The sequence below is a fragment of the Brachybacterium sp. SYSU DS0246 genome, assembly GCF_059391765.1.
Window position 1 is genome coordinate 1 of the sequence record NZ_JBZXYT010000017.1, and the last position, 84,928, is coordinate 84,928.

The 84,928-nt window shown below is 70.5% G+C and carries 76 protein-coding genes and 2 pseudogenes; 39 read left to right on the top strand and 39 right to left on the bottom strand.

Annotated elements, in window-relative coordinates; all coding sequences use genetic code 11:
- Positions 1-347: PIG-L deacetylase family protein (locus tag AC5020_RS09975; RefSeq protein WP_464988169.1), on the bottom strand; the 347-nt coding region annotated here is incomplete at its 3' end.
- The gene (locus AC5020_RS09980) at positions 344-1,585 is read right to left on the bottom strand and encodes a glycosyltransferase (RefSeq protein ID WP_464988170.1); all 1,242 of its coding nucleotides are present in this window, start codon (positions 1,583-1,585) and stop codon (positions 344-346) included. The genes AC5020_RS09980 and AC5020_RS09975, both read right to left, overlap by 4 nt.
- A gap of 115 nt (positions 1,586-1,700) precedes the next feature.
- On the opposite strand from AC5020_RS09980, the gene AC5020_RS09985 reads away from it, so the two are divergent.
- Positions 1,701-2,300, top strand: coding sequence for a class I SAM-dependent methyltransferase (locus AC5020_RS09985; protein ID WP_464988171.1), 600 nt, complete (start codon positions 1,701-1,703; stop codon positions 2,298-2,300).
- Positions 2,301-2,318: 18 nt separating this feature from the next.
- Here the strand turns inward: AC5020_RS09985 and AC5020_RS09990 are convergent, their stop codons facing one another.
- The 6 genes from AC5020_RS09990 to AC5020_RS10015 form a co-directional block, all read right to left on the bottom strand.
- A complete protein-coding gene (locus AC5020_RS09990) occupies positions 2,319-3,413 on the bottom strand; it encodes an FAD-dependent monooxygenase (RefSeq protein ID WP_464988172.1) in 1,095 nt (364 codons plus the stop codon).
- Between the two features lie 33 nt (positions 3,414-3,446).
- Complete coding sequence (locus tag AC5020_RS09995) at positions 3,447-5,219, bottom strand: HNH endonuclease (protein WP_464988173.1); 1,773 nt, start codon at positions 5,217-5,219, stop codon at positions 3,447-3,449.
- 438 nt (positions 5,220-5,657) lie between these two features.
- A complete protein-coding gene (locus AC5020_RS10000) occupies positions 5,658-6,299 on the bottom strand; it encodes a response regulator transcription factor (RefSeq protein ID WP_464988174.1) in 642 nt (213 codons plus the stop codon).
- Positions 6,287-7,654: a sensor histidine kinase gene (locus AC5020_RS10005; RefSeq protein ID WP_464988175.1), complete on the bottom strand. Its 1,368-nt coding sequence runs from the start codon at positions 7,652-7,654 to the stop codon at positions 6,287-6,289. The genes AC5020_RS10000 and AC5020_RS10005 overlap by 13 nt, the downstream gene beginning before the upstream one ends.
- Positions 7,655-7,762: 108 nt before the next feature.
- Positions 7,763-8,254 carry an SRPBCC family protein gene (locus AC5020_RS10010; RefSeq protein WP_464988176.1) on the bottom strand — a complete coding sequence of 164 codons (492 nt, stop codon included), beginning with the start codon at positions 8,252-8,254 and terminating at the stop codon, positions 7,763-7,765.
- 32 nt (positions 8,255-8,286) lie between these two features.
- The gene (locus tag AC5020_RS10015) at positions 8,287-9,354 is read right to left on the bottom strand and encodes an NAD-dependent epimerase/dehydratase family protein (RefSeq protein ID WP_464988177.1); all 1,068 of its coding nucleotides are present in this window, start codon (positions 9,352-9,354) and stop codon (positions 8,287-8,289) included.
- Between the two features lie 105 nt (positions 9,355-9,459).
- Between AC5020_RS10015 and AC5020_RS10020 the strand changes: the two genes are divergently transcribed.
- Positions 9,460-10,194: a TetR/AcrR family transcriptional regulator gene (locus AC5020_RS10020; RefSeq protein ID WP_377803250.1), complete on the top strand. Its 735-nt coding sequence runs from the start codon at positions 9,460-9,462 to the stop codon at positions 10,192-10,194.
- Here the strand turns inward: AC5020_RS10020 and AC5020_RS10025 are convergent.
- Positions 10,178-10,492, bottom strand: coding sequence for a hypothetical protein (locus tag AC5020_RS10025; RefSeq protein WP_377019136.1), 315 nt, complete (start codon positions 10,490-10,492; stop codon positions 10,178-10,180). The two genes, AC5020_RS10020 and AC5020_RS10025, sit on opposite strands and share 17 nt — an antisense overlap.
- A gap of 213 nt (positions 10,493-10,705) precedes the next feature.
- Between AC5020_RS10025 and AC5020_RS10030 the strand changes: the two genes are divergently transcribed.
- The 5 genes from AC5020_RS10030 to AC5020_RS10050 all read left to right on the top strand — a co-directional run bounded on the left by AC5020_RS10030 (position 10,706) and on the right by AC5020_RS10050 (position 14,044).
- Positions 10,706-10,993, top strand: coding sequence for an FmdB family zinc ribbon protein (locus AC5020_RS10030; protein WP_464988178.1), 288 nt, complete (start codon positions 10,706-10,708; stop codon positions 10,991-10,993).
- Positions 10,994-11,054: 61 nt separating this feature from the next.
- On the top strand, positions 11,055-12,311 hold the full coding sequence (gene fmdA, locus AC5020_RS10035; RefSeq protein ID WP_464988179.1) for a formamidase: 1,257 nt from the start codon (positions 11,055-11,057) through the stop codon (positions 12,309-12,311).
- A gap of 55 nt (positions 12,312-12,366) precedes the next feature.
- Positions 12,367-12,894: a P-loop nucleotide/nucleoside kinase family protein gene (locus AC5020_RS10040; protein ID WP_464988180.1), complete on the top strand. Its 528-nt coding sequence runs from the start codon at positions 12,367-12,369 to the stop codon at positions 12,892-12,894.
- Positions 12,891-13,493 (top strand): class I SAM-dependent methyltransferase, encoded by a 603-nt coding sequence (locus AC5020_RS10045; protein ID WP_464988181.1) that lies wholly within the window; start codon positions 12,891-12,893, stop codon positions 13,491-13,493. Before AC5020_RS10040 ends, AC5020_RS10045 begins: the two co-directional genes overlap by 4 nt.
- Entirely contained in the window at positions 13,490-14,044 is a 555-nt protein-coding gene (locus AC5020_RS10050; RefSeq protein ID WP_464988182.1) for a P-loop nucleotide/nucleoside kinase family protein, read from the top strand. The genes AC5020_RS10045 and AC5020_RS10050 overlap by 4 nt, the downstream gene beginning before the upstream one ends.
- A 1-nt stretch (position 14,045) precedes the next feature.
- On the opposite strand, the gene AC5020_RS10055 is transcribed toward AC5020_RS10050, so the two are convergent.
- The 5 genes from AC5020_RS10055 to AC5020_RS10075 form a co-directional block, all read right to left on the bottom strand.
- Positions 14,046-14,729 carry an alpha/beta fold hydrolase gene (locus tag AC5020_RS10055; protein WP_464988183.1) on the bottom strand — a complete coding sequence of 228 codons (684 nt, stop codon included), beginning with the start codon at positions 14,727-14,729 and terminating at the stop codon, positions 14,046-14,048.
- 6 nt (positions 14,730-14,735) lie between these two features.
- Positions 14,736-16,448, bottom strand: coding sequence for a dihydroxy-acid dehydratase (gene ilvD, locus AC5020_RS10060; RefSeq protein ID WP_464988184.1), 1,713 nt, complete (start codon positions 16,446-16,448; stop codon positions 14,736-14,738).
- A 76-nt stretch (positions 16,449-16,524) separates the two neighbouring features.
- Entirely contained in the window at positions 16,525-17,607 is a 1,083-nt protein-coding gene (locus AC5020_RS10065) for a PKD domain-containing protein (RefSeq protein WP_464988185.1), read from the bottom strand.
- Complete coding sequence (locus AC5020_RS10070; RefSeq protein WP_464988186.1) at positions 17,594-18,307, bottom strand: DUF6318 family protein; 714 nt, start codon at positions 18,305-18,307, stop codon at positions 17,594-17,596. The genes AC5020_RS10065 and AC5020_RS10070 overlap by 14 nt, the downstream gene beginning before the upstream one ends.
- Before the next feature lie 93 nt (positions 18,308-18,400).
- The gene (locus AC5020_RS10075; protein ID WP_464988187.1) at positions 18,401-19,216 is read right to left on the bottom strand and encodes a spermidine synthase; all 816 of its coding nucleotides are present in this window, start codon (positions 19,214-19,216) and stop codon (positions 18,401-18,403) included.
- 22 nt (positions 19,217-19,238) lie between these two features.
- Here AC5020_RS10075 and AC5020_RS10080 point away from each other — a divergent pair.
- A pseudogene (locus tag AC5020_RS10080) lies at positions 19,239-19,490 on the top strand (DNA alkylation repair protein); the annotation flags it as partial.
- 3 nt (positions 19,491-19,493) lie between these two features.
- Here the strand turns inward: AC5020_RS10080 and AC5020_RS10085 are convergent.
- Entirely contained in the window at positions 19,494-19,850 is a 357-nt protein-coding gene (locus AC5020_RS10085) for a VOC family protein (RefSeq protein ID WP_464988189.1), read from the bottom strand.
- A gap of 308 nt (positions 19,851-20,158) precedes the next feature.
- Here AC5020_RS10085 and dnaK point away from each other — a divergent pair, with 308 nt between their 5' ends.
- The 4 genes from dnaK to AC5020_RS10105 all read left to right on the top strand — a co-directional run bounded on the left by dnaK (position 20,159) and on the right by AC5020_RS10105 (position 24,557).
- Positions 20,159-22,033 carry a molecular chaperone DnaK gene (dnaK, locus tag AC5020_RS10090; protein ID WP_464988190.1) on the top strand — a complete coding sequence of 625 codons (1,875 nt, stop codon included), beginning with the start codon at positions 20,159-20,161 and terminating at the stop codon, positions 22,031-22,033.
- Positions 22,033-22,731, top strand: a complete 699-nt coding sequence (locus AC5020_RS10095) for a nucleotide exchange factor GrpE (RefSeq protein WP_464988191.1) — start codon at positions 22,033-22,035, stop codon at positions 22,729-22,731. The genes dnaK and AC5020_RS10095 overlap by 1 nt, the downstream gene beginning before the upstream one ends.
- A gap of 168 nt (positions 22,732-22,899) precedes the next feature.
- A complete protein-coding gene (locus AC5020_RS10100; protein WP_464988192.1) occupies positions 22,900-23,946 on the top strand; it encodes a DnaJ C-terminal domain-containing protein in 1,047 nt (348 codons plus the stop codon).
- A 173-nt stretch (positions 23,947-24,119) separates the two neighbouring features.
- Positions 24,120-24,557: a heat shock protein transcriptional repressor HspR gene (locus AC5020_RS10105; protein ID WP_377019153.1), complete on the top strand. Its 438-nt coding sequence runs from the start codon at positions 24,120-24,122 to the stop codon at positions 24,555-24,557.
- Here the strand turns inward: AC5020_RS10105 and AC5020_RS10110 are convergent.
- From AC5020_RS10110 to AC5020_RS10135, 6 genes are all read right to left on the bottom strand, one after another.
- A complete protein-coding gene (locus AC5020_RS10110; RefSeq protein WP_377019154.1) occupies positions 24,475-25,725 on the bottom strand; it encodes a glycosyltransferase in 1,251 nt (416 codons plus the stop codon). The genes AC5020_RS10105 and AC5020_RS10110 overlap by 83 nt on opposite strands.
- A 19-nt stretch (positions 25,726-25,744) precedes the next feature.
- Entirely contained in the window at positions 25,745-26,509 is a 765-nt protein-coding gene (locus tag AC5020_RS10115; RefSeq protein WP_464988193.1) for a TVP38/TMEM64 family protein, read from the bottom strand.
- Positions 26,506-27,831 carry a glycosyltransferase gene (locus tag AC5020_RS10120; RefSeq protein WP_464988194.1) on the bottom strand — a complete coding sequence of 442 codons (1,326 nt, stop codon included), beginning with the start codon at positions 27,829-27,831 and terminating at the stop codon, positions 26,506-26,508. The genes AC5020_RS10115 and AC5020_RS10120 overlap by 4 nt, the downstream gene beginning before the upstream one ends.
- Before the next feature lie 192 nt (positions 27,832-28,023).
- Positions 28,024-28,506, bottom strand: a complete 483-nt coding sequence (locus tag AC5020_RS10125) for a YbhB/YbcL family Raf kinase inhibitor-like protein (protein ID WP_377019158.1) — start codon at positions 28,504-28,506, stop codon at positions 28,024-28,026.
- A 116-nt stretch (positions 28,507-28,622) separates the two neighbouring features.
- Positions 28,623-29,897, bottom strand: coding sequence for a carboxylate--amine ligase (locus tag AC5020_RS10130; protein WP_464988195.1), 1,275 nt, complete (start codon positions 29,895-29,897; stop codon positions 28,623-28,625).
- A 22-nt stretch (positions 29,898-29,919) separates the two neighbouring features.
- Positions 29,920-31,176: a carboxylate--amine ligase gene (locus tag AC5020_RS10135; protein WP_377019160.1), complete on the bottom strand. Its 1,257-nt coding sequence runs from the start codon at positions 31,174-31,176 to the stop codon at positions 29,920-29,922.
- 125 nt (positions 31,177-31,301) lie between these two features.
- On the opposite strand from AC5020_RS10135, the gene trpS reads away from it, so the two are divergent.
- Positions 31,302-32,378 carry a tryptophan--tRNA ligase gene (gene trpS, locus AC5020_RS10140; protein WP_464988196.1) on the top strand — a complete coding sequence of 359 codons (1,077 nt, stop codon included), beginning with the start codon at positions 31,302-31,304 and terminating at the stop codon, positions 32,376-32,378.
- A gap of 30 nt (positions 32,379-32,408) precedes the next feature.
- Here the strand turns inward: trpS and AC5020_RS10145 are convergent, their stop codons facing one another.
- A complete protein-coding gene (locus tag AC5020_RS10145) occupies positions 32,409-32,885 on the bottom strand; it encodes an SRPBCC family protein (protein WP_377794291.1) in 477 nt (158 codons plus the stop codon).
- Positions 32,886-33,074: 189 nt separating this feature from the next.
- On the opposite strand from AC5020_RS10145, the gene cysK reads away from it, so the two are divergent.
- Positions 33,075-34,004 carry a cysteine synthase A gene (cysK, locus tag AC5020_RS10150; protein ID WP_377019163.1) on the top strand — a complete coding sequence of 310 codons (930 nt, stop codon included), beginning with the start codon at positions 33,075-33,077 and terminating at the stop codon, positions 34,002-34,004.
- Positions 34,005-34,041: 37 nt separating this feature from the next.
- Positions 34,042-34,602, top strand: a complete 561-nt coding sequence (gene epsC, locus AC5020_RS10155; protein WP_464988220.1) for a serine O-acetyltransferase EpsC — start codon at positions 34,042-34,044, stop codon at positions 34,600-34,602.
- A gap of 64 nt (positions 34,603-34,666) precedes the next feature.
- Here epsC and AC5020_RS10160 read toward each other — a convergent pair whose 3' ends face one another.
- Positions 34,667-35,446, bottom strand: a complete 780-nt coding sequence (locus AC5020_RS10160) for an SIR2 family NAD-dependent protein deacylase (protein ID WP_377019165.1) — start codon at positions 35,444-35,446, stop codon at positions 34,667-34,669.
- On the bottom strand, positions 35,443-36,282 hold the full coding sequence (locus AC5020_RS10165; RefSeq protein WP_377019166.1) for an aldo/keto reductase: 840 nt from the start codon (positions 36,280-36,282) through the stop codon (positions 35,443-35,445). Before AC5020_RS10165 ends, AC5020_RS10160 begins: the two co-directional genes overlap by 4 nt.
- A gap of 119 nt (positions 36,283-36,401) precedes the next feature.
- Here AC5020_RS10165 and AC5020_RS10170 point away from each other — a divergent pair, with 119 nt between their 5' ends.
- A complete protein-coding gene (locus AC5020_RS10170) occupies positions 36,402-37,649 on the top strand; it encodes an arginine deiminase (RefSeq protein WP_464988197.1) in 1,248 nt (415 codons plus the stop codon).
- A gap of 27 nt (positions 37,650-37,676) precedes the next feature.
- On the opposite strand, the gene AC5020_RS10175 is transcribed toward AC5020_RS10170, so the two are convergent.
- Positions 37,677-38,249: a GNAT family N-acetyltransferase gene (locus tag AC5020_RS10175; protein WP_464988198.1), complete on the bottom strand. Its 573-nt coding sequence runs from the start codon at positions 38,247-38,249 to the stop codon at positions 37,677-37,679.
- A 265-nt stretch (positions 38,250-38,514) separates the two neighbouring features.
- Between AC5020_RS10175 and gcvT the strand changes: the two genes are divergently transcribed.
- The 8 genes from gcvT (at position 38,515) to AC5020_RS10215 (ending at position 48,506) form a co-directional block, all read left to right on the top strand.
- Positions 38,515-39,648, top strand: a complete 1,134-nt coding sequence (gene gcvT / locus AC5020_RS10180; protein ID WP_464988199.1) for a glycine cleavage system aminomethyltransferase GcvT — start codon at positions 38,515-38,517, stop codon at positions 39,646-39,648.
- 65 nt (positions 39,649-39,713) lie between these two features.
- On the top strand, positions 39,714-40,085 hold the full coding sequence (gcvH, locus tag AC5020_RS10185) for a glycine cleavage system protein GcvH (protein ID WP_377019171.1): 372 nt from the start codon (positions 39,714-39,716) through the stop codon (positions 40,083-40,085).
- A 98-nt stretch (positions 40,086-40,183) separates the two neighbouring features.
- Positions 40,184-43,207, top strand: coding sequence for an aminomethyl-transferring glycine dehydrogenase (gene gcvP / locus AC5020_RS10190; protein WP_464988200.1), 3,024 nt, complete (start codon positions 40,184-40,186; stop codon positions 43,205-43,207).
- A 100-nt stretch (positions 43,208-43,307) separates the two neighbouring features.
- Positions 43,308-44,525: a cobalamin-independent methionine synthase II family protein gene (locus tag AC5020_RS10195; protein WP_377019174.1), complete on the top strand. Its 1,218-nt coding sequence runs from the start codon at positions 43,308-43,310 to the stop codon at positions 44,523-44,525.
- 93 nt (positions 44,526-44,618) lie between these two features.
- The gene (locus AC5020_RS10200) at positions 44,619-45,764 is read left to right on the top strand and encodes a glycosyltransferase family 4 protein (protein WP_377794285.1); all 1,146 of its coding nucleotides are present in this window, start codon (positions 44,619-44,621) and stop codon (positions 45,762-45,764) included.
- Positions 45,765-45,950: 186 nt separating this feature from the next.
- A complete protein-coding gene (locus AC5020_RS10205; RefSeq protein WP_464988201.1) occupies positions 45,951-46,700 on the top strand; it encodes a gamma-glutamyl-gamma-aminobutyrate hydrolase family protein in 750 nt (249 codons plus the stop codon).
- A gap of 68 nt (positions 46,701-46,768) precedes the next feature.
- Positions 46,769-47,008: a hypothetical protein gene (locus AC5020_RS10210; RefSeq protein ID WP_377019177.1), complete on the top strand. Its 240-nt coding sequence runs from the start codon at positions 46,769-46,771 to the stop codon at positions 47,006-47,008.
- Positions 47,009-47,213: 205 nt separating this feature from the next.
- Positions 47,214-48,506 carry an MFS transporter gene (locus tag AC5020_RS10215; RefSeq protein ID WP_464988202.1) on the top strand — a complete coding sequence of 431 codons (1,293 nt, stop codon included), beginning with the start codon at positions 47,214-47,216 and terminating at the stop codon, positions 48,504-48,506.
- A gap of 50 nt (positions 48,507-48,556) precedes the next feature.
- Here AC5020_RS10215 and AC5020_RS10220 read toward each other — a convergent pair whose 3' ends face one another.
- Positions 48,557-49,192 (bottom strand): L-threonylcarbamoyladenylate synthase, encoded by a 636-nt coding sequence (locus AC5020_RS10220; RefSeq protein ID WP_377794282.1) that lies wholly within the window; start codon positions 49,190-49,192, stop codon positions 48,557-48,559.
- A gap of 64 nt (positions 49,193-49,256) precedes the next feature.
- Positions 49,257-49,622 (bottom strand): DUF952 domain-containing protein, encoded by a 366-nt coding sequence (locus AC5020_RS10225; RefSeq protein ID WP_377019180.1) that lies wholly within the window; start codon positions 49,620-49,622, stop codon positions 49,257-49,259.
- Positions 49,623-49,646: 24 nt separating this feature from the next.
- Here AC5020_RS10225 and AC5020_RS10230 point away from each other — a divergent pair, with 24 nt between their 5' ends.
- Genes AC5020_RS10230 through AC5020_RS10245 form a run of 4 tightly spaced genes read left to right on the top strand, consistent with a single transcriptional unit; the run spans position 49,647 to position 52,427 of the window.
- Entirely contained in the window at positions 49,647-50,057 is a 411-nt protein-coding gene (locus tag AC5020_RS10230) for a GNAT family N-acetyltransferase (RefSeq protein ID WP_464988203.1), read from the top strand.
- Entirely contained in the window at positions 50,054-50,569 is a 516-nt protein-coding gene (locus AC5020_RS10235; protein WP_464988204.1) for a low molecular weight protein-tyrosine-phosphatase, read from the top strand. The genes AC5020_RS10230 and AC5020_RS10235 overlap by 4 nt, the downstream gene beginning before the upstream one ends.
- The gene (locus tag AC5020_RS10240; RefSeq protein ID WP_464988205.1) at positions 50,566-52,026 is read left to right on the top strand and encodes an amidase; all 1,461 of its coding nucleotides are present in this window, start codon (positions 50,566-50,568) and stop codon (positions 52,024-52,026) included. The genes AC5020_RS10235 and AC5020_RS10240 overlap by 4 nt, the downstream gene beginning before the upstream one ends.
- Entirely contained in the window at positions 52,023-52,427 is a 405-nt protein-coding gene (locus tag AC5020_RS10245) for an RNA-binding S4 domain-containing protein (RefSeq protein WP_377019188.1), read from the top strand. The genes AC5020_RS10240 and AC5020_RS10245 overlap by 4 nt, the downstream gene beginning before the upstream one ends.
- Before the next feature lie 37 nt (positions 52,428-52,464).
- On the opposite strand, the gene AC5020_RS10250 is transcribed toward AC5020_RS10245, so the two are convergent.
- Complete coding sequence (locus tag AC5020_RS10250; RefSeq protein ID WP_464988206.1) at positions 52,465-53,874, bottom strand: PrsW family intramembrane metalloprotease; 1,410 nt, start codon at positions 53,872-53,874, stop codon at positions 52,465-52,467.
- A gap of 381 nt (positions 53,875-54,255) precedes the next feature.
- Between AC5020_RS10250 and AC5020_RS10255 the strand changes: the two genes are divergently transcribed.
- Entirely contained in the window at positions 54,256-56,913 is a 2,658-nt protein-coding gene (locus tag AC5020_RS10255) for an ATP-dependent Clp protease ATP-binding subunit (protein ID WP_464988207.1), read from the top strand.
- 83 nt (positions 56,914-56,996) lie between these two features.
- On the opposite strand, the gene AC5020_RS10260 is transcribed toward AC5020_RS10255, so the two are convergent.
- From AC5020_RS10260 to AC5020_RS10285, 6 genes are all read right to left on the bottom strand, one after another.
- The gene (locus AC5020_RS10260; protein ID WP_464988208.1) at positions 56,997-58,250 is read right to left on the bottom strand and encodes a hypothetical protein; all 1,254 of its coding nucleotides are present in this window, start codon (positions 58,248-58,250) and stop codon (positions 56,997-56,999) included.
- Between the two features lie 118 nt (positions 58,251-58,368).
- Positions 58,369-61,320, bottom strand: coding sequence for a leucine--tRNA ligase (leuS, locus tag AC5020_RS10265; protein ID WP_377794276.1), 2,952 nt, complete (start codon positions 61,318-61,320; stop codon positions 58,369-58,371).
- A 283-nt stretch (positions 61,321-61,603) separates the two neighbouring features.
- Positions 61,604-64,975, bottom strand: a complete 3,372-nt coding sequence (locus AC5020_RS10270; RefSeq protein ID WP_464988209.1) for a GH92 family glycosyl hydrolase — start codon at positions 64,973-64,975, stop codon at positions 61,604-61,606.
- A gap of 113 nt (positions 64,976-65,088) precedes the next feature.
- Entirely contained in the window at positions 65,089-66,507 is a 1,419-nt protein-coding gene (locus AC5020_RS10275) for an extracellular solute-binding protein (protein WP_464988210.1), read from the bottom strand.
- Positions 66,504-67,427, bottom strand: coding sequence for a carbohydrate ABC transporter permease (locus AC5020_RS10280; protein WP_377794273.1), 924 nt, complete (start codon positions 67,425-67,427; stop codon positions 66,504-66,506). Before AC5020_RS10280 ends, AC5020_RS10275 begins: the two co-directional genes overlap by 4 nt.
- Before the next feature lie 16 nt (positions 67,428-67,443).
- Positions 67,444-68,469 carry a carbohydrate ABC transporter permease gene (locus AC5020_RS10285; RefSeq protein ID WP_377794272.1) on the bottom strand — a complete coding sequence of 342 codons (1,026 nt, stop codon included), beginning with the start codon at positions 68,467-68,469 and terminating at the stop codon, positions 67,444-67,446.
- A 244-nt stretch (positions 68,470-68,713) separates the two neighbouring features.
- Between AC5020_RS10285 and AC5020_RS10290 the strand changes: the two genes are divergently transcribed.
- Complete coding sequence (locus AC5020_RS10290) at positions 68,714-69,991, top strand: ROK family transcriptional regulator (RefSeq protein ID WP_464988211.1); 1,278 nt, start codon at positions 68,714-68,716, stop codon at positions 69,989-69,991.
- A 55-nt stretch (positions 69,992-70,046) separates the two neighbouring features.
- Here AC5020_RS10290 and AC5020_RS10295 read toward each other — a convergent pair whose 3' ends face one another.
- Positions 70,047-70,973: an AEC family transporter gene (locus AC5020_RS10295; protein ID WP_377019198.1), complete on the bottom strand. Its 927-nt coding sequence runs from the start codon at positions 70,971-70,973 to the stop codon at positions 70,047-70,049.
- Between the two features lie 192 nt (positions 70,974-71,165).
- Positions 71,166-71,591, bottom strand: coding sequence for an aspartate 1-decarboxylase (panD, locus tag AC5020_RS10300; RefSeq protein WP_377019199.1), 426 nt, complete (start codon positions 71,589-71,591; stop codon positions 71,166-71,168).
- A 69-nt stretch (positions 71,592-71,660) separates the two neighbouring features.
- Between panD and AC5020_RS10305 the strand changes: the two genes are divergently transcribed.
- From AC5020_RS10305 to acs, 5 genes are all read left to right on the top strand, one after another.
- Positions 71,661-73,190, top strand: coding sequence for a DEAD/DEAH box helicase (locus tag AC5020_RS10305; RefSeq protein ID WP_464988212.1), 1,530 nt, complete (start codon positions 71,661-71,663; stop codon positions 73,188-73,190).
- On the top strand, positions 73,187-74,581 hold the full coding sequence (locus AC5020_RS10310; RefSeq protein ID WP_464988213.1) for an L-serine ammonia-lyase: 1,395 nt from the start codon (positions 73,187-73,189) through the stop codon (positions 74,579-74,581). Before AC5020_RS10305 ends, AC5020_RS10310 begins: the two co-directional genes overlap by 4 nt.
- Before the next feature lie 381 nt (positions 74,582-74,962).
- Positions 74,963-75,157, top strand: coding sequence for a ribbon-helix-helix domain-containing protein (locus tag AC5020_RS10315; protein ID WP_464988214.1), 195 nt, complete (start codon positions 74,963-74,965; stop codon positions 75,155-75,157).
- 10 nt (positions 75,158-75,167) lie between these two features.
- A complete protein-coding gene (locus AC5020_RS10320) occupies positions 75,168-75,989 on the top strand; it encodes a hypothetical protein (protein WP_464988215.1) in 822 nt (273 codons plus the stop codon).
- Positions 75,990-76,141: 152 nt separating this feature from the next.
- On the top strand, positions 76,142-78,121 hold the full coding sequence (gene acs, locus AC5020_RS10325; protein WP_464988216.1) for an acetate--CoA ligase: 1,980 nt from the start codon (positions 76,142-76,144) through the stop codon (positions 78,119-78,121).
- Positions 78,122-78,206: 85 nt separating this feature from the next.
- Here the strand turns inward: acs and AC5020_RS10330 are convergent, their stop codons facing one another.
- Genes AC5020_RS10330 through AC5020_RS10340 form a run of 3 tightly spaced genes read right to left on the bottom strand, consistent with a single transcriptional unit; the run spans position 78,207 to position 81,162 of the window.
- Positions 78,207-79,196: a DUF4097 family beta strand repeat-containing protein gene (locus AC5020_RS10330; protein ID WP_464988217.1), complete on the bottom strand. Its 990-nt coding sequence runs from the start codon at positions 79,194-79,196 to the stop codon at positions 78,207-78,209.
- A complete protein-coding gene (locus AC5020_RS10335) occupies positions 79,193-79,846 on the bottom strand; it encodes a response regulator (RefSeq protein WP_377019204.1) in 654 nt (217 codons plus the stop codon). The genes AC5020_RS10330 and AC5020_RS10335 overlap by 4 nt, the downstream gene beginning before the upstream one ends.
- On the bottom strand, positions 79,843-81,162 hold the full coding sequence (locus AC5020_RS10340; RefSeq protein WP_464988218.1) for a sensor histidine kinase: 1,320 nt from the start codon (positions 81,160-81,162) through the stop codon (positions 79,843-79,845). Before AC5020_RS10340 ends, AC5020_RS10335 begins: the two co-directional genes overlap by 4 nt.
- A 150-nt stretch (positions 81,163-81,312) precedes the next feature.
- Between AC5020_RS10340 and AC5020_RS10345 the strand changes: the two genes are divergently transcribed.
- The 4 genes and pseudogenes from AC5020_RS10345 to AC5020_RS10360 form a co-directional block, all read left to right on the top strand.
- Positions 81,313-82,503, top strand: a complete 1,191-nt coding sequence (locus AC5020_RS10345) for a LacI family DNA-binding transcriptional regulator (protein WP_377019206.1) — start codon at positions 81,313-81,315, stop codon at positions 82,501-82,503.
- Between the two features lie 63 nt (positions 82,504-82,566).
- Positions 82,567-83,049, top strand: a complete 483-nt coding sequence (locus tag AC5020_RS10350) for a phage holin family protein (protein WP_377019207.1) — start codon at positions 82,567-82,569, stop codon at positions 83,047-83,049.
- 128 nt (positions 83,050-83,177) lie between these two features.
- Complete coding sequence (gene cysS, locus AC5020_RS10355) at positions 83,178-84,617, top strand: cysteine--tRNA ligase (RefSeq protein WP_464988219.1); 1,440 nt, start codon at positions 83,178-83,180, stop codon at positions 84,615-84,617.
- A 10-nt stretch (positions 84,618-84,627) separates the two neighbouring features.
- Positions 84,628-84,928: pseudogene (locus tag AC5020_RS10360) on the top strand (23S rRNA (guanosine(2251)-2'-O)-methyltransferase RlmB); the annotation flags it as partial.

The following is an 84,928-nucleotide window of genomic DNA, read 5'->3' on the forward strand; positions in this document are numbered from 1 at the left end:
CGCACCCACTGCATCCCCGAGTCGCGATACCTGCGTGGTGCGGCACCGGGGGCGAGGGCCGGAGCCGTGCCGAGCATGTGCCGTTCGGCGACGCCGAGCGCGTTCGTGGCGGCGTCGATCTCCGTCTGACGGACCTCTTCGAGGGAACGGGGATCGTCCGCGGCGACGGAGCCCGGCACGATCTCGCCCTCCTCGCCGCGGGTCGCGGTCACCAGCACCACCCGGGTGCCGGCGGCGGCGAGGGAGGCGATCAGGGCGCCGGTCGAGAGGGACTCGTCGTCCGGGTGGGCGTGGACGGCGAGCACCGTCCCGGCGTCGTCGAGGAGCTGCCACGGATCCCGCGTCATGCCGACTCCCCGCCGGAGGGATGATGATCCGCGCCGTCGCGGCCGACGATGCGCGCGTACAGCGCCGCCAGGGCCTGGGCCCCACTCTCCCAGGTCCGGGTGGCCGCGAAGTCGCGAGCGGACCGCACGGCGTTCGCATATCCGTCGGCGTCGCCGAGCAGTGACTGCACGGCCTCCGCCCAGACATCGGGATCCCGGCTGCTCAGCACCACGCCGCCGGGGCCGACGGCTTCCTGGACCCCGCCTGCACAGCGCCAGGCGACGACCGGGGTCCCGCTGGCCTGCGCCTCGAGGGCGACCAGCCCGAAGGTCTCGGACCAGCTCGTCAGCAGCAGCGCGCCGGCACAGCGCATCGCCTCGGCCAGCTCGTCGCGACCCATCGACCCGGCGAACTCCACGCGGTCGGCGACACCGAGCTCCTCCGCCCGGTTCTCGAGCTCGCTGAGGTACTCCTCGAAGTCCTGGGAGGCACCCCCGGCAAGGACGAGGCGCGCATCGAGCGCGGGGTCGAGGTGAGCGAGCACCTCGAGGGCGTGATCGGGTGCCTTGAGCGGCTGCAGGCGTCCGGTGAACAGCAGCGTCGGACGGTGGCGCCGCTCCTCCAGCGAGGAGCACGGACGGAAACGATCCACGTCCACGCCCGGCCGGATCACGGCGAGCCGGTCCCCGGTGACGCCGTAGCGCTCGCCGATGGTGCGTGCTTCCGCTTCGGAGACGGAGACGACGAGGTCCGAGCCGTCGGCGACGAAGCGCTCACCCGGGATGCGGCCTGCGGATTCCGCGGGCTCCCCGGCGTCGAGGCTCTCGGCGTCCTCGGGGGCCGCTACGGAGTGGAAGGACTGCAGGTGCGGCACGCCCAGCTCGCGCGCGACGGGCAGGGCGGCGACCCCGCTGAACCAGTGATGGGAGTGGACGAGGTCCCAGGTCCCGGTGGCGAGGCTCCGGTGCAGGGCGTCCCGGAAGGGGGCGATCGCCTGCTCCATGTCGCTCTTGGCGAGGGGAGCGGCCGGGCCGGCGTCGAGATGGTGCAGCCGGACGCCGTCGGCGACCTCGATCACGGCCGGGGCCTCCGGGTCGCTGCGGCGGGTGAAGAGGTCGATCTGGTGGCCGAGGCGCGCGAGCGCCAGCGCCTGTTCGAGGACGACGACGTTCATCCCCCCGGCATCGGCACCACCGGGATCCTCCAGAGGCGAGGTGTGCAGAGAGATCGCGGCGACGCGCAGCGGAGCGACAGGCATGCCAGCCATCCTAAGCGGCGGAAAGAATAGGCCGTTGTTCGCCCATGACGAAACAAAGGGCGTCCTGGGTCACGGGAAGTTGAAACGGCGATCAGCATCATAGAGCCTGAGGGCCATGGATACGGCGGAGAAGGTTGATTGGGCGGCACTCAATGCCCATGCGGCGGGCCGTCCTGCCCGCCGGCTCGTGGCGAAGGCGATCGCGGCGGCCGGCGGTGATCGGCAACGTGGGGTCGTCCTGGATCTCGGCGCAGGCGCCGGGGCCGACTCGCTGCAGTTCGCGCGCCGTGGGTGGACGGTGCACGCCTACGACACCGATGACACCCTGGCCGGTCGTCTCGTGGAGAACGAACGCATGCCCGGCTCGGTGCACTTCCACCACACCGACATCGCGGCGGTCGAGGAGTTCCCTCGCGCCCAGATCGTCTACTCGACCTACACGCTGGGTCTACTCGGGCCGACGGCCCTGCCCACGACCTGGGCGAAGCTCGTCGATGCCCTTCCGCGCGGGGGCGTGATGGCGGTCGACATGTTCGGCACCAATGACACGTGGGCCGAGCGCTCCGATATCGCGACTCTCCCGCTCGAGGAGATCGATGCGATGTTCCGCGGCTTCCAGATCATCGACCGCACGGTTCGCGACGAGGATGGCCGCTTCCTGGCCGACAAGAAGCACTGGCACGTCATCACGACGCTGGCTCGGAAACTGGGCTGAGCTGGTTCCGGGGCGTCCCTAGGGCGCCCGGACCGTCCTGACTTCTGCAGCTGACCTCAGCAGGCGATCGCGCAGACCTGCTCGTTCGTCCATCATCGCCAGCCGCATAATGGCCCCGGAAGCCAGCCGCCAGCAATGGCAGGCGAGAGCACGGCGCAGCGCGTAAGTGCGCAGTGCCTGCGAAAGCTCCCGCGGCGGCGGGGACGCTGTTGCACCGGATGCTGTCGAACTGAGCGCGGTTGGCCGGTCGCGAATCGACGCGGCAAGAGCCTCCGCGTCCTGCAGGGCGGTATGTGCGCCGTGGCCGAGGTTCGGCGCCATCGCGTGAGCCGCGTCGCCGATGAGCACCACGTTCTCCCGCACCGGATGGACGTGCGGCGCCGTGTGGATTCCATGGACCAGGGTCTGGCCAGGGCGGGCGGCCCCCAGGACGGCGTCGATCGGGTCGCGATGCCCGCCGACGGTCGCGGCCAGGTGCTCCAGATCCTCGCTGACCGACGCGGTGCGATGCTCGGGAAGACAAGCGAACCAGTTCGTGCGGTGACCGGCGATCGGCGTGATGCCGAACAGCCACCCGCCGCCCCAGGTCTCGGAGATCTCCGGGGGAGAGATATCCGCGATGCCGCGCAGTACGGTCATGTGGTGGCTGCGGGCGGCGGTGCGGCCGCGCCACCCCGATCGCCGCACCAGGGAGTGGACGCCGTCGGCGCCGACGAGCAGATCGGCGCCTTCGCGCAGCGGACGCACGTCCTCGATCCGCCGCCGGACCAACCGGACCGAGTCCGGGACGGCGTGCTGGAGAGTCCGCACCAGGTGGGAGCGGGAGACCAGAAGTGCCTCGCCGGCAGGGAGCGAGGCCACTGCACGACCGTCGACGCCACGGATGGTGCCGGCGAGCGGCGCGGTGGAGTCGGCCTGTACGGCCTCGAGCACTCCGATGCGTGCCAGGACGCGCTGCGCCGAGCCGAACAGACCGAGCGCAGTGCCGATCGGCGGAGCGTCGAATCGTTCGTCGATGAGTTCGACGTGGTGTCCGTCCTCGGCGAGTGCGATCGACGCTGCCAGCCCGGCCACGCCGGCGCCGAGGATCCGAACCGTGAGCGGGGAGTGCATGTCTCGTCCTCCATCCACCTGATGGGCGCGACTCTATCGGCCGGGCCGGCGGCGAGGTGGGGGATCCGGGTCGTCCGGAGGCTCTGCACCGAGCGGGCGAGCCTGATGCGCGTCGGGGACCGCGGAGTCGGAGGGGAACGGCGCTGATTCGGAGGGGAACGGCTCGTCCCGGGCCGCGCCGGCCTCACGCGGGGCCGGCGGATCAAGCAGACGGGGTGTCCGGGAGGTGGCGTGGGCACCATGAGGACTCTGCCAAGCCCAGCCACGCGAGTCCGTCGCAGCGGGCGCTGTCGGATCCATCGGGTCGGGGGTCGTGGGAGCGCGGCCTGTCGCAGCGGGGTCGGTTGACGTCAGCGGGGTGAGCACCCACCGTCCGTGCTCCTTGAGCAGGTTGCAGCGCACGCAGAGCCCCTGACCATTGGCATAGCTGGTCGGCCCGCCCTGGTGATGCGGTTTCGCATGGTCGATCTGCCGGATGATCGCATTGCACCACGGAGTGCGGCAGGTGACATCACGCCATCGGATCATGCGCGCCAGGCCGGCGGGGAACACGCGGGCGCGAGACTCCATTCCCGTCAGCTCGCCGGTGGTGGGGTTGGTGTAGAGACGCCGGTAGAAGGCGGTGACGTCCTCGTCGGGGTGCTTGTCCTCGCTGCCCCGCAGGTAACCCGGGGGAGTGCCGCGGAGTGTGTCGGTGATGATGTGCGCGGGGATCGCGCCGTAACCCTCGAGCTGCGCGCATTGCGCCTCGTCGTCGCGGCCGAGCAGGGCCGTGTCGGTGATGATGACTCCAACATCGAGTCCCTGTGCGGGACGGCTGGGTTTGCGGAAGGGCGCGTCGCCCTCTTCGGTGACTCCCGGTTCGGCTCGGTCCGATCCTGCCCCGCCCTGGACGGCCGCGACCAGCAGGTCGGCTTCGAGCGCGGAGACGGACTCCCTGGCGCCGCTGGCCTTCAGCGACTGTGCGCCGCGGTTCAGGGTCTGCATCATCCCGCTCGCGTCGACGCCGCGCAGGATGCCGGTCACCCGCGCCATGCCGTCGCTGAGCGGAGTCATCCTCACGTGCCGTGCGCGCGCCGCGCGCTCTGCCCGCGCACGGGAGTTGTGCGGCTCCATCCGCTGGATGATCTCCTGGACGCCGCGGCGTACCCGTCGCGGCCCCATGCCCTGGAGCGACTGCGGGTCCTCGCTCACGATCTGGTCGATCCGCGCGCACGTCGCAGGTTCGGCTCCGTCGAGCGCACCGGAGAGGGCGGCGACCTGCTGCTGCGTGACGTCCCCGTCCCGGAGCGCGGAAGCTACGCCCGGCAGCTGCTCGACCAGCCGACGGGACGAACCCAGGGAGAGGGAGGCGGACGAGGGGGAGACGCGACGCGCCAGACCGATCTCGTGCGCCGCGCTCCGCCCTTGCTGGTCCTCGTCCACGTCAGCGGCCCTGTCCGCCGCGCGGATCCGGGCTTCGGCCTCGACCTGCCAGCGGGCATCGATCGCCGAGAGTGCGGAACGCAGTTGATCGAGGCCGGCGAGCACCGCCAGTGCCTCCTGCGGCGTGCCGGGCACCGTGGAGGGGAGCGGATCGCGCACCGACGTGGTCCGGGTGAAGGCCTGCAGCGCGGCGTCGACGACCTCGGCGACCAGAGAGCCGGCTTCGTCGTGTCCCTCGAACCGCGCGAGTCGGCGCGCGACGTCGCGGAGCTGTGCGCCCCCTTCCGGTCCAGCCTGCGCACGCCCGCCCGGCGGGGTCTCGCCCGGCCGGGCGTCGTGCCCGTCGGCCTCTCCGCTGCTGCTCGAACTCGTGTGCTCCATACCTCGAGCGTACGCACATTCGAAACCCGCCAAATGGTCGCGGGCAATTCTGTGGACAACTTTTCCTATGTGGACGAAATGGTGGAGAAGTGGTCGCCGGGGAGGAATGATCCGAGCCTCCGTGACGCGACGCCCTGGCCCTGAGCTCCGCTGCACCACGCGCAGGTGGCCAGGGGTTCCGCTGGCAGGCGGCGGGACGAAGAGGCCTGGGCGGTGCGACGCACCGCAGTCGCACCGCGGCTACGGCATCGCGACCACACGAAAGTCCATTCGTCCAGTCCGTTATTTCTCTGGGGAAAACCGTGTACTGGGGAGGAATGGTCCCGGTGGGGCCGTGCCGACGGGAACAGGTACCGCAACCGCATCGGGAACAGGTACCGCAACCGCATCGGGAACCGGTGCCTCAACCGAATCGGGAACGAGGCCTGCAGGGTGGGTTCAGCGGCCCAGCAGGGTCAGGACCGCCGTCACGCGGCGATGCACGCTCGAATCCTCGCTCAATCCCAGCTTGGCGAACAGTCGCTGGGTGTGCTTCTCGACGGCGCCGCCGCTGATGTAGAGCCGCTCCGAGATGCCCGCATTGGTCAGACCCTCGCCCATCAGTTCGAGCACCTCCCGCTCCCGCTGGGTCAGATCGTCCAGCGGCGTCCGGCGACGCGAGGCGATCACCTGGCCCACCACGTCCGGATCGATGGCGACTCCGCCGTCGGCGACGCGCTCGACGGAGTCCAGGAAGGAGCGGATGTCGAACACGCGGTCCTTCAGCAGGTATCCCGTGGCCCGTTCGCCGCTCTCGATCAGCTCGGTCGCGTAGCCGATCACGACGTACTGGCTGAGCAGGATGATCGGCGCCTCCGGCCATGCCCCGCGAATCTCCTGCGCGGCGCGCAGACCCTCGTCGGTGTGGCTGGGAGGCATGCGGATGTCGGAGATGACCAGGTCGGGCCGCAGCTCCAGGGCGCGCACCACCAGTTCGGTGCCGGTCGCCGCGGTGCCGGCCACGGTGTGCCCGGCGTCCTCGAGCAGGAGCCGCAGCCCCTCACGCAGCAGGGCCGAGTCGTCGGCGATCAGGACCCGCACGGGATCACCGCCTCGATCCGGGTGCCGGCTCCCTCCGGTGAATGCACGGTCAGTCGCCCCTCGAGGGACGCGACCCGGCCGGCCAGCCCGGCGAGTCCGCCGCCGGTGCGCATCTCGGCGCCTCCGCGCCCGTCGTCCTCGATCCTCACCCGTGCATCATCGCCGATCCGGGTGATCTCCACGTGCACGGAGTCGGCCTCGGAGTGCTTGGCTGCGTTCGTCAGTGCCTCGGAGACCACGTAGTAGATGCCGATGTCGACATGATCGGGCAGATCCAGCTGTGGGCATTCGATGCTGGTGGGGATGGGGGAGATGGCCGCGAGCTCGGTGAGGGCGGCTGCCAGGCCCCGGTCCACGAGCACGGGAGGGGCGATGCCGCGGGAGAGGCGGCGCAGATCATCGAGCGTGAGGCCGAGCTGCTCGCGGGTCTCTCGCAGCACGGCCTGCGCCCGCTCGGGGTCGTTGACCGACAGAGCTTCGACCCGTGCCAGGTCCATCGAGGCTCGCACCAGGCGCTGCTGCGGGCCATCGTGCAGGTCGCGCTCCAGGCGGCGCAGGGCGGTGGATTCCGCGGTGCGCCCGGCGGCGCGGGACTCCTGGGTGCGCAGCAGCTGCTGCTGCTCCTCGTAGCGCGAGCTGAGCAGCCCGCGGGCCACTGCCTGGTGGGCAGCGGTGAGCCCGCGCACGAGCGGGCCGACGGTGAGCAGGAAGAACAGCCCGCACAGCATCTGCAGGCCGATATCGACCGTCAGCGCGTTGCGTCCGGTGAAGCCCAGCAGCTCGGCGAGCCCGTTGCCGGTGGAGTCGGGGAGGACCTGCTCGAGGATCAGGGTCGAGACGGGCCCGCCGACGGTGGCGATCGCGCCGAGCGTCCACGCCAGCGCGAGCGGGAAGGTGACCAGCGCGAGCAGGAAGTTCACGAGGATCCACAGCGCATCCAGCCACGACTGCGGATCGGTGAGCGGGGTGAGGAGGCGTCGCATCCGGCCGGCCCCGGCCGGAGCCGGCTTCGCCGCCGGCGTGGGCAGCTCCGTGCCGAGAAGGCGGGATTGGATCGCACGCTCGGCCATGGTGAACCCGCGGGCGGCGACCACCCCGAGCACGAGGATCGCGAGGCCGATCCAGATGATGGCAGTGCCCGCGCCCGCCGCCAGCAAGGAGATCACCAGGGAGAACCCCACGGTGCCGAGAAGCAGGGCGATGAAGCTGTAGGCCAGGAAGCGGCCGATCCGTGAGGCCCAGCGGCCGACGGACCAGCGTTGCGGGGCGTGGGTCTCGGTGCTGCGGGGCACGTCGGGGCCGGATGCGTCGGCGCCCGGGGCTTCGACGCTGCGGGGCATGGTCATCGTGTTCATGCCTCAACTCTGCCGCCGGTTGCTCGTCGGCCCCATCCTGTCACCAGGCCGGTGGTTGTCGGGCATGCCCGACAGCGGCGGCTCCGCCCCACAGCAGGGGACGTCGCCTCAGCTGCTCTCGAGCACGCGTTTCAGCTCGGCCAGATCTGCCGAGACGGCCGAGGCGTCCTCCTCCAGCTCCTGATCCGACATGCTGCCGCGGCGCAGCGTGAACAGCACCTCGCTTCGCTGCTCGTCCAGCGGCAGCACCCGCATCGGATTCAGCGTCGACTCGCCGTCGGGCAGCGTCACCGTGTGGTCGAGCACTCCGTAGGCGTTCTCCGGGACGAAGCTGACCAGCACGCGGCCCATCGGAGAGTTCATCGACCACTGCGAGACCTCGCGCTGGACATCGCCGCCGGCCAGTCCCGCCGCCCAGCGGGGGAGGTTGCGCGGATCGCTGACGTAGTCGTACACCTCGCGCCATGGCCGCTCGATGACGACGTCGAGGTGGACGGACGCGCTGGCGGAGCCCGCGGCGGTGGAGGGCTCCGTCCTCGTCGGCCGCTGCGCGTTCTCTGAGTTCTCTGGTTTCCCTGCGTTCTCCGGCGTGGCGCTCATGCCGCCGACGCTAGCAGCCGGCTCCTGCGTCTTCACGCGCCGACCGGATGCTCCGTATCAGGTGCGCCCTGCGACGCAGTGCTCTCCGAGACGGTGCTGCGCGGGTCCGTCGCCCCTGCTGTCCCCGCCGACCCCGCCAGCTGTGCCGCCCGTGCCGCCTGCGCGGTGTCCCGCAGCGCGTCGGTCCACGACGTCGGTGCCAGGCCCTCCTGGCTGGTCAGGACACCGGGACGCAGGACCGCCGGCGCGTACCAGAGCCCGGAGATCCCGTGCAGCTCGCGCGCGAAGCTGTTCAGCGCTGCCAGCATCCGCAGCGCGACGCGCGGGATCGGCACGGGCCGACGCACTGGCTGATCGAGCAGCTCGGACGCGGCCGCGATCAGTTCGGACTGCGAACGGGCAGGGGCCGAGGGGGCGTGCAGGACGGCATCGCCACCGGCGCCATCAGGCGCAGAGGCCCCGCCTGCCAGGCGCTCGGCGTTCCGGGCGGCGTGGAGCATCGCGACCGCCAGGTCCGGGATGTAGGTCAATGTATGCGGGGCGCTCGCGGACCCGAAGAGGATCGGCCGGGAGCCGGCGGCGATCCGTTCGATGAGCATCGTGGTGACCACGGCGGCTCCGGTGCCCAGTGCCGTCGGCCCGATGAGGTCCGAGGCGATGATGCTGACAGTGCGCGCCGGATGCTGCCGGCGCTGCTCGAGCAGCTGGATGCGCACCCGGCCCTTGGCGTCGCGGGGTGTCGGGGCGGCGCCTTCGACGAGATCGCCGGCCTCTCCCACGAAGCCGTACATCGACTCCGGGAAGATGACGGGGATCCCTCGCGCGGCTGCTGCATCGAGCACGGCGCGCTCGCGCGGTGGGAGGTCGCGCTCCCAGACCCGTGCGTCGTAGACGGCGTGGAACGTGGCATGGACGGCGTCGGCCTCCGAGATGGCCTCGGCCAGCGCCGCCTCGTCGAGCACGTCGCCCGTGACCCGGCCGATGCCGGCGGACGGCGGGACGGGGGTGCGGCGCAGGACGGTGACCTCGTCCCCGTCGGCGAGGGCGCGCTCGATGATCGCGCGCCCGATCTGTCCTTCTCCGATAACCAGGTGGTGCATGACGGCCTCCAAAGTGTGAGCACTGCTCTCTGTTGTGGAATCAGTGAACACTGCTCGCGGGTCGAAGTCAAGAGCGGTGCTCTCTGTCTGTGGCAGGATGGCCGTATGTCCGCCAGCGAGACCGCGAATGCCCGGCCGCCCCGCACCCCGCGCGCCGAGGCGCGCGAACGCACCATGCGACGGATCGTCGAGCTCGGGAACGCGCAGCTCGCCGCATCCGGCCCGGCGGCGCTCAGCGTGCGCGAGATCGCGCGCGGCCTGGGCATGGTCTCCTCCGCCATCTACCGCTACGTGAGCAGCCGTGACGAGCTGCTGACCCTGCTGATCGTGGAGGCCTACAGCGATCTGGCCGACGCGGCCGACGAGGCGGTCGCCGGTGCCGGGGACGATCCGCGCGCGCGGTTCATCGCGCTGGGCGAGGCCATGGCGGCGTGGGCCATCGCCCAACCGGAGCGGTGGACGCTGCTCTACGGCACACCGGTGCGCGACTACGCCGCTCCGGCCGAGACCACCAACGCCGCCGGTACGCGCACCATCGGCACCGTGCTGGCGATCGCGGCCGACGCCTCGACGGCGGGCTCCTACGACGGCGCCGTACCTCCGGGTGCCCGGCCCGATATGCCGCCCGAGGTCGAGTCACTGCTGGCAGAGAGCCTCGAGGAGTTCGGCGTGGGAGCCGATGCCGCCACGGCGGCCCGAGCCGTCACCGCCTGGAGCGGGCTGATCGGCATCATCAGCGCCCACGTGTTCGCTCAGCTCGGACCCGATGCCGTCGCCGTCGGCGAGAAGATCCTGGACGTCCAGATCCCGATGCTGGCCGACCTCATCGCGCCTCGCTGACTCGATCCAGCGCTGCCAGTGCCGTGCGGGCGACCGCCCCGACGCTCGCGGGCTCCCGCAGGCGGGCGCGGTCGGCCTCCGGGGAGACCACCACCCAGCGTGCGGCGCCGCGCCGGCGCATCCGACCGATCTCGATGCTGCCGCCCGTCGGCAGCGGGATCACCAGCGCGCCGCTGGGGCCCACCTGCATCCGCTGCGCGAGATCGGGGCGTTCCCCGACCAGCAGGTCCCGGATCTGCTCCCGCTCGCGCAGCGCAGTGCTCGGCGGGTCTGCGATGTTCGCGATCCTCTGAGCCATGCCTGGACGCTACGGACGGGCTCCGACAGATGGGCGGCGGGCCGGGAGCACGGCTGCGCCGCGCGTCCGCCGTGCGGGCCGCCGGATCACGTCGCCATCACGGCTCCAGTGTTCCTGTACGGCTGGTCGGCGAGCAGGCTACAATGACTATGACGCACGTCACGTGATCGGTCCGCGTGGCGGCCGCGCGCACGGCGAGGCTCGGAGGTCGAGGTGCCGCTGTACGAATTCCGGTGCGAGAGCTCGCACGTGCACGAAGTGATGCTCCCGATCAACGCCGAGGCGCGCGAGGCGACGTGCCCTGCGTGCGGGGGCGCCTCGGTCCGGCTGATCAGCTCGGCCCGGCTCGGCCGGCTGGGGTCCGACCGCGCGCAGCTCATCGAACGCACCCAGGCCAGTGCGGATGCTCCGGGGGTCGTGGACCGGATCCCCGGCGCGGGGTCCGGGAAGTCCGCCCCCACGACGACGGACCCTCGCCACGCGCGCCTGCCTCGCCCCTGAACCGCATCACCCCAATCCGGTGGGACCGGGCATCCGCTCCGCCGCCGTGGAAGGAGAGATCATGCCCCAGAACGTCTTCCCGCTGGACTCGACGAAGGCCTTCACCGATCAGCAGAAGCGTGGCCACAACCGCTGGCATCCCGAGATCCCGCCGACGGTCAGTGTCAGGCTCGGCGACACCTTCCGCGTCGACTGCCGCGAGTGGTTCGACGGATACATCAAGAACGATGATTCCGCCGAGGACATCGCGTCGGCTCCGCTGAACACCGTCCATGCCCTGTCCGGGCCGATCCGGATCGAGGGTGCACGGCCCGGCGATCTCCTGATCGTGGACATCCTCGACGTCGGCCCGATCCCGCAGGAGGATGAGGGGCCCCTGGCCGGGCAGGGGTGGGGCTACACGGGCATCTTCGCCAAGCGCAACGGCGGCAGCTTCCTGACCGACGAGTTCCCCGATGCCTACAAGGCCGTCTGGGATTTCCAGGGCGATCGGGCCACGTCCCGGCACGTGCCGGGCGTCGAATTCACCGGCATGATCCACCCCGGGCTCATGGGCACCGCGCCCTCGCCCGAGCTGCTGACGACATGGAACGACCGCGAGGCCGCACTGATCGCCACCGACCCCGACCGGGTTCCGCCGCTGGCGCTACCTCCGGAGCCCGACGGGGCGGTTCTCGGCGATGTGCCCGAGGGCGAGAGCAATCGTGTCGCGGGAGAGGCCGCCCGCACGGCACCACCGCGGGAGAACGGCGGCAACCAGGACATCAAGAACCTCACGAAGGGGACCCGCATCTTCTATCCCGTCTTCGTCGACGGCGCGAACTTCTCCGTGGGCGACCTGCACTTCTCGCAGGGAGATGGTGAGATCACCTTCTGCGGCGGGATCGAGATGGGAGGGTTCATCGACGTCCACGTCGATGTCATCGAGGGCGGTATGGACAAGTACGGCGTCACCGAGAACGCCATCTTCATGCCGGGCACCACGGCGCCCCAGCACAGTCAGTGGCTCTCCTTCTCCGGCACCTCCGTGACGCTGGACGGCGAGCAGCGATACCTCGATTCCCATCTCGCCTACCAGCGCGCCTGCCTGCATGCCATCGACTACCTCTCGACCTTCGGGTGGTCGAAGGAGCAGGCGTATCTGCTGCTCGGTGCCGCCCCGATCGAAGGTCGTTTCTCCGGCGTCGTGGACATCCCCAATGCCTGTGCAACGGTGTACCTGCCGCTGGACATTTTCGACATCGATATCCGACCCGGTTCGGGGGAGGTGCCGAAGATCGATCCGGGTATCGGCGCGCCGCACGCAAGCATCGGGTGACGGGGCTGGCCCCGCTGCGCGGATGCTCGGTGAAACTGACGTGGAGAGGGCCGGAGTGACGAGGACGAGCCCGACGTGCTCTGACGAGCTCGTACGCATCGCGGCGCCACCGGGAACCGGGAAGACGACCGTGCTGCCCCACCTCGTGGAGCTTGCGCACGGTCGAGCCGTCGTCGCTGACATCGACGAGATCCTGCAGGACGGGAAACTGCTCGGGGTCAGGATCGCGGACCCGACAGCGGCACCGATCTGGCCCGCTTACGATCGTCTGTGGAACCGGATCAGTGACATCGTCACCCGCGCGGGGTTCCCGATGCTGCTGTTCACCCAGGTCCCAGGGCCAGATCAGGACCCGGCGGATCTGCGACTGCTCGGCTGGGAGGTGGACGACGACGTGCGAACAGCACGCCTTCGGGCGCGGTCGGAGAGCGAACTCCTGATCGATGACGCACGCCAGGATGCCGCGATGCTGCGGCAGATTCTTCCGTCCGAGCGACTCGTGCGGACCACCTCAGACGCCGCCCCCGCTAAGTGCGCCCGCGAGCTCTGGTCCGCCGCGCAGAAAGTTTGGCGCGCCTCATGAGCGCCGTCGATGCCTACTCCACGCGTGCCCAGGAGTACTCCGACCTCCTCGGCAGCATCGATGCCATGGCTCCGAGAGACCGCCACCGTATCGAGACGTGGGCGGCCGAGGTGCACGGACCGATCCTCGACGCCGGGTGCGGGCCCGGGCACTGGACCGCGCACCTGGCCTCGCTCGGTCACGACGTCGAAGGCCTCGACCCGGTGCCCGAATTCCTGGACATCGCCCGCCGGGCGCACCCCGAAGTCGCCTATCGAGCCGGATCCTTCGGAGATCTGGTCCACGAGCCGGGCAGGTACGGCGGGGTCCTGGCCTGGTATTCGCTGATCCATCTCGATCCGGTCCAGGTGCCCCAGACCTTGTCGATCCTGCACGACGCGCTGCGCTCCGGCGGGACGCTCCTGCTCGGTTTCTTCGACGGGCCGTGCCAGGAGGAGTTCGACCACGCCGTGGCCACCGCTCAGTACTGGCCTGCCGCTCATATGGCCGAGCTGCTGGGATGCGCCGGATTCGACGTGCTCGAGGCGGAGCAGCGCCAAGATCCGGGCGTGCGGCCCCACGCCGCGATCACAGCTCGGCGCTCCGGGAGTCAGGCATGAAGGAACACATCTCCGCCACGCCCACGCTGATGCTCATCGGCGGTGCACCTGGCAGCGGGAAATCCACTCTCGCCTCGACGCTCGCGGCCGAGCGCCCCCTGGCGCTCGCGCTGGACATCGACACCATCAAGCACTCCCTCGGGGACTGGGAACGCGATCCCACGGCCGCAGGGCTGCAGGCCCGCCGACTCGCAGTGGCGATGACCGATCGGCACCTGACCGACGGCTACGACGTCGTCCTCGGGCAGTATCTGGCGCGCACGGCGTTCCTCGAGGAGCTCGGGAGTCTCGCCGCCGCGCGCGGGGCCCGGTTCATCGAGGCCGTGCTGGTTCTCGACGAAGAGACCCTGGCGCGGCGACTGGCCGGCCGGCGCGAACGGCCGGACCGGCCGGAGCACACCGTCAACGACCGTTTCGTCGACCCGGACGATGCGGGTGACCTGGTGCGTTCGATCGATCAGGTCCTCGCGCTGCGCCCGGGCGCCCACCGCGTCGATGCGTGCGGGAACCTGGAGGAGACCGCGGCAGTTCTTCGACGACTGCTCACGTGAGTCAGCTGAGCGAGGTCTCCAAGGCGTCGGCCAGCTCCCGGGGGTGGCTGAGAGCGACGCAGTGGCCCCCGGGAACCTCTTCCGCCTCGACTCCGAGTCGCGCGCGGGCGAGGCGGCGCAGGAAGTCCGCGGGGAAGAAGCGATCCTCGCGGCACAGGAGGAACCGCGTCGGGACGTGCGGATGCTCCTCGAGCGGCCACGGATCCTCGAAGGACCGTCTGGACTGACCGCGCGAGCGGCGCATCGCCTCCTGCGCCAGCTCGTCCGGGACTCCGTGGAAGAAGCTGACGAAGGGATCCTCGTGGCCGGTCACGCCGCCGTCACGCGCGGCCTGGCTCTCGACGGCCCGCGAGTAGCCGGTGTTCGACCACCAATCGCCGGCGCGCTCGCCGGGAGCGGGAATCATGGCGGCGAGGTAGACGAGTCCTCGCACCCGCGCCGGCATCCGGCTCGCGACGAGCGGGGCCGTGAAACCCCCGAAGGAATGGCCGACGACCACGACGTCCTGCCGATCGCCGACGGCGCCGATGACCGCGTCTGCGGTCTCCCGGTGGCCGGCGGCCTCGTCCTCGCAGGGAAGGTCGGGCGCCACGACGTCGTGCCCGCGTGCCCTCAGCTCGGCCTCGACGAGGTGCCAGGACCATCCGACATCGCCGGCGCCGTGGAGGAGGACGAATGTGGCCATGACCGCTCAGTCCCCGAGGATCGCGCCCTTGGACGCGGATTTCACGAGCTTGACGTACTTGCCGAGCACGCCCTTGGTGAACTTCGGGGGCAGGGGAGTCCAGCCCTCCAGCCGGCGTGCCAGCTCGACCTCGTCGACCAGGAGGTCCAGGGCGCCGCTGGCGACGTCGAGCCGGATGCGGTCCCCGTCCTGGACGAACGCGATCGGGCCGCCGTCGACGGCTTCCGGCGCGATGTGGCCGACGCACAGTCCGGTGGTGCCGCCGGAGAAGCGCCCGTCGGTCATCAGCAGCACGTCCTTGCCGAGCCCGGCGCCCTTGATCGCGCCGGTGATCGAGAGCATCTCTCGCATGCCGGGGCCGCCCTTGGGGCCCTCGTAGCGGATCACGACCACGTCGCCGTGGGTGATGGTGCCGTCGTTCAAGGCATCCATCGCCTGCTGCTCGCGGTCGAAGACCCGGGCGGTGCCCTCGAAGACATCGGCCTCGAACCCGGCGGATTTCACCACGGCGCCCTCGGGGGCCAGCGAGCCGCGCAGGATCGTGATGCCGCCGGTCGGGGCGATCGGCGCCGAGGCAGGGCGCAGCACTGTTCCGTCGGCAGGGCGCGGTGCGAGGACCTCGAGGTTCTCGGCGATCGTGCGGCCGGTGACGGTGAGGCAGTCGCCATCGAGTAGTCCCTCGTCCAGCAAGGTCTTCATGACCACCTGGATGCCGCCGACGTGGTCGACGTCGTTCATGACGTAGCGGCCGTAGGGCTTGAGATCGGCGAGGTGGGGGACCTTCGCACCGATGCGGGCGAAGTCGTCCAGGGTGAGGTCGACCCCGGCCTCGTGGGCGATGGCCAGCAGGTGCAGAACGGCGTTGGTGGAGCCGCCGAACGCCTGGACCACCGCGATGGCGTTCTCGAACGCCGGCTTGGTCATGATGTCGCTCGACGTGATGCCCCGGCGCAGCATGCCGACGACGGCCTCGCCGGCCCGGCGGGCGTCGGCATCGCGGCGACGGTCGGCCGACGGGGGAGTGGCCGAGCCCGGGATCGACATGCCGATCGCCTCGGCCACGGTCGACATCGTGTTGGCGGTGTAATAGCCGCCGCAGGCACCCTCGCCGGGGCAGATGGAGCGTTCGATGCGGCCGACGTCCTCGCGGCTCATCAGCCCCCGCCGACAGGCCCCGACGGCCTCGAAGCCGTCGATCAGGGTGACGTCCTTCTCCGTGCCGTCGGTGAGGGTGACGCGGCCCGGCATGATCGTGCCGGCGTAGACGAACACGCTGGCCAGGTCCAGGCGGGCCGCGGCCATGAGCATGCCCGGCAGCGACTTGTCGCAGCCCGCCAGCAGCACGGAGCCGTCGAGGCGCTCGGCCTGCATGACGGTCTCGACCGAATCGGCGATGAGGTCGCGGGAGACGAGGGAATAGTGCATCCCGTCGTGGCCCATCGAGATGCCGTCGGAGACGGAGATGGTGCCGAACTGCAGCGGGTATCCGCCCCCTGCGTGGACGCCTTCCTTCGCGGAGCGGGCGAGACGGTCCAGGGACAGGTTGCACGGCGTGATCTCGTTCCAGGAGCTCGCGATCCCGATCTGCGGCTTGTCCCAGTCGTCATCGCCCATTCCCACGGCGCGCAGCATGCCGCGGGACGCGGTGGCGGCGAGGCCGTCGGTGACCTGGCGGCTACGGGGCTTGATGTCCGGTGAGGCGTCGTCGTTGGCGGTCATGGTGGCGAGCCTATGACCCAGCTGGCGGGATGTATACGCCGTCTCTAGCGTGTCGGGCGTACGGCCGGATGGCGTCTCAGATCGTGCGGTGAGTGGCGCTGGGGTCCGTGGGGCCTTCGGTGTCTGCCGTGCGCTCGGGAATCCAGGGATCTTCCTCCTCGTCGACCGGGACGTTGCCGTTGACGAGCCTGGATTCCAAGGACTTGGAGTAGACGGGCACGGACTCCGATTCGATCTCGATCGAGCCCTCGATGTCCTGCCATTCCCCGCCGTTCACGGCGAACTGCCCGGTGAATGTCGTGGTGAGGGTGATGTCGTACCAGCCCTCCTGCGTGTATGTGCTGGAGACGGCCTCCGAGGGGTATGGCTCACCGGGATTGTCCGTGGTGATCGTGTTCCCGTCGCCGAGGTCCCAGTGGTACGAGACGGGCGTCGCTCGGACGGCGACGGGGGTATCGAGGAGCGTGACTTCGAGTTCCTGGGACTCGGCTTCGACATAGAGCACGTTGACCATGTTCACCGGGAGCCAGCCATCGACCGGTCCGGCATGGGGCTCGAGCGGATCGACGGGCATCTGCGCAAAATCGCTTTGGGTGACAGTGATGACGATCGGTTCGGCCTCGGCCATCTCAGGAGACCCGGGCATGGCGCACCGGAACCCCATGTCGGTCTCTTCTCCGGTCTCGTTGTCGATACGCGTGCCGCGCTGCGTGACTCCCTCACTGTCGGTGTCGCCTCCGCCGCCGCTGGAGTTGTACATGACGTCGCCATTACCGCGCATGGGCGCATTGCCGGTCTCGCATGACGATGTTGCGGGGTCGCATTGCCATGGACGATCTGCTGGCATCTCGCAATCGCTGTATCCGGAGGTCGCTTCCCAGATGTAGCTGTACGGAGGCTGGCGTGGCTCTTTGGAATCCTTTGCGCCGGAATAGTCAGCTTGTTCAGACTCGTTGAGTGACTCGGAGTAGCCTGTTTTGATCGCGTCTTCTGTTAGTTCGCTTTCGGGGCTGCTGTCTGATTCGACTTGCTCCGGTGTCGAATCCTCTGACGGATCTGCGTGAGCTGGGGCTACGAGGGTGACTAGTAGTGACAATGCGACGATGGGGATGTAAATGAAGGTTGCTTGGAATGCTGACCAACGGTTATTCGTGGACATCTTCGCCCCACTTGATGCTCATGCCCCCGACAAGCCAGCCGTCGGCACTCCATTCCATGCCGCCTATCGCGATGTACTCGAGTCCATCGACACTTATGCGCCCGCTGTAGTCTTCATTTGGACGAGTGTGCTTGCTGAGTGAGAAGTTGAATCCTATTTCGTGCTCAAAGTTGTCGGAGGGGTGTATTGCCGTTCCGACTTCGAGAATGGTGAGTTCGCTCCAGTATGCTTGGTGCGCTCGAATCGCGCCCACATCGTCATTCAGATGTGAGCAGCCTTCGCAGTCTTGTGCCTGTAGCGTCTGGAGTTCTTTATCGTCCCCCGTCTGGTGCGCCCACATGGAGACGGCGATGTAGTAGCGGAACGCTTGCTCGGCCCCTCCTGGCGTGTGCTCATCCAATCCCGGGTAGTCCGCGGGATCCGGTGCGGGGATGTCGGAGGCGGCTGCGATTGCACCCGATTCGTCGGATCCGCCGCCGTCGCTGGGCGAGCCGTCGCCGCCGGAGCCTCCGCCCTCGTTGGCACCTCCTCGTTCGCTGGCACCTCCGCCGTCGCTGGCACCTCCGCCGTCGCTAGCACCGCCGGTGACGGTGACGTCAGGGGGCGGGCTGGTGACGGGGCTGTCACTACCGTCGCCGCATGCCGCGAGGCCGAGGGTCAGAGCGGCGGCGGCCGCGGCGGAGAACAGGCGACGGGGCATGGAGATGCCTTCCGGGAGTGCGTCAGGTCACCTGCACGCTATCTGGCCCGCGTCTCCCGCGTCCTCCAGTCGCAGAGATTGTGGATAACCGGCTCAGCCGAAGGCTTCGACCGTCTCGGCGGGGTCGAGCACCGCGGCCGGGTGCGGGCCGGCCTTCTTCCACGCGGCCCGCCACGTCTCGACCTCGGGTGACGACAGTGCCCCGCCGGCGAGAAGCACCATGTTCCCGTCGGCCGGATGCGACAACAGCGTTGCGTGAGTCAGCGTCCAGACCCCGGAGAGGCCGCACGCGGCCGCCGCCTCCTCGAGCTCGCGCACCTGACGTGCGAGAAATCGCTGGCCGGCGTCGTCGCCGACGTTGACCAGCAGCACGCCGTCGTCCGTCAGATGCGCGAGCGCCTCCGCATAGAAATCCTGGGTGGCCAGATGTACGGGAGAGGATTCGCCGGAGAACACATCGAGCACGATCGCCTCGAATCGTCGGTCTCCCATGGCGGCGAGCTCGGCGCGGGCATCCCCGATCACCACCTCCAGATCCGTCCCGGTGGGCAGGGGCAGCGCGGAGGTCACCAGCGTCGGCAGCTCGCGCTCTATCTCGACGACCACCTGCGCGGATCCCGGCCGGGTGGCCTGGACGTACCGCGCCAGGGTCAGGGCGCCCGCCCCCAGGTGTGCGATCCGGATCGGCTGGCGACGCGGCCATGCCTCGTCCAGCACGTTCGCCATCCGCCGCAGGTACTCGTGCACGAGGTGCGTCGGATCCTCGAGGTCGACATGGGACTGCTCCACCCCGCCGATCTGCAGGACCCAGCCGCCGTCCACCTCGTCCTTGACGATCCACGCTGGCTGGTCGGAGGTGCTCAGCTGCACGGTGCGACGCGCGGCGGGAGGCAGGTCGGATGGGGACATGGAGACATTGTCGCGGACACGGCTGGTCAACTGCATCGCCATGAAGAGCCCACACCGCGAGGAGCTCCACCAGGCGTGGTCGGCGGAGCCGGATCCGGTCGTCGCCAGCGCCGGCTGGGCGCTGACCAGCGGCCGGGTGGTGAAGAACCCGCACGGAATCGACCAGTCCCGGCTCGAGGTGCTCAGAGACTGCCCGACGCCCCCGAACTGCACGTCGTCCTATGCCCCGGCGTGGATCGACGAGATGGTGCGACGCCGGGAGGCGATCTCCTGAGATCTACGTGAGAGGGCGCGAGAAGTCGAAGACGAGACCAGGAGCGTCGTCGACCGCGACGGAGGCCGAGCGCTCGCCGTAGTCCATGTCCTGTGGCTGCCGGACGGCGCGGGCGCCGCGCGCGACGGCGCCGCGGAACGACTCGTCGACGTCATCGGCTGTCAGGTGCAGTACGAGATTGCCGGTTGCGGGCTCGCCGTCCGCCGGGGCGTTGATCCACAGAGGGACGTCGCCCGGGAGCTGTAGCGCTGCGAACGTCCCGAAGTCGCTCTCCACGCTCCAGCCGAATACGGTGCTGAGCGACCGTGCTGCCCGGGAAGGGTCCGGCAGCAGCGCCGTAAGGGCTCGGATCGCGGGCATCTATGCCTCCTTCGGCTCCCGCCGGATCGTCCGACGGATCGGCTCCCGCCGGATCGTCCGACGGTTCGTCTCGTACCGCGAACCTACGCCAAAGACGTGGTCTCCGTCACGCCGTTCCGGATCGGGAATGCGCGGCGCATCCCCGTAGTTGAGTCGGGTGTACTCAAGTTCGGTGCGTCCCGGATTGACAACGATCGCGACGGGTCCTCTACTTGAGTGCGTACAGCTCAAGGCTTGCCGCCGGCCCACGGCGGCCGGCATCGCACGAACCCGTTTGCGGCGTTCCCGTCGCAGAAAGGCAGGCACTCATGTCCCGTGTCGTCGGAATCGACCTCGGTACCACCAACTCCGTCGTCTCCGTCCTCGAGGGCGGCCAGCCCACCGTGATCGCGAACGCCGAGGGCGCTCGCACCACCCCGTCGGTCGTCGCCTTCTCCAAGCAGGGCGAGGTCCTGGTCGGTGAGGTCGCCAAGCGCCAGGCCGTGACCAACGTCGACCGCACCATCTCCTCGGTCAAGCGCCACATGGGCACCGACTGGAGCACCGAGATCGACGACAAGAAGTACACCGCGCAGGAGATCTCCGCGCGCATCCTCGGCAAGCTCAAGCGCGACGCCGAGTCCTACCTGGGTGAGGACGTCACCGACGCGGTCGTCACGGTCCCCGCGTACTTCAGCGACGCCGAGCGCCAGGCCACCAAGGACGCCGGCACCATCGCCGGGCTCAACGTGCTGCGCATCGTCAACGAGCCCACCGCCGCGGCCCTGGCCTACGGCCTCGAGAAGGGCAACGACGACGAGCAGATCCTCGTCTTCGACCTCGGCGGCGGCACCTTCGACGTCTCCCTGCTCGGCGTGAGCAAGGACGAGGAGGGCTCGACCATCCAGGTCCAGGCCACCGCGGGCGACAACCGCCTCGGCGGCGACGACTGGGACCAGAAGATCGTCGACTGGCTGATCTCCCAGGTCAAGAACAAGGAGGGCGTGGACCTCTCCAAGGACCGCATCGCCCTGCAGCGCCTCAAGGAGGCCGCCGAGCAGGCGAAGAAGGAGCTGTCCTCCTCGACCTCCACCAACATCTCGCTGCAGTACCTCTCGATGACCGAGAACGGGCCGCTGCACCTCGACGAGAAGCTCACCCGGGCTCAGTTCGAGGACATGACCTCCGACCTGCTCGAGCGCACCAAGGCGCCGTTCCACCAGGTCATCAAGGACGCGGGCATCTCGGTCTCCGAGATCGACCACGTGATCCTGGTCGGCGGCTCCACCCGTATGCCGGCTGTGACCGACGTCGTGAAGTCCCTGACCGGCGGCAAGGAGCCCAACAAGGGCGTCAACCCCGATGAGGTCGTCGCCGTGGGCGCGGCCCTGCAGGCCGCGGTCATCAAGGGTGAGCGCAAGGACGTCCTGCTCATGGACGTCACCCCGCTCAGCCTCGGTATCGAGACCAAGGGCGGCGTGATGACCAAGCTCATCGAGCGCAACGCGGCCATCCCGACCAAGACGTCCGAGGTGTTCTCCACCGCGGAGGACAACCAGCCCTCCGTGGCGATCCAGGTGTTCCAGGGCGAGCGTCAGTTCACCCGGGACAACAAGATGCTGGGCACCTTCGAGCTGACCGGCATCGCCCCGGCTCCCCGCGGCATCCCGCAGATCGAGGTCACCTTCGACATCGACTCCAACGGCATCGTGCACGTGACCGCGAAGGACCGCGGCACCGGCAACGAGCAGTCCATCCAGATCACCGGCGGCTCCGCCCTGTCCGACGAGGACATCGACCGCATGGTGAAGGACGCCGAGGCCCACGCCGCCGAGGACGAGGAGCGTCGCAAGAACGCCGACGCCCGCAACACCCTCGAGCAGCTCGTCTACCAGGGCGACAAGGTCCTCAAGGACAACGAGGGCAAGGTGCCGGATGCGGATCGCACCAAGGCCGAGGATGCCATCAAGGAGGCCAAGGAGTCCCTCGCCAGCGAGGACACCTCCACCGAGGACCTCGAGTCCAAGCGCGACGCGCTGAACGAGGCCCTGCAGGCCGTGGGCACCGCGATCTACTCCCAGGCCGAGCAGGAGGGTGCCGAGGGCGCCGCCGGGGCCGAGGGTGCCGAGAACGGTTCGACCTCGTCGGACGATGACGACGTGGTCGACGCCGAGGTCGTGGACGAGGACGAGGAGAAGAAGTGATGAGCGAGGACCAGAGCACTCCCGACGACGCGCAGCGCCCCGAGGGTGAGCCCCGGTTCTCCTTCAACGACAAGCGGAAGGTGAACCCGGAGGACGGCAGCGTCCGTGACTCCGGCGCCTCGGATACCGCCTCCGCCGGGAACGAGCAGGACCCGGCCGAGGGCGCCGAGCCCGTCGACCCGATCGAGGCCGAGGCCGCGAAGCTCTACGAGCAGGCGGCCGAGGGCGATGACTCCGGCAGCGGGGTCCCGGCAGATGCCGGCCGGGTGGCCGAGCTCGAGGGCCAGGTCACCGAGCTGACCGAACAGCTCAGGCGCGAGCAGGCGGAGTACGTCAACTCGCGCCGGCGCATCGAGGGCGCCGCCGAGGCGGGCAAGGAGGCGGCCGTGGGCCGTGTCCTGACCTCGCTGATCGGCGTCCTGGACGATGTGGAGCTGGGGCGTCAGCACGGCGACATCGCCGAGGGCACCCCCTTCCACTCGATCGCCCAGAAGCTCGAGGACACCCTCGGGTCGCACGGTCTGAGGCGCTACGGCGCCGTCGGGGAGGAGTTCGATCCGAACCTCCACGAGGCGCTGATGCACGAGCAGGCCGACGACGCCGAGACCACCACGATCGCGCAGGTCATGCAGCCCGGCTACGCCCTGGGCGAGCGCGTGCTGCGACCGGCGCGGGTGAGCACCCGCGGCCCGGCCTGACCGGTCGCACCTAGGGGCGGCGCGGGGCCCTGCCGGCCATCACCCGGCCGGCAGGGCCCCGCCCTCCCCGCCCCGGCGGGCGCGTCCCGTCGGCCCCATATCTCTCACCCACCGACTCACCGCCCACCGACCCCAGGAAGCCCCTGACGCTCCCGAAAGGAGACGCACATGTCCGGACAGGACTGGCTCGACAAGGACTTCTACGCGGTCCTCGGCGTCTCGAAGGACGCGAGCGCGCAGGAGATCAAGAAGGCCTATCGGGCCAAGGCCAAGAAGTTCCACCCCGACCGTCATCCCGACGACCCCACGGCCGAGGAGAAGTTCAAGGAGGTCGGTGAGGCCTACTCGGTGCTCAACGATCCCGAGCAGCGTCAGCAGTACGACGCGATCCATGCCATGGGTTCCGGCGGCGCCCGATTCTCCGCGGGCCAGGGCGGCCCCGGCGGTGCAGGCTTCGAGGACGTCTTCTCCTCCATGTTCGGCGGCCAGGGCGGCGGCTTCTCCGGCGCCGGGGCACGCGGCGCCCGGGGCGGCGCGGCAGAGCCGGATCTCGAGGACATCCTGCGCATGTTCGGCGGGCAGGCCGGCGGTGGCTACAGCAGCGGTCCGGCCGGATTCGGCGCCACGGGTGGTTTCGGCGGCGCCGGTGGACCAGGCGGCGCCCCGCCGAAGGGCTCCGATATCTCCGCCCGCACCCGCATCGACTTCCGCGACGCCGCGCTGGGGACCGAGATCCGCCTGAACGTCGAGGGACGCACCGTGACCGCGCGCATCCCGGCCGGCGTGCACGACGGGCAGAAGATCCGGCTGCGCGGCAAGGGGCGGCCTGGTCCCGGATCGGCGCCGGCGGGCGACCTGCTGCTGACCCTCGATGTCGAGGAGCATCCCGTCTGGAGCAGTGACGGCGCGAACCTGCGCCTGACCGTCCCGATCTCCTTCGACGAGGCGGTCCTGGGCACCACGCTGTCGGTGCCGCTGCTCGACGGCGGCTCCGTGAGCGTCAAGGTGCCGCCGGGCACCCCGTCGGGCCGCACCCTGCGGGTGCGCGGCAAGGGCATCACCACGAAGAAGACCACGGGTGATCTGTTGGTCACCGTGCAGGTCGCGGTGCCCACCCACGTCGAGGGCAAGGCCAAGCGGGCCGTCGAGGATCTGCGCGAGGCGCTGGCCGACGAGGACCCGCGGGCAGGACTGGCGGAGGCCGCCGCCCGCTGACACCCTCTCCGGCGGGGCGGCCTCGCCGCTCCGCCGGCGCGGCCTCTCGCCACCGAGTCCTCGTGCGCCGGCTGCCGCCGACGGCGGGCCCCGGCCTGGCAGAGTAGGACGGAGCAGACCTCACCCGACGTAGGCATCGCGCGTAGGAACTGGCGCAGGAAGGAGCATCCCCGATGGCCGGCCCGCACCGCATCGACGAGCGCGCACCCGTGTTCGTGATCTCCGTGGCCGCGGAGCTGTCCGGGATGCACCCGCAGACGCTGCGCCAGTACGACCGGCTGGGCCTGGTCTCCCCGCAGCGCACCCGCGGGCGGGGCCGGCGCTACAGTGCGCGCGACGTCGCGAAGCTGCGCGAGATCCAGCGCCTCTCCCAGGACCAGGGCATCAACCTCGCCGGGATCAAACGGATCATGGAGCTGCAGGACGAGGTCAACGACCTCGCCGACCAGCTCGAGAGCGTCCAGGAGACTCTCGACGCGATGACCCCCGCGCAGCGGCGGGTGTTCTCGGCCGACCGCGACGGGGAGATCAGCGCGCTGCGCCGGGGCGAGAGGCCCCAGCGGCGCGGCGGAGGCGCGCTCGTACTGTGGCGTCCCTCGCGTCGGCAGTGAGACCGCGCGAGCGGCGATGGGGCTGCACGCCCGTCAGCCGGTAGATCTCCTCGAGCCGGCGGGCCACCGAGCGCAGATCGACGTCCTCGGCGGCGAGCCGCCCGGCCTCGGTGAGGTCCTCGAGCCGCCCCTCCAGCAGATCGGTGAGCTTGCGCGCGACCTCGGCCGGGAACTCGGGGCCGTCGCCGGCGACCTGGTGGGTCAGCACCCCGTCGGGCATCCGGTCCCGGTACAGCGGGATGGCCCGCACCAGGGCGGGAACTCCGCAGGCCAGTGCCTCCCACAGCACGATCCCCTCGGTCTCCTCCTTCGTCAGGAAGCAGAACACGTCCGCGCCGCAGTAGGCCTCACGCAGCTTGTCGGGGCGGAGGTAGCCGGGGAACAGGGCGTTCGACGGCGCAGTGGCCAGAGCGCGCTCGACGTCGGCCGTCAGCAGGCGCTCGTCCGTGCGGCCGTACCAGACGAAGGTGACCTCGGGCATCCGCCGGGCCACCTCGACCCAGTCGAGGATCCCCTTGCGCACCAGCTGCATGCCGACACTGATGACCACCTTCGCATCCGGGGCGATGCCGAGGGACTCGCGCAGCCGCGGCCGCGCCTCGGGATCCGGACGGAAGAACGTGGTGTCCACGCCGTTGGAGAGCACATGGATGCTGCTGGTGATGCCGTACTTCGGGTCCGAGACCAGCTCCCGGGAGTACTCGCTGGGCGTGACCACGGCATCCCCGAGGCGGTACAGGTGCGAGATCCACCGCCGGAACAGCGGCGCGAGCTGGTTGGAGCCGGGGAAGGAATCGCGGAAGTCGTTCTCCGTCGAGTGCGCCCACACCAGCACGGGCCGGCGCCACAGACGGGCCCAGCGTGCGAGGAGCGGGGTGTCCGGGAAGGGGGTGTTGAGGTGGACGACATCGAAGGGGAGCAGCGGATTGGTGACCACCTTGTGCCCGAGCGCGCGCACCACGGACTCCTGATGCCGGATCGCCGCTCCGATCCCGGATTCGCGGGCGAGCCCGGCCATGCCGTGCGGCATGAGCACGCGCAGCGGCTCGTGGGTGCGCACGTTGCGGCGCGGGTGCCGCCCGGGCAGGAGAGTGTGGACGACATGGTCCAGCCAGTGCACGGCCGGGTCCCAGGGCCGGCGGGGGCGCCTGACGGCGCGGGTCCTCATGAGCATGACTCTCCTCCGTTCACCAGGGCAGGACGCGGAGCAGGATGGCGCTGACGCCGAGCCCGTACGCGATCAGGGCCCACGGTTTGCACAGCAGGATGATCGCCGCGTACGTGCGCCACCGCATCCGGGTGGTCCCGGCGATATAGCACAGCAGATCGTCCGGCGCGATCGGCAGCGCGATCGCGAGGCCGAAGGCGCGGGTGAAGTGGGCGTTGCGCGTCCAGCCCAGGAATTTCTCGACCGTCCGCGGGCGGAAGATCCGTTCGATGAGCGCGAGGCCGACGTGCCGGGCGATCAGGAAGTTCAGGAGCGACCCGGTGCACACGGCGATGTAGTTCAGCAGGGTGCCTTCGACGGGGCCGAACAGGACCGGGCCGGCGATGACCAGGAGGCCACCGGGCACGATCGGGAACACCACCGAGGCGGCGGAGACGATCAGGAAGGCGACCGGTCCCCAGGCTCCGAGGGAGTCGATGAAGCTCTGGAGGTTCGCCAGTGACTGCAGCACGCCCGTCTGCAGGCCCCACCAGATCAAGCCGATGCTGAGCCCGAGTCCCAGCAGCGGGGAGAGGCGGGCGGCGATCCGCACGGGGTCCCGACGGGCCGGGACGGCGGGGCCGGCTCCGAGGTCTCCGAGCGATCCGAGCTCCCCGTGGTCCTCGATGCGCGGTGGCGCGACGGTCCCGGGCTCCCCGGCGAGCTCCAGCGTCGAGCGCTCGGCGCGCGAGATCCCGCCGGGGACGGCCACGGCGGTGGGTGCGGACTGGATCGCGGTGCTCATGCCACGGCCGCCATCCGGGTGATGACGCGCGGGGAGTGACGCAGCAGCGTCTGCTGGTACACCTCGAGCACGGAGCGGCCGAACCGGCGGGCCCCGAAGGTGGCCGCGGCGTGCTCGACCGCGGCCGCAGCCATCTCGCGGCGCGTGCGCGGGTCATCCAGCAGCGCCGAGAGATGCTGGGTGAACTCCGCCGCGGTCTCGTACTGGTGGCCGGTGCGGCCGTCGAGGACCACGCTGGCCAGCGACGGGTCCCGGTGGCACAGGAGTGGCAGGCCGCTGGCGAGGGCTTCGATGAAGGTCAGGCCCTGGGTCTCGCTCAGGGAGGCGCTGACGAACACGTCGCCGACGCGGTACCAGCGCTGGACCTCGGCGGGCTCGACCACGCCCGTGAACACGACGCGATCGGCGATGCCCAGCTGCCGCGCGCGCTCCTCGAGCTCCTCGCGATAGGGGCCCTCGCCCACCAGCACCAGGACCACGTCGCTGCGACCGGCGGCCGCGACCATGTCCAGAACCTCGTCGAGGTTCTTCTCCTTGGCCAGGCGGCACACCGAGACCAGCACCTTCTGGTCCGCGCCGATGCCCAGCCGCGAGCGCAGGGCGGCGGTGTCGGCCCGCTCGGCCTCGGAGGCGGCCGGTCGGAAACGCTCCAGATCCAGCCCCGTGGGGACGACGTGGACCGGCCGGCGCACCCCGTACCCGCTCAGCAGCGCGGCGACCTTGGCGGTGGGGACGACGACGGCGTCGGTGCCCGAGAGCACGCGCCGCGAGAAGGTCGCGACCACCTTGCGGCCGACGGTGCGGCTGGGGGAGTAGTAGTGCGTGTAGTCCTCGTAGATGGTGTGGTACGTGTGGATCAGCGGCACCGAGAGGGTGCGGGCGATCCGGCGGGCCCACACATGGGTGGAGAACTCGCAGTGGGAATGGATCACATCCGGCCGCCAGCGCAGGATGTCCCGCAGGACTCGACGGCTGGCCGGCATGCCGATCCGCGCCCGGTCGTAGAACATGGCCGCGGAGACCGAGCCGATGCGGTAGACGCCGGGTTCGCTGCGGGTGCGGATCCCCTGGGAGAGGGTGAGGACGCGGACGTCGCAGCCCAGCGCGATCAGTTCCCGGCGCAGAGTGGCGACGGAGGCGACGACGCCGTTGACGACCGGCTCCCACCAGTCGGTGGTCAGCAGCACCCGCAGCGGTCGCTGCTCGCCGCCGGTGCGTTCACCGCCGGCACGCTCCCCGCCGCGGCGCTCGCCCCCGGTCCGCTCGGCGGCGGTCCGGGCGGTGGCCGCCCGGTCGGCGGGGCGCATCTGGATCACGTTCACCCCTCGACCTTCGCACTCGGAGGCGTCTCCGTCGTCCGTCGAGCGGATGAACGGGGTCAGACTCCGGTCTGATATCTGCCTCGTCCACTCACCGTGGGATGTCCTCGACCTCATGGTTCGAGCCTACGGGCGGCGATCTTCGACCACGACGGGGCACGCCCGAGCCGTCGCGGAGTGTTTCCCCCTGGTGCGTCAGTTCGTAACCTGGTAATGCGCGGTGAGCGAGGTGGAGGCCAGCTGCTGGCTGAAGATCGCGAACCGGGCCCCGATGTGCGGACCGTCGGGGTCCGCACCCAGCGTCTCGACCGGCAGGGCGTGGACCGTGAAGGTGTAGCGGTGCGGCGGTCCGGCCGGCGGCTCGGGGCCGTCGTACCCGCGGTTGCCGAAGTCGTTGACGCCCTGCTGCAGGGAGGGCTCCTCGCGGGGGACGCCGAGGGGCAGCGAGGTCGTGGTGGCAGGGATGTCCCACGCGATCCAGTGCCAGAAGCCGGAACCGGTGGGGGCGTCCGGGTCGAACAGCGTCACCGCGAACGAGCGGGTGCCCTCAGGGGCGCCCGACCAGGTCAGGTCGGGAGAGAGGTTCTGCCCGCCGAGGTTCTCCACCAGCTGCTGGGGAGCCACCTCGGTGCCGTCCGGGGTCGCGTTCGAGGTCACGGTGAAGGTGTTCTCGCTCATGCCTGCCAGCCTAAGCAGGTGCCGTCGCGCTGTCGACCGGCCGGCGGCCCGGTCTACCGCTCGGCAGACCGCTCAGCCGACCACTCTGCCCGCACCGCCGTCGGGGCGCGTCCGGCTCAGAATCCGTCGGCCGACGGTCGCGGGTAGTGCTGGAGGAACTTCTTGACCTGGTTCGCCTGGGCGGCGAGGACGTAGGCGCGGCGCCGCGGGCCCTCCGGGCCGTAGGACAGCGGGTGGACGGTGCAGCGCCGACCGATCTCCCGCACCCGCGCGCGCAGGTCCGGATCGATGATGTACCGGCGCAGCAGCATCCAGGGCACGATCGAGTAGAGGATCTCCTGCTGCGGGACCATCCGCTCCGCCTCGCGGTCCTCGACCAGATCGGCGACGACGGGCACGGCGACATTCGCGCCGGCCGCGGTCATGTAGTAGTTGTTGCGACCGATGCGGGGATTGACCTCGAAGAACTTGGCGATGCCATCGCGCGGATCGATCTTGACATCGAAGTTCGCATAGCCGCGGTAGCCGGTGTGCTCGAGGAAGCGCACGGACTGCTCGAGCACGTCGGGCAGGTCGGTGGTGTACATCGCCGCCGGGTTCCCCTGGGCGATGGGTGTGTGTTCCTCCAGCAGCACCTGCGCCCCGCCCAGCAGCGTCACCTTCCCGCGGGTGTCGACGTACGCGGTCACCGACAGCATGGACGTGTCATCGCCCGGGATCATCTCCTGGACCACGAAGCGGTCGGTGTACCCGGCGGCGCTGAGCCGGCCGACCAGGTCGAGCAGCTGGGCGCGGTCGTGGAGCTCGAAGACCTTGCGCTTGCCCGGGAAGGAGACCGCGTTGTACGCCGAGGAGCGGGAGGCCTTGGCGACCACGGGCCAGCCGAGATCGAGCTCGGGCACCTCCGGGGTGGAGCCGCCGGCGAAATCGAGCACGGCGGTGCGCGGCGTGGGCACCCCGATCTGCTCGCAGACCTCGCTGAATGCCGCCTTGTCGGCCACCGTGGCCAGCACGTCGTCAGCGAGCAGGGGGAGATGGAAGTACTGGCTCAGGCGGTCGCGGTGGGCGGCCAGCAGCGAGACCAGGAAGTCGGCATTGGCCAGCAGGATCGGGCGGTGCCCGGCCGGCCCGGAGGCCTTGCCGGACCCGACCTCGAGCAGGGCCCGGATCAGCTCGTCCTCGCTCGCGGACATCCCGACCTCGACGGTCTCCAGGATGGAGGAATCCGCGACGGGGCCCACGACCTTGCGGGTCACCACGGTGGCCCGGATCCCGTACTCCTCGTGGAAGGCGCGGGCCAGCGCGTAGATGCCGATGTCACCGCCCAGTAGCACCAGGTCGATCCCGGGTGCGGGATCGACGGCGAAGGGACGGGCGGGGGTGTCGGGCATCGGGGCGGGGTCCTTCCCAGGATCAGAATCCGGTGTCGGTGGGCCGCGGGTACACGGCGCGGAACTTGCGCACGAAGTTCAGGCCCGAGAGCACGGAGTAGGCGCGCATCCACAGACCTTCAGGACCGTACCGGAAGGGGTTGCGCAGGGAGGTGCGCGCCACGCGGCGGATCCGGTCCCGCAGCGCGGGATCGCGCAGGTAGCGCAGCACCAGGCGCACCGGCAGGATCGAGTACACAACGGTGTCGGTGACTACGACCTGCTCGAGGTCCCGGCCGTGGACGCGATCCTCGACGACGTGCCGGGCCACGGATTCCCCGGCTGCGGTGACGTAGTAGTTGTTGCGGCCGATGCGCGGGTTGATCTCGAAGAAGCACTCGCGGCCGGTGCGCGGGTCGACCTTCACATCGAAGTTCGCGAAGCCGACGTAGTCCACCGCGTCGAGGAACCTCTCCGCGGCGGCGGTCAGGGACGGGAAGTCGCCGGTGACCATGGCGGCGGGCCGGCCCAGGGCATCGGGCGTGTGCTCGCCCAGCAGCACCTGGGCGGCGCAGAGCAGGGTGACCTTGCCGCGGCTGGAGCGGTAGGCGGTGATCGAGCGCTGTGCGGTGTCATCACCCTCGATGAGCTCCTGGAACAGGAATCTCCCGGTGAAGCCCGACTCGCGCAGCCGCCGCACGAGATCCTGCTGCTGCTCGGCGGATTCGAGGAAGAAGACCTTCCGCTTCCCGGGGAACTGCACGTGGTGGTACTCGGCAGTATTGGCGGCCTTGCCGACCACCGGGTAGGCCCACGGCAGCTCATCGGTGCCGTTCCAGTCGCTCTCGCCTGCCCGCGCGAAATCGACGATCACCGTGGGCACGGTGCCGATGCCGAGCCGCTCACAGATCTCGGCGAACTCCGCCTTGTCGGCCAGACGCGCGAGCAGATCGGCGTCGACCTGCGCCAGGAGGTAGTGCTCCTCGAGGTCGGCGCGGAAGCGGTCGATGAAGTCGATCAGGGAGTCCGCGTTGGTCAGCAGCAGCGCCGGGCGCCCCGGAGCGCGCCGGGAGGCGAGCTCGAGCAGAGCATCGCGCATGTCCTCATCGCTCGCCTCGGCGCCGAGCACCTCGAGGTCGGTGGTCACGGTGTGCTCGTTCATCGCCACCGGGATGCGCACCACGGTGGTGCAGCGCATCCCGTACTGCTGATGGAAGGCGATGGTCAGGTTCAAGGAGTTCAGACCGGCCCCGAGGACGACGACGTCGAACCCGGGATCGGCCGGGGCAGTGGCGGGCATGCGGAAGATCTTATCCGCGAGCGGCACGTGCAAGAATGCGCAACGTCCTGCAGAGCGGCGGGGCGCGGCGCAGCGGCAACCCGCGGGGCCACGGCGGATCCGAACGGGGCCGCTAGCATGGAGCGGTGACCGCACCGACCTCCTCCCGCACCAGCTACGACTCCTCCCGCCAGCGCAGCGACGAGATCTGGAAGCAGATCCAGAGCGACCCCTCGGGGCTGCGCATGCTGACGGGGGACCGCCCCACCGGCGCCCTGCACATCGGCCATTACTTCGGGTCGCTGCGCAACCGGGTGCGCCTGCAGGAGGCCGGGATCGAGACCTGGGTGCTGGTCGCCGACTACCAGGTGATCACCGACCGCGATGTCGTCGGTGACATCCGCGGCTCGGTGCGCGAGCTGCTGACCGACTACCTCGCCGTCGGCCTGGACCCCGAGAAGTCCACCTTCTTCGCGCACTCGGCCGTGCCGGCGCTGAACCAGCTGATGCTGCCGTTCCTCTCGCTGGTCACCCAGCCGGAGCTGGAGCGCAATCCCACCGTCAAGGCCGAGCTCGCCGCGGCCGGGAAGTCCGCGATGGGCGGGCTGCTGCTGACCTACCCGGTCCATCAGGCCGCGGACATCCTCTTCTGCCACGGCAACGTGGTCCCGGTGGGCAAGGATCAGCTGCCCCACATCGAGCAGACCCGTGTCATCGCCCGGCGCTTCAACGAGCGCTACGCGGACGGAGAGCAGGTCTTCACCGAGCCCGACGCGCTGCTGTCGGACGCCCCCACCATCCTGGGCCTCGACGGTGCGGCCAAGATGAGCAAGTCGCTGGGCAACACCGTGATGCTGCGGATGAGCCCGGACGAGACCCTGAAGAAGATCAAGAAGGCCAAGACGGACTCCGAGCGACGGATCACCTATGACCCCGAGGGGCGTCCCGAGGTGGCCAACCTGCTCACGATCGCCTCGGAGGCCACCGGGCGCACGCCCGAGGAGATCGCCTCCGAGGTCGGCGACGCCGGCTCCGGCACCCTGAAGGTGCTGACCGCCGAAGCGCTGAACGAGCACCTCGCCCCGATCCGCGCACGCCGGGCCGAGATCGAACAGGACCCGGAGTACCTGTTCGGGGTGCTGCGCGCCGGCAACGAACGCGCGAACGAGGTCGCCGAGCAGACCCTGGCGCGCGTGCGCGAGGTCATGGGCATGGTGTACTGACCGGTTCCTCGCCGGGTGCGCCGCCGCGTCTCAGCGCTCCGTGGCCGGCGACTCACTTCGCAGGATCGCGGCGATGCGCTCGAGGGTGGCGGGCATGCCGGCACGGGCTGCCTTCCGGCGGATCTCGATCTGCCTCGCGGCATCCTCGCCGTGCCGCTCGGCGAAAACCTTCTCGGCGCGCTCGCCGAACCGGGTGTACTGGATCAGCTCGGTGCCGCCGTCCTGCGGCTGCATGCGGTAGCCCCAGATCACCTCCGCCGGGCCCACGGACCACGCGAACTCCCGGCCGGGCTCGTCGATGACGACCGTGGAGACGGTCTGCCATGTCCGCTCCGGCGTGCGGTTATGACCGGTGAACGTCGCGCCCACGCCCCGGGCCTCGGAGTTCCATTCGGCCTTCTCGGTCTGGACGCTCCATTCGCCGGTGCGCGTGATGTCGCTGAGCAGTGCGTAGACCTCCTCCGGGGTGGCGGGCACGTGGAGGGAAGCGTCGAGCTCGTACGTCATGGCGCGAGCCTATGCGCTCAGCCGCGGGAGCTGTGCAGCCTGTGGACCCGCTCGAGCGGGTGACCCGACCCCCGGGAGTGCGCGGGTGCTGCCGAAGGACGGATCCGGCCACGGCCGTTCCGAGTTCCCGTTATGCTCGGGGAAAGTGCCCCTTTGGGGCTCCGGGAGATCCAGTCCACAGGAGGAAGCATGCCCGTCTACGAGAACGTCTCCGAACTCGTCGGCCGTACCCCGCTGGTCAAGCTCAATCGCCTCGGCGACGACGTCAAGGCCACCGTGCTCGCCAAGCTCGAGTTCTACAACCCCGCCAACTCCGTCAAGGACCGCATCGGCGTCGCCATGATCGATGCCGCCGAGGAGTCCGGCCAGCTGCAGCCCGGCGGCACCATCGTCGAGGCCACCAGCGGCAACACGGGCATCGCCCTGGCCATGATCGGCAGCTCGCGCGGCTACAAGGTCATCCTCACGATGCCGGAGTCGATGTCCAACGAGCGCCGCATGCTGCTGCGCGCCTACGGCGCCGAGCTGATCCTCACCGAGGCCGCCAAGGGCATGAAGGGCGCGGTCGAGAAGGCCGAGCAGGTCGCCGAGGAGACCGGTGCCGTCCAGGTCAAGCAGTTCGACAACCCGGCCAACGTCGAGATCCACCGCCGCACCACGGCCGAGGAGATCTGGGACGACACCGAGGGCTCGGTGGACGCGGTCGTCGCCGGCATCGGCACCGGCGGCACGATCAGCGGCGTCGGTCAGGTGCTCAAGGAGCGCAAGAGCGAGGTCACGATGATCGCGGTCGAGCCCGAGGAGTCCGCGATCCTCAACGGCGGCCAGCCCGGCCCGCACAAGATCCAGGGCATCGGCGCGAACTTCGTGCCCAGCATCCTGGACCGCGAGATCTACGACGAGGTGCTCGACATCGACGCGGAGACCGCGATGGAGCGCGCCCGCGCCACCGCCCGTTCGGAAGGCCTGCTGGTCGGGATCTCCTCCGGTGCCGCGATCGAGGCGGCCGTGCGCGTCGGCTCCCGCGACGAGTACGCCGGCAAGACCATCGTCGTGATCGTGCCCTCCTTCGGCGAGCGGTACCTCTCCACGCCGCTGTTCTCCCAGTACGCGGACTGATCGCTTGGCTCTCGTCCGCGGCCTGGTCGGTCGCGCCATGGGTGCCGTCGCGACGGTCCGCGAGGACCTCGCGGCGGCACGCCGGCGCGATCCCGCCGCCACCGATGACCTCTCCCTGCTGCTGACGTCGCCGGGACTGCATGCGATCTGGACCTACCGCCTCGCCCATCAGATGTGGGAGCGCGGGGCGACGCTGCCGGCGCGGGTCATCGCCCAGGGCGCCCGGTCGATCACCGGCGTGGAGATCCACCCGGGTGCCATCATCGGCCGGCGCTTCTTCATCGATCACGGCATGGGTGTCGTGATCGGCGAGACCGCCGAGGTCGGGGACGACGTCATGCTGTACCACGGCGTCACCCTCGGCGGCCGTTCCATGGAGCCCGTCAAACGCCACCCCACCGTCGAGGACGGAGTCACCATCGGCGCCGGGGCGCGGGTGATCGGCCCCGTCGTGCTCGGACAGGGATCCCAGATCGGTGCCAACGCCGTGGTGGTCAAGGACGTGCCGGCGCTGGCCACCGCGGTGGGTGTGCCCGCGCAGGTGCGCACCGGTGCCGCCCACCCCCAGGAGCAGGTCGACCCGGCGATCTGGATCTGAGTCGACCCGACGAGACACCGACACGCTCCCGGCGCTCGGCCGTTCATCGCCCGGCGGGCCCGCCTCAGAAGGGGCGGAGGAACGAGGTCCCGCCGACGCCGTTGACCTCGCGCTCCCACTCGGGCAGCACCTCGTGGGCGTCCTCGGCGATGACATGATCGAAGGCGGCCCTCAGCGCAGGGTCCTGCGGCGGATCGACGTCGATCAGCACCGTCGTGGCCCCGTGCGACCGGGCGGTGGGTGCCAGCTGCGCCGCCGGGAACACGACACCGCTGGTGCCGACGGCGACGAAGAGGTCCGCCCGCTGGGCAAGCCGCGTCGCGAGATCGAGGGGGCCCTGCGGCAGCATCTCGTCGAACAGCACCACGTCCGGCCGCGTCGGCGACCCGCACAGGGGGCAGCGGGCGGGGACCCCGTGGTCCTCGGGGCGCTCGCCGTCGCCGGGTTCGACCCGGCCGCGCCACGGGCATCCCGACCCCATGCAGGTGGCATGCAGCGCGCTGCCGTGCAGCTCGGCGACGACCTCGCTGCCGGCGGCCTGGTGCAGCCCGTCGATGTTCTGCGTGATCACGGGAGCACCGAGACGTGCGATCGCGCGGTGCCCGGGCGTGGGCCCGTGCTCGAGCGCGATCCGGCCCATCCTGCCCCAGACCTTCCACAGCAGCGGCAGGGACCGCGGCAGCTGGTCGGCGTGCATCGCCTGCTCCGTCTCCGGCTCCAGCGCCCACAGGCCGTCCGGTCCGCGGAACGTGCCCAGGCCGGTGCGGGCGCTGAGGCCCGACCCGGTCAGGAAGACGATCTCGCGGTGCTCACCGCCGGGTGAGAACCGGTCCTCCCGACTCACCACTCCTCGTGCTCGCGGGAGTCCCAGGCTTCCTCCTCGCCCAGGTCCAACGTCGCCAGGAGCTCGCGATCCTCGTCGTCGAGGGTGATCTGGTCGAGGGTGGCGTTGGTGAGCTGGCGCTGCGGGTCGCTGGACTTCGGGATCACCACGATGTCCTGGTCCACGGCCCAGCGCAGCGAGACCTGGGAGGTGGTCACGCCGTGCTTGTCGGCCACCTTGCGCAGGGCGAACTGCGCGCCCAGCCCGTCGCGGCCGCCCAGCGGTCCCCAGGCCTCGGTGACGATGCCGTGCTCGCGATGGAAGGCGACCGCCTCGCGGCGCTGGAGCGCGGGGGAGAGCTGGATCTGGTTGACCTCGGGCCATACGCCGGTGGCGTCGACCAGCTCCTGCAGCTGCTCGGGGCGGAAGTTCGAGACGCCGATGTGCAGCGCCCTGCCCTCCTCCTTGAGATCGATCAGCGTGCGCCAGGTCTCCAGGGCGAGCCCGCGGGAGGGATTCGGCCAGTGGATCAGCACCAGGGCGGCGCGCTCGAGCCCCAGGCGCCGCAGCGACTCTAGATACCCGGTGCGGGCCGCCTCGCGCCCCTGGTCGCCGCCGGCGATCTTCGTCGTCACCAGCACCTCGTCAGCATCGACGCCGCTGCGCCGCACGGCCTCGCCCACCGCGGCCTCGTTGCCGTACTGGGCGGCGGTGTCCAGCAGCCGGTACCCGGCGCGGATCGCCGCGGCGATGGACTCGCAGCCGTCGGCGCCCCGCAGGCCGGCGGTCCCGAAGCCGACCAGCGGGAAGGGCGAGCCGTCGGCGAGGGTCGTGGTCGGGATGGACAGCGTGGTCATGGGGGCCTCCTGCGGGAACGACGTGCGGACACCGCCAGCGTATCGATCCGCGCCCGGCACGTCTCGGGGTGTTTACTGGCGGCTCGTCCCCGTCCCTGCCCTCGCCCTCAGGAGAACCCATGGACGCTGCGTCCCGACAGACCGGAAAGCACGACCAGGCCGGAGTGCATGACGAGATCTCGCCGCTGCGGCGGGTGATCCTGCACGAGCCCGGCGCCGAGCTCGAACGGCTGACCCCGGACACGCGCGAGCGGTTCCTGTTCGACGAGGTGCTGTGGCGCGATCGTGCCCGCAGCCAGCACCGTGAGTTCTCCGCCCTGCTGCGCCGCGAGGGCGTCGAGGTCCTCGAGCTGAGCGATCTCTTGAGGGACCTGCTCGAGGTGCCTGAGGTCCGCAGCGACCTGCTGCACCGGGCGCTGGATCCGACGGTGCTGGGAGACATCGCCGTCCAGGACCTGACCGAGGCGCTCGGCGAGATGCCGTCGGCCGCTCTGGGGGAGGTGCTGATCGCCGGGATCACCGTCGCCGAGCTGCGCGGACTCGGTGTCACTCCCCGGTCCATCGCCCTGCAACGGATGGGGGAGGAGCACCTGGTGCTCGATCCGCTGCCCAACCATCTGTTCACGCGCGACTCCTCGGCGTGGATCGGGAACGTGGCCGCGGTCAGCCCGATGCGGAGGTCGGCACGGCGCCGCGAGAGCCTGCACCTGGAGGCGATCTATCGGCACCATCCGCGCTTCGCCGGGGCATCCGGCCCGCGACGCGTCATCGGCAGCGGCGGCGCAGGTGCAGCCACCGTCGAGGGCGGGGACGTGATGATGCTGTCCCCGCGGGTGGTCGCGCTCGGACTCTCGGAGCGCACCAGCGCCGTCGGCGTCGAACGGCTCGCGGGCGACCTGCTCGAGGACGGCACCGTGGACCGCGTGATCGCCATCGCCCTGCCGCACCGTCGCTCGATGATGCACCTGGATACGGTCACCACCGTTGTCGACCACGACTCGATGCTGCGCCACGGGCCGCTGGGGCCGCTGGAGACGTTCGAGATCGAGCGGCCCGGTGACCGTCTGATCTCGCGCTCGCGTGCCGCCGACGAGATGGATTCCGTGCTCGCCCGCGGGCTCGGCGTGGATGCACTGCGAGTGCTCAGCGCGCCGCTGGACCCCTACACCGCTGCACGCGAGCAGTGGGACGACGGGTGCAACGTGCTCGCCCTCGCCCCGGGGCGCGTGGTGGCCTACGAGAGAGCGGCGGCGACCAACGACTACCTCCGCGCCCAGGGCATCGAAGTGCTCGAGTTCGCCGGCGACGAGCTGGGTCGCGGTCGCGGCGGTCCGCGGTGCATGAGCTGCCCGGTCGCCCGCGGTTGACCTCCCCCGGGCGCCACCGAGAACCGCTCAGCGCCGTGTGGGCGGCGGAGGATCGGACTCCGACTGGATCATCAGCGTCTGCTCCGGCAGCGGATCCTCCAGCGAGCGTTCGAGCAGCAGCTGCTGGGTGCCGAACTCCTCGAGCCCTTTGCGGACGGTGAAGCCGAGCTTGCGCAGCAGGGCCACGCTGCGCTTGTTGCGGGTCTGGCTGACGGCGATGACGTGGTCGTCCTCGAGCGCGTCGCGGGCCCAGGCCAGCAGCGCCACGCAGGATTCCGCGGCATAGCCCCGTCCCGTCCACTCGGGCAGCAGCGCGTAGGAGAGCTCCAGCTCGCCCCGGTCGTAGTCCAGCGTGATGGACCCGATCATGGTGTCGTCCTCCGCCCGGGCAAGCACCCAGCGTCCCCAGGTCAGCCCCAGCGGGGAGAGCTCGAGCGCCTGGCGGGAGGCGTAGTCCAGGGCTCCGCCCAGGTATTCCCGGGTGACGGGATCGGTCATCAGGCGGATCATGGCGTCGCGGTCGCCATCACCGGGCGGCCGGATCACCAGACGCTGGCTGCGGATCCGTATCGGCCACTCGGTCGTGCCTTCCTTTGTCACGGCCTCCACGGTACAAGCTGGGCCCCGGGCGCTCGGCACCTTCGGGTCGCTCGGCCTCGCGGTGACCGGCCGACGGTGCGGACTGCGTGGTCACAGCCGCATGACGCCGGACCGAGCGGCCGCGTCGCGCCCTGCCGGGCGGTAGGGTGAGGCCTGCGGCGGCCGGATCATCGCACCGGGGCAGGCCGCCGGCGCGCCCGGTCCGTGCCGCGAGATGGACGGGCGGCGCTCGCTCCGTGGCGAGCACAGAACGAGAAGGAGCACCATGGTTGAGCAGGCCCTGCGCAGCACCGCGCTGGAGGCGATCCACGAGTCCCTCGGCGCGACCTTCACGGACTTCGCCGGCTGGCGGATGCCCGTGCGCTACGCCTCCGACCTGGCCGAGCACGCCGCTGTCCGCGAGCGTGCCGGACTGTTCGACCTCAGCCACATGGGGGAAATCCACGTCCAGGGCCCCCAGGCCGGGCAGGCCCTCGACAACGCCCTGGCAGGCAAGTTGTCCGCCATCTCCGTGGGACGGGCGAAGTACTCGCTGCTGCTGACCGAGGAGGGCGGCGTCATCGACGACGTCATCACCTACCGCCTCGCCGAGGAGCACTACCTCGTCGTCGCCAACGCGGCCAACGCGGAGATCGACGCCCAGGAGATCACCGCCCGCGCCGAGGGATTCGACGCCCGCGTCGAGGACGCCTCGGACCGCACCGCCCTGATCGCGGTCCAGGGCCCCCGCAGCCAGGAGATCCTGCTGCGCGCCCTCGCCGGCGCCGAGACGGGCATCGAGGGCATCACCGCCGAAGACCTCACGGAGATGAAGTACTACCGCGTCGCCCAGGGCACCTACCGCGGCCGGCAGCTGCTGGTCGCCCGCACGGGATACACCGGGGAGGACGGCTTCGAGCTGTACGTCCCGGCCGATCTGGCCGCCCCACTGTGGGAGCAGCTCACCGTCGCCGGAGGCGAGGATCTCACGCCGTGCGGACTCGCCTGCCGCGACACCCTGCGTCTAGAGGCCGGGATGCCGCTGTACGGCCACGAGCTGGGCCGCGACCTGCATCCCGCCCAGTCCGGCATGGGCCGCGTGGTCGCGCTGTCGACCAAGGACGACTTCGTCGGCCGGGCGGGCGTGGAGAACACCGACGTCTCGTCCCGTCCTGTCCTGGTGGGGCTGGTCGCCGAGGGTCGCCGCGCCGCCCGCGCCGGCTCCAGCGTCCGCACCGCCGACGGAGTCGAGGTCGGCTCCGTGACCTCCGGAGCCCTCTCGCCGACTCTCGGTCACCCGATCGCCATGGCGCTCGTGCGGCCGGACCTCACCGAGGCCGGCACCGAGCTCGTCGTCGACGTCCGCGGCAAGCCCCTCCCGGTCCGCGTCGTCGAGCTGCCCTTCTACTCCCGCCGCTGATCCGCCCCACCGCTGACCCCAGCACCCCCATCCGCCCGAGCCCCGCCCCAGGAAGGACCATCGCCATGACCGAGGAGATCCGCTACAGCAAGGACCACGAATGGGTCCGCGTCGAGTCCGACGGCATCGCCGTCATCGGCGTGACGGACTACGCCGCCGAGCAGCTGGGCGACGTCGTCTACGTCGACCTGCCCGAAGCGGGCACCGAACTCTCCGCCGGATCCGAGATGGGCGAGATCGAGTCCACGAAGTCCGTCTCGGACCTGCTCTCCCCGCTCGACGGCACCGTCACCGAGATCAACCAGGACGTCGTCGACTCCCCGGAGCTGGTCAACTCCTCTCCGTTCGACCAGGGATGGCTGCTGCGCGCGCGCTTCGAGTCGCTGCCGGAGGATCTGCTCAGCGCGGAGGACTACAAGGCCTTCACACAGTCCTGATACGTCGCGGCGGCCCCGCTCCGAGCCCGGCCGGTCCCGCGCACATCGCCTGACGACGCACCACTCCCACGACGCAACACCCCAGGGGCACCCACCTCATGACCGCTTCGCCCGTCCACGACCACGAGTCCTTCGTCCGCCGTCACGTCGGCACCGACCCCGCGGCCCAGCGCCACATGCTCGAGACCCTGGGCTACGAGAGCCTGGACGAGATGCTCACCGCTGCGGTGCCCGGGACCATCCTGCTGGCCGGAGACGGTGCGGAGGCCGGATCGGCGGTGCCCGAGGGCATCAGCGAGACGGCGGCGCTGGCCGAGCTGCGCGCACTCGCCAATCGCAACACCGTGCGCCGCTCGTTGATCGGCCTGGGGTACCACGGCACCCACACCCCGGCCGTCATCCAGCGCAACGTGCTGGAGAACCCGGCCTGGTACACCGCCTACACGCCGTACCAGCCGGAGATCTCCCAGGGACGGCTCGAGGCGCTGCTGACGTTCCAGACCATGATCTGCGATCTCACCGGGATGGAGGTCTCCAACGCCTCCACGCTGGACGAAGCCACCTCCGCCGCCGAGGCGCTGATGCTGGCCCGCCGCACCGCCAAGCGCAACGGCAACGTGTTCCTCGTCGACGCCGACACCCTTCCTGCCACGAAGGAGGTGCTGCGCGGGCGCGCCGACGGGCTCGGCATCGAGCTGCGCGAGGTCGACTTCGCCGCCGGCGACATGCCCGACGGCGAGCCGGCCGACGGCGAGTACTTCGGGGCGCTCATCCAGTACCCGGGCGCCTCCGGCCGGGTGTGGGATCCGCGCGAGACGATCGCCGCGATCAAGGAGACCAAGGCCGTCGCCGTCGTCGCGGCCGATCTGCTGGCGCTGACCCAGCTGGCCTCCCCGGGCACCCTGGGCGCGGACGTCACCATCGGCACCACCCAGCGCTTCGGCATCCCGCTCGGCTTCGGCGGGCCCCACGCCGGGTTCGTCGCCGTGCGCAAGGGACTCGAGCGCCAGCTGCCCGGCCGGCTGGTGGGCGTCTCCGTCGACGCCGAGGGCAACCCCGCCTATCGGCTCTCCCTGCAGACCCGTGAACAGCACATCCGGCGCGAGAAGGCGACCAGCTCGATCACCACCGCCCAGGTGCTGCTGGCCGTGATGGCCGCCATGTACGCCGTGTACCACGGGCCCGACGGCCTCGCCCGCATCGGTCGCCGCGTCGCGGCGCGCACCGCAGCGCTGGCCGACCACCTCGTGCGCAGCGGTTTCGAGCTCGAGAACGACTCGTTCTTCGACACCCTCGAGGTGCGCGCCACGGGCCTCGCCCACGACATCGCCGCCTCGATGGCCGAGGCCGGGTTCCTGGTCCGCCCCCTCGGCGACGACGTCGTCCACCTGTCCCTGGACGAGACCGTCACGCCGGCCGACCTGGAGGCGATCGCCGCCGCCTTCGCGCCCTATGCCCCGACCCCGGGGCAGGAGCTGCGCGACGTCACGGCGCTCGGGAGGGACGACGATGAGCTCGACGCCGACGCGGGCAGCGAGACTGCGACCGGTGCCGGCCCCGGCGCACGGCAGCGGTGGGGCGCCCTGGCCCGCCAGGACCGATTCCTGCAGCACCCCGTCTTCTCCTCGTTCCACTCCGAGACCGCGATGATGCGCTACCTCCGCCGCCTCGCGGACAAGGACTTCGCGCTGGACCGGGGCATGATCCCGCTGGGCTCGTGCACCATGAAGCTCAACGCCGCCACCGAGATGGCCGGGGTCACCTGGGCCGGCTTCAACGCCCTCCACCCCTTCGCGCCCCGCGAGGACGTCGAGGGCTACCTCGACCTGATCGAGCAGCTGGAGACCTGGCTGGCGGATCTGACCGGGTACGACACTGTCTCCCTCCAGCCCAACGCCGGATCCCAGGGCGAGTTCGCCGGACTCCTGGCCATCCGCGCGTACCACGCCTCCCGGGGGGAGAGCGGCCGCGAGGTGTGCCTGGTCCCCAGCTCCGCGCACGGCACCAACGCGGCCTCCGCGGTCAATGCCGGACTGCGGGTGGTCGTGGTCGGCTCCGACGATCGCGGCAACATCGACCTCGAGGACCTGAAGCAGAAGCTCAAGGACCACGGGGACGAGCTCGCGGCCATCATGATCACCTACCCCTCCACGCACGGCGTGTACGAGGAGGAGGTGCGCACCGTCTGCCAGCTCGTCCACGACGCCGGGGGACAGGTCTACGTCGACGGTGCCAACCTCAACGCCCTGCTGCAGGTCGCCAGGCCCGGGGAGTTCGGCGGCGACGTCTCCCATCTGAACCTGCACAAGACGTTCTGCATCCCCCACGGCGGCGGCGGCCCGGGAGTGGGCCCGCTGGCGGCGAAGTCGCACCTGGCTCCGTTCCTGCCCGGCCACCCCGCCATCCAGGAGGAGAAGCACCCGGTCGCCGGGCGGGATGCGCAGGTCCACGCGGGGCCCCCGGTCTCCCAGGCGCCCTACGGCTCCCCCTCGATCCTGCCGATCTCATGGACCTACATCCGTCTCATGGGTCCCGAGGGGCTGCGCCACGCGACCGCCGCGGCCGTGCTGGCGGCCAACTACATGGCCCGTCGCCTCTCGGAGGCCTACGAGATCCTCTACACCGGGGAGAACGGCCTGGTCGCCCACGAGTGCATCGTCGACCTGCGGCCCCTGACCGCGCGCACCGGGATCACCGTCGACGACGTCGCCAAGCGGCTCATCGACTACGGGTTCCATGCCCCGACCATGTCGTTCCCCGTCGCCGGCACGTTCATGATCGAGCCCACCGAATCCGAGGATCTCGCGGAGATCGATCGCTTCGTCGACGCGATGCTGATGATCGCCGAGGAGGCCGACGAGGTCGCCTCCGGCGGCTGGCCGGCGGATGACAACCCGCTGGTGGGCGCCCCGCACACGGCGGCCTCCATCGCGACGGGGGAGTGGAGCCACCCGTACTCGCGGGAGGTGGCCGTCTATCCCGGCAGCCGGTCCGCTCCGGAGGATCTCTCGGTCCACGACAGCGCCCAGATGCGGATCCAGTCGAAGTACTGGCCGCCGGTGCGACGCATCGACCAGGCCCACGGGGATCGCAACCTGGTCCCGACCTGGCCCCGCGACTGACCTGGCCCCGCGAACGACCGTCGGCCTCGGAGCGCGTCGATATGAACCGCTGTGACGGCCAGGTTTCCTGCCGCGATCGAGGGCCCATAACCTCGATGCCATGACAGAGATCCTCACCACCACCGCCGGTTCACTGCCACGCACCCCGGAACTGCTCGCGGCCAACGCCGCCCGACGCTTCGACGCCGACGGTCTGACGCCCCTGCCCTCGGCCGAGTTCGATGCCGCGCTCGCGGCCGCCGTCGACTCCGTCGTCACCCGCCAGCAGGAGATCGGGATCACCCTTCCCGGTGACGGCGAGTACGGCAAGGCGATGACCACGACCTTCAACTACGGCGCGTGGTGGAGCTACATCTTCCACCGCACCGCCGGCCTGGAGATCGTCGAGGAGGACACGTTCGTCTCCCAGCCGCCGACCGCGGAGAACGCCGACGGTCTCACGCTGACCTCGTTCGGCAACCGCCGGGACCGCCAGCGCTTCCCGGACGTGTACGCGAGCGACGCCGAGGTGAACAAGGCGACCCCCAAGGAGGGCGCGCTGACCTTCCCCGTCGCCTCCGGCGAGCTGGCCTACACCGGCCACGAGCAGATCGCCTCCGACGTCTCCAACTTCTCCCGCGCGCTGAAGGCCCAGGGCATCGAGCGGGGCTTTCTGACCTCGCTCTCCCCGGGCTCCGGCGCCCGCATCCAGGATCGCCACTACGGATCCGAGGACGCCTTCCTCGAGGCATGGGCCGACGCCCTGCACGAGGAGTACAAGGCCATCACCGACGCCGGGCTGATCGTGCAGGTGGACGACCCCTCGATCGCCGAGAACTTCGATCAGATCGACCCCGAGCCGAGCATCGAGGACTACCTGCGCTTCACCGGCAAGCGCGTCGAGGCGCTCAACCACGCCCTCGAGGGGCTGCCCACGGAGCAGCTGCGCTTCCATCTGTGCTGGGGCTCCTGGCACGGCCCCCACACCACGGACATCGAGTTCAAGCATCTGGTCAAGCTCATGCTGGACATCGACGTCACGTACTACTCGTTCGAGGGCGCCAACGCCCGCCACGAGCACGAGTACGTGGTCTGGGACGACGTGACGCTGCCGGAGGACAAGATCATCGTGCCCGGAGTGGTCACCCACTCCACCAACGTGGTCGAGCATCCCGAGCTGGTCGCCCAGCGCATCCAGCGCTACGCGAAGCGCGTCGGCCCCGAGCGCGTCATCGCCTCGACCGACTGCGGCCTGGGCGGGCGCATCCACCCCGACATCGCGTGGGCCAAGCTCGAGTCGCTGGCCGAGGGAGCACGGATCGCCTCGCAGCGCGCCTGATCGCTCCCGGCGACGAAAAAGTTCACCTGGGCGTCGACGACACGTCACGCGGGCGTGAGCCCGAATCCGGCGGCGAGGAGGATCATCTCCGGTGTGAGGATCCTCTTCGTCGCCGAGTCCTTCCTGCCGCACATGAACGGGGTCACCAATTCGGTGCTCCGCGTCGTCGACCACTTCGCCGCCGCCGGTGATGATCTCTCCATCATCGCCCCGCAGTGGCCCCGTGCCGACAAGTTCCTGCGCACCGCCTGCGGGCGCAAGATCCGGGTGCGGCGCATCGCGTCGGCCCCGCTGCCGGGGTACGCCGACGTGCGCGTGGCCACCACCAGCGCCGCCACGATCCGACGCCGCATCGATGATTTCCAGCCCGACGTCATCCACCTCGCCTCACCGACCATCCTTGGCGGCCGCGCCGTGATCGCCGCCCACAAGGCAGGGGTGCCGACCGTCGCGGTCTACCAGACCGACATCCCCGGCTACACGGCCCGCTACGGGATGCCGTTCCTCGAGAACGCGACCTGGCAGCTGCTCAAGGACGTGCACAACCGCGCCACGCTGAACCTCGCGCCCTCGACGGCGACCCGCGATCAGCTCGTCGAGCACGGCATCAAGCGCGTCCAGCTGTGGGGGCGGGGCGTGGACACCTCGCTGTTCTCGCCCTCGCTGCGCAGCGAGAAGCTGCGCGCGAAGTACGCGGATCCGGGCGAGAAGCTCGTGGTCTACGTCGGCCGGCTCGCCCCGGAGAAGCAGGTCGGTGACCTCAAGGTCATCCATGACATGCCCGGGGTGCGACTGCTGATCGTGGGAGACGGCCCGGACAAGGACGCGCTGCGCCGTGCCATGCCGCGCGCGCGCTTCGCCGGATTCCGCTCCGGCACGGACCTCGCCACCCACCTGGCCAGCGCCGATCTGTTCATCCACCCCGGCGAGCTCGAGACCTTCGGACAGACCATCCAGGAGGCCATGGCCTCGGGCCTGCCCGTGATCGCCCCGCGGCGCGGCGGCCCGGTCGATCTGGTCGCTCCCAGCCGCACCGGCTGGCTGTACACGCCGGGCATGCACGACGAGATGCGCCAGCATGCCGGCGACCTGCTGTTCGACGACACGAAACGGCTCGCCTTCGGGCAGGCGGCGCTGGAGGCGGTGCACAAGCGCACCTGGCCGGTGCTGTCCGAGCAGCTGCGCGGCTTCTACCGCACCGCGATCGAGCAGCACGAGAGAGTGCACTCCTCTCACTGAGGTCGCCCCACTGAGTCGTCCTACTGAGTGGTCGCCCCGGGACAGCCGTGTCATCGCCCCGGGCGACTGCCTGCTCGGTCCCGGTGCGTCATATTCCGCCACACAGCTCGCCCCGCACGTCGCGCGGGGAGTGAACTGTGGACGTCGCCGATTCGGGCGGCTCGGATCTCCGCGGAAGGACAACTCATGGCGCAGCGCACCTCCACCCGTCGCCCGCTCATCGGCGTGACCGCAGGGACCCGCGCCATGATGACCGGCGCCTGGGCGGGCCATGACGCCGTGGTGATCACCGAGCACTACGTGCGCGCCCTCCGCGAGGCCGGAGCCCGCCCCGTCATCATCGCCCCGCAGGACCAGTGGAGCGACGAGGAGGTCGGCGAGCTCGACGGTCTCGTCCTCACCGGCGGCACCGATCTCGATCCCGCCGCTTGGGGCGAGGACGCACTGCCCACGGACATGACCCCGGACCCGGAGCGCGACGCCTTCGAGACGGCTCTGTACCGCGCCGCCCGCCGGGCCGACGTCCCCGTGCTCGGCATCTGCCGCGGACTGCAGATCATCGTCGTCGCCGAGGGCGGCACCCTGCACCGTCACCTGCCCGAGGACGTCCCGGCGCACCCGGCGACGGGCGTGAGCCCCACCCGCGTCGAGGTCTCCCTCGAGGCGGCCAGCGACCTCGCCCTCGCGCTGGGCACCCGTGCCGGTGTCACCGCGTACCACCATCAGGGCGTCCGGGACGTCCGAGGTGACCTCCGGGTCGTCGCTCGCCATGCCAGCGCTCTGCCGATGGCCGTCGAAGCCGCCTCCGGGTCGACCGTGCTCGCGGTGCAGTGGCATCCCGAGATCGACGGGGCCGACGGCAGCGCCGTGTTCGAGAGCCTGCTCACCGCCATCGAGCACCGGGAGGCGGCAGCACCGCAGCGCTCGCTGGTCTAGGATGGACCCTGACCGTGCGGGCCTTCGGGCCGCCGGAGGATCCAGGCGAAAGCGGAGGAAGAGGCACCATGAGCAACCAACGGGTCGCGATCGGCACCGACCCCGCCGATCAGCAGGAGGGGAAGGTCGCCTCGAGCGGCAACAGCCTCGTCCTCAGCGTGGTCCTGTTCCTGGTCCTGTTCGGCCTCTTCGCCGCCGGTCTCTACGTCATGAGCCTGTTCACGATGTGGACGTTCCTCGGCGGGCTCGGAATGTGCCTGGTCGCGCTGTTCGCCTCCCTCGAACTGGTCCCCCGCTTCCTGACCTGAGCGGGCTGCTGCGCTCGCCGCAGCAACCGGCCAGTCCCCACGTTCCTCGTGCCCGGCGCCTCACGGCGGCCGGGCACGACTGCATCCGCGAGGGCGTGCAGCTGCATCCGCGACGAAGCCCAGGCCACCGGGAGTGTCCGCCGGCCGCGTCCGCAGAGAGCACTCGCATGGATTTCGCGCGCCGGTTCCCGGACAATGAGTCCTCGTGAACGTTCCCTCCCCGGCCCGTACCGCGGCCGCCGACCCCCTGCCGGACGCCGTGCGTCGTGCCCGCTGGGCCGTCTCCCTGCTCTTCTTCCTCAACGGCGCGTCCTTCTGCGCGATCCTGCCGCGCTACCCCGAGCTGGTCGAGAGCATCGGCCTGTCCCACACCGCCTTCGGGCTCGCCGTCGGCATCGGGCCCGTCGGCGGCCTGATCGCGGGGCTGACGGTGGCCGGCCTGATGTCCCGCTACGGCTCCGCGCGGGTCAGCGTCATCGCCCAGGTCATCGCCTCGACCACCCATCTGGCGGTCTACGTGTCCGGCTCGTGGCTCTGGTTGGCGGCGTCGCTGGGCCTGGCGATGGCGGCCGACGCCGTCACTGACATCTCCATGAACGCCCACGGCATGCGCGTCGAGCGCCGCTACCGCCGCTCGATCATGAACAGCTACCACGGCTGGTGGTCCCTGGGCGCCGTCGCGGGAGGGCTCCTCGGCGCGGGCAGCGCCCAGATCGGTCTCGCGCTGTGGCTCCAGGGAGTGCTCGGGCTCGTCGTGTTCGGGGCCCTGGGCGCCGCGTCGCTGCGCTTCATGCTGCCCGGGCACGACGGCACCGAGCGCACCCCGAGCGGGGGTCCGGCGGCCGGGCCATCGGCCGGCTCCGCCGCGGAGGTGCCCGCCGAACCGGTCCCGGCCGGCTTCCGCCTGGCGGGGATGAGCCTGCGCGCACTGGGTCTGGTCGCGGCGCTGGGCATGATCCTGGTCTTCGCGGGGTCGACCGAGGACGCCGGCAACACGTGGGGCGCGCTGTTCATGACCTCCACCTTCGAGGCGACCCCGTTCGTGGCCGGACTGGCCTTCGTCGCCCTGCAGGGAGCCCAGACCGTGGGCCGCTTCACCGGCGACTTCGTCGTCGACCGGCTGGGGGACCGGCTCGCCGCCCGGCTGGGTGCCCTGGTCTCGATCTGCGGCATGAGCGTCGCTCTGCTGATGCCCACCCCGGCCACCGCGGTGGTCGGTTTCGCCGCCGCCGGGTGGGGCGTCGCCACCTTGTTCCCCGCCGCCTACCGGGCCGCCGACGACATGCCGGGCGTGCCCCACGGGGTGGGCATCACCGTGGTGGGGTGGTTCGCGCGGTTGGGCTTCTTCGTCACGCCGCCGCTGGTCGGGGCGCTCGCCGACGCCCTCACCTTGCGCTACGCCCTGTGGATGATGCCGGTGTACGCGCTGGGCATCCTGCTCTTCTCGGGGGTCCTCAGCAACCGCCCGTCGGCCGATGCGACCGCCGGTCGTGGCTGATACCGGTCCTGGCACCCGAGGGCACCCGCGGGTGCATCCACCGGCCCAGGTCAGAAGCGGCTGATGTCCCCGGCGCCCTCCCGAGCGATCTCGACGTCGCCGCCGGAGAGGTCGACGACCGTGGTGGGCTCGGTGCCCACCTCCCCGGAATCGATGATCACGTCGAGCTGATCGCCCAGCAGGTCCTGCACGACCCAGCCCTCCGAGGGGGATTGCTCGTGACCGGGCAGCAGCAGCGTCGAGGAGACGATCGGCTCGCCGAGCGCACGGACCAGCGCATGGGCGACGCGGTGATCGGGGATGCGCACCCCCACGGTGAGCTTCTTGGGGTGCGCCATCCGCCGCGGCACCTCCTTGGTGGCCGGCAGGATGAACGTGTACGGGCCCGGGGTCGCGTTCTTGACCAGCCGGAACGTCGGGTTCGAGACGATGACGAACTGGCCCAGCTGGGCGAAGTCCGCGCACACCAGCGTGAAGTGGTGATTCTTGCCGACCTGGCGGATGCGGCGGATCCGCTCGAGCCCCTCGTGCGCTCCCAGCGAGCAGCCCAGGGCGTAGGAGGAATCCGTCGGATAGGCGATCAGCCCACCGGCCTTCAGCACGTCGACGGCCTGGTCGATGAGCCGTGGCTGCGGATCGACGGGGTGGATGTCGAGATAGCGGGCAGAGCGTGATGATCTGGCCATGCTCGATGCTACGACGGCAGCGCCGCAGGCCGCCATGGGGCTGCGGACGTGTGCCTCGCGCAGCTCAGGCGACGACGACGAACTCCCGGCCGATCCACTTCGTGCGACGCAGACGGAGCACGGCCCCGACCGGCAGCGGCCCCTTGATGTGCGGATAGCCGCGGCCGCCCCCGTCGTCGTCGGCCTCGATGTCCACCGCGACGCCGGCCGCCTCCACGCGCGCCACGTCGATCTCGAGGATCACGAGATCCGAGGGACGATCGGGGTAGACGCGCTTGGCGACCATGGAGACCTGCTCGGGCCAGGACGCGTGGATATAGCCGACCTCGGAGAGATCGCGGCCCCGGGTGGCTTGGGTGTACGAGCCCTGCCGGGCTGCCGCCTCCCAGGCGGGCAGCTCGGTGATGTGCCAGATCAGGGGCGCGGGCATGCCCGGCAGTGTACCGTGACCGGCATGGATGAGACCTCCGCCGGACCGGGCGCGGTGCGCCTGGTCCATGACGACGACAGAGACCGCTACGAAGCGCTGGACGGTTCCGAGCTGCTCGCCGTCCTGTACTACGGCGACGAGCCCGCCGCCGACGCGAGCGAGAGCGCCGGGACGGCCGAGGACCAGAGCGCGGGGGCCGCCGCCGGCCCCGGGCCGGCCACGGTGCGCGATCTGCGCTCGACCGTGGTCGCCCCCGAGCACAACGGCCGGGGAGTGGGTTCCGCGCTGGTCCGCTTCGCCCTCGACGACGCTCGCGAGCACAGCCTGCGGGTGCGCGCCACGTGCTGGTTCGTGCGCGGCTGGATCGAGCGGCACCCCGAGTACGCCGATCTGCTCGAGGAGCCCGCCGCCGGCAGCGGAACGGAGAGTCGATGAGCTACCGCATCCTCACCGTGTGCACCGGCAACATCTGCCGCTCCCCGATGGCCGAGTACGCGCTCCGCGAGGCGCTCGAGCAGGCCGGGCTCGATGACCACGTCGAGGTCGCCTCCGTCGGAACCTCCGGCTGGGAGGTCGGCAACCCCGTCGACGCACGGGCCGGAGCGCTGCTCCAGCGCCACGGCCTGGACGCCTCCGCCCACCGGGCCCGGCAGATGACCGCGGCGCTGCTGCGGGAGGCGGACCTCGTGCTCGCCCTGGACCACGACCACGTCGACCCGATCCGTCGCGCCATGGGCGACCGGGCCCGCGGCCGCCTCTACATGCTGCGCGACTTCGCATCGGAGCCCGTGCAGGACACCGGCATCCGCGACCCCTGGTACGGGGACGAGAGCGGCTTCGAGATCGCGTGGGAGCAGATCATGGACGCCGCCGACGGGATCATCGAGCACGTCCGCTCCGAGCTTGCCTCGCAGGACGCCTCCCGCTCCAGCGACAGCCGCCGATGACCGCAGCGAACGGGGAGGAGGTGCTCGGAGCGCTCGAGACGGCCGCCGCGATCCGGACGGGCGAGATCGACATGCGCGAGCACACCGAGCGCGCCCTCGACGCCGCTCGTGGCACGGGAGCCCGGGTGGGTGCGTTCGCCCACGTCCTCGAGGATCTCTCGCGCCGGCAGGCCCGGGCCGCCGCCGAGCGCCTCGCGGACGCGCGACGCACCGGAGATCTCGCGGGACTCGCACGTGACCTCCCGCTGCTCGGAGTCCCGATGCCCATCAAGGACCTCACCCAGATCGCCGGAGAGCCCTTCGAAGCAGGCAGCACCGCGCTGCGCGGCACCATCGCCCCGGTCACCGACGGCGTCGCGCAGCGAGTCATGGACGCCGGCACCGTGACGATCGGCAAGACCACCACTCCCGAGTTCGGGATGCCTGCCTACACCGAGCCCGCCACCGGAGCGCCGGCGCGCACCCCGTGGGATCTGCGCCGCACCGCCGGCGGCTCCAGCGGCGGGGCCGCCGCCGCGGTGGCCGCGGGAGTGGTGCCGCTGGCGCACGGCTCGGACGGAGGCGGATCCGTCCGGATCCCTGCGGCCTGCTGCGGCATCGTGGGCATCAAGCCCTCGCGCGGGCTCGTCTCGCCCGGTCCGTACGGCGCCGAGGGCGTGGGCCTGGTCACCGACGGCGTGCTGGCCCGCACCGTGCGGGACCTCGCGGCGGGCCTGGACACGATCGCCGGCGACCGCCCCGGGGACTCCACCCCGCTGGCCCGCCGCGAGCGCCCCTACCTCGACGCGGTCGGCGAGCAGGCGGGCCCGCTGCGCATCGCGGTCCTCACCGAGCCCCTCGCCGCCGAGACCGACGTGCACCCGGCCGCCCTGCGCGGCCTCGAACGCGCCACCGAGCTGCTGCGCGGGCTCGGCCACGAGACGACGAGCATCCCGGCGCCGTTCACGGCCACCGAATGGGCTGCCTTCATGCCGCTGTGGACCGTCGGCGCCGCCGCCATCGAGCTCGACGCGGTGCAGGAGGGCAAGCTGCTGGAGCTGACCCGGTGGCTGCGGGAGCGGGGCCGCACCTACAGCGGCATCGACGTGGTCAGAGCCATCAGCGCCATGCAGACTCTCTGCCGGCGCACGGGGGAGGCCTTCGCGCCCTACGACGTCGTCCTCACACCGACCCTGGCGGGACCGCCCGCCTTCCCGGACGAGCTGCAGCTGCCCGATGGCGCCGCGGATTTCCAAGCGCAGTGCGAGTTCACGCCGTGGACGAGCACCTGGAACATGCTCGGCCGCGCCGCGATGTCGGTGCCGCTGCACCGCGAGCACGTCGACGGCGTGGAGCTGCCCTTCGGCGTCCACCTCGGGGCGACCCGGCCCGGGGATGACGCCCTGCTCCTCTCGCTGGCCGCGCAGCTGGAGGCGCACGATCCGTGGCCCCTGGTGCGGGAACCGGTCAGCCCGTGAGCACGCCCGGAACCGGCACCGGTCCGCAGTCGGTGCGGCTGGACGTATGGCTGTGGAGCGCTCGGCTGATGCCGACCCGCTCGGCCGCCACCACCGCGTGCCGGGCAGGGCACGTGCGCCGCAACGGGGAGCCGGCGAAAGCCTCGCAGCGCATCACCGTGGGGGACGAGCTGCGCGTCCGCTCACCCGGGCGCGAACGCATCGTGGTCGTCACGACGATCCTCACCAAGCGCGTCGGCGCCCCGGTCGCGCGGGAGGCCTATGAGGACCACAGCCCCGAGCCACCGCCGCAGCTGGCCGCCGCGCCGCCGCGACGCGAGCGCGGGACCGGCCGTCCGACCAAGCGTGAGCGTCGCCAGTTCGAGCGCCTGCGCGGCCGCGACGAGGACTCGCGCCGCTGAGCACAGCAGCCGCGGTCGAGTCGGGGACCCCGGTCGGCTAGGAGCCGGTGTGCCCGGCCCTCGCGAGCAGGGCCTGGCGATTGGTGGTGAGCCTGCGCAGCAGGTCGGACTCGAGGGCGACCACCTTCGGGTTCGCGCCGTCGGCCAGCAGACGCTGGCGCACCGAGGCCAGGTCCGCGCTCTCCCGGATGAACTTCTTCATCAGCGGCTTCGCGCCCAACTGGTTCGCCCACCGCTTGCCCTCGCGGCGGCCTTTCCACGTGCCGAGCATGTCCACCTCCTCATGCGTGAGCCATCCGTGATTGGCGTAGTCCCCCAGGCGCACCCGCGTCAATCGTGATTCGTCCCAGACGAGAATCGCGATGAGGATCAGCCATGCCAGGGAGATGAGCGCCTCCAGGGCGTACATCACCAGCAGGGCGATGATGCCGGAGAAGAGGGTGGCCCCGAGGTTCCACAGAGCGTGCAGGAGCATGCCGGGGATGAGGGCGGGGATGAACGCCAGCAGGCCCATCACCGTCCCCCACTTCCTCACCACGAAGCCCACGGTGATGCCGGTGAGCGAGGTGTAGATGGCATGCCCGAAGATGTTCAGCACGCCGCGCATGACCACGTTGATCAGCAGGCCCACCTCGCCCGCGCCTTCGAGAGCCCGGGTGTAGTAGAGGATGTTCTCGGTGAAGGCGAAGCCGCCGCCGATGAGCGTGCCGTAGATGAGCCCGTCCAGGGGGCCGTTGAAGTACCGCCGGCCCAGGAGCATCAGCAGCAGGAGGCCGAGCCCCTTGGTGGTCTCCTCCACCAGAGGGGCGCTGATGACTGGGCCCACGAAGTTCGCCGCGGCCTCGCTGCCGGTGACCCAGAAGGTCAGCATCGAGTTGGCGGTGTTGAGCAGATAGCTGAGGCCGGCCCCGACCGCCGCGCCCCAGAGCACGGCGACGATCAGCAGAGGGATCGGCTGCGGATCCCAGCGGTCGGCCAGGATCATGATCCCGATGATCACGATCAGCGAGATCAGCGCGAGGAACGCCGTCACCGGCCACCAGATCGGACTCGAACTCGAGCTGATGACGAATCCGAGGAAGAACAGACCCAGGATGACGATCAGCAGGATGCCCAGCATCGCCGCGACGATCCAGGACACGACCGTCGTCACCGGCACCTTGTTCGCGCTCTGGGAGACCTCCTGGGCACGTCGGGCCTGGGTGGTCGTCCACGCCGAGGGCGGCTGTTCCTGATCCGGCTGCCGGATCCGGGCCGGGGCGTACCGCGCGGCTGTCAGCCCGGACGCCGGTCGCACCGAGGTGTCGTAGGCGCGAGGATTGCCGTAGTCGACGTAGCGGGGCTGGGACGGGCCCGACGGGGAGCCGCCTGCGGACCCCGCGCCGGGGCGCGGGCGCCCGTTGGGCATGTACTGGCCACTGGGCGGCTGCTGCGGCGGGTGGGACATGATGGCCTCGGTTTCGTCGGCAGAGGGACGGGAGCGCAGGGACGGTCGAGCGCCCCGGGACGTCGTCGGTGTCTGGTCCCCCACACGACAGGGCGATCGGCTGCCTGCGATGCTACAGGTGCCGATCCCCATCCTCGCCGATGACGAGACCCGAGCGGAGCCGATTGTGGACAGAACCCAACCTTGAGCGGAATAGACTCAACCTTGGCGTCGTTGCACTGGTCGCAGGACCGCCCGCGGGGCCACTGACAGACCGCCGCGGGCCGCGCGCAGCGATCGCGGAACCACAGCGATCCTGCGGGCACGCCGCACAGAGATCGAGCAACCACACGGACCGGCCGATCACACCGACCGCACGGTCCAGGCAGGAGAGGAAGCGCCGTGGAGTTCCAGTTCACCACTCGTTCGCAGGAGGCCGTCACCGCGGCCGCGGAGAAGGCAGTCGAGCTCGGCAACCCCCAGATCAGCTCTCTGCACCTCTTGTGGGCGCTGGCACTCCAGAGCGATGGCATCGGCGCGGCGGCCCTCACGGAAGCCGGCGCGGATCCCCGCGACGTGGCTCGGCGTGCCGAGGAGGCCATCGGTGCGCTGCCACGGGTCAGCGGCAGCGGCGCGCATCCGACCTTCGTCGGCGACGGCTTCGACGCCCTGGAGGCGGCGCGGCACGAGGCCGATGCCCAGCAGCGGACCTATCTGTCCACCGAGCACCTGATGATCGGCATCGCGCTCGGCTCGGACGAGGCCGCTCGCCTGCTGGCCGCCGCCGGCGCGACGCCGGCGGCCCTTCGCGATGCCGTGACCCGACTCTCACCAGGAGATGAGCGCATGACACAGATGGACACCCAGAACCCCGAGGGCACCTTCCAGAGTCTCGAGAAGTTCGGCATCGACCTCACCGAGCAGGCCCGCGAGGGCCGGCTGGACCCGGTGATCGGCCGTGACGCCGAGATCCGCCGCGTGGTCCAGGTGCTCTCGCGGCGCACCAAGAACAACCCCGTGCTGATCGGCGAACCGGGCGTCGGCAAGACGGCCGTGGTCGAGGGACTCGCTCAGCGCATCGTCGCCGGTGACGTCCCGGATTCGCTGCGGGACAAGAAGCTCGTCGCCCTGGACCTGTCCTCGATGGTCGCCGGGTCGAAGTACCGCGGCGAGTTCGAGGAGCGCATGAAGGCCGTGCTCGATGAGATCCGCACCAGCAACGGCCAGATCATCACCTTCATCGACGAGCTGCACACCGTGGTGGGTGCGGGCGGCACGGGCGACGGCTCGATGGACGCCGGCAACATGCTCAAGCCCATGCTGGCCCGCGGTGAACTGCGCATGGTCGGCGCCACCACCCTGGACGAGTATCGCGAGAACATCGAGAAGGACCCGGCCCTCGAGCGCCGCTTCCAGCAGGTCATCGTCGGCGAGCCCAGCGTCGAGGACACCATCACCATCCTGCGGGGGCTCAAGGACAAGTACGAGGCCCACCACAAGGTCTCGATCACCGATGCGGCCCTGGTGGCCGCGGCGACGCTCTCGGACCGCTACATCTCGGGCCGGCAGCTGCCGGACAAGGCGATCGATCTGGTCGACGAAGCCGCGTCCCGCCAGCGCATGGAACTGGACTCCTCGCCGGAGGAGCTGGACATCCTGCGCCGGCAGGTGGACCGGTTGAAGATGGAGGAGCTCGCACTGGATGGCAGCGACGATCCCGGCAGCATCGCCCAGCTCGAATCGGTCCGCGCGCAGCTGGCCGACCGCACCGAGCAGATGACGGCGCTGTCGGCGCGCTGGGACCGGGAGAAGGCCGGGCTGAACCTGGTCGGTGACCTCAAGGCGCGACTGGAGCAGCTGCGGATGCAGGCCGATCGTGCCCAGCGCGAGGGCGACCTGACCGCCGCCTCCAAGATCCTCTACGGCGACATCCCGGAGGTGAAGTCGCAGCTGGTCGAGGCCGAGGAGAAGGAGGCCGAGGGCGTCGGTGAGGACGATCGCCCCCTGGTCGCCGACCACGTCGGTCCCGATGACATCGCCGATGTCGTGGGCAGCTGGACCGGGATCCCCGCGGGGCGCCTGCTGGAGGCGGAGAGCCAGAAGCTGCTGGAGATGGAGGAGCTGATCGGTCAGCGCCTGATCGGCCAGCACCGCGCCGTCGCCGAGGTCTCCGACGCCGTGCGCCGGGCCCGTGCCGGGATCGCTGATCCGAACCGTCCCACCGGCTCGTTCCTGTTCCTGGGGCCGACGGGCGTGGGCAAGACCGAGCTGGCCAAGTCCCTGGCCGACTTCCTCTTCGACGACGAGCGGGCGATGATTCGCCTGGACATGTCGGAGTACGGGGAGAAGCACACGGTCTCGCGCCTGGTCGGTGCCCCTCCCGGGTACGTCGGCTACGACGAGGGCGGTCAGCTCACCGAGGCCGTGCGGCGCCGCCCCTACTCGGTGGTGCTGCTCGATGAGATCGAGAAGGCGCACCCCGACGTGTTCGACATCCTGCTGCAGGTGCTCGATGACGGTCGCCTGACCGACGGGCAGGGCAGGACCGTGGACTTCCGCTCCACGATCCTGATCCTCACCTCGAACCTGGGCGCCCACTTCCTGCAGGATCCCGTGCTGAGCGAGCGCGAGAAGCACGAACAGGTGATGCAGGTGGTCAGGGGATCGTTCAAGCCCGAGTTCCTCAACCGCCTCGACGACGTCGTGATCTTCGATGCGCTCTCCCGCGAGCAGCTCTCGCGGATCGTGGACCTCCAGGTCCGGGAGGTCGCGGCACGGCTCGAGGATCGCCGGATCGGCCTGGAGGTGGACGAACCGGCCACGCAGTGGCTGGCCGAGACGGGCTTCGATCCGATGTACGGGGCGCGCCCGCTGAAGCGGCTGGTCCAGAAGGAGATCGGTGACGCCCTGGCGCGTCTCATCCTCAGGGGCGAGGTCCACGACGGCGACCATGTCGGCGTCGGCGTCAGCGAGGAGGGACACTCCCTGGAGCTGACCGTCATCGCCCCGGACGAGGCCGACGGCAGCGAGCGGGACGAGGCCGCGGCCGCGGTGAGCTGATCGCTGGAGCGGGGCGCATTCCGAGGTGCCGGGATGCGCCCCTCGCGCGCGGCCGGCCGGTCGAGAGACGCGCGGCTCACGCCTCAGCCCGCCGGCTGGGGCTGCGGATCCCACGGCAGGGGCGCTACCGCGCGGCGGAGGTCGTACCAGGTCTCGGCATCGGTGGCCTCGTCCCATGCCTGCGAAGCGGGCTCCAGGGTCTCCCGCCCGGCGTCCTGGCCCTCCCGAATTCGCGAGGCCGCCTCCGGGCTGACCGGCTCGATGATGTCCGCAGCGTGACCGATGCTGCTGTCGACCGCATCGTTCAGCGCCGGCACCGGGGTGGCCGTGACGATGCCGGCCACGCCCGCGAAGTGGCGATACATACCGCGCTCGCCGGCTCGGGCCGCGGCGGCGGGATCACCGTCGCCGATGGCGTCGACGACTTCGCGAGTGGTCTGGTCCGCATTCGCCACGGGGTGCTCCACGCCGCCGGTCACCTGGCCCATCACGGAGTTCTCGCCCACGGCGACGCCTGAGATCTCGTGCGGGATCCGGGCGAGGGAGACAGCCGGAGTGAAGGCACCGAGCCCGTTGTCCTCGAGCGTGCTCTCGGCGAGATCGAGCCCGTCCCCGACGGTGCTGTGGAGGTCCATGAGAGCCTGGGCCCCGGCGCTCCACTTGGTCATCTTGAAGGCTCCGCGGCGCACCTCCTCGGCCCGCTCGAGCCGTTCCGGAGCCAGATCGAACTCCTCACCCTCGGGCAAGGAGTCGCGGCTCGTGCGGAGCTGTTCCGGCTCCCGAGCCATGGGCCCTCCGATCGGGGACCAGCTGCCCGGACCTCCGGTGACGACGGGCGGGAGGGGCGCGCCGAGCACCGGAACGAGCTCGAACGGGTCCTCCGCCTGGAACGGACCGCCGATGGTCGGTCCAAGGCCCTCGTACCACGGTGGTGGCGACAGACGCGGGAACAGCTCGGGGAAGGGCAGTCCGCGACCGCTGCCCCCGTTGCCACCGCTGCCCCCGCTGCCTCCTCCGGGGCCGGCGGGCATCTCCGCGCGCGCCCAGCGCAGCGGGTCGCTGCGATCGGACCGGGCCTCCGACGCGCTCACCTGCTGCGCCGACTCCTCCCGCAGCATCTCGGCCCGGTCGCGGATCGCTGCGCAGACGTCGCCGGCAGTGACGGCGACCGCATCGACCTGGCCCCGATGGGAGTCGGCGTCCGGCCCGGCCCACGCGACCGTGACGGAGGTCGTGCGCAGGAGTTCGATGAGCTCGATGATTCTCTTGGCGCTCTCGACGAGCTTCTCGGCCAGCTCGTCCAAGGTCTCGGGGTCGCATCCGCAGAAGATGTTCATGGACCGACCGTAGGCAGCCGAACGACTCGTCGACCGCCGCGCGGTCTCCATTGTGGACGCAGCCGCGTTGGGGAGGAACGATCCCGGCCGAGTGATCAGCCCGGCCGGGACGACCTTCTCAGACCACGATGTTCACGATCTTCGGCGCCCGCACGATGACCTTGCGGATCGGCCGGCCGGCGATGACCTCCTGGACCCGGTCCTCGGCCATGACCAGCGCCTCGAGGTCGGACTCGGAGATCTCCGGGTCCACCTCGAGCTTGTGGCGCACCTTGCCGCCGACCTGGACCACGCACGTGATCGCGTCGGCCTTGACCAGCTCCGGGTCCGCCACCGGGTACGGTGCCCGCGAGATGGTGCCCTCGTGGCCGAGGCGAGCCCACAGCTCCTCGGCCAGGTGGGGGGCCAAGGGGGCGACCATCAGCACCAGCGGTTCGACGGCCTCTCGGGGTGTGGCCCCCGTACCGGTCAGGCCCTTCGTGAGGTGGTTGACCAGCTCGATCAGCTTCGCGACCGCGGTATTGAAGTGCATCTGGGCCATGTCGCGGCTGACCCCGTCGATGGTGCGGTGGACGGCCTTGCGGGTGGGCAGGTCGGCCGGCTCCTCGGAGACGGTCAGTGCTCCGGTCTCCTCGTCGACCATGAGCCGCCACAGGCGCTGCAGGAATCGGTGCGAGCCGACCACCGCGCGCGTCTCCCACGGCCGAGAGAGGTCCAGCGGGCCCATCGACATCTCGTACACCCGCAGCGTGTCGGCGCCGTAGTCGCGATACATGTCGTCCGGCGCCACCGCGTTCTTCAGCGACTTGCCCATCTTCCCGTACTCCTGGGTGACGGGCTCGCCCTGATAGGTGAAGGTGCCGTCCTCCTCGGCGACGACCTCCTCGGCCGGGACGTACACGCCTCGGGAATCGGTGTAGGCGTAGGCCTGGATGTAGCCCTGGTTGAACAGCCGGTGGTAGGGCTCCTGGCTGGAGACGACGCCGCGGTCGAACAGCACCTTGTGCCAGAAGCGCGCGTAGAGCAGGTGGAGCACCGCGTGCTCCTGCCCGCCGACGTAGAGGTCCACGCCGCCGACCTCGCCCTCCGCGCGGGGGCCCAGCCAGTACTCCTCGTTCTCGCGGCGCACCAGGGACTCGTCCTCGGTGGGGTCGATGTAGCGCAGGTGATACCAGGACGAGCCGGCCCACTGCGGCATCGTGTTGGTCTCGCGCAGGTAGCGCTTGGGGCCCTCGCCGAGGTCCAGCTCGACCTCGGCCCAGTCCCTGGCGCGGGACAGCGGGGTCTGCGGCTCGGTGTCGCCGTCGTGGGGATCGAAGGTCTTGGGGGAGAAGTCCGCGACCTCGGGCAGGTCCACGGGCAGCATGGAATCCGGCAGCGGGATCGGCACGTCCGGATGGTCCGGGTCGTAGACCACCGGGAACGGCTCGCCCCAGTAGCGCTGGCGCGAGAACAGCCAGTCCCGCAGACGGTAGGTGGTACGCGCGGTGCCGAAGCCCTTCTCGGCGGCGAACGCGGTGGCGCGTTCGGCGGCCTCGGCGGGGGAGAGGCCGTTGAGGTCCAGCTCCGCACTGGCGGAGTTGATCTTCTCGCCGTCCCCGGTCCAGGCCCCGCCCTCGAAATCGGCGGGCGGCCGCACGGTACGGATGACGGGCAGCTCGAACGTGGCCGCGAAATCGAAGTCGCGCTCGTCCTCGGCGGGAACGGCCATGATGGCACCGGTCCCGTATCCGGTCAGCACGTAGTCGGCAGTGAACACCGGCAGTTCGCGCCCGTCCAGCGGGTTGGTGGCGGTCAGGCCCGTGAACACGCCCGTCTTCTCGCGGTTCTCGGCGGTGCGCTCCTCCTCGCCGAGGGCAGCGGCTCGTGCGCGGTACGACTCGACGGCCTCGCGCGGCGTCGCGGCCTCGCCCTTCCAGGCCTCGGGGATGCCCTCGGGCCACTGCGCCGGGAGGGCCGAGGAATCCTCCAGCAGCGAATGCTCGGGGGAGAGGACGCAGAAGGTGGCGCCGAAGAGGGTGTCGGCCCGCGTGGTGAAGACGTCGAACGTCGGGTCCTCGTGGCCTGTCAGCCCTGCCACCGGGAACGTGATCTGCGCGCCCTGGCTGCGACCGATCCAGTTGCGCTGCATGGTACGGATCGACTCGGGCCAGTCGACCCGCTCCAGGTCGTCCAGCAGACGGTCGGCGTAGGCGGTGATGCGCATGTTCCACTGGCGCAGGCGGCGACGGAACACCGGGAAGTTGCCCCGCTCGGAGCGGCCCTCGGCGGTGACCTCCTCATTGGCCAGCACGGTGCCCAGGCCGGGGCACCAGTTCACCGGCGTCTCGGAGATGTAGGCCAGCCGGAAGGCGTGGGCCAGCTCATCGATCTCCGCGTCGCTCGCGGCGGTGACGTCGGCAGTGCTGCGACCGATCCAGGCGGCGGGCAGTTCGATGTCCTGACGCTCGGCGAGGGCGAACGGGTCCACGGTGCCGGCTCGCAGCTCGTCGCGCAGCTCCGCGATCGGGCGCGCCTTCCCGGTGATGCCGTCCACGTTCGGGGACTCGGGGTCGTACCAGGAGTCGAAGATGCGCAGGAAGATCCACTGCGTCCACTTCACGAACTCGGGGTCGGTGGTGGCCAGCGAGCGCCGCGGGTCGTGGGACAGCCCCAGCCGGTGCAGCTGACGACGCATGTTCGCCACGTTCGCCTCGGTGGTGGTGCGCGGGTGCGTGCCGGTCTGGACCGCGTACTGCTCGGCGGGCAGGCCGAACGCGTCGTACCCCATCGTGTACAGCACGTTCTTGCCGAGCATTCGCTGATGCCGCGCGGTCACGTCGGTCGCGATGTACCCCAGCGGGTGCCCCACGTGCAGCCCCGACCCCGAGGGGTAGGGGAACATGTCCATGATGTAGAGCTTCTCCGCCGACCCCGCGGAGGCGGCCTGGTCGAGCGAGGCGGCCTCGCCGCGCAGCGCGCCGACGGGATTGTCGGCATGGAACGTGCCGTCCTCGTCCCAGCGCTGCTGCCAGCGCTCCTCGATCTCGTCCGCCACCGCGGCGGTGTAACGGTACGGGGCCTCGCTCATGGGGAACTTCCTTCGGAATCGAAGCGGCCGATGCCGCCGGGCGTCTCGTGACATGAAAAAACCCCCGCGCAGGCGAGGGTTGCCGCGTCGGTGCCCGCGCCGCGGGACCGATCCGCCGCGCGGGCGGTGGCCTGGGCAGGCGTTCTCCGACGCGGCTATCTAAGCAGCAGACGTTGAGCCACGTGGACAGTCTACGACCTCCGCACCTCGGCTGCATCGCCGATGCCGCCGCACCGCCGGGTCGGCCTCGGGCGTCGGCCTCGGACCGCAGAAGCCGAGAGGCTCAGCCGAGCAGCTCGAGCTGTGCCAGGGCGAGTGCGCGCCGCTGCGGGAATCCGGTGAAGGTCCAGCGGTAGTGGCGATACGCGCCTGCTTCACTCAGCGAGAACGGTCGCGTCTGCCGGTCCCACCGGAACTCCTCGTGCTCCCTGCTGTCCAGCAGCGTCCAGTGATGCCCGTCGGTGGATCCGTGCAGCTGCCAGCTCGTCGGGGACTCCTGGACGGCGGACGAGGTGAGGGTGTACATCTGCGCGGCGGCTTTCCGCCCCTCGGGGAAGCTCCACGTGACGACGGGGTGCTGGCCAGGAAGGTTCGCGGTGGTCTCCGAGGTGTCGTCGAACAGCGCCTCCGCGGCTCCATCGGTACGGGCCTCGTCGGCGCCGACCTCGTCGGAACCGGCCTCGTCGGAACCGGCCCGGTCGAGCGCGGCGTGGCCTCCGAGATCGCCGGTCAGGTCCCGCAGCGGGTGCGGGAGCTCATCATCCTCGGTCAGTGACGGCGGAGCGGAGGCCGGATCCGTGCCCCACCCGGAGGGCTCCGGACCCATGTCGAACTCGATCTCCGCGCCGCCTGCGAGCAGCTCGCGGGTGATCCAGGTCCTCTCGTACGGCTGCCCGTTGACCCTGACTCCCTGGACGTAGCAGTTGCGCAGGCTGGTGCGCGGAGCCCGGACCGTGATCGGCCGCCCACCGTGCGGGCGGATCGTCACGGAACGGAACAACGGGGAGCCGAGGACGAAGGTGGCGGTCCCCACCTGCAACGGGTACAGGCCCAGCGCGCTGAGCACGAACCAGGCGGAGGTCGAGCCGGTGTCCTCGTCACCCGGGTAGCCCTGTCCGATGTCGCTGCCGGCGAACTGACGTGCCAGGGCGGTGCGCACGATCCGATGAGCGGCCCAGGGCCTGCCCGCGAAGTAATACATGTACGGGATGTGGAACCCCGGCTGATTGCTCAGTCCCCACTGCCCGGCCTGGATCCCGGCGGCCTCGCGCACCTCATGGATCACCGCACCGTAGGAGCCGGGATGGCTCGCGCGTTCCGGGATGGCGAAGAAGTCGTCCAGCTTGGCGGCGAGGCCCTCGGCGCCCCCGTACAGGTTCGCCAGGCCCCGGCCGTCGTGCGGCACGCTGAAGGCCATGCCCCAGCCGTTGGTCTCGGTGTAGTCGAAGCCCCACTCCCGCGGCTCGTAGTCCTGGGGCCGGACGCGGCGGCCGCCGTCGGCGTGGCGGCCCTGGAAGAAGCCGGTCGCCGGATCGAACAGATGCACGTAGTTGCGGGCACGGCTGAGCAGATACCGGTGCTCCTCGGCGTAGCGCGGCAACCCGGTGGCCTCGTGCAGGGATCGTGCCATGGCAGCGATCGCGAAATCGCCCAGGTAGTTCTCGAGGGCGTCGGCCAGGCTCTCGTCGGGTGTGCCCCCGGGACGGGCGGGCCCGGCCGACAGCGGGGTGTACCCCAGGAAGATGCCGCGCTCGAGCCCGGGGCGTCCGGCCCCGCGCCGGTCCGAGACCACGGTGGCGTGCTTGATCAGGACGTCGTAGGCGGCCTTGACATCGAAGTTCCGCACGCCCTGGGCGTGGATCTCGGCGAAGGAGGCGTCGCTGCAGCTGCCCACCATCCCGGTGGGGAACCAGCCGGCCTCCGCGAACTGGGCCAGGACGCCTTGGACCAGCTCTCCGGTCCGCTGCGGGGAGAACAGCGCGAGGGCGGGCCACGTCGTGCGGTAGGTATCCCAGAAGCCGCTGCTGCGGTACAGCGTGCCGTCGACGACCTGGGCTCCGGTCACGGAGTCGGTGCCCTCGCCCGCAGCGGGAAGGAACGGGCTGGCGTGCCGCAGCCGTGGTCGCTCAGAGGTGGCGACGTTCTCGTGGGCGGAGTTCTGGTAGAGGCTCATCCGGTACAGGCTCGAGTACAGCGTGACCAGCTGGTCCGTGCTTGCTCCCTCGACATCCGAGATCACCCCGAGCACCTCGTCCCAGGCACGGCGGGCGCGGTCGCGGATCTCGTCGAACGTGGCGGACTCGGGGATCTCGAGGTCGAGGTTGTGCTCGGCCTGATCGATGCTGATGCGGGAGGTCGCGATGCGCATCGAGACCTCCCGGTGCGCGGACGTCTCGAACCTCACGTATCCGGTGCGTCGACCTGTCTGGAGAGTGCCGGCCCGGACGACGGGACGATCGAACCGGGCGAGGAGGAACATCCGGTCACGGTCCTGGCCCATCGCGCCGACCAGCGCATTGCGGTCCGGATCCCAGTGCGCACCGCCGGAGCTGCCGGTGATGTTGTCGAAGATCAGCTGTCCGGTCCCGGAGGGGAAGGTGAAGCGCAGCATCGCGGCATGGTCGGCGGGCGTGATCTCCGCTCGCACTCCGCTGCGGAAGGAGACGGAGTAGTGGTGGGGCCGCGCGATCTCGTCCTCGTGGTCGAAGGCGAGAGCACGCTCACGGCGGTCGGGATTCGGGAGTCCCGGATCGGTCGTGGGCATGACCTGGAACGTGTGGCGGTCGCCGCCCCATGGGTAGGACTGATGGCTCAGGGCGAGAGCCTCGAGCGCGGGGAGGTTGTCGGCGTCGTTCTGCTGCTGGTAGTGGTACAGCCACCTCGAGGAGCTCGCATCGGTCACCGGGGCCCAGAAGTTGAAGCCGTGGGGGAGGGCCACGGCGGGCAGGGTGTTTCCCCGGGAGTAGGCAGGGCTCGAATTCGTCCCGCGACGGATGTCCACCAGGTCGGCGGGATGCTCGAGGTCGACCGATCGGGTCTCGGTCACCACGGCGATGTCATCGACCCAGCCGGCGAAGGTGCCCTCATCGCCGTCGCGCTCGTAGTCCAGGCCGATCGCCGTGATGGTCCTGCCCTCGGCGACCGCTCCGATGTCCGCGCCGACCGAATTCCAGTGCCCGGCGAACAGCACCCCGCTCTCGCCGTGCCCGCGTGCACTGAGCTCGAAGCCGTGGTCGTCCACGGCACCGAGGTCCCGTAGGTGGGATCCGTCGGAGAACTCGAGATCGAGCGCCACGTGCGCCCCGGGCGCGGGCAGGGCGGTGCCGTCGGAGACGTCGCGGGGGAAGATCTTGTAGGAGAGCCGGGTGTGCCGGGTGACGGGGATGCGCACGGGCAGCACGATGTTGTACGAGTGCGCCCTGCCGGGGCGGGCGTGGTACCCGCGGTAGGCGAGGCATTCCCTCCCGGTGATACCGACGTGGCGCTTGACGCTGTATCCACTGTCGGGCCCGCCCTCGACCCACGTCGCCATGCCCGTCGGCGGGCCGTTCGCGCTGCGGAGCACGCCCGCGCACTCCGGGGCGGAATCCTGCTCCGGCTGAGGCTCACCGGGGGCGAAAGCGGTGCGGAAATCCTGGTCGGCCGGTGACCTCACGAAGTCTCCTGGATCGGGGTCGGCATGTGCCATGGGTGATGGGGAGGTCCCGGTGGGGCAGGGCCGGCTGCGACGCGCAGCCGGCCCTGCCCCGGTGCCCGGACCCGGGGCGCTCAGGCGTCGAAGCTCTGCGCGTCGTCCGCGGTGAAGTTCGGGTCCGGCTCGCCGTAGCCTTCGGGCAGGCGCACCGGGCAGAACTGCTGCATCGTCGGATTCACGTAGTCCTGGGCGATGCGGACGGCCTCTTCGGGGGTCTTCGACTGCTGATTGAGGCTGTCCTGCATGGTGAACATCGCGTCCCACACCTTGGTGCCCACCGGCAGCGGGAGCCGCGAGGTGGCGTAGGGCATCTGGTCGACGAAGAACTGGATCTCAGGATCGAACGCCTCCGGGTCCTTCGCCGCCTTGATGTTCGTCGGGATCTTCTTGATGCCGGGCATGTAGATCTTCTGACCCTCGTAGCCGGTGTAGAAGGTCATGAGCTTCCACGCGGCCTCCGACATGCTCGAGCCCTTCGGCATCACGAAGGCGAAGCCGCCGGCCCAGTTGAACGGTTCCCCGCCTTCTCGCGCCGTCGGGAGATGAGTGAGCCCGTAGCGCATGTCCGGCTTGTACTTCAGCAGGCTGCCGACGGAGTCCGGGACGCTGATCTGGAACAGCTGCCGCCCGGAGAAGAAGGACGTCTGGCTGGGCGGCGCGTTCGGCGGCTGATAGGTGGCCTTGAACGCGTCCACCCGCGGGAAGTCGAGCCGCTTGACCCACTCCGAGTACGTCCGGGCCACGCCGAGCATGTCCTCGGAATTCAGCATCATGTTGCAGGAGTCGTCGTCGAACATCTGCACGTCGTACGCGTAGGCCCACATCAGCAGCGACCCCTGATCGTCCCAGGGGATCCAGGTGAGCTTCTCGTAGGTGCCGCGCTCGTCCTGGACGTTGAACGAGTCGTTGATATCCCACATCTGATCGATGGTCATGGGCCCGTTGGCCGGGTCCAGCAGCGCCGGGTCGATCCCGGCCTCGTCGGCGAGGTCCTTGTTGTAGAACAGCGCCCGGGTGTCCGTGTCCAGGGGCAACCCGTACCACTGGCCGTCGTAGTACAGCTCGTCGGTGGCGAACTTGACCCAGCCCGACATGTACTCTTCCGGGCTGACTCCTTCGTACTCCTCGATGAGATCGTTGATCGGCTCCAGCAGCCCCAGGGACGCGAACTGGGCACCGTTGAAGCGGTCCATCCAGTACAGGTCCGGTCCGGTGCGGCCGCGGACTGCGGTGATCACCGGCGAGTTGTCCCCCGATCCGTTGCTCGGGGCGGGCGAGATCGTGACCTTGATGTCGGGGTTCTGCTCTGTGAAGGCCTCGATCACATTGGTCTCGTACTCCTCGAACGCAGCGATCGCGCCCCAGACGCGCACATGGTTCGGATCGCGGTCCTCGCCGACGGGGCGGCTGGCGCAGCCGACGATCGATCCGCCCGCGATGGTCACGCTCGCCCCTGCGCCGAGGGCGCGCAGCAGAGTTCTGCGATTGATCACTTGAAACCTCCGAGGGTGATTCCGCTGATGAAGTAGCGCTGGAAGATGAAGAACAGGATCACCAGCGGCAGCAGCACCAGGAAGGATGCCGCCATCAGCAGGTTGAACTGGATGTCCTGGGCGTTGACGGTGCGGAAGACCTGCATACCGATGGAGAGCGTCTGCTTGTCCTCGTCCTGCAGGTAGATCAGCGGGCCCATGAAGTCGTTCCACGTGCCGACGGCCGAGAAGATCGCGATCACGGTGACCGCCGGGCGCGCGGTGGGGAACACGATCCGCCAGGCGATCGACCATTCGCTGGCCCCGTCCACCCGCGCGGCGTCCATCATGTCGCGCGGGGTCTGGAGCATGAACTGCCGCAGCAGGAAGGTGAAGAACCCACCGGCGAACATCGCCGGAAGGATCAGCGGCACCCACGTGTTCACGAACCCCAGCGCGGCCCACATGTCGAACATGGGGATCAGGGTCACCGGCAGCGGGAGGAACAGCGTCGCCAGCACGACGAAGAACACGCGATTGCGGCCGGGCCAGTCGATGCAGGCGAAGCCGTAGGCGACGATGAAGTTCGAGACCACGCTGAGCACCACGACGCTGATCGTGATGATCGCGGAGTTGCGGAAGAACAGCCAGAACGGCATCACGGTGACGGCGTCGGCGAAATTCTCCCAGCGGATGTCCTGGGGGAAGAGGGTGGGTGGGAACTGGGCGAGTTCCTCGGGCGACTTCAGTGCCGAGATGATCATCCAGTACAGCGGCAGCGAGAAGAGCGCCAGGACCAGCAGCATCACAAGTCGGGAGATCCATGCGCTGGCCGGGCTCTGGCGCGAGCCATCAGGGTTTCGTCCGTACTCCGACCGGGGCTTGAGCTTGGGAGCATTGCCGAGATTGCGGGTGCTCGTATTCACGGTGTCGATAGCCATGTGCTTCTCCTCTTCCTCAGCCGGCCGAGACGTCGTAGTTCACGAACCGGCGGGAGAGCCAGTAGATGAGTCCCGCCAGGAGCATCCCGAACAGGAACAGCAGCACCGCCAGCGCCGAGGCGAAACCGAGCTGCCCGTACGAGAAGGCGTTGCGGTAGAGGTACAGCATGTAGAACAGCGTCGAGTTGTCGGGACCGCCATTGGTCATGATGTATGCCTCGGTGAAGACCATCATCGCGCCGGAGACCCCCGTGATCAGATTGAAGAGGATCGTCGGGGTCAGCAGCGGAATCGTGATCGACAGGAACTGGCGGAAACGGCTGGCGCCGTCGATGCGCGCCGCCTCGTAGAGGGTCTCGGGAATGTTTCGCAGACCTGCGAGATAGATCAGCGCGGCGTTGCCTGCCCCCAGCTGCGCCATGAGGATGATGACCAGCTTGGCGAGGCTGGGTTCCCCCAGGAGATTCGTGTCCGGCATCCCGAAGAGCCCCAGGAAGCGGTTGACGATGCCGTACTGGGGATTGACGAAGACGATGAAGATGAACGACATCGCGAACATCGGGATCAGCGAGGGCAGATACAGAAGGGTGCGGTAGACCGCGACCTCCCGCACGTTGCGGTTCATCGCCAGGGCCAGCAGCAGCGCGACCACCATGCCCAGCGGCACTGCGATGAACATGTAGTAGGCGGTGTTGCCCACGGCGGTGTGGACCATCGGATCCAGCGCAGCGGCGATGTAGTTCTGCAGCCCGATGAACGTCGGGGACTTCATGCCGGAGTACTGGGTGAGGCTGATCGCGAAGGAGTAGACCAACGGGTAGATCACGAACACGCTGACCCCGATGATCCAGGGGGAGATGAACAGCAATCCTGTGCGCAGGTTGCGTTTCTCCCGTTGTGTCAGCTTCCGCTTGGACGGTGTCTCGCCCGTCGCGCCGGCCCGGACCGGTGGCCCGCTGTGCGCCGTGAGGTCAGCAGAGGGGCCCGCCCCTGCGGCACCGGTGCCGGGGGCCCCTGCTGCGACGGCATTGCTCGCGCTCATCGCTCTCCCTTCGGATATTCGCCGCACCTCCATCGGTGCGGTGATACGCACCGCACCTGCAGCGATGCGGCGACATTCGCCGCGCCGTCGTCGGCGCGGCGACCGGGGAACGGCAGGCATCGGTGCCTTCGCGGTCACACTGGGAGGAGGGACCACGTCGTTCCTGTGAGGTAGGTTACTCACACCGATGGACTAATGCAACGGCATCCACGTGGGAGCGTGAGAGATGCCGGGGAGGAGCATCATGCGCGGGTCGTCGATGTCCGATATCGGAGAGTTCAACGAGAGGCTGGTGCTGCAGACCATCCGCAGCGCTCCGGACGGGGTGGGGCAGGCGGAGGTGGTGCGGCGCAGCAGGCTCTCCCGCCAGGCCGTCTCGCTGATCACCCGCCGCCTGGTGGCCGAGGGGATGATCGAACAGGCAGGTCGTCGGATCTCCGGGCCCGGCAAGCCGCATACCCTGCTGCGCGTGGTCGCCGACGCCCGCCTGGCCGTCGGGGTGCACCTCGACCCCGCTCACATCAGCGTCGTCGTCTGCGACCTCGCCGCCCGGCCGGTGGCCCGGGCCACCCTCGCTCCGCCGACCGAGGAGCCGGAGGCCGATATCGATCGCATCGCGGCCGCGATCGCCGAGCTGTGCCGTGAGCTCGGTGCGTCCTCGCCGCAGCTGGGCGAGGAGTTGCCGGACCAGCCGATCCGCCGCCGTCTGCTGGGCATCGGGATCGCCGCCCCCGCCGGACTCGACGCCGCCGCCGGGATCCTGCGCAACCCGCCCTGGATGCCGGGTTGGCGCGACGTCCCCGTGGTCGACGCCCTCAGCGCCGTGACCGGCCTGCCGGCGCTCCTGGACAAGGACACCAATGCCGCCCTGACGGGGGAGATCTGGTCGCGTCACCTCGGTGGCTCCGAGACGGTGGTCTACGTGTACGTCGGTCACGGCGTGGGCTCCGCGGTCAGTGCGAACGGCCAGGTCCACCGCGGCGGAAGCACCCAGGCCGGCGAGATCGGGCATCTGCCCACCGGTCGCGCCGACGAGGTGTGCTCCTGTGGACGCCACGGCTGCCTGAGCGTGTACACCGACGCCGACCGGCTGCTCAGCCGTGCCCGGGACGCCGGGATCGAGCTGCCCGACGGGTCGGGCACCACTGCCATGATCGATGCCCTCGCCGCCGCCGCGGACGAGGGGCGGAGCGCAGCGAGGGAGATCATCTCCCTCCATGGCACGGCTCTCGGGGAGGCGCTGACCGTTCTCGCGGGGATCCACGACCCGCAGCGGATCATCATCGGCGGGCCCACCTGGCCCGCGCTGCGGTCCGTCGCCGAGCCGTCCCTCCGCGAGGCCCTCGGGGAATGGGTGGCCGACGGCCGAGCCGTGCTCGAGTGCTCGCACCTCAGCGACGACGTCGGCGCCATCGGTGCGGCGAGCCTGTTCCTGGAGCGGGAGCTCGCGCCCGGGACCGGAGCCTCGGCCTCGGGGCAGGTCGGAGGCGGATCCGGGCTCGCCGTCGCGGCGGCGCGGTGAGGCAGAGACGCCCCCTCGAGGGCGGGCCAGGCCACGGAGTGCGACCGGCCCGGACTCAGACCCCGAGCAGTCCGGAGATCAGCAGCAGCACCAGCACGGTGCCGATGGTGGTGATCAGCACCGTGTCCCGGGCGAGGTTCTCCGCCGCCCGGTAGCGCGCGGCGGCGACGAACACGTTCTGCGCCGTCGGCAGAGCGGCCATGACCACGACCTCGTACAGCGAATGCCCGCTGAGCCCGAACAGCAGACCCACCCCGAGCGCGATCACGGGCATCACCAGCAGCTTGGCGCTCGAGGCGACGGCGATCAGCCCGCGGTAGCCGTCGTCCTTGGCCAGCGGCGTCGAGCCGTGCAGGGACAGGCCGTAGGCCAGCAGCATCGCGGGGATCGCCATGTCGGCCAGCGACTGGACGGGCTCGAGCACCACCGCGGGGACGTCCACCCCGGCCAGGGCGAGCACCATGCCGAGGGCGCCGGCGACGATGACGGGATTGGCGCCGATGGTGCGGGCCACGCCGGCGGGTCCGAGCGACGTCTTCTGCGTGACCTGGTGGAGGACGAAGAGGTACAGCGGGTTGTAGACCGCCTGCTGGAAGAGGATCACCGGCAGCGCGTGGGAGATGTCCCCGAGCACGTAGGCGGCGATCGGGAAGCCCATGTTCGCGCCGTTGACCACGGACCCGCTGATCGCGGTGACCACGAGCTCTGCCCCGCGCCGCTTCGTCAGCAGCCGCACCGCCAGCAGCAGCAGCGCGCCGGTGCTGAGGCCCGCTATCCCGGCGACTGCCATGGGGATCGAGAGGATGTCGCGCACGTCGGACTCCAGGAGGCCGACGAGGACCAGGGCGGGGGAGGCGAGGAAGAACGTGGCGCGGTTGAGCACATAGCGACCGTGCGGGCCCAGCACACCGGTCCGCCCGGTCACCCAGCCCACGCCGATGAGGGACCAGACGATGAAGAATCCGGCCAGGACCCCGCTCACGGCTCGGTGCGGGGCAGTGGCGTCGTCATCTGGCCGATCCTAGAGCGCCGGGACGGCCGGGGCTCGCCGCGTCCGCAGGGCGGGCGGGACGGATGTCGGCGCAGCGGGTCGCTGACAGCCGCTCGCCAGCAGCCGGACACTGCCACCGGCCGGACGGGCAGCCGGTGACGGCGGGCGGACGGCCCGGCAGGGTCAGCGGATGCCGCTGGATTCGCGGCCGGAGATCTGGTCGGGCATCCCCGGGACGGGCTGGGCGGCATCGTCCCCGGTGGCGACGATGCGGTTGCTCTCGTCCACGTGCACCACGTGCGGATGGTGGGCGGAGACCTCGGCCGCCTCGAACTGCCCGTAGGCCATGATGATCACCAGGTCGCCGGGAGAGACCAGATGGGCCGCGGCGCCGTTGATGCCGATCACGCCGCTGCCGCGCTCGCCCTCGATGACATAGGTGGTCAGGCGCTGACCATTGGTGATGTCTGCGATGGTGACCTGTTCGTGCTCGACGAGACCGGCGGCCTCGACGAGATCGGGGTCGATTGTCACCGAGCCCACGTAGTGCAGGTCTGCCTGCGTGACGGTGGCCCGGTGGATCTTCGAGGTCAACAGAGTGCGGTACATCGCCTATAAGTCTTCCACGGACCGCCCGTGCGCGATGATGGTGGGGTCCGTTTCGTCAGGAGGATCACCATGCCCAAGGCCCGTCGCCGCTCCGCCCACAGCTCGGAGCGTTTCGAGGACATGGCCCTGCCCGAGGAGCTGATCGGTGTGCTCGCCGATCAGGGCCTTCAGCGCGCCTTCGAGATCCAGTCCGCCATCCTGCCCGATGCGCTCGCCGGGCGGGACGTGCTGGCCCGCGCGGAGACCGGTTCGGGCAAGACGCTGGCCTTCACCCTCGCCATGACCTCCCGGTTCCGCGGCCGCAAGGTGCACCGCAAGCGTCCCCTCGGAGTCGTGCTGGTGCCCACGCGCGAGCTCGCCGTCCAGGTCGTCGACACCATCCATCCCTACGCCCGTGCGGTCGGGATCAAGGCGCAGCTGGTCGCGGGCGGCATGAACATCGAGAAGCAGGCCGACGCGGTGGCCCGCGGCGTGGAGATCATCGTCGCCACCCCGGGCCGGCTGATCGATCTCGCCGAGCGCGGGGCCCTGCAGCTGGACCTGGTGGAGTCCACTGTCATCGACGAGGCCGACCACATGGCCGATCTGGGCTTCCTGCCCGATGTCGCCGACATCCTCGCCGCCATCCCCATGGGGACCCAGAAGATGCTCTTCTCCGCCACCCTGGACGGGCAGGTGGAGGATCTCGTCGATACGTTCCTGGTCGATCCCGTCAGCCACGAGACCGTCCCGGTCGCCGCGGCCGTGACCACCATGGACCACCACGTGCTGGCCATCGAACCCTCCGCCAAGCGTGCGGTCACCGCATGGCTCGGCGCCCGAGAAGGGCGCACGCTGATGTTCACCCGCACCCAGCTCGGCGCGGAGCGCGTGGCACAGGAGCTGGTCGAGGTCGGCGTCCGCGCCGCGGCTCTGCACGGCAACAAGCAGCAGGGGCTGCGCACCAACGTCCTGGCCGGGTTCCGTCAGGGTGCCTATCCCGTGCTGGTGGCGACAGATGTCGCCGCCCGGGGTCTGCACATCGATGACGTGAGCATGGTCGTCCACGTCGATCCCTCCGCCGACGTCAAGGAGTACGTGCACCGTTCGGGCCGCACCGCCCGAGCCGGGGCCGCAGGGACCGTCGTCACCCTCGCCCTGCCGCACCAGACCCGCTCGACCCGGCGGATCGTCGAGGAGGCGGAGGTCGAGGCCACCTGGGCAGAGGTCGCCGAGGCCGAGGATCCGGCCCTGGAGCAGCTCGGGGCGCGGGCTCCCAGCGGTGAGCCCGCCGAGGACCCCGCGCAGGTGAAGTACAAGGGCGCGCCGCGCAAGCTCGACATCAAGCGCACCAGAGGGGCCGACGCCCGCCGCGCCGAGGAGCGCCGGGCCAATGAGGAACGGCGTGCCTCCTGGGAGGAGGACGAGGAGCCTCCTCGCGGTGGCAAGGGCCGCGGCCGCCAGGGCCAGGGTGCCCGGGGCCAGGGTTCCCGGAGCCAGGGTGCGCGAGGCCGGAGCGGCGGCAAGAGTGCCGGCGGTCGGGCCAGCACCGGTAAGGGCGGCGCTCGCGGCCGTTCCGGTGCGCCGTCCCGCAGTCCCCGCAAACGCGGCAAGCCATGAGCATCAGCACCTTCGACCTGTTCAAGATCGGGATCGGGCCTTCGAGCTCGCACACCGTCGGCCCGATGCGCGCGGCGGCGCAGTTCGCCCGCGAGACCCTCCAGGACCCGGTGATCGCGCCGCACGTCGCGGACGTCGCGGTCCACCTCTACGGCTCCCTCGCCGCCACCGGCGTCGGCCACGGCACGCTGGACGCCGTGGTGATGGGTCTCGAGGGCGCAGATCCCGAGACGGTGGACCCGATCGCCGGGCGCAAACGGGTGGCCCACATCGAGGCGGGCGGCGGCTTGCTGCTGGATGGGACGCTGCCGGTCAGCCTGCGTCCCTCCTCGATCCAGCTGCATCCGCTCACTGTGCTTCCGCAGCACTCCAACGGCATGGTCTTCATCGCCCTGGACGCGCTCGGCGAGGAGCTGGTGCGCCGGCCGATGTTCTCCGTCGGCGGCGGGTTCGTCGTCGAGGAGGCCGACATGGAGCAGTCCATCGCCGAGGTCGCCGCCGAGGGCGAGGGCACGGCGGTCTTCACCACCGGCGACGAGCTGCTGCGCGTGTGCGAGGACCGCGGCATCTCCGTGTCCGAGGCGATGCTGCTGCGAGAGCGGCAGTGGCGCGGCGACGAGGAGATCCGCGCCGGAATCCTGGCGATCTGGCACGCCATGGAGGAGAGCATCCAGCGCGGCACACGCACCGGCGGCACCCTGCCCGGCGGGCTCGACGTCAAGCGCCGCGCAGCCTCCTGGTACGACTCCCTCAGCGCCGAGGACCCCACGCGGCTGCCGATGAATGCCTTCGAGTGGGTCTCCCTGGCCGCGCTCGCCGTGAACGAGGAGAACGCCGCGGGCGGACGTGTGGTCACCGCCCCGACCAACGGCGCCGCCGGCATCATCCCGGCAGTGCTGTTCTTCGCCACCACCTACATCGAGGGCGTCGATCCCGACGAGGTCGCGGTGCGGTTCCTGCTGACCGCGGGCGCGATCGGCTCGCTGTACAAGGAGCACGCCTCGATCTCCGGCGCCGAGGTCGGGTGCCAGGGCGAGGTCGGCTCGGCCTGCTCGATGGCTGCGGCCGCCCTGTGCGAGGCGATGGGCGGCAAGCCCGCCCAGGTCGAGAACGCCGCCGAGATCGCCATGGAGCACAATCTCGGGCTCACCTGCGACCCCGTCGGCGGACTGGTGCAGGTCCCCTGCATCGAGCGCAATGCGATGGCCGCGGTCAAGGCGATCACCGCAGCGCGATTCGCGCTGCGCGGGACCGGGGAGCACTTCGTCTCGCTGGACACCGTCATCGAGACCATGCGCCGCACGGGCAAGGACATGAGCGAGCGCTACAAGGAGACCGCGATGGGCGGGCTCGCGGTCACCGCAGTCCCGGTCAGCGTCCCGGACTGCTGAGGCTCGCCTCCTCACGCCTGAACATCACCACACGCGCCTGCTGAAGCGTGCGCGGGAACTCAGCGTCGCATCGCCGTGAGGTCTGGGCGAGGGGCTCACGAGGCCTCGACAGCAGATCCCTTGACCGTCGGACTTAGGATGCTAGCATCATGTCAAGCGAGGACTACTCGTACCTGGTTCCGATCGCCACGCCACGCAAGGAGAGCCGCATGGATCGTCATATCTACAGCCCGGACATCGGGGCGCACCGCATGGTGTTCCCAGTGCGTGTCGCCGCCGATCCCACGATGCTCGTCCCCTCCACGAATCCATGGAATCCGGGGGTCCAGGGCGGGGCCCGAGGCTCCGACCGAACCCGGCCAGGAATGCTGGATTCTTGACATGGCAGAGAGTTCGAAGCCGCCCGCGTCCAGCCCCAAAGTCCAGTTCAACGTGTATCTGCCCAAGGCACTCGTGGTGGCGGTCAAGCATCGCGCGATCGACGAGTCGACCAGTCTCAGTGCCCTCGTGGAGCGAGCACTCACGCAGTACCTCTCCGAATCCGATTCTCCCGAATCCCCGCGCGACGACGCCTGAGGAGGCAGTCATGATCGACCACCACCCGGACACTCAGCAGAGCCCGCCCCCGGAGGGCCATCGAGCCCCGTTCACGGTCTTCCCTCTGCGCTTCACCGACGATCCCCGCGCCATGATCGATTTCCTGCGCACCCTCGGCATGTCACCCGCAATCACGGCGGGCGACGCGGACTTCGGCGACCTGGTGGCGGGCGCCGGACGGGTGATGGTCCATTCGGCCCCTGGAGCCGTCAGCGGCGCGGCCTCGGGGGACACGGATCTCTGCCTCATCGTGCCCGACGCCGAGGCTGCCGTCGCCGCTCTAGAACAGCAAGGCGTCCCCGCCACCGTGTGGGACGAGAGCTACGGCAAGCAGGGGAGGATCGAAGGTCCTGCGGGAGAGGGGATCTCCCTGAACGAGGAACAGCACGACCTCTACGGCTACGTCGGGCACGACCCGTCCGCCGCCGACCCGCGGCTGGCGGTGACGGCGGTCGTCAGCAGCGAGGACTTCTCCCGCGATCGCGGGTACTTCGCCGCCCTGGGATTCGCTCCGGTCGCCGACCCCGTCTCCGGTCGGCAGGAGCTTCGCGGAGCCGGCGGCGCCGGCAGCATCGGCCTGCACGCTCCCGCGGAGGGTGATCGCCGGACACGGCCGACCGGCCCCGAGTTCGGTGAGTGCCTGCAGGTGAGGCTGAGCTTCTCCACGAGCGAGGATCTCGAGCGCCTGGCCCTGCGGCTCACGGAGGCCGGCTATCCGGCCCGGGTGGTCGCAGCAGGTCCTGCGCGCAGCGTCCACGTCACGGATCCCGACGGGAAGCATCTGGAGATCCACCCGCGCGTCACCGTCTGATCCGCGCCGGATCCACAGTTCGGTCCGCGTCGGCAGATCCGCGTGGGCCGACCTCTCCGGGTCCCGGACGGTGCGCGTGACGTGGGTCTCCTGCGATACGGTGGGGGCGTCCATTCCGCCCCGGAACCGGGGCCCGTGTAGCAGGAGCGCTGATGTCTGACGACGCCGTCACCGGGATCGAGAATCTCTCGCAGGAGACCCGCACGTTCTCCCCGTCCTCCGAGTTCGTCCAGAACGCCGTGGCCCGTCCCTCGCTCTACCAGGAGGCCGAGCGCGACCGGCTCGCCTTCTGGCGCACCCGGGCCGGCCTGCTGAGCTGGAAGACGCCCTTCACCGAGACCCTCGACTGGTCCAACCCCCCGTTCGCCCGGTGGTTCGCCGACGGCACCCTGAACGCCGCCTACAACTGCGTGGACCGCCACGTCGAGTCCGGCCACGGCGATCAAGCCGCGATCCTGGCCGAGTACGAGGACGGATCGGACGCCACCTTCACCTACGCCCAGGTCAAGGACGAGATCTCCCGGATGGCGAACATCCTGACCGATCTCGGTGTCAAGACCGGCGACCGCGTCGCCATCTACCTCCCGATGGTCCCGGAGGCGGCGTTCGCCATGCTCGCCTGCGCCCGCATCGGGGCCCCGCACTCGGTCGTGTTCGGCGGCTTCAGCGCCGACGCCCTGCGCTCGCGCATCGAGGACGCCGAGGCCCGGGTCGTCATCACCGCCGACGGGCAGAACCGTCGCGGCAAGCAGCTGCCCCTGAAGCCCGCCGTGGACGAGGCGCTCGCCGGTGGCGCCGAGTCCGTCGAGAAGGTCCTGGTGGTCCGCCGCACCGGCGGCGACGTCGAGTGGACCGAGGGACGCGACGTGTGGTGGCACGAGGCGCGGGAGAACGCCTCCACCGAGCACGAGCCCGTCTGGGTCGAGGCCGAGCACCCGCTGTTCATCCTCTACACCTCCGGCACCACCGGGAAGCCCAAGGGCATCGTCCACAGCACCGGCGGCTACCTCACCCAGGCCGCCTACACCCACCGCAACGTCTTCGACCTCAAGCCGTCCTCGGACGTCTACTGGTGCACGGCCGACGTCGGCTGGGTCACCGGGCACACCTACGTGGTCTACGGCCCGATGGCCAACCGCGCCACCCAGGTGATCTACGAGGGCACCCCCGACACCCCGCACCAGGGCCGCTGGTGGGAGATCGTCGAGAAGCACAAGGTCTCCCTGTTCTACTCCTCGCCCACCGCGATCCGCACCGCCATGAAGTGGGGCGAGGAGATCCCCGGCAGGTTCGACCTCTCCTCGCTGCGCGTGCTCGGCAGCGTCGGCGAGGCCATCAACCCCGAGGCCTGGATGTGGTATCGCCGCGTCATCGGCGGGGACCGCTGCCCGATCGTGGACACTTGGTGGCAGACGGAGACCGGCGGCATCATGATCTCCCCGCTGCCGGGCATCACGGCCACCAAGCCGGGATCCGCGCAGACCCCGCTGCCCGGCATCAGCGCCGACGTGGTCAACGACGCCGGCGAGTCCGTCGAGAACGGCAAGGGCGGATATCTGGTCCTGGATCAGCCGTGGCCGGGGATGCTCCGCGGCATCTGGGGCGACCCGGAGCGCTTCAAGGAGACCTACTGGTCCCGCTTCGAGGGGCTCTACTTCGCCGGTGACGGCGCCAAGCGGGACGAGGACGGCGACATCTGGCTGCTGGGCCGCGTGGACGATGTCATGAACATCTCCGGGCACCGTCTGTCCACCATGGAGATCGAGTCCGCGCTGGTCAGCCACGACTGGGTCGCCGAGGCGGCGGTGGTCGGGGCCGACGACGAGACCACCGGACAGGCCGTGGTCGCCTTCGTGATCCTGCGCTCCGGCCATGACGATGCGGTCGCCGAGGAGGGCGGCAAGGATCAGGTCATCGAGACCCTGCGCGCCCACGTGGGCAAGGAGATCGGTCCGATCGCCAAGCCCAAGAAGATCCTCCTGGTCACCGAGCTGCCCAAGACCCGGTCCGGCAAGATCATGCGCCGCCTGCTGCGCGATGTGGCCGAGAACCGCACCGTGGGGGATACCCAGACCCTCGCCGACGCCTCCGTCATGGACCTCATCCAGCAGGGAATGAGCGGCAAGAGCTGACCCCGGCCCCGCGTCGCAGCGTCCCTCGGCGGGTCCGGCGGGGCGCCGCGTGCCTCGAAGCGGGTCACGGCGCCGTCGCTGTCCCTCAGCGCGTCACGGTGACGTCGCCGAGGTCCGAGACGACGGTGAGCGTGCCGACCAGCGGACCGTCGGCGCGGGTCAGGCTCGGGTCCACCCGGGCGTCGCCGGTATCCGCCCGGGCGTCGACGGCCCAGCGCCCGGTGCCGGGAGCCGCGACGTCTGCGGAGCCGACATCGGTGTGGACGTCCACGTCGCTCTCGGCGCCGGAGGGCAGCCGCAGATCGATGTCGCCCACGGAGCTGGAGAGGCCGATCGTCTCGGGGGCGGTGCCCTCCAGCTCGATGTCGATCCCGCCGACGTCGGAGCTGACGTCGAGCCCGCCCGGTGCGCTGACGGGGGAGAGGCGGACCTCTCCGACCTGCGACGAGATGGTCATGGCGGAGTAGTCGCCGTCGGCGCGGATGTCACCCACCGACGAGGTGATGTCCACAGCGAGCCGATGCGCCTCGGGCACGATGACGAGCACGTCGCGCACGTCGTGCTTCCACGGCACCGAGCTGAACTGTTCGGGCTGGCGCACGTCGAGGACGGGGGCGTCGGCCGGTCCCTGCTGGTCGATCCGGGCACGGACCAGCGAATCGGCCGGCGGGAGCTCGGTGGCTCCGTTCTCGACCAGCGCCACCGAGACCTGATCGGCATCCGCCGACTGCAGGACGCGGACGTCGGCGATGCGCGAGCTCAGCGAGAGCGAGCTCGGTTCCCCGAGGTGCGTGGTGGCGGGCACGTCGTCGTAGCCGCGAGCGATGGTCCACTGGGTGATCGACATGGCGGCCAGGCCCAGCACCATCAGTGCCACGAACGCCGCGCCGAGCAGTGTGATCAGCAGACGCCACGGACGGTCGTCCTCGGGGGCGGGGGAGAGGCGGCGCGCCGGTTCGACCGAAGTGGTCGGCCTGGGTGCGTCGGGGCCGGAGCCGTGCGGTGACCCGCCGGCGAGGCCGGGGCCGGTCGGTGGAGCCTGCGGGGGCTGTGGGGTCTGAGTGCTGGTCATCATCTGTCCTCTGATTCGAGATAGCGCAGAACGGCCATGACCCGGCGGTTCTCCCCGTCGACCGGGGGCAGGTCGAGCTTGGTCAGCAGCGAGGAGATGTGCTTCTCGACGCTGCCGGCGGAGACGAACAGGGTGTCGGCGATCGCCTGGTTCGAGCGTCCCTGCGCCATCAGCGAGAGCACCTCGCGCTCGCGAGGGCTGAGGGCCTCGAGCGTGCGGCGTCGCCGGGAGCGGACGAAGATCTGCTGGACGACCTCGGGGTCCAGCCAGGTGCCGCCGTCCCCGACATCGGAGACGACGGCCAGGAAGTCCTCGACATCGGCGACGCGGTCCTTGAGCACGTAGCCGAGCCCGTGAGGCGAATCGGCGATGAGCTCCGAGGCGTAGCGCTCCTCGACGTACTGCGAGAGCACCAGCAGCGCCACCGCCTGGTCCTGCTGCCGGATCAGGGTCGCAGCGCGCACCCCCTCGTCGGTGAAGGTCGGCGGCATCCGCACGTCGATCACCGCCAGGTCCGGCTTGTGGTGGGAGACGGCGCTGAGCAGCGCCGTGGCATCGCCGACGGCCGCGACCACCTCGTGGCCGGCATCGGTGAGCAGGCGCTCGACCCCTGCGCGCAGCAGAACGGCATCATCGGCGATCACGATCCTCATCGCGGGGCCTCCTCGGTGGTGGTCGGGCCGGTCGCGGCCGGGATCCGGTGTCCGGGACCGACGGGGACGAGGGCCAGCAGCACCGTGCCGCCGCCGGCAGGACTGGTGACCTCGAGCCGGCCGCCGGTGGCACGCACCCGGTCGGTCAGGCCCGCGAGGCCGGTGGAGAGTCCGTCGCGGCGCACCTGGGCCCCGCCGCGGCCGTCGTCCTCGATTCGCACCCGCAGCACGTCGTCGCTGCGGGTGACGGACACGGTGGCATGTGCGGCCTCGGAGTGCTTGGCGATATTGGTCAGCGCTTCGGAGACCACGAAGTAGGCCACGGCCTCGCGCTCACGATCCAGGGCGGGGCCGGCCCCGCGGCCGAGGTCGACCTGCAGGTCGACGGGAACCGGTGAGCGGGCGGCGAGGGCGGACAGGGCGGCGTCCAGGCCGCGGTCCGTCAGCACCGCGGGGTGGATCCCGCGGGCCAGCTGGCGCAGGTCCGTCATCACGGCCTTCGCCTCGGAGTGGGCCTGTCCCACGAGGGCTTCGGCCCGGTCCGGATCGGAACGGACCGTGTTCTTGGCCATGCCCAGCGTCATGGCGAGACCCACCAGGCGCGGCTGGACGCCGTCGTGGAGATCGCGCTCGATGCGCAGCCGCTCCTGGGCGGCGGCATCGACCGCGCCCTGCCGGCGCTCGGCGAGCTCGGCCACCTGCTCGCGCAGATCGTCCTCGGAACCGGACACCAGAGCGCGGGACAGGCCCCGGTCCGCGAGGGCTCCGAGCACGAGGGTCACCGTGGACAGCACGAGGGTCGCCACGCAGATGAGCCCCAGGATCCACCGCGGGAGCCGGACCGAGCCCACCTCGAGCGGGCCGTGGCGCAGCGCGATGTCCCCGGCGGTCCATCCGGTCCACACCAGGAGGAGGAACAGCACGAAGAACGCGCCGGTGACGAGCATCGCCAGATGGTGATGGAGGACCCCGCGCCAGAAGGCCGCGCTGCCCAGCTCGAGCCAGCGGTCGTGGATCCAGCCGGACGCCCCCGTGCGCCACGACCGGCGCCGTGCGGGCAGGATCACGGGTATCCGGTGGATCGCCACGGCCCTCCGGCGCTCCAGACGCACGGCGGCCTGCATCAGCAGCAGCCACGGGATCAGCAGCAGCAGGCCGGTGCCCATGGCGGGCAGCGAGCCGAGTCCGGTGAACAGCATCGTCAGGCTGATCCAGAACCAGGTGCAGAAGAGCAGGCCTCCGACGATCACGGAGGCGAGCGCCGCGAGGCTGAGCCGGGAGCGGCCGTCCGGAGGTGTCGTCGAGGTCTCGTCCATGGCACCGACAGTATTCGGGCCCGCGCCGAGTTCCCACAGGGGCGTCCTGCCGTTGTGGCGGGGGATAACCCCCGCCGGCCCCGTCCTCGCGTCTGCCTGTCGCACCGGCCGGTCCCGTCGCCAGGGCCGAGATGCGGTTCAATGGGGGTCATGAGCAGTGACGCGAACGATTCCGCCGATGAGACCGTCCAGCCCGAGAGCGATGCCGGGACACCGCCGCCCGAGGCGGGGGAGACCGGCCAGGTGATCGAGCACATCGACCACACGGCCTCCGAGATGGAGGAGAGCGGACAGTCCCGCGGGACCCTGCGGGACGTCGCGGATTCGCTCGGCGTCTCCAGCGCGGTCGCTCTGCGCGCCCTGCGCGGCTCCGAGGAGATCAAGCCCCAGATGATCCGGCGCGTCCACGAGGCCGCCGAACGGCTCCACTTCCCCCTCGAGGAGCTCAGCGAGGAGACCGACCACCGCGGCGTGGTGGCCGTGCTGGTCAACACGATGCGCAACACCTGGATCTCGGACCTGGTGCGCGCCATCCGCATCGAGCTGACCGCCACCGGACGCTCGGCCGTGGTCGTCCCCACGCGTCGCCGCGTGCCCGAGCACCCGGTCGCTGCGGACACCGACGCCATCGAGTCCCTGGTCGAGCTCGGGGTCGACGGGTTCCTCATGATCTCGGACCTGGCCGACATGGAGAGCGTGCTGAAGGCCACGGGCGATCGCCCGTTCGTCGGCATCGGATGCTCCCGCGAGTTCGTCGGCCAGATCGACACCGTCCGGATCGATGACGAGGTGGGCCAGGGACTGCTGGTCGACCACCTGGTGGGCCTGGGCCACCGGGAGATCGCCCACGTCGGCGGCGTCGGCCCGGAGGTCGCCCGCGAACGGGCCGAGGCCTTCCGCGTGGCCATGGACCGGCACGGCCTCGGGGACGAGGCCCGCGTCGAGCCCGGAGACTTCACCGAGCAGGTCGGGCAGACGGCCGGGTCGATGCTGCTGCGCGGCAGCCGCGTACCCACGGCCGTCACCTGCGCCAACGACGTGACCGCGGTCGGCGTGCTCTCCGCAGCGCGCGAATACGGCTTCTCCGTGCCCGAGGACCTCGCCGTGGCCGGATACGGCAACACCTCGCTGGCCTCCTCCGGCGTCTCGCAGCTGACCAGCGTCGATCCCAACTCCGACCGGCTCGGCGCACTGGCCGCCCAGTTCCTCGTCGAACGCGTCTCCGGTCACGACGTCGAGCCACGGGACGTCGCCGTCGCCCCGGACGTCGTCGTGCGTCGGTCCACCTCTGCCGGTCCCCGCCCGGAGACCACCAAGCGCAAGCGGGTCTCGGTCGACTGACCTCACCCGCCGGCGCCCCCGCGCCGACTGCGAATCCCCTGACCCCTGCGATAGGCTCCGACCATGATCAACACCACGAACGATCCGAGCACGCCGCCCACCCAGCGGTCCATCGGTGAACTCGTCCAGTCCATCCGGGACGAGCTCCTCGGAGTCGTCCATCACGAGATCGACATCGCCAAGAAAGAGATCACCGCGATCCTGATCAAGGCGGCCATCATCGCCGCCTGCGCCGCGGTGCTGCTGTTCCTGCTGCTCTCCGCCTGGGTGATGCTGCTGTTCTTCGCGGCCACCGGGCTCGAGGCGCTGGGGCTGTCCTACTGGCTCTCCTTCCTGATCATCGCCGTGGTGTTCATCGTGCTCGCCGCCATCGCGGGTCTGATCGCGTTCCTGGTGTACAAGCGGATCAAGGCGCCCGAGACCACCATCGAGACCGCGCAGGGCGCGGTCGGTGCGGTCCAGGGCAAGCGCCGCCACAACGCCGTCTCCTACGACGACACCTTCGAGGAGCTCTACGGCAAGAAGGTCAGCTCCCGCACGGAGTGAGCCCCGGCGGATCCGTCGGATCCCATGGGATCTCCGGGGCACCGGGTCGAGCGGTCCGACGCGATCGAGGGATCGGCCACGGTGCGGCGGGGCCGCGGGCTCCCGCAGGCGGCATTACCCTGGAGGACGTGACTCTCCACCTGCACGACACCGCCACCCGCACGACCGCGTCGCTGACCCCGGTGCGCGAGGGGACGGTGTCGCTGTACGTCTGCGGCCCCACCACGCAGGGCGCCCCGCATCTGGGCCATCTGCGCACGTTCGTCGCCTTCGACGTGCTGGTGCGCTGGCTCGAGCGCAGCGGGTACGACGTCACCCACATCCGCAACGTCACCGACATCGATGACAAGATCCTGGTGAAGTCCGCCGAGGCGGAGACACCCTGGTGGGCATGGTCGCTGCGCTTCGAGCGCGAGTTCCAGGACACCCTCGAGCGCATCGGCAACCGCCGTCCCACCTACGAGCCGCGTGCCACCGGCCACGTGCCCGAGATGATCGAGCTGATGCAGCGGCTCATCGAGCGCGGCCACGCCTACGCCGACGGCGAGGGATCGGTGTACTTCGATGTCGCCTCCCACGCCGGCTACGGCTCCCTGACCCGTCAGTCCCTCGAGGACATGCAGGACGCGGGGGAGGAGATGGAGCCCGGCAAGCGCGACCCCCGCGACTTCGCCCTGTGGAAGGCGGCGAAGCCGACGGAACCGGCCACCGCCTCCTGGGACACACCCTTCGGCCGCGGCCGCCCCGGCTGGCACCTCGAGTGCTCCGCCATGAGCCGCAAGTACCTCGGCGAGACGTTCGACATCCACGCCGGAGGGCTGGACCTGCGCTTCCCGCACCACGAGAACGAGCAGGCGCAGTCCCACGCCGCCGGCTACGGCTTCGCCCGGCGCTGGATGCATTCCGGGGTGCTGACCGTGGACGGGATGAAGATGGGCAAGAGCCTGGACAACTTCGTCACCGCGGCCCGTGCCCTGGCGGACCACCCCACTCCTGCTGTGCGCCTGGCCCTGGTCAGCGGCCACTACCGCGCGACCGTCGAGTACAACGCCACCGCGATGCAGGAAGCAGAAGTGGTCTGGGACCGCTTCTCCGCGACGGCCCGCCGCGCCGCCGAGCAGCTCGGCCAGGAGGAGCCGGCACGCGCCGATGCCGATCTCGCCGCCGTCGAGCTGCCCGCCGAGTTCATCGCGGCGATGGACGACGACCTGACCGTGCCGGAGGCCCTCGCCGTCATCCACCGTGAGCAGGCGGCCCTGAACACGCTTCTGGCCGGCGGAGGTGCGGCGGGAGAGATCGCTGCGGGCCTCGGGCGGCTGCGCGCGATGCTCGATGTGCTGGGCCTGGATCCGCTCTCGGCGCAATGGGCCGGCAGCCATGCCGGCTCGACCGCCGAGCACGAGGCACTGGACGCCTTGATCACCACCCAGCTGGCAGCCCGGGAGGCGGCCCGCGCCGAGAAGGACTGGGCCCGGGCGGACGCCCTGCGGGACGCGCTGAGCGCCGCCGGGATCCGCGTCGAGGACGGCCCCGACGGCGCGCGCTGGACGCTCGAGACCACGGACTGAGGAGACACACATGGCAGGCAACAGCTCGCGCCGCGGCGCGGTGCGCAAGGGCAAGAAGGGCCCGACCGTCGGTTCCGGCGGCGTGCGCCGCCGCGCGCTGGAAGGCAAGGGACCCACCCCGAAGGCCAAGGACCGCCCCGCTCACAAGGCGTTCGCCGGCTCCTCCAAGCCCGCCTCGGGATCCTCGAGCCGGCGCGGCGGTGCAGGAGGCAAGGGCGCGAAGAACCGCCCCGGCAGCGACCAGGTGGTGGGCCGCAATGCCGTGCTGGAGGCGCTGCAGGAGAACGTGCCCGCGACGCAGCTGACCGTGA

Excerpts from the sequence above, each read along its gene's own strand:
- AC5020_RS10195 (WP_377019174.1), top strand. The coding sequence starts at position 43,308 with ATGACAGAGATCCTCACCACCACCGCCGGTTCACTGCCACGCACCCCG.
- AC5020_RS10075 (WP_464988187.1), bottom strand. The coding sequence starts at position 19,216 with ATGTCCCCATCCGACCTGCCTCCCGCCGCGCGTCGCACCGTGCAGCTG.
- AC5020_RS10250 (WP_464988206.1), bottom strand. The coding sequence starts at position 53,874 with ATGTCCCACCCGCCGCAGCAGCCGCCCAGTGGCCAGTACATGCCCAAC.
- AC5020_RS10320 (WP_464988215.1), top strand. The coding sequence starts at position 75,168 with ATGATCGACCACCACCCGGACACTCAGCAGAGCCCGCCCCCGGAGGGC.
- AC5020_RS10045 (WP_464988181.1), top strand. The coding sequence starts at position 12,891 with ATGAGCGCCGTCGATGCCTACTCCACGCGTGCCCAGGAGTACTCCGAC.
- AC5020_RS10130 (WP_464988195.1), bottom strand. The coding sequence starts at position 29,897 with ATGCCCGACACCCCCGCCCGTCCCTTCGCCGTCGATCCCGCACCCGGG.
- AC5020_RS10330 (WP_464988217.1), bottom strand. The coding sequence starts at position 79,196 with ATGATGACCAGCACTCAGACCCCACAGCCCCCGCAGGCTCCACCGACC.
- gcvH (WP_377019171.1), top strand. The coding sequence starts at position 39,714 with ATGACCGAGGAGATCCGCTACAGCAAGGACCACGAATGGGTCCGCGTC.
- AC5020_RS10345 (WP_377019206.1), top strand. The coding sequence starts at position 81,313 with ATGAGCAGTGACGCGAACGATTCCGCCGATGAGACCGTCCAGCCCGAG.
- AC5020_RS10100 (WP_464988192.1), top strand. The coding sequence starts at position 22,900 with ATGTCCGGACAGGACTGGCTCGACAAGGACTTCTACGCGGTCCTCGGC.
- AC5020_RS10050 (WP_464988182.1), top strand. The coding sequence starts at position 13,490 with ATGAAGGAACACATCTCCGCCACGCCCACGCTGATGCTCATCGGCGGT.
- AC5020_RS10015 (WP_464988177.1), bottom strand. The coding sequence starts at position 9,354 with ATGCACCACCTGGTTATCGGAGAAGGACAGATCGGGCGCGCGATCATC.
- AC5020_RS10205 (WP_464988201.1), top strand. The coding sequence starts at position 45,951 with ATGGCGCAGCGCACCTCCACCCGTCGCCCGCTCATCGGCGTGACCGCA.
- gcvT (WP_464988199.1), top strand. The coding sequence starts at position 38,515 with ATGGTTGAGCAGGCCCTGCGCAGCACCGCGCTGGAGGCGATCCACGAG.
- AC5020_RS10135 (WP_377019160.1), bottom strand. The coding sequence starts at position 31,176 with ATGCCCGCCACTGCCCCGGCCGATCCCGGGTTCGACGTCGTCGTCCTC.
- AC5020_RS10260 (WP_464988208.1), bottom strand. The coding sequence starts at position 58,250 with ATGAACATCTTCTGCGGATGCGACCCCGAGACCTTGGACGAGCTGGCC.
- AC5020_RS10340 (WP_464988218.1), bottom strand. The coding sequence starts at position 81,162 with ATGGACGAGACCTCGACGACACCTCCGGACGGCCGCTCCCGGCTCAGC.
- AC5020_RS10115 (WP_464988193.1), bottom strand. The coding sequence starts at position 26,509 with ATGAGCACCGCGATCCAGTCCGCACCCACCGCCGTGGCCGTCCCCGGC.
- fmdA (WP_464988179.1), top strand. The coding sequence starts at position 11,055 with ATGCCCCAGAACGTCTTCCCGCTGGACTCGACGAAGGCCTTCACCGAT.
- AC5020_RS10335 (WP_377019204.1), bottom strand. The coding sequence starts at position 79,846 with ATGAGGATCGTGATCGCCGATGATGCCGTTCTGCTGCGCGCAGGGGTC.
- AC5020_RS10085 (WP_464988189.1), bottom strand. The coding sequence starts at position 19,850 with ATGCCCGCGATCCGAGCCCTTACGGCGCTGCTGCCGGACCCTTCCCGG.
- AC5020_RS10315 (WP_464988214.1), top strand. The coding sequence starts at position 74,963 with ATGGCAGAGAGTTCGAAGCCGCCCGCGTCCAGCCCCAAAGTCCAGTTC.
- acs (WP_464988216.1), top strand. The coding sequence starts at position 76,142 with ATGTCTGACGACGCCGTCACCGGGATCGAGAATCTCTCGCAGGAGACC.
- AC5020_RS09980 (WP_464988170.1), bottom strand. The coding sequence starts at position 1,585 with ATGCCTGTCGCTCCGCTGCGCGTCGCCGCGATCTCTCTGCACACCTCG.
- dnaK (WP_464988190.1), top strand. The coding sequence starts at position 20,159 with ATGTCCCGTGTCGTCGGAATCGACCTCGGTACCACCAACTCCGTCGTC.
- AC5020_RS10025 (WP_377019136.1), bottom strand. The coding sequence starts at position 10,492 with ATGGCTCAGAGGATCGCGAACATCGCAGACCCGCCGAGCACTGCGCTG.
- AC5020_RS09985 (WP_464988171.1), top strand. The coding sequence starts at position 1,701 with ATGGATACGGCGGAGAAGGTTGATTGGGCGGCACTCAATGCCCATGCG.
- cysK (WP_377019163.1), top strand. The coding sequence starts at position 33,075 with ATGCCCGTCTACGAGAACGTCTCCGAACTCGTCGGCCGTACCCCGCTG.
- panD (WP_377019199.1), bottom strand. The coding sequence starts at position 71,591 with ATGTACCGCACTCTGTTGACCTCGAAGATCCACCGGGCCACCGTCACG.
- AC5020_RS10125 (WP_377019158.1), bottom strand. The coding sequence starts at position 28,506 with ATGAGCGAGAACACCTTCACCGTGACCTCGAACGCGACCCCGGACGGC.
- AC5020_RS09995 (WP_464988173.1), bottom strand. The coding sequence starts at position 5,219 with ATGGAGCACACGAGTTCGAGCAGCAGCGGAGAGGCCGACGGGCACGAC.
- AC5020_RS10285 (WP_377794272.1), bottom strand. The coding sequence starts at position 68,469 with ATGAGCGCGAGCAATGCCGTCGCAGCAGGGGCCCCCGGCACCGGTGCC.
- AC5020_RS10225 (WP_377019180.1), bottom strand. The coding sequence starts at position 49,622 with ATGCCCGCGCCCCTGATCTGGCACATCACCGAGCTGCCCGCCTGGGAG.
- epsC (WP_464988220.1), top strand. The coding sequence starts at position 34,042 with ATGGGTGCCGTCGCGACGGTCCGCGAGGACCTCGCGGCGGCACGCCGG.
- AC5020_RS10070 (WP_464988186.1), bottom strand. The coding sequence starts at position 18,307 with ATGCCCCGTCGCCTGTTCTCCGCCGCGGCCGCCGCCGCTCTGACCCTC.
- AC5020_RS09990 (WP_464988172.1), bottom strand. The coding sequence starts at position 3,413 with ATGCACTCCCCGCTCACGGTTCGGATCCTCGGCGCCGGCGTGGCCGGG.
- AC5020_RS10350 (WP_377019207.1), top strand. The coding sequence starts at position 82,567 with ATGATCAACACCACGAACGATCCGAGCACGCCGCCCACCCAGCGGTCC.
- AC5020_RS10165 (WP_377019166.1), bottom strand. The coding sequence starts at position 36,282 with ATGACCACGCTGTCCATCCCGACCACGACCCTCGCCGACGGCTCGCCC.
- AC5020_RS10105 (WP_377019153.1), top strand. The coding sequence starts at position 24,120 with ATGGCCGGCCCGCACCGCATCGACGAGCGCGCACCCGTGTTCGTGATC.
- AC5020_RS10230 (WP_464988203.1), top strand. The coding sequence starts at position 49,647 with ATGGATGAGACCTCCGCCGGACCGGGCGCGGTGCGCCTGGTCCATGAC.
- AC5020_RS10020 (WP_377803250.1), top strand. The coding sequence starts at position 9,460 with ATGTCCGCCAGCGAGACCGCGAATGCCCGGCCGCCCCGCACCCCGCGC.
- gcvP (WP_464988200.1), top strand. The coding sequence starts at position 40,184 with ATGACCGCTTCGCCCGTCCACGACCACGAGTCCTTCGTCCGCCGTCAC.
- AC5020_RS10110 (WP_377019154.1), bottom strand. The coding sequence starts at position 25,725 with ATGAGGACCCGCGCCGTCAGGCGCCCCCGCCGGCCCTGGGACCCGGCC.
- AC5020_RS10210 (WP_377019177.1), top strand. The coding sequence starts at position 46,769 with ATGAGCAACCAACGGGTCGCGATCGGCACCGACCCCGCCGATCAGCAG.
- AC5020_RS10010 (WP_464988176.1), bottom strand. The coding sequence starts at position 8,254 with ATGAGCGCCACGCCGGAGAACGCAGGGAAACCAGAGAACTCAGAGAAC.
- AC5020_RS10055 (WP_464988183.1), bottom strand. The coding sequence starts at position 14,729 with ATGGCCACATTCGTCCTCCTCCACGGCGCCGGCGATGTCGGATGGTCC.
- AC5020_RS10240 (WP_464988205.1), top strand. The coding sequence starts at position 50,566 with ATGACCGCAGCGAACGGGGAGGAGGTGCTCGGAGCGCTCGAGACGGCC.
- AC5020_RS10310 (WP_464988213.1), top strand. The coding sequence starts at position 73,187 with ATGAGCATCAGCACCTTCGACCTGTTCAAGATCGGGATCGGGCCTTCG.
- ilvD (WP_464988184.1), bottom strand. The coding sequence starts at position 16,448 with ATGACCGCCAACGACGACGCCTCACCGGACATCAAGCCCCGTAGCCGC.
- AC5020_RS10145 (WP_377794291.1), bottom strand. The coding sequence starts at position 32,885 with ATGACGTACGAGCTCGACGCTTCCCTCCACGTGCCCGCCACCCCGGAG.
- AC5020_RS10235 (WP_464988204.1), top strand. The coding sequence starts at position 50,054 with ATGAGCTACCGCATCCTCACCGTGTGCACCGGCAACATCTGCCGCTCC.
- leuS (WP_377794276.1), bottom strand. The coding sequence starts at position 61,320 with ATGAGCGAGGCCCCGTACCGTTACACCGCCGCGGTGGCGGACGAGATC.
- AC5020_RS10280 (WP_377794273.1), bottom strand. The coding sequence starts at position 67,427 with ATGGCTATCGACACCGTGAATACGAGCACCCGCAATCTCGGCAATGCT.
- AC5020_RS10290 (WP_464988211.1), top strand. The coding sequence starts at position 68,714 with ATGCGCGGGTCGTCGATGTCCGATATCGGAGAGTTCAACGAGAGGCTG.
- AC5020_RS10095 (WP_464988191.1), top strand. The coding sequence starts at position 22,033 with ATGAGCGAGGACCAGAGCACTCCCGACGACGCGCAGCGCCCCGAGGGT.
- AC5020_RS10005 (WP_464988175.1), bottom strand. The coding sequence starts at position 7,654 with ATGAACACGATGACCATGCCCCGCAGCGTCGAAGCCCCGGGCGCCGAC.
- AC5020_RS10220 (WP_377794282.1), bottom strand. The coding sequence starts at position 49,192 with ATGGCCAGATCATCACGCTCTGCCCGCTATCTCGACATCCACCCCGTC.
- AC5020_RS10305 (WP_464988212.1), top strand. The coding sequence starts at position 71,661 with ATGCCCAAGGCCCGTCGCCGCTCCGCCCACAGCTCGGAGCGTTTCGAG.
- AC5020_RS10170 (WP_464988197.1), top strand. The coding sequence starts at position 36,402 with ATGGACGCTGCGTCCCGACAGACCGGAAAGCACGACCAGGCCGGAGTG.
- AC5020_RS10065 (WP_464988185.1), bottom strand. The coding sequence starts at position 17,607 with ATGTCCACGAATAACCGTTGGTCAGCATTCCAAGCAACCTTCATTTAC.